The organism is Pseudomonas sp. MIL9 (assembly GCF_016887925.1).
Taxonomy (GTDB): domain Bacteria; phylum Pseudomonadota; class Gammaproteobacteria; order Pseudomonadales; family Pseudomonadaceae; genus Aquipseudomonas; species Aquipseudomonas mohnii.
On record NZ_JAFEHE010000002.1, the window covers coordinates 173,015 to 267,502 of the forward strand.

87 protein-coding genes and 2 pseudogenes (1 of these 89 running past the window's edge) are annotated in these 94,488 nt (G+C 58.8%); 47 read left to right on the plus strand and 42 right to left on the minus strand.

The genetic code is table 11. The annotated features are described in order from the left end of the window. The 4 genes from dmpG to JQF37_RS02810 all read right to left on the minus strand — a co-directional run. Nucleotides 1–576: the 5' portion of a 4-hydroxy-2-oxovalerate aldolase gene (dmpG, locus tag JQF37_RS02795; RefSeq protein WP_130204343.1), read on the minus strand. 453 nt of this gene lie to the left of the window's left edge; only the first 576 of its 1,029 coding nucleotides appear in the window; the start codon lies at nt 574–576; its stop codon lies off the left edge, out of view. Nucleotides 577–586: 10 nt separating this feature from the next. Then, nucleotides 587–1,513 carry an acetaldehyde dehydrogenase (acetylating) gene (locus JQF37_RS02800; protein ID WP_130204344.1) on the minus strand — a complete coding sequence of 309 codons (927 nt, stop codon included), beginning with the start codon at nt 1,511–1,513 and terminating at the stop codon, nt 587–589. Between the two features lie 31 nt (nt 1,514–1,544). Next, a complete protein-coding gene (locus JQF37_RS02805; protein ID WP_130204345.1) occupies nt 1,545–2,336 on the minus strand; it encodes a fumarylacetoacetate hydrolase family protein in 792 nt (263 codons plus the stop codon). Between the two features lie 74 nt (nt 2,337–2,410). Next, a complete protein-coding gene (locus JQF37_RS02810) occupies nt 2,411–3,184 on the minus strand; it encodes a glucose 1-dehydrogenase (protein WP_130204346.1) in 774 nt (257 codons plus the stop codon). Between the two features lie 237 nt (nt 3,185–3,421). Here JQF37_RS02810 and JQF37_RS02815 point away from each other — a divergent pair, with 237 nt between their 5' ends. The 5 genes from JQF37_RS02815 to JQF37_RS02835 all read left to right on the plus strand — a co-directional run bounded on the left by JQF37_RS02815 (nt 3,422) and on the right by JQF37_RS02835 (nt 10,403). Further along, nucleotides 3,422–4,609, plus strand: a complete 1,188-nt coding sequence (locus JQF37_RS02815) for an acyl-CoA dehydrogenase family protein (protein WP_130204347.1) — start codon at nt 3,422–3,424, stop codon at nt 4,607–4,609. 80 nt (nt 4,610–4,689) lie between these two features. After that, the gene (locus tag JQF37_RS02820; RefSeq protein WP_103403161.1) at nt 4,690–5,712 is read left to right on the plus strand and encodes a ferredoxin--NADP reductase; all 1,023 of its coding nucleotides are present in this window, start codon (nt 4,690–4,692) and stop codon (nt 5,710–5,712) included. A 32-nt stretch (nt 5,713–5,744) separates the two neighbouring features. Beyond that, nucleotides 5,745–7,355, plus strand: a complete 1,611-nt coding sequence (locus tag JQF37_RS02825; protein WP_130204348.1) for a FadD3 family acyl-CoA ligase — start codon at nt 5,745–5,747, stop codon at nt 7,353–7,355. 95 nt (nt 7,356–7,450) lie between these two features. After that, on the plus strand, nt 7,451–9,097 hold the full coding sequence (locus JQF37_RS02830) for a DUF1302 family protein (protein WP_130204349.1): 1,647 nt from the start codon (nt 7,451–7,453) through the stop codon (nt 9,095–9,097). Nucleotides 9,098–9,170: 73 nt separating this feature from the next. Then, the gene (locus JQF37_RS02835; protein ID WP_103403158.1) at nt 9,171–10,403 is read left to right on the plus strand and encodes an NADH:flavin oxidoreductase; all 1,233 of its coding nucleotides are present in this window, start codon (nt 9,171–9,173) and stop codon (nt 10,401–10,403) included. Between the two features lie 152 nt (nt 10,404–10,555). Here the strand turns inward: JQF37_RS02835 and JQF37_RS02840 are convergent, their stop codons facing one another. After that, nucleotides 10,556–11,389 (minus strand): alpha/beta hydrolase, encoded by an 834-nt coding sequence (locus tag JQF37_RS02840; protein ID WP_130204350.1) that lies wholly within the window; start codon nt 11,387–11,389, stop codon nt 10,556–10,558. A gap of 259 nt (nt 11,390–11,648) precedes the next feature. Here JQF37_RS02840 and JQF37_RS02845 point away from each other — a divergent pair, with 259 nt between their 5' ends. Genes JQF37_RS02845 through JQF37_RS02855 form a run of 3 tightly spaced genes read left to right on the plus strand, consistent with a single transcriptional unit; the run spans nt 11,649 to nt 13,806 of the window. Then, nucleotides 11,649–12,383 carry a 3-oxoacyl-ACP reductase family protein gene (locus JQF37_RS02845; protein WP_130204351.1) on the plus strand — a complete coding sequence of 245 codons (735 nt, stop codon included), beginning with the start codon at nt 11,649–11,651 and terminating at the stop codon, nt 12,381–12,383. A gap of 14 nt (nt 12,384–12,397) precedes the next feature. Beyond that, the gene (locus tag JQF37_RS02850; RefSeq protein ID WP_130204352.1) at nt 12,398–13,171 is read left to right on the plus strand and encodes an SDR family NAD(P)-dependent oxidoreductase; all 774 of its coding nucleotides are present in this window, start codon (nt 12,398–12,400) and stop codon (nt 13,169–13,171) included. A gap of 5 nt (nt 13,172–13,176) precedes the next feature. Then, nucleotides 13,177–13,806, plus strand: coding sequence for a nuclear transport factor 2 family protein (locus JQF37_RS02855; protein ID WP_204149535.1), 630 nt, complete (start codon nt 13,177–13,179; stop codon nt 13,804–13,806). Between the two features lie 14 nt (nt 13,807–13,820). Here JQF37_RS02855 and JQF37_RS31260 read toward each other — a convergent pair. From JQF37_RS31260 to JQF37_RS02865, 3 genes and pseudogenes are all read right to left on the minus strand, one after another. Next, nucleotides 13,821–13,895 (minus strand): annotated as a pseudogene (locus JQF37_RS31260) (outer membrane lipoprotein carrier protein LolA); the annotation flags it as partial. 101 nt (nt 13,896–13,996) lie between these two features. Continuing rightward, nucleotides 13,997–15,187, minus strand: a complete 1,191-nt coding sequence (locus JQF37_RS02860; RefSeq protein WP_130204354.1) for an acyl-CoA dehydrogenase family protein — start codon at nt 15,185–15,187, stop codon at nt 13,997–13,999. Next, nucleotides 15,184–16,356, minus strand: coding sequence for an acyl-CoA dehydrogenase family protein (locus JQF37_RS02865; RefSeq protein WP_130204355.1), 1,173 nt, complete (start codon nt 16,354–16,356; stop codon nt 15,184–15,186). The genes JQF37_RS02860 and JQF37_RS02865 overlap by 4 nt, the downstream gene beginning before the upstream one ends. 230 nt (nt 16,357–16,586) lie before the next feature. Between JQF37_RS02865 and JQF37_RS02870 the strand changes: the two genes are divergently transcribed. From JQF37_RS02870 to JQF37_RS02950, 17 genes are all read left to right on the plus strand, one after another. Further along, on the plus strand, nt 16,587–17,477 hold the full coding sequence (locus JQF37_RS02870) for a VOC family protein (RefSeq protein WP_130204356.1): 891 nt from the start codon (nt 16,587–16,589) through the stop codon (nt 17,475–17,477). A 12-nt stretch (nt 17,478–17,489) separates the two neighbouring features. Continuing rightward, nucleotides 17,490–18,365, plus strand: a complete 876-nt coding sequence (locus JQF37_RS02875) for a CoA transferase subunit A (protein ID WP_204149536.1) — start codon at nt 17,490–17,492, stop codon at nt 18,363–18,365. 12 nt (nt 18,366–18,377) lie between these two features. Beyond that, a complete protein-coding gene (locus JQF37_RS02880) occupies nt 18,378–19,175 on the plus strand; it encodes a ketoacid CoA transferase (protein WP_047529103.1) in 798 nt (265 codons plus the stop codon). Nucleotides 19,176–19,191: 16 nt separating this feature from the next. Further along, nucleotides 19,192–20,100 carry an enoyl-CoA hydratase gene (locus JQF37_RS02885; RefSeq protein ID WP_130204357.1) on the plus strand — a complete coding sequence of 303 codons (909 nt, stop codon included), beginning with the start codon at nt 19,192–19,194 and terminating at the stop codon, nt 20,098–20,100. Then, entirely contained in the window at nt 20,097–21,209 is a 1,113-nt protein-coding gene (locus JQF37_RS02890) for a nitronate monooxygenase (RefSeq protein WP_130204358.1), read from the plus strand. The genes JQF37_RS02885 and JQF37_RS02890 overlap by 4 nt, the downstream gene beginning before the upstream one ends. Next, nucleotides 21,206–21,958: an enoyl-CoA hydratase family protein gene (locus tag JQF37_RS02895; RefSeq protein ID WP_130204359.1), complete on the plus strand. Its 753-nt coding sequence runs from the start codon at nt 21,206–21,208 to the stop codon at nt 21,956–21,958. Before JQF37_RS02890 ends, JQF37_RS02895 begins: the two co-directional genes overlap by 4 nt. Nucleotides 21,959–21,967: 9 nt before the next feature. Next, entirely contained in the window at nt 21,968–23,125 is a 1,158-nt protein-coding gene (locus JQF37_RS02900; RefSeq protein ID WP_103403149.1) for an acyl-CoA dehydrogenase family protein, read from the plus strand. 10 nt (nt 23,126–23,135) lie between these two features. Continuing rightward, on the plus strand, nt 23,136–24,194 hold the full coding sequence (locus JQF37_RS02905) for an acyl-CoA dehydrogenase family protein (protein WP_130204360.1): 1,059 nt from the start codon (nt 23,136–23,138) through the stop codon (nt 24,192–24,194). A 3-nt stretch (nt 24,195–24,197) separates the two neighbouring features. Continuing rightward, nucleotides 24,198–25,349, plus strand: a complete 1,152-nt coding sequence (locus JQF37_RS02910) for an acetyl-CoA C-acetyltransferase (protein WP_130204361.1) — start codon at nt 24,198–24,200, stop codon at nt 25,347–25,349. Nucleotides 25,350–25,416: 67 nt separating this feature from the next. Then, complete coding sequence (locus JQF37_RS02915) at nt 25,417–26,295, plus strand: SDR family oxidoreductase (RefSeq protein WP_130204362.1); 879 nt, start codon at nt 25,417–25,419, stop codon at nt 26,293–26,295. A 177-nt stretch (nt 26,296–26,472) separates the two neighbouring features. After that, on the plus strand, nt 26,473–27,258 hold the full coding sequence (locus JQF37_RS02920; protein WP_130204363.1) for an SDR family oxidoreductase: 786 nt from the start codon (nt 26,473–26,475) through the stop codon (nt 27,256–27,258). 10 nt (nt 27,259–27,268) lie between these two features. Continuing rightward, entirely contained in the window at nt 27,269–27,739 is a 471-nt protein-coding gene (locus JQF37_RS02925; protein ID WP_130204364.1) for a MaoC family dehydratase, read from the plus strand. A gap of 7 nt (nt 27,740–27,746) precedes the next feature. Then, entirely contained in the window at nt 27,747–28,955 is a 1,209-nt protein-coding gene (locus JQF37_RS02930; protein ID WP_130204365.1) for an acetyl-CoA C-acyltransferase, read from the plus strand. Between the two features lie 91 nt (nt 28,956–29,046). Beyond that, nucleotides 29,047–30,255 (plus strand): helix-turn-helix transcriptional regulator, encoded by a 1,209-nt coding sequence (locus JQF37_RS02935; RefSeq protein WP_130204366.1) that lies wholly within the window; start codon nt 29,047–29,049, stop codon nt 30,253–30,255. A gap of 111 nt (nt 30,256–30,366) precedes the next feature. Next, a complete protein-coding gene (locus JQF37_RS02940) occupies nt 30,367–31,779 on the plus strand; it encodes a DUF1329 domain-containing protein (protein WP_130204367.1) in 1,413 nt (470 codons plus the stop codon). A gap of 178 nt (nt 31,780–31,957) precedes the next feature. After that, nucleotides 31,958–32,998: a Rieske 2Fe-2S domain-containing protein gene (locus JQF37_RS02945; RefSeq protein ID WP_130204368.1), complete on the plus strand. Its 1,041-nt coding sequence runs from the start codon at nt 31,958–31,960 to the stop codon at nt 32,996–32,998. A gap of 12 nt (nt 32,999–33,010) precedes the next feature. Continuing rightward, complete coding sequence (locus JQF37_RS02950) at nt 33,011–33,292, plus strand: hypothetical protein (protein WP_130204369.1); 282 nt, start codon at nt 33,011–33,013, stop codon at nt 33,290–33,292. Nucleotides 33,293–33,408: 116 nt separating this feature from the next. Here the strand turns inward: JQF37_RS02950 and JQF37_RS02955 are convergent, their stop codons facing one another. The 8 genes from JQF37_RS02955 to cysD all read right to left on the minus strand — a co-directional run bounded on the left by JQF37_RS02955 (nt 33,409) and on the right by cysD (nt 42,079). After that, nucleotides 33,409–34,200, minus strand: coding sequence for an SDR family oxidoreductase (locus JQF37_RS02955; protein WP_130204370.1), 792 nt, complete (start codon nt 34,198–34,200; stop codon nt 33,409–33,411). 40 nt (nt 34,201–34,240) lie between these two features. Beyond that, on the minus strand, nt 34,241–34,708 hold the full coding sequence (locus tag JQF37_RS02960; RefSeq protein ID WP_204149528.1) for an SRPBCC domain-containing protein: 468 nt from the start codon (nt 34,706–34,708) through the stop codon (nt 34,241–34,243). Nucleotides 34,709–34,728: 20 nt separating this feature from the next. Beyond that, nucleotides 34,729–35,184 carry a nuclear transport factor 2 family protein gene (locus JQF37_RS02965; protein ID WP_130204372.1) on the minus strand — a complete coding sequence of 152 codons (456 nt, stop codon included), beginning with the start codon at nt 35,182–35,184 and terminating at the stop codon, nt 34,729–34,731. Between the two features lie 22 nt (nt 35,185–35,206). Continuing rightward, a complete protein-coding gene (locus tag JQF37_RS02970) occupies nt 35,207–35,923 on the minus strand; it encodes an EthD domain-containing protein (RefSeq protein ID WP_130204373.1) in 717 nt (238 codons plus the stop codon). Between the two features lie 18 nt (nt 35,924–35,941). After that, complete coding sequence (locus tag JQF37_RS02975; protein ID WP_204149529.1) at nt 35,942–37,129, minus strand: sulfotransferase; 1,188 nt, start codon at nt 37,127–37,129, stop codon at nt 35,942–35,944. Continuing rightward, the gene (locus JQF37_RS02980; RefSeq protein WP_130204375.1) at nt 37,126–38,238 is read right to left on the minus strand and encodes a DUF1214 domain-containing protein; all 1,113 of its coding nucleotides are present in this window, start codon (nt 38,236–38,238) and stop codon (nt 37,126–37,128) included. The genes JQF37_RS02975 and JQF37_RS02980 overlap by 4 nt, the downstream gene beginning before the upstream one ends. Before the next feature lie 74 nt (nt 38,239–38,312). Beyond that, complete coding sequence (gene cysN, locus JQF37_RS02985) at nt 38,313–40,226, minus strand: sulfate adenylyltransferase subunit CysN (protein WP_130204376.1); 1,914 nt, start codon at nt 40,224–40,226, stop codon at nt 38,313–38,315. Next, nucleotides 40,226–42,079, minus strand: coding sequence for a sulfate adenylyltransferase subunit CysD (gene cysD, locus JQF37_RS31775; protein ID WP_321197469.1), 1,854 nt, complete (start codon nt 42,077–42,079; stop codon nt 40,226–40,228). The genes cysN and cysD overlap by 1 nt, the downstream gene beginning before the upstream one ends. Nucleotides 42,080–42,267: 188 nt before the next feature. Between cysD and cysQ the strand changes: the two genes are divergently transcribed. Then, complete coding sequence (gene cysQ, locus JQF37_RS02995; RefSeq protein WP_130204378.1) at nt 42,268–43,032, plus strand: 3'(2'),5'-bisphosphate nucleotidase CysQ; 765 nt, start codon at nt 42,268–42,270, stop codon at nt 43,030–43,032. A 128-nt stretch (nt 43,033–43,160) separates the two neighbouring features. Here the strand turns inward: cysQ and JQF37_RS03000 are convergent, their stop codons facing one another. From JQF37_RS03000 to JQF37_RS03015, 4 genes are all read right to left on the minus strand, one after another. Further along, nucleotides 43,161–43,604: a hypothetical protein gene (locus JQF37_RS03000; RefSeq protein WP_130204379.1), complete on the minus strand. Its 444-nt coding sequence runs from the start codon at nt 43,602–43,604 to the stop codon at nt 43,161–43,163. A 183-nt stretch (nt 43,605–43,787) separates the two neighbouring features. After that, nucleotides 43,788–44,429 (minus strand): 3-oxoacid CoA-transferase subunit B, encoded by a 642-nt coding sequence (locus JQF37_RS03005; protein ID WP_047529126.1) that lies wholly within the window; start codon nt 44,427–44,429, stop codon nt 43,788–43,790. 8 nt (nt 44,430–44,437) lie between these two features. After that, nucleotides 44,438–45,130 carry a 3-oxoacid CoA-transferase subunit A gene (locus JQF37_RS03010; protein ID WP_130204380.1) on the minus strand — a complete coding sequence of 231 codons (693 nt, stop codon included), beginning with the start codon at nt 45,128–45,130 and terminating at the stop codon, nt 44,438–44,440. A gap of 209 nt (nt 45,131–45,339) precedes the next feature. Further along, nucleotides 45,340–46,239 carry a LysR substrate-binding domain-containing protein gene (locus tag JQF37_RS03015; RefSeq protein ID WP_130204381.1) on the minus strand — a complete coding sequence of 300 codons (900 nt, stop codon included), beginning with the start codon at nt 46,237–46,239 and terminating at the stop codon, nt 45,340–45,342. A gap of 142 nt (nt 46,240–46,381) precedes the next feature. Between JQF37_RS03015 and JQF37_RS03020 the strand changes: the two genes are divergently transcribed. Genes JQF37_RS03020 through JQF37_RS03030 form a run of 3 tightly spaced genes read left to right on the plus strand, consistent with a single transcriptional unit; the run spans nt 46,382 to nt 49,481 of the window. Continuing rightward, nucleotides 46,382–47,146, plus strand: a complete 765-nt coding sequence (locus JQF37_RS03020) for an SDR family oxidoreductase (RefSeq protein WP_130204382.1) — start codon at nt 46,382–46,384, stop codon at nt 47,144–47,146. 20 nt (nt 47,147–47,166) lie between these two features. Further along, nucleotides 47,167–47,982 carry a shikimate dehydrogenase gene (aroE, locus tag JQF37_RS03025; protein ID WP_130204383.1) on the plus strand — a complete coding sequence of 272 codons (816 nt, stop codon included), beginning with the start codon at nt 47,167–47,169 and terminating at the stop codon, nt 47,980–47,982. A 56-nt stretch (nt 47,983–48,038) separates the two neighbouring features. Continuing rightward, entirely contained in the window at nt 48,039–49,481 is a 1,443-nt protein-coding gene (locus JQF37_RS03030; protein ID WP_130204384.1) for an MFS transporter, read from the plus strand. Nucleotides 49,482–49,622: 141 nt separating this feature from the next. Here the strand turns inward: JQF37_RS03030 and JQF37_RS03035 are convergent, their stop codons facing one another. Continuing rightward, nucleotides 49,623–50,960: an MFS transporter gene (locus tag JQF37_RS03035; protein WP_130204385.1), complete on the minus strand. Its 1,338-nt coding sequence runs from the start codon at nt 50,958–50,960 to the stop codon at nt 49,623–49,625. Nucleotides 50,961–51,597: 637 nt separating this feature from the next. Between JQF37_RS03035 and JQF37_RS31270 the strand changes: the two genes are divergently transcribed. The 4 genes from JQF37_RS31270 (at nt 51,598) to JQF37_RS03050 (ending at nt 55,831) form a co-directional block, all read left to right on the plus strand. Then, on the plus strand, nt 51,598–51,837 hold the full coding sequence (locus tag JQF37_RS31270) for a LysR family transcriptional regulator (RefSeq protein ID WP_239142503.1): 240 nt from the start codon (nt 51,598–51,600) through the stop codon (nt 51,835–51,837). Continuing rightward, nucleotides 51,833–52,414, plus strand: coding sequence for a LysR substrate-binding domain-containing protein (locus JQF37_RS03040; protein ID WP_239142504.1), 582 nt, complete (start codon nt 51,833–51,835; stop codon nt 52,412–52,414). The genes JQF37_RS31270 and JQF37_RS03040 overlap by 5 nt, the downstream gene beginning before the upstream one ends. 841 nt (nt 52,415–53,255) lie before the next feature. Then, nucleotides 53,256–55,205, plus strand: coding sequence for a methyl-accepting chemotaxis protein (locus JQF37_RS03045; RefSeq protein WP_130204386.1), 1,950 nt, complete (start codon nt 53,256–53,258; stop codon nt 55,203–55,205). A 260-nt stretch (nt 55,206–55,465) separates the two neighbouring features. Further along, on the plus strand, nt 55,466–55,831 hold the full coding sequence (locus JQF37_RS03050) for a histone-like nucleoid-structuring protein, MvaT/MvaU family (protein WP_130204387.1): 366 nt from the start codon (nt 55,466–55,468) through the stop codon (nt 55,829–55,831). A gap of 193 nt (nt 55,832–56,024) precedes the next feature. Here the strand turns inward: JQF37_RS03050 and JQF37_RS03055 are convergent, their stop codons facing one another. The 13 genes and pseudogenes from JQF37_RS03055 to JQF37_RS03115 form a co-directional block, all read right to left on the minus strand. Then, on the minus strand, nt 56,025–56,807 hold the full coding sequence (locus JQF37_RS03055) for a cyclase family protein (protein ID WP_130204388.1): 783 nt from the start codon (nt 56,805–56,807) through the stop codon (nt 56,025–56,027). After that, nucleotides 56,794–57,792, minus strand: a complete 999-nt coding sequence (locus JQF37_RS03060; protein ID WP_130204389.1) for an NAD-dependent epimerase/dehydratase family protein — start codon at nt 57,790–57,792, stop codon at nt 56,794–56,796. The genes JQF37_RS03055 and JQF37_RS03060 overlap by 14 nt, the downstream gene beginning before the upstream one ends. After that, complete coding sequence (locus JQF37_RS03065) at nt 57,783–58,775, minus strand: fumarylacetoacetate hydrolase family protein (protein ID WP_130204390.1); 993 nt, start codon at nt 58,773–58,775, stop codon at nt 57,783–57,785. The genes JQF37_RS03060 and JQF37_RS03065 overlap by 10 nt, the downstream gene beginning before the upstream one ends. Next, the gene (locus JQF37_RS03070) at nt 58,772–59,344 is read right to left on the minus strand and encodes a cupin domain-containing protein (protein WP_130204391.1); all 573 of its coding nucleotides are present in this window, start codon (nt 59,342–59,344) and stop codon (nt 58,772–58,774) included. Before JQF37_RS03070 ends, JQF37_RS03065 begins: the two co-directional genes overlap by 4 nt. Before the next feature lie 9 nt (nt 59,345–59,353). Then, nucleotides 59,354–60,130 carry a glucose 1-dehydrogenase gene (locus tag JQF37_RS03075; protein WP_130204392.1) on the minus strand — a complete coding sequence of 259 codons (777 nt, stop codon included), beginning with the start codon at nt 60,128–60,130 and terminating at the stop codon, nt 59,354–59,356. Then, nucleotides 60,127–61,302 (minus strand): MFS transporter, encoded by a 1,176-nt coding sequence (locus JQF37_RS03080; RefSeq protein WP_130204393.1) that lies wholly within the window; start codon nt 61,300–61,302, stop codon nt 60,127–60,129. Before JQF37_RS03080 ends, JQF37_RS03075 begins: the two co-directional genes overlap by 4 nt. Continuing rightward, a pseudogene (locus JQF37_RS03085) lies at nt 61,292–63,758 on the minus strand (MMPL family transporter). Before JQF37_RS03085 ends, JQF37_RS03080 begins: the two are co-directional and overlap by 11 nt. 3 nt (nt 63,759–63,761) lie before the next feature. Beyond that, a complete protein-coding gene (locus JQF37_RS03090; RefSeq protein WP_130204395.1) occupies nt 63,762–64,820 on the minus strand; it encodes a YCF48-related protein in 1,059 nt (352 codons plus the stop codon). A gap of 57 nt (nt 64,821–64,877) precedes the next feature. Continuing rightward, nucleotides 64,878–66,245, minus strand: coding sequence for a DUF1329 domain-containing protein (locus JQF37_RS03095; RefSeq protein ID WP_130204396.1), 1,368 nt, complete (start codon nt 66,243–66,245; stop codon nt 64,878–64,880). Nucleotides 66,246–66,259: 14 nt separating this feature from the next. Further along, nucleotides 66,260–67,942: a DUF1302 domain-containing protein gene (locus tag JQF37_RS03100; protein WP_130204397.1), complete on the minus strand. Its 1,683-nt coding sequence runs from the start codon at nt 67,940–67,942 to the stop codon at nt 66,260–66,262. An 82-nt stretch (nt 67,943–68,024) separates the two neighbouring features. Beyond that, nucleotides 68,025–69,146: an FAD-dependent oxidoreductase gene (locus JQF37_RS03105; RefSeq protein WP_130204398.1), complete on the minus strand. Its 1,122-nt coding sequence runs from the start codon at nt 69,144–69,146 to the stop codon at nt 68,025–68,027. Nucleotides 69,147–69,243: 97 nt separating this feature from the next. Then, the gene (locus tag JQF37_RS03110; RefSeq protein ID WP_130204399.1) at nt 69,244–69,642 is read right to left on the minus strand and encodes a Rieske 2Fe-2S domain-containing protein; all 399 of its coding nucleotides are present in this window, start codon (nt 69,640–69,642) and stop codon (nt 69,244–69,246) included. Nucleotides 69,643–69,645: 3 nt separating this feature from the next. Then, nucleotides 69,646–70,587: a VOC family protein gene (locus JQF37_RS03115; protein ID WP_130204400.1), complete on the minus strand. Its 942-nt coding sequence runs from the start codon at nt 70,585–70,587 to the stop codon at nt 69,646–69,648. Nucleotides 70,588–70,859: 272 nt separating this feature from the next. Between JQF37_RS03115 and JQF37_RS03120 the strand changes: the two genes are divergently transcribed. Then, the gene (locus JQF37_RS03120) at nt 70,860–71,780 is read left to right on the plus strand and encodes a LysR family transcriptional regulator (protein WP_130204401.1); all 921 of its coding nucleotides are present in this window, start codon (nt 70,860–70,862) and stop codon (nt 71,778–71,780) included. Nucleotides 71,781–72,685: 905 nt separating this feature from the next. Beyond that, entirely contained in the window at nt 72,686–73,072 is a 387-nt protein-coding gene (locus tag JQF37_RS03125) for an antitoxin Xre/MbcA/ParS toxin-binding domain-containing protein (protein ID WP_049688555.1), read from the plus strand. Nucleotides 73,073–73,110: 38 nt separating this feature from the next. Here JQF37_RS03125 and JQF37_RS03130 read toward each other — a convergent pair whose 3' ends face one another. Next, the gene (locus JQF37_RS03130; protein ID WP_049688556.1) at nt 73,111–74,112 is read right to left on the minus strand and encodes a DNA-binding protein; all 1,002 of its coding nucleotides are present in this window, start codon (nt 74,110–74,112) and stop codon (nt 73,111–73,113) included. Between the two features lie 181 nt (nt 74,113–74,293). On the opposite strand from JQF37_RS03130, the gene JQF37_RS03135 reads away from it, so the two are divergent. The 3 genes from JQF37_RS03135 to JQF37_RS03145 are packed head-to-tail and all read left to right on the plus strand — an operon-like array spanning nt 74,294 to nt 77,372. Beyond that, on the plus strand, nt 74,294–75,265 hold the full coding sequence (locus tag JQF37_RS03135; RefSeq protein ID WP_096006315.1) for a site-specific integrase: 972 nt from the start codon (nt 74,294–74,296) through the stop codon (nt 75,263–75,265). 29 nt (nt 75,266–75,294) lie between these two features. After that, the gene (locus tag JQF37_RS03140) at nt 75,295–76,038 is read left to right on the plus strand and encodes a phage Gp37/Gp68 family protein (RefSeq protein ID WP_096006316.1); all 744 of its coding nucleotides are present in this window, start codon (nt 75,295–75,297) and stop codon (nt 76,036–76,038) included. A 20-nt stretch (nt 76,039–76,058) separates the two neighbouring features. After that, on the plus strand, nt 76,059–77,372 hold the full coding sequence (locus JQF37_RS03145) for a three-Cys-motif partner protein TcmP (RefSeq protein ID WP_096006317.1): 1,314 nt from the start codon (nt 76,059–76,061) through the stop codon (nt 77,370–77,372). 962 nt (nt 77,373–78,334) lie between these two features. On the opposite strand, the gene JQF37_RS03150 is transcribed toward JQF37_RS03145, so the two are convergent. Then, entirely contained in the window at nt 78,335–78,607 is a 273-nt protein-coding gene (locus tag JQF37_RS03150) for a hypothetical protein (protein WP_096006318.1), read from the minus strand. Nucleotides 78,608–78,874: 267 nt separating this feature from the next. Between JQF37_RS03150 and JQF37_RS03155 the strand changes: the two genes are divergently transcribed. Genes JQF37_RS03155 through arsJ form a run of 8 tightly spaced genes read left to right on the plus strand, consistent with a single transcriptional unit; the run spans nt 78,875 to nt 84,751 of the window. Next, a complete protein-coding gene (locus JQF37_RS03155) occupies nt 78,875–79,288 on the plus strand; it encodes an arsenate reductase ArsC (protein WP_204149530.1) in 414 nt (137 codons plus the stop codon). A 7-nt stretch (nt 79,289–79,295) separates the two neighbouring features. Then, nucleotides 79,296–79,652 carry a metalloregulator ArsR/SmtB family transcription factor gene (locus tag JQF37_RS03160; protein ID WP_165671521.1) on the plus strand — a complete coding sequence of 119 codons (357 nt, stop codon included), beginning with the start codon at nt 79,296–79,298 and terminating at the stop codon, nt 79,650–79,652. A gap of 29 nt (nt 79,653–79,681) precedes the next feature. After that, nucleotides 79,682–80,149: an arsenate reductase ArsC gene (locus JQF37_RS03165; protein WP_065336089.1), complete on the plus strand. Its 468-nt coding sequence runs from the start codon at nt 79,682–79,684 to the stop codon at nt 80,147–80,149. Nucleotides 80,150–80,165: 16 nt separating this feature from the next. Continuing rightward, the gene (gene arsB / locus JQF37_RS03170) at nt 80,166–81,227 is read left to right on the plus strand and encodes an ACR3 family arsenite efflux transporter (protein ID WP_096006320.1); all 1,062 of its coding nucleotides are present in this window, start codon (nt 80,166–80,168) and stop codon (nt 81,225–81,227) included. A gap of 4 nt (nt 81,228–81,231) precedes the next feature. Next, nucleotides 81,232–81,948, plus strand: coding sequence for an arsenical resistance protein ArsH (gene arsH, locus JQF37_RS03175; RefSeq protein WP_034073044.1), 717 nt, complete (start codon nt 81,232–81,234; stop codon nt 81,946–81,948). Nucleotides 81,949–81,962: 14 nt separating this feature from the next. Next, the gene (locus JQF37_RS03180) at nt 81,963–82,469 is read left to right on the plus strand and encodes a cyclin-dependent kinase inhibitor 3 family protein (RefSeq protein ID WP_204149531.1); all 507 of its coding nucleotides are present in this window, start codon (nt 81,963–81,965) and stop codon (nt 82,467–82,469) included. A gap of 35 nt (nt 82,470–82,504) precedes the next feature. After that, nucleotides 82,505–83,509: an ArsJ-associated glyceraldehyde-3-phosphate dehydrogenase gene (locus JQF37_RS03185; protein ID WP_204149532.1), complete on the plus strand. Its 1,005-nt coding sequence runs from the start codon at nt 82,505–82,507 to the stop codon at nt 83,507–83,509. Nucleotides 83,510–83,521: 12 nt separating this feature from the next. After that, on the plus strand, nt 83,522–84,751 hold the full coding sequence (gene arsJ, locus JQF37_RS03190) for an organoarsenical effux MFS transporter ArsJ (protein WP_096006323.1): 1,230 nt from the start codon (nt 83,522–83,524) through the stop codon (nt 84,749–84,751). A gap of 24 nt (nt 84,752–84,775) precedes the next feature. Here arsJ and JQF37_RS03195 read toward each other — a convergent pair whose 3' ends face one another. The 3 genes from JQF37_RS03195 to JQF37_RS03205 form a co-directional block, all read right to left on the minus strand. Further along, nucleotides 84,776–85,852, minus strand: a complete 1,077-nt coding sequence (locus JQF37_RS03195) for an ArsO family NAD(P)H-dependent flavin-containing monooxygenase (protein ID WP_204149533.1) — start codon at nt 85,850–85,852, stop codon at nt 84,776–84,778. A gap of 82 nt (nt 85,853–85,934) precedes the next feature. Continuing rightward, nucleotides 85,935–86,324, minus strand: coding sequence for a Tn3 family transposase post-transcriptional regulator TnpC (gene tnpC, locus JQF37_RS03200; RefSeq protein ID WP_096006324.1), 390 nt, complete (start codon nt 86,322–86,324; stop codon nt 85,935–85,937). After that, nucleotides 86,321–89,335, minus strand: a complete 3,015-nt coding sequence (locus JQF37_RS03205; protein WP_116804322.1) for a Tn3 family transposase — start codon at nt 89,333–89,335, stop codon at nt 86,321–86,323. Before JQF37_RS03205 ends, tnpC begins: the two co-directional genes overlap by 4 nt. A 207-nt stretch (nt 89,336–89,542) precedes the next feature. On the opposite strand from JQF37_RS03205, the gene JQF37_RS03210 reads away from it, so the two are divergent. Then, complete coding sequence (locus JQF37_RS03210) at nt 89,543–90,700, plus strand: prolyl oligopeptidase family serine peptidase (RefSeq protein WP_130204402.1); 1,158 nt, start codon at nt 89,543–89,545, stop codon at nt 90,698–90,700. Nucleotides 90,701–91,777: 1,077 nt separating this feature from the next. Here the strand turns inward: JQF37_RS03210 and JQF37_RS03215 are convergent. From JQF37_RS03215 to JQF37_RS03225, 3 genes are all read right to left on the minus strand, one after another. Further along, complete coding sequence (locus JQF37_RS03215) at nt 91,778–92,182, minus strand: DUF2251 domain-containing protein (protein WP_130204403.1); 405 nt, start codon at nt 92,180–92,182, stop codon at nt 91,778–91,780. A gap of 764 nt (nt 92,183–92,946) precedes the next feature. After that, on the minus strand, nt 92,947–93,837 hold the full coding sequence (locus JQF37_RS03220; protein WP_130204404.1) for an AraC family transcriptional regulator: 891 nt from the start codon (nt 93,835–93,837) through the stop codon (nt 92,947–92,949). Between the two features lie 342 nt (nt 93,838–94,179). Further along, nucleotides 94,180–94,488, minus strand: a 309-nt coding sequence (locus JQF37_RS03225) for an NAD(P)(+) transhydrogenase (Re/Si-specific) subunit beta (protein WP_204149534.1), incomplete at its 5' end; no start/stop codon positions are given.

Sequence of the window (94,488 nt, forward strand, 5' to 3'; positions counted from 1 at the left end):
AGGCTTCAAGGCAGCGCGCATTGCCGCCACGCGGGCGCTGACGTCGTGGGGCAGCAGGTAACCGGCCGAGTCGGTCAGGTAGATGCAGTTGGCTCCGTAGCTTTCCATCAGCAAGCCTTGCTTGACCAGGCCTTCGGGGCTGTTCATGTGGGCCATCATCAGGAAGCCGACGGTATCCATGCCCAGCCCTCGGGCGTGGGAAATATGCTGCTCGCTGACATCGGCTTCGGTGCAATGGGTGGCCACGCGAATGGTGTTGACCCCCAGCTCATGTGCCATGGTCAGGTGATCGACGGTGCCGATACCTGGCAGCAGCAGCGCCGAGACCTTGGCGTTTTTCATCAGCGGAATCACTGCCGACAAATATTCTTCATCGGTGTGGGCCGGGAACCCGTAGTTCACCGAGCTGCCGCCCAGGCCGTCGCCATGGGTCACTTCGATCAGCGGCACGCCCGCCGCATCGAGGCCGCAGGCAATGTCCTTCATCTGTTGCAGACTGATCTGATGACGCTTGGGGTGCATGCCGTCGCGCAGGCACATGTCGTGAACGGTAATGCTTTTGCCGCGAAGATCCATGGTCGACTCCTTATGCGTGGGCGGGTTGGGCGGTGGCTTGCAGTACCAGCTCGCCCTTGAGGATTTCCTCGGCGAACATCTCGGCGGTGCGCGCCGCCGCAGCGGTCATGATGTCCAGGTTGCCGGCGTACTTGGGCAGGTAGTCGCCCAGGCCTTCGACTTCCATGAAGATCGACACGCGATTGCCGTCGAACACCGGGCCGTTGACCAGCTTGTAGCCGGGGACGTAGCGTTGCACCTGTTTGATCATCGCCTCGATGGCGGCGGTGATGGCCGGCTGGTCGGGTTCGCTGGCGGTCAGGCAATGCACGGTGTCGCGCATGATCAGTGGTGGCTCGGCAGGGTTGATGATGATGATCGCCTTGCCTTTCTTTGCGCCGCCGACCTTTTCCACCGCGCTGGCGGTGGTGCGGGTGAACTCATCGATGTTTTTCCGGGTGCCGGGGCCGACCGATTTGGAAGCGGCGGTGGCGATGATTTCCGCGTAGTCGACCGGCTGCACGCTGGACACTGCCGCCACCAGCGGAATGGTGGCCTGGCCACCACAGGTGACCATGTTGACGTTCATCACACCCAGCCCCAATTGGGCCTTGAGGTTGACGGGTGGCACGCAATAGGGGCCGATGGCCGCCGGGGTCAGGTCGATCATCAACACGCCCAGGGCATTGAGCTTGCGCGAGTTGTGCGCGTGCACATAGGCCGAGGTGGCGTCGAAGGCGATCTGGATCTGGTCTTCAATGACGTGTGGCAACAGGCCGTCAACGCCATCGGCGGTGGTTTTCAGGCCCAGCTCGCGAGCCCGCGCCAAACCTTCGGAAGTGGCGTCGATGCCGACCATCCATACCGGTTCCAGTACTTCGCTGCGCATCAGCTTGTACAGCAGGTCGGTGCCGATATTGCCCGGCCCGATCAGCGCGCATTTGATCTTTTTGCTCATGGTTTCTGGCTCCAGTGGAGGGAAGGGTGGTTCAAGGGACAAAGCGCAGGCTGGCTTCGCCCAACCCGCTCATGGTCAGGCTGATATGGTCTCCGGCGACCACAGGCACCAGCGGTGCGAGGGCGCCCGAGAGAATGATTTCGCCGCGACGAAAGGGAATGCCCAGTTCGCCCAGGGTATTGGCCAGCCAGGCCACCGCCGCGCAAGGGTGGCCTTGCACCGCCGAACCCAGGCCCGAGCCCGCCGGCTGACCGTTCTTGAGCAGCTGCATGTGTACGGCGGCCAGGTCCAGCTCTCGCGGGTCGATGCGCTGTGTCCCGAGGGCGAATACGCCGCACGAGGCGTTATCGGCCACGGTGTCCTGGATGCGGATCTGCCAGTCGTCGATTCGCGAATCGACGATCTCGAAGCAGGGTGCCACCGATTGGGTCGCGGCCAGCACGTCCTCGGCGCTGATCCCCGGGCCCTGTAAGTCTTCACCCAGGATAAAGGCGATTTCGCCTTCGGCACGGGGCTGGATCAGGTTGTAGCGAGCCAGGCTGACATCGCTGGCGACCTCGACTTGCATGGCATTGGTCAGGAAACCGAAGTCCGGTTGGTGGACATCGAGCATCTCCTGCACGGCACGGCTGGTGACCCCGATTTTCTTGCCGATCACCCGTTCGCCGAGGGCTTCGCGGCGTTTCAGGAACTGCAGGGAAATCCGATAGGCCTGCTCCAGGGTGATCTCTGGGTAGCGACGGGTCAGGGGCGCGAGTGTCTGGCGATTGCGCAAGGCGTTGAACAGCTCATCACCGAGCGCGGTGATCAAATGGGCATCCATGGTGAGGGCTCCAGATGGCAGGAAGAAAAAAGCCTGCCCCGACAGCAAACCGGTGCAGGCGCAAAGGTGTCGGTTCAGCCGGGCCAGACCGACGAGTCGGCACCGCCATCGACATCGATGATCTTGCCGGTCACCCAGGCTGAAGCAGGGCTGGCCAGATAGAGTGCGGCGGCGGCAATGTCTTGCGGGGTTCCGAGGCATTTGAGCGGGGTGTTGGTTTCCATGACCTGGCGCATGGTCGTCGGCATTACGCCGTTGAGTGCTTCGGTCAGGGTGGGTCCCGGGGCGACAGCGTTGACCCGGATCTGCGGAGCAAAGTCCTGGGCCAGCAGACGGGTCAGGTGGCTGAGGGCCGCCTTGGCCGTGCCGTAGGCGCTGAAATGGCGCTGGGCGTAACGCGCCGCCACCGAGCTGATATTGATGATGTTGCCGCCACCGGCCTCGCGCATCAGCGGGACACACAACTGGCAGAAGGCGTAGGTGGTGGCGACGTTGAAATTCAGCACCTGGGCAAAGTCTTCGGGCGTCATTTCCAGCGGATCATTCGGCCCGCCGCCGCCCACGTTGTTGACCAGATGGGTGATTCGGCCCATGTGCTCGACGCTCTGGCGAACCAGTATCCGGCGCTGCTCGGCATCGTTGACGTCGCAGGCGACGGCCAGGGCGCGCCGACCAAAGCTGCGCACCTCATCGGCCACCGCCTGCACCTCGTCCAGCGAGCGTGCCGAGCACACCACATCGGCGCCCGCTTCGGCATACGCCAGGGCAATCGCTCGACCAATGCCACGGCCGCTGCCGGTGACGATGGCGACGCTGCCGTCCAGGTGGAAACGCTGCAAAATACTCATGGGCCCTTGCTCCGTGGGGTCGACTATGGATGGGGTCACTATCGCTGTGGTGGCCTGGCAAGGCATCGTCTCAACGGACTAGCGCCGCGGCGGCCGCATCATCGCTCTTCGCCCATATAAGCAGGGTGCCACCGGCTCGCACGCCCTAGTCCGCTTTGACGATGAATGATTGCTCGCTCAACCCGATGATCCATCACAGTTCGCGCAGTGGCGCAGTGAGATCGGGAGAATTGAGTGATGCACAGCATGCGAGAAAAGACCCAGGACGAACGTGATCTGCTTGAACGTGCACGCAGCCTTGTGCCGGCACTCAAGGCACGTACGGCGCAGGCCGAAAAGGACTTGAAGGTGCCTGAAGAAAGCGTTGCGCAATTGCAGGCCGCCGGTCTGCTGCGGGCCTTGCAGCCACGGGCATTCGGTGGTTATGAAGTGGACCCGCGCACCTTCTTCGAAATCCAGACCATCCTGGCCGAGGGGTGCATGTCCACGGCCTGGATCTACGGCGTGATGGGGGTGCACCCCTGGCAGCTGGCACGTTATCCGATCGAGGCACAACGCGAAGTCTGGGCCGACGACCACAACACGTTGATCTGCTCGACCTATATGCCGGCGGCGAAGGTCACGGTGGTGGAGGGCGGTTACCGCATCAGCGGGCGCTGGAGTTTCTCCAGCGGCAGCGAACACTGCCAATGGATACTCCTCGGCGGTATCCTGCCGCCCGATGGCGACTATGCCGCCGAGCACGGCACCTTCCTGTTGCCCCGTAGCGATTACCAGATCGAGCGCAACTGGGACGTGCTGGGCTTGCGCGGCACCGGTAGCCACGACATCGTGGTCGAGGATGCGTTCGTCCCGGCCCATCGTGTGCAACGCACCAATAACTGGACCCTCGAAGCGACCCCCGGACGCCTGGTCAATACCAATCCGATCTATGCGATTCCCTTCGCCCAGGTGTTCTCCCGTGCGGTTTCGACTTCGGCCATCGGCGCCCTGCAAGGGGCGATCAATGAGTTCCGCGAAAACGCCGCCAAACACATCGGCAAGCACGGTGCCCGCACCGCTGACGATCCGGTGGCGCAAACTGCGGTGGCCGAAGCCATGATCACCGTCGACAGTCTGCGCCTGGTGCTGGAGCGCAACTACGAGCACCTGATGACGCTGGCCCGGGCCGGCGAGTACCCGGACACCGAGACCCGCCTGCTGTACCGCTACCAGTCGGCCTACGTGACCAACATCTGCGCCGATCGGGTCAACGACCTGCTGCGCAGCATGGCTGCCTCGGGGTTGTACAACACCAACCCTGTAGCGCGGCTGTTCCGCGACCTGCACCAGGCGCGCGGGCACATTGCGAACAACTACATGGCTTACGGGCGCAGCTATGGCGCCGTGATGTTGGGCTTGCCCAACCCGGACCCTTACGTCTGAGGCCTCGCCGCCCGTTTCGATACCCCTGGGTTTTGCACCTGTCCGCGGCATGCGGGCAGGTGGTCATGAGTACCTGACCTATGAACAATTACTTTGCCCTGCGCGTGGCACGCGTGATCGAGGAAACCGCCGATGCGCGCTCCCTGGTCTTCGACGTGCCTGAGCATCTGGCTGAACGCTTTCGTTATCAACCCGGCCAGTTCCTGACACTGCGCGTTCCTTTCGAGGACGGCTGGCTGCCTCGGTGTTACTCATTGTCCAGCACGCCGTTGCTCGATGAGCCGCTGCGGGTGACGGTCAAGCGTGTGCATCAGGGACGCGCTTCCAACTGGCTGTGCGAAGAGCTCCAGGCGGGCGAGGCGCTGGAGGTGCTGCCACCGGCCGGAGTGTTCGTGCCACGCAACCTGGACAGCGACTTATTGCTGTTCGGCGGCGGCAGCGGTGTGACGCCGGTGCTGTCGATCCTGCGTTCGGCGTTGCTCGCGGGAACCGGTCGCATCCTGTTGATCTACGCCAACCGTGATGAAGACTCGGTGATTTTCAAGGATGAGCTCAAGGCCCTGGCCAGCGCCCATCCGCAACGCTTGCAAATCGTCCATTGGCTCGACTCGGTCCAGGGCGTGCCGAGTGTCGGACAACTGTGCGAACTGGCGCGGCCGTTTGTCGATGCCCACGCGTTCATTTGCGGACCGGCGCCCTTCATGGACGCAGTCGTCAGCGCCCTCGGTGACTTGGGCATGCCGGATGGTCGGGTGCATGTCGAGCGCTTCGTGTCGCTGCCCGGCGAAGGCGAACAGCCGCCAATCAGCAGCAGCGAAGCCGCCGTGGCCGCACGGTTGGAGGTGCGCCTGGATGGCCAGGACTATCAACTGGGCTGCGACAGTGGCGAAACGGTCCTGGCCGCCATGGAGCGTGCCGGCCTCAACCCGCCCGCCGCCTGCCGTGTCGGTGGCTGCGCCTCATGCATGTGCAAGCTGGAAAGCGGCGATGTCGAGTTGCTGCACAACGATGCGCTGGACGCGGGCGATCTGGCCGAAGGCTGGATCCTGGCCTGCCAGGCTGTGCCGACCACCGCGCAACTGCATATCCGTTTTCCCGAATGACGTCCCCGAATGATGCCAAGCCAGAGCCTACGATGAATCAGAGCCTGAACCTTGCGCCTTTGAGCGCAGCCCCTGTCACCCTGGCCCAGTTGCTCTTCAGCAGTGCCGAACGCTTTGCCGGTCGCACAGCCATCGAGGAAAACGGTCAATGTATCGACTACGCCCGCTTGCCCGAGCGTGTCCTGGAATTCACCAGGGGCTTGATGGCACTGGGCATCCAGGCGGGTGACCGGGTTGGTGTCTGGGCGCCGAACAGCGCTGACTGGATCCTCGCAGCGCTTGGCATCCAGTGCGCCAGCGCCGTGCTGGTGCCGATCAACACGCGCATGAAGGGCCCGGAGGCCGCCGATGTGCTGGAGCGCAGCGGTTGCCGGGTGTTGTTCGTCCAGCAACGTTTTCTCGATGTCGACTACCCGGCGCTGCTGGCACCGCATCGGCCGGCCAGCCTGGAACACCTGATCATTGTCGAGGGTGAAACGCCTGCCCGGTCTTCGGACCTCACCCTTGAGCAGTTCTTGCTGGGTGCGGCGACCATCGATGCCGACAGTGCCAGGCACCGTGCGCTGGCAGTCGGCCCCGAGGCCATGTGCGATCTGTTGTTCACCTCCGGCACCACCGGCAAGCCCAAAGGTGTGATGAGCGGCCACGGCCAGAACCTGCGGGCCTTCACCGAATACGTCAAGGTCATTGGCCTGGTGCCGGGCGATCGTTACCTGATCGTCAATCCGTTCTTCCATGCCTTTGGCTACAAGGCCGGATGGCTGACCTGCCTGATCGGCGGCGCGACCATCTTGCCCCATGCGGTGTTTGACGCAGAAGCGGTGTTCGAGCGCATCGCCCGCGAGCGCATCAGCGTACTGCCCGGCGCGCCGACCCTGTACCTGTCGCTGCTGGCCCATCCCCGACTCAAGCAAACCGATCTGTCGAGCCTGCGCATCGCCGTGACCGGCTCGGCCAGCATTCCGCCAAGCCTGATCGAGCGCATGCGCAACGAGTTGGGATTTGCCGTGGTCACCACCGCCTACGGACTCACCGAGTGCGGAGGGCTGGCGACCATCTGCGATCCCCGGGACTCGGCGCAGGTGATCGCCGGCACCAGCGGACGGCCGATTGCCGGCACCGAAGTGAGCATCCGCGATCCGCATAACCTGGCGCTCGACCCAGGGCAGACCGGCGAGATTTGCCTGCGCGGCTTCCACGTCATGCAGGGCTACTTCCAGAACCCCGAGGCGACCCGCGAAGCCATCGACGCCGAAGGCTGGCTGCACACCGGCGATGTCGGGCGCCTGGACGAGGCGGGCAACCTGATCATCACCGACCGCCTCAAGGACATGTTCATCGTCGGTGGTTTCAACTGCTACCCGGCGGAAATCGAAGCGGCGCTGATCAAACACCCGGCGATTGCCCAGGTGGCGGTGATCGGTATCGCCGACGAACGCATGGGTGAGGTCGGCTGTGCCTGCGTGGTGCTGCGCGAAGGTCAAGTGCTCGATGAGGCTCAATTGATTGCCTGGAGCCGTGAGCAAATGGCCAATTACAAGGTGCCGCGCCAAGTGCGCTTCTTCGACGCCTTGCCATTGAACCCCTCGAGCAAGGTGGCGAAAAACGAACTGCGCGCGCTGGTGGGCAGCACTCAGGCGTGAAGCGGTCCCATCTCACCAAATGGACGATGTGCGCGGCGGCGGTTCTTTTCATGCTGCGGTGACACAAGCAAAAAACAACAAAAAAGGAGAGGAGCATGCTTACGCGAAATACGGTTGTGCGCCATTCGGCAAATCTGTGGGGAGGACGCAGCCTGTTGGCTGCGACCATCACCGTTGCCGGTGCCTCGGCCCACGCTGCGCCGACGATCGAACTGGGAGAAAACACCACACTGGAATCGGCGTTGACGGTCAACTACACCGCTTCCATGCGCACCGCCAAACAGGCCAGTCAATATCTCAACGACCCGAACAACGACGACGGCACGCGCAACTTCAAGCGCGGCTCCTTGATCAACAACCGTCTGAGCCTGTTCGGCGAGTTGTTGCTCAAGCACGACAACCTCGGCGCGGTGCTGCGCGGGAGTGATTTCTATGACGACGTCTATCACCAGCGCAATGCCAACGACTCACCGGATACAGTGAACAAGTTGGGGCACAACGATGGCTTCAGTGATGAAACCAGAAGGCTGAGCGGCAGCAACGCGCGCCTGCTGGATGCCTATGTGTATGGCAACTTTGAAATGGGCGAGACACAGTACTTGTCGCTCAAGGCCGGGCGGCATCTGGTGGCCTGGGGCGAGAGCCTGTTCTGGCCCAACATCAGCCAGGGGCAGGCCCCGGTGGATGCCACCAAGTTCAACGTGCCCGGCACCGAGGCCAAGGACTCGTACCTGCCGGTGGGACAGGTGTCGGGTTCCTGGTCGCTGAATGAAGACCTGGCGCTGGTGGGCTACTACCAGTACGAGTGGGAAAAGACTGAACTGAACCCGGTGGGGGACTATTTCGGCAGCGATACCTTTGGTCCCGGTGCTGAATTCTATCGTCTGGGCCGTGGGCAGGTAGACCGCTTGCCGAGCGGTGTGGCGGTCGGTTATGGCGGTGAGAAAGACCCCAGCGACAGCGGCCAATGGGGCGTTGGCGTGCGTTACCGGGTCACCGAGAACACCGAGGTGGGGCTTTTCCATTACCGCTATAACGAGCGCATCGGCTCGTTGTTCTTCGACTTCACCGGCAACACCCAATATTCATCGCTCAAGAGCATTGGTCATGACGGCACCGCGCCGATCTATCGCCTGGGCTACTTTGAAGACGTCAAGCTCACCGGCATCAGCTTCAGCTCCAAGGTCGGCGATTCGGTGCAGTACGCCGGTGACCTGAGCTACCGCGACGGCGCCTCGGTCTACCTGAACAACGGTGCGCCGACTACCGGGCAAATCTGGCAAGGCAACCTCAACGCTTCGTACATCCTCGGCCCAAGCTTGCTGGCCCACCAGACGACCTTGATGGGCGAAGTGGTGCATCAGCGCATCGCCGGGGTGGACAGCCTGACAATCACCGGCGGCGGCCCAGGGGTGGACGGCACCTTCGATGAATTCGAATCGAAGACTCAGACCCGCGGTTCGACCCTGCTCGGCGTTGGCGCCTACATGGACTACCCGTCCATTGCCAACGGCCTGGACCTCAGCACCAAAGTGGTATGGACCCAGAACGTCGACGGCAGCGCCTATCAGGGGCTGGGTCGCGACGAGAAGCGTCTGACCGTGGGCGGTGACTTCAAGTATCTGGGCAACTTCCAGATCGGCATGACCTATGTCGCCTACCTGAGTTCGCCTGACGTGGCCCAAGGCCGCCTGCTGGCTGACCGCGATTACCTGTCGCTCAACGCCAAGTACACCTTCTGATGAACAGGGCTGCGTCGCGATGAGGCGACGCAGCCTGCGTTCGTAGCCTGATAACAACAAAGAGAGGCACCTCATGAACCCTCGTCCGACCCCGTCACCGTTCAGCCCGATTGCGATTGGCCCACTGACCCTGAAAAACCGCTTTATCAAGTCCGCCACCAATGAGGGCATGAGTGCCCAGGGCGTGCCTTCCAGGCAATTGGTCAAGTTGCACTCGGCCCTGGCCGCAGGCGGTATCGCCCTGACGACCGTGGCCTACTGCGCGGTGAGCAACGATGGCCGTACCTTGCCCAACCAATTGACCCTGACCCAGGCCAGCCTGCCGCATTTCAAGGCCCTGACCGATGGCGTGCATGAAGCCGGGGGCCTGGCCAGCGCGCAAATCACCCACGGCGGCTGCTTTACCTTTATCCGCGAACGTTCGACCAAGCGTCCACTGTCGGCCAGCGGCGGCTTCAACAAGATCGGCTTGATGAGTGGCATGTTCCTCAAGCAGGCGATGAACGAGGCTGACATGCAACAGGTGGTACGCGACTTCGCGCAAGGCGCGCGTCTGGCGCGCCAGGCCGGTTTCGATGCGGTGGAAATCCACATGGGTCACGGCTACTTGCTCAGCCAGTTCATTTCACCGATGTACAACAAGCGTCGAGACCAGTACGGCGGCAGTCTGGAAAACCGCCTGCGTTTTCCGCGCCGGGTGTTGCGCGCGGTGCTGGATGCAGTCGGTCATGAGATGGCGGTGATCTGCAAGTACAGCGTCACCGAAGGGGTTCGCGCCGGTAACAGTGCCGAAGACGGGGCAAAGATCGCCCGCATGCTGGAACAGGAAGGCGCCCACTTGCTGGTGCTCAGTGCGGGGATGAACGCCGAGTCGATCACCACCATGTTCGGTTCCTCGTTCCCCAAGGAAAACCGCGTTCAGCAGAAGAACAAGATCATTGCCCTGGCGATGGCCATCCAGCGCCGCAAGGAACCGACCGTGGAATTCCGCGAGCTGTATCTGCTGGAGCATGCGCGCAAGGTACGGGCGGCGGTGAAGATGCCGCTGGCGTATCTGGGCGGCGCCAAGAGCCTGGCGAGCATCGAGACGATCATGGCCGAGGGTTTCGATCTGGTCGCCATGGGCCGGGTATTGCTGGCCGAGAATGACTACGTCAACAAGCTCGCCAGTGGCACCAGCCGCGATTCCATCTGCACCGCCTGCAACCGCTGCGTGGCGATGATGTACACGCCCGGTGGCACCTCATGCGTACTGGGTAAGCCCGGCGATGCCGAATTGAACCGCCTGCCGGCGGCGGGGGCCTGAAAGAGAGCCCTTGTTGCAGGAGCGGGACGTGCCCGCCTGGAACGATAACGCGGTTACACAGGTGCACCGCATCGTCCTGTTCGCGGGCAAGCCTCGCTCCTACAACGCACCAGATGCCGTGGCGCCTTTATCAAGCCGCGTCGCCACTGGTTTCAACCGTTTTGCAGGAAGTCGATGCAGCTGCGGTTGAACAGTTCGCGGTGTTCCACCTGGACCCAATGCCCGCAGCGGTTGAGCACGATGAACCGGGCGTTCGCTGCGCCATTGATGATGCGCTGGGCGCCGCTGACCGGGTTGAAATGATCGTTGTTGCCCCAGAAACCGAAGATCGGGCACTGAATCTCGCCCAGGCGCGATTCCATGTTCTGCACCATCATCGTGCTGAACAGGTTCTTCGGTTGAGTCACGGCCACCGCCACGCGTTCTTGCAGCAGGCTTTCCGGCAGGATCGAATCGTCGAACAACTGCAGACGCATCATGCTGCGCATTTCTTCCATGCCAATGGGCCCGGCGCTGAACAGGCTGACCATGCGCACGATGCCTTCCATCTTGAAGTAGGTTTCCCGCTCCTCGACACCGCCAGGTGCCAGCAGGATCAGGCTCTGGGGCAATTGCGGCAGGCGCAGGGCCAGGCCCAGGGCAATCGCACCACCCAATGAGTTCCCCAGTAGCGTGCAGCGCTTCACGCCGACGGATTCCAGGAAGGCCGCCACGCAGTCGACGAAAAAATCCAGGTTGTACTGTATGTCTTCGGGTTTGTCCGAGCGGCCGAAACCCGGAAGGTCGAGCACGAGGTTGCGGTAGCCGGCAGCGACGAACTGCGGATAGTTACCCTTGAAATTACTGTAACCACTGGCGCCCGGGCCGCTGCCATGCAGCCACAACACCACGGGGCCCGTACCCTCATCCAGGTAGTGCAGGCGCAACCCGCTGGGCAGCGTTGCGTAATGGCCCACGGGCAGGGGCAGGTCTACGGGTTGATTCATGGGGTTCTCCATTGTCTGCGGATTCATGAAGCACAGCCGCGCCAGGCGCCGTAGCAGATTGAAGGGGATGCAGCGCCTGGCGAGGTGCGCACCCTGCCAATGCTGGGCGTTGACGGGAGGGATCACATCGTCCGTTCAGACCACGCGGCGATAGTCTCATCGGACGATGTGTGCCCAGGCACTTGCCGCTAATCATGCAGGGGACGGCTCCACTGCAAGGGCAGCGAGCCGCAGCGTATTCGTCCATTCGGAGATTGCTATGAAGTTACTCGATAAAGTGGCGTTCGTGACCGGTGCCGCGCAGGGCATGGGCCAGGCCATCGTGCGTGGATTTGTTGCCGAAGGCGCCAAGGTGGTGGCGGTCGACCTCAACCAGGCTGCGCTGGCCGAGAGTCTTGCGGACCTGGGCGATAAAGTCCTGGCCCTGGCCTGCAACGTTGGTGAAAGCGCTTCCGTGGCCGATGCCATGGGCCAGGCCGAGCAACACTTCGGCGGCCTCGACATCCTGGTCAACAACGCGGGCGTCGGCGCACTGGACAGCTTCCTTGAAACCCCTGACGAGAGCTGGGCGCGGGTGATCGGCGTGAACCTGGGCGGCACCTTCCTGTGCTGTCGCGAAGGCGCCAGGCTGATGATCAAGGGTGGACGCAAAGGAGCGATCATCAACCTTTCCAGCACCGCCGCGCTGACCGGCGACGGTCCCAGCCACTACTGCGCCTCGAAAGCCGGGGTGATGGGCCTGACCCGCTCGATCGCCCGGGAACTGGCCGCCAGCGGTATTCGCGTCAACACCCTGGTGCCGGGACCGACCAATACACCAATGATGGCCGGCATCCCTGATGAATACATGCAAGCGCTGCTGAAAAACGTGCCGTTGGGCCGCATGTGCGAGACGGACGAAATCGCCCGTGTTGCGGTGTTCCTCGCGAGCGAAGACGCCAGTTTCATGACCGGCCAGAACGTTGCCGTCAACGGCGGCATGGCCTTTATCTGATCGGAGAGTGACTGATGAGCAAGCGTTTACAGGGAAAAATCGCCTTCGTTACCGGCGCTGGTTCCGGCATCGGCGAAGCCACCGCACTGCGGTTTGCCGAAGAGGGCGCTACTGTGGTGCTGTGCGGGCGCCGCGTTGAGCCACTGCAGGGTGTACAGGAAAAAATTCTCGGCTTCGGCGGCCAGGCTGAAATCGCCGTCGCCGATGTCAGCGACGAGCAAGCCTACGTCAGTGCACTGCAAGCCACCGCACAACGTCACGGACGTCTGGACATCCTGGTCAATAATGCGATGGCCTACACCTGGGGCGACATCGACAAGATGACCACCGCCGACTGGCACGCCAACTTCGCCACCACCGTCGATGGCACCTTCTTCGGCACGCGCACGGCGATGCGCCTGATGAAAGAGCAGGGCGGCGGTTCGATTGTCAACATCGCCTCGATCTGCGGGCTGTTCGGTACCGCGCAGATGGCCGGTTACTCGGCGGCCAAGGCGGCAGTGATCAACTTCAGCCGTGCCGCGGCCAGCGAAGGCGCGCCGCACAACATCCGTTGCAACGTGATCATCCCGGGCGTGGTCGATACCCCGGCGACCGCCGGCATGCTCGGCGACAAGAAGGCCCGTGCCAACACCGAAAAAGTCATCCCGATGAAACGGGTCGGCCTGCCGGTGGAACTGGCGAACGCCATTCTGTTCCTGGCCAGCGACGAGGCCTCCTATGTCACCGGTGCCAGTCTGGCGGTGGACGGTGGTCGTGGTTCCGACCTGTACACGGTGTTCGACTGATGGGCCTGGAATCCGCCGCGCTGCTTGAGCGCATCGACCGCCTGGAGTCGCTGGACGCGATCCGTCAACTGGCCGGCAAATACGCCCTGGCCCTGGATATGCGTGACATGGACGCCATGGCCAACTGTTTCGCCCCGGATGTGCGTGTGGGACGCGACAAGAGCGGTCGGGCGCACCTCAAGGCCTGGCTGGACGAAACCATGCGCAAGCAGTTTCACGGCACGTCCCATCACCTGGGCCAGCACATTATCGAGTTCAGTGACCCGGATCACGCCACGGGCGTGGTCTATTCCAAGAACGAGCATGAGACCGGCCCCGAGTGGGTGATCATGCAGATGCTGTACTGGGACGACTACGAGCGGATTGATGGGCGCTGGTGTTTCCGTCGTCGCCTGCCGTGCTACTGGTATGCAACCGACCTGAACAAGCCACCGATCGGCGGCCTGAAAATGCGCTGGCCGGGGCGAGAGCCCTATGCCGGTACCTTCCACGAACTGTTCCCGTCCTGGGATGCGTTCTGGGCGCAACGGCCGGACAAGGAAGCATTGCCGGAAATTGCCGAGCCGGCGCCGTTGGAGGGGTTTCTTGCCACGCTGCGACGTGGGGCGGGTGATCCGAAGATTCGGGTTCGCTGACTTCGCCCCTCCGCAGGAGCGAGCCTGCTCGCGAAAAACGCCAGGACAACGCGGGCATTCAGACGGCCCGCGTCATCGTTGACGAGCATCGCGAGCAGGCTCGCTCCCACAGTGGGAAGTGACCCGCAGTAAACTCGCCCTTGCGTAGGAGCGAGCCTGCTCGCGAAAAACGCCAGGACAACGCGGGCATTCAGACGGCCCGCGCCTCCCGCGGCATCCCCAGCGCCCGTTCGGCAATGATATTGCGCTGTATCTCGTTACTGCCGCCATAAATCGTATCGGAGCGGGTGAACAGGAACAGCGACTGCAAACGGCTCAGCTGGTAAGGCGCGCCCTCGAGGATTTCAGCCTCGTCGCCCAACACATCCATCGCCAGTTTCCCAAGATCCGAGTGCCAGTTGGACCAGGCCAGTTTGTAGATCATGGCTTCGCGCTTGAGACTGCCATCCTGCGGACCGGAGAGCATGCGCAGCGAGTTGTAGCGCAACACCTTCAGTCCCGACCACGCCTGTGCGATGCGCTGGCGCAGCAACGGGTCGCGCGAGGCGCCATTGGACCGGGCGAGGCGGATGATTTCGTCGAGCTCGTTTTGAAATTGCATCTGTTGGCCCAGCGTCGAGACACCGCGTTCGAAGCCGAGCAGGGCCATGGCGATTTTCCAGCCGTCGCCCGGTTGGCCGATCAGGTTATCGGCGCGGGTTACTGCCTGATCGAAAAACACCTCGTTGAACTCGCTGGTGCCTGTCAATTGCTGGATCGGCTGCACGCGAATCTGCGCCTGCGCCATCGGCACCAGCAGGAATGACAGGCCATGATGCCCTTGGCTCCCGGGCTCTGTGCGCGCCAGCACGAAACACCAATCGGCTTCGTGCGCCAGCGAGGTCCAGACTTTCTGGCCGCTGATAAGCCAGTGTTCGCCCGTGTCATCGAGCCTGGCCCGGGTTTGCACGTTCGCCAGATCGGAACCGGCGCCGGGCTCGGAATAGCCCTGGCACCAGAACTCGCTGCCAGTGAGGATGCCGGGCAACAAGCGTTGTTGCTGGGCAGGGGTGCCGAAGGCGGCCAGGGTCGGGCCGACCAGTCCTTCGCCGATGTGGCCCATGCGTCCGGGGCCGCCGGCCCGGGCGTATTCCTCATGGAAAATCACCTGCTGGCAGATGCTCAGTCCTCGCCCACCATGCTCTGCGGCCCATCCGAGACCAATCCAGCCACCTGCGGCGAGTTCTCGCTCCCAGGCTTTACGTTCCTCGGGAAAACTGTGCTCGTCGCCGGGGCCGCCGCGATAGCGCAGCGACGCAAACTCACCACTCAGGTGCTCGGCCATCCATTGGGCGACCTCTTGACGGAAAGCCTCGTCGGCCTTGCTGAAACCGATTTTCATGCGTCTTCTCCAAACAGATGTGTCGCCATGCGTTCACGATGCAGCGCCGGGCTGCCCAGCAATTGCTCGCTGGCGCGGGCGCGCTTGAAGTACAAGTGCGGGTCGTATTCCCAGGTGAAACCTACGCCGCCATGCAACTGGATCGACTCGGCGGCGCAGTGGAAAAATGCTTCGCTGGCATGGATCTTCGCCGTCGCGGCAGCCATGGCCAGTTCGCTGGCCACCGCGATATCACCTCCGGGGTCGAGGTGTTCCTGCACGACACAGGCGGCGTAGTAGATCGCGGAACGGGCGCACTCGACCTGCAGCATCATGTCGGCGCAGCGGTGCTTTATGGCCTGGAAACTGGCAATGGTGCGTTTGAATTGCCGGCGTTCGGCAATGTACGCCAGGGTCAGGTCAAGCACTTGCTGCGCGCCGCCGACCTGTTCGGCGGCCAGGCCGGCGGCGCCAATCGAAAGGGTCTCGCGCAACACCGGCCAGCCCTGGTCGGGGGCGCAGAGCATTTGCGCCTCGTTAACGAACACATCGTGCAGTTCGATACGTGCCAGGCGCCGAGTCTGATCCAGGGTGGGCAGGGGCGTGCACAGGATCCCGGGCGTCTCGGCAGCGAGGGCGAACAGGTTGATGCCCGATTCCCCCTCGCTGCCGGGGTTGCGCGCAGCGACGATCAGCAAGTCCGCTTGTGCCCCGTCGATGACCTGGGTGTAGACGCCGTTCAGGTAGCAGCCGCCGGCAGCGGGCCGGGCGATCGCTTGCACACTGCGTGCATCCCAGCCTTTGCCACTGGCGAACGCCAGCGTCGCGGTGGTTTCACCGGCGGCAATCGCACTGAGCCAGTGTTCCTGGAGGGCCGGGTTGTGTCCCGCCAGGAGCGCAGGGGTGGCCAGGCAGGTTGTGGCGAACAGGGGCGAGCCCAACAGGAAGCGACCGCTCTGTTCCAGCAGAATCGCCAGCTCGACAAACCCCAGGCCCATGCCACCGAAACGCTCGGGGATCATCAGCGCCGGCCAACACAGCTCAAGGCCGATGCGCCGCCAGACATCGGGGTCGTAACCGTCCGTGCGAATCATGGTGGCACGCACGGCATGGGAATCGCTGGCGGCGGCGAGAAAACGCTCGGCGCTGTCGCGAATCATCAGGTGTTCTTCAGTAAAAGCGAACTCCATGGGGTTGTCTCTGCAAGGCGGATGGATGCAGCAGTCTGGGTTGTTCGGGGCGACTGTCGAATCACTAAAACGGACTAGTGCGCAGGCAGTTGGTTGCGCCGTGTCATCGTTCTTCGTCCGCAGGAGCGCGCAGGCCGTGGTGGTGCTTAGTCTCAACGGACGATGAAGCGGCGGGCGGCGCTTTGCACAATGCTCGCCACGCACCCCCTTCAGCCAATGAGAACTTAGGCATGATCGATATTCGTGGTTTGAGCTATTTCGTCTCCCAGATCGAGAACCTCAGTCAGTGGCAGCGTTATGCCGAGGACGTGCTGGGCATGCAGGTGCATGCGGCGCCGGGTGGGGGCCTGTACGTAAAAATGGACGAGCGCCCGTTTCGCATGCTGATCGTCGAAGGCAGCGAGGCACGTTATCTGGCATCCGGCTGGGAACTGGCCGGCGAGCCGGCGTTCCAGGCGGCCCTCGGGCACCTGACTGCGGCGGGTGTTGAATGGCAGCCAGGCACCCCCGCCGAAATCGATCAGCGTGGTGTCCAGGCGCTGGTCAAACTCACCGATCCGTCGGGCAACACCCATGAACTGAGTTGGGGTCATCGCTCCGACTGCCTGCCATTTGTGTCGCCCCAGGGTGTGCCGCGTTTCATCACCGGCGACATGGGCCTGGGCCATACCGTGCTGCCGGCACCGAACTTCGACGCCACGCTGGCGTTCGCCAAGGACGTGCTGGGTTTCGAGCTGTCGGACATTTTCAACTTCCGCCCGGATCCGTCTACGCCACCCGTGCGCATTCACTTCCTGCATTGCCATAACGCCCGCCACCACAGCCTGGCGCTGGCCGAATACCCGGTGCCGTCAGGTTGCGTGCACGTGATGGTCGAGGTGGATTCGATGACCGAAGTCGGTCGTGCCCATGACCGGTTGCTGGCCCACGACGTGAACCTGTCGGCAACGCTTGGCCAGCACCTGAACGATCGCATGACCAGTTTCTACATGAAGACACCGTCGGGATTCGATCTGGAATACGGCTTTGGTGGATTGCAAGTCGATTGGGCCGAGCATTCGGCATTCGAGTTCACCCGCGTGAGCATTTGGGGGCACGACTTTTCGGTCGGCCGACAGTAAGGAATTGTCATGATGAATAAACAAATGACAGCGGCCGATGCGGTCGCTCAATTACGCGATGGCATGACCATCGGTTTCGGTGGTTGGGGACCACGGCGCAAGCCGATGGCGATTGTGCGCGAGATCCTGCGATCAGACGTCAAGGATCTGACCGTGGTGGCCTACGGCGGCCCGGAAGTGGGCATGCTGTGCGCCGCCGGCAAGGTCAGGAAACTGGTGTTCGGTTTCGCCACCCTCGACGCCATTCCGCTGGAACCCTATTACCGCAAGGCCCGCGAGGCCGGTGAACTGGAGTTGCTGGAGCTCGACGAAGGCATGTTCCAGTGGGGGTTGCGGGCCGCCGGCATGCGCCTGCCATTTCTGCCGACCCGTTGCGGTCTGGCGACTGACGTCATGCGCCTGAATCCGCAACTCAAGACCGTCGCGTCGCCTTATGCCGATGGCGAGGTGCTGCTGGCGATGCCGGCGTTGAATCTCGATGTGGCCTTTGTCCATGTCAATGTCGCCGATCGCCTGGGCAATACCCTGGTCACCGGCCCGGACCCTTATTTCGATCACCTGTTCGCCCGTGCCGCGCAACAGTGTTTCGTCTCCTGCGAACGCCTGGAAGAGCGTCTGGCATTGAGCGCCGAGCAGGCTCGGTTCAATACCTTCGAGCGCTATCTGGTGAGTGGGGTGGTGCATGCACCGCTCGGCGCACACCCAACCGCTTGCGCCCCTGATTACGGCTGGGACATGAAACATCTTAAGGGCTATGTCGCCAGCAGCCAGGTGGAAAACGGCTGGCAGGACTATGTGCAGACCTACGTCGCCGGCGGCGAGCAGGCCTATCAGGCACAGAACGGCGGTGCCGACTCCATGGGCGCCTTGCCCCTTCCCGTGTTCTGAGGATTAGCGACTATGTCTGCAACCTGTGACTTCACCCTGGCTGAACTGATGATCGTCGCCGCCTCCGAGGCCTGGCGCGGCAATGGCGAAGTGATTGCCTCGGGTCTTGGCGTGATTCCGCGCCTTGGCGCGAGCCTGGCCAAACTGACCCACAGCCCCGAGCTGCTGATGACCGACAGCGAAGCCTTCCTGGTCGAAGAGCCGATTCCCCTCGGTCCGCGCGGCGACTACGTGCCGCGTTACTCGGGCTACCTGTCGTTCGAGCGGGTCTTCGAATGTGTCTGGGGTGGTCGCCGTCACGCGATGATCGGCCCGACCCAGATCGACCGCTGGGGCCAGACCAACCTGTCCTGCGTGGGCGATTATCAAAAGCCCAAGACCGCGATCCTCGGCGTGCGCGGTTTGCCGGGCAACAGCATCAACCACCTGAACTCGTTTTTCGTGCCCAGCCACAACACCCGGGTGTTCGTCAGCGGCGAAGTGGACATGGTTTCCGGCGTCGGCTTCAAGGCCGACCGCTGGCCCGAAGGTGCGCGCCGCGACCTGATGGACATCCGCTGGGTGGTCAGCGATCTGTGCGTTCTCGATTTCGACGGCCCCGACCGTGCGGTGCAGGTGCGGTCGTTGCACCCCGGCGTGACATTCGAGCAGGTCCAGCAAAACACCGGTTTCCCGTTGCTCAAATCGGCGCAACTGCATGAAACGGTGCACCCGACCGAAGAGCAGTTGGCCCTGATCCGCCGACTCGACCCCCACGATTACCGCGCTACGGCGATCAAGGGCAATCCGCCCGGCATCCGTCAGGCCTGAGGCGAGGACAGTGAACATGCACAGCAGCGAGAGTGAATTCGTCGTCCGTGAGGACAAAGCCGTCTACGAAACAGACACACCGGTGCTGTACAGCGTGGCCGAGGGTATTGCCACGCTGACGCTGAACCGGCCGACCTTCAACAATGCGCAAAACTCGCAAATGACCTATGCCCTGGACGCCGCCCTTCGCGAGGCGGTCAACGATGATGAGGTCAAGGTCATCGTCTTGCGGGGCAACGGCAAGCATTTTTCGGCAGGCCACGACATCGGCACGCCGGGGCGTGATATCGACAAACCGTTCGAGCGCGCGCACCTGTGGTGGGACCACACCAACAAACCCGGTGGCGAGCAACTTTACGCCCGGGAGCAGGAAGTCTATCTGGGCATGTGCCGCCGCTGGCGCGAATTGCCCAAGCCGACCATTGCCATGGTCCATGGTGCCTGTGTCGCGGGTGGGCTGATGCTGGCCTGGGTGTGTGATTTGATCATTGCCAGCGATGACGCATTCTTCCAGGACCCGGTGGTGCGCATGGGCATTCCGGGGGTGGAGTATTTTGCCCATCCCTATGAAATGAACCCGCGCATCGCCAAGGAATTCCTGTTTACCGGTGACCGCATGAGCGCCGACCGGGCCTGGCAAGTGGGCATGGTCAACCGCGTGGTGCCCCGTGAAGACCTTGAACAAGCGTGCTATGCACTGGCCGCCGGCATCGCCCGCCAGCCGCGCATGGGCCTGGCACTGACCAAGCAGGCGATCAACCACGTCGAAGACCTGCAGGGCAAGCGCACGGCCATGGATGCAGTGTTCGCCTGGCACCATTTCGCCCACGCCCATAACGAGCTGTTGTCCGGCGACAAACTGGGTGGCTTCGATGCCAAAGACATGGCCCGGGCCAACAAGCAGGCCGAGGACAAGCGCCCATGAACCGATGGCTCGATACGCCCTTGACCGAGGCGCTCGGTTGTCGCTACCCGATTGTGCAAACCGCGATGGGCTGGGTCGCCGACGCCAATCTGGTGATCGCCACGACCCAGGCTGGCGGTTTTGGTTTCCTGGCCGGTGCAACCATTCCCGCTGACGAACTGGAAAGCGAAATCCGCAAGGTGAACGACGCCACCGGAGGCAGCAACTTCGGGCTCAATTTCCATATGTTCCAGGACAACGCCGCGCAGTGCGTCGACCTGGCGATCCAGTACCGCCTGCGTGCCGTGAGCTACGGGCGCGGCCCGGACAAACAGACCATCGCGCGGTTCAAGGCGGCCAAAGTGCTCTGTATCCCGACAGTGGGGGCACTCAAACATGCGCTGAAGGCCGTGGAACTCGGCGCCGATCTGATCACCATTCAGGGCGGCGAGGGCGGCGGTCATACCGGCGGTGTGCCCAGTTCCATCCTGTTGCCCCAGGTACTGGCAGCGGTCAAGGTGCCGGTGATCGCCGCCGGAGGGTTTTCCACGGGCCGTGGCCTGGCCTCGGTGCTGGCTGCCGGCGGTGCAGGGATCGCGATGGGCACGCGGTTCCTCATGACTCGCGAATCGCCGACGCCTCCGGCGACGTTGCAGCGCTACCTGAAGGTCAGCGACCCGCAACAGGTGCGGGTCACCACGGCGGTGGACGGCATGCGCCACCGCATGATCGAAAACCGCTTCATCAATCATCTGGAAAAGGCCGGCCCGTTCGGGCGCTTGCGCATGGCACTGGGCAGCGCCTGGCAATGGAAGCAGCACACAGGCATGAGCCTGGGGCACATGGCCACGGTATTTCTGCGTGCGTTGCGTGAGGACCCGTCCGCGCTATCGCAAGTGGTTATGGCTGCCAACCAGCCAGTACTGCTGCAACGCTCAATGGTCGATGGCGAGCCGGACGAAGGCATCCTGCCCAGCGGCCAGGTCGCTGCGGCGATCGGCGAGTTGCTCAGTTGCCGTGAGGTCATCGAAGGCATCGCCAGTGAAGCCGAGCAATGCCTGGACGCGCTCCTGGCCCGCCGCCAGACCCATTCATCGAACCATCCCGCCAGTATTGGAGAACCCCTGTGAACCAGGCATTTACCACACAACTCAATCAGGGGATCGCGGAACTGGTGATCGCCAAACCACCGGTCAACGCCCTTGACAGTCAGCAATGGCACGCCCTGGCCCGACAGATCGAGGCGCTTGGGGCCGACCCCGAAGTACGCGTGATTGTCATCCGCGCTGAAGGCCGGGGCTTTTGCGCCGGTGTCGACATCAAGGAGCTGGATAAGTACCCCGAGCGAATTGTCGACGTTAACGCCGGCAACTACGCCACGTTCAAGGCCGTACATCGCAATCCGGTGCCGGTCATTGTCGCGGTGCACGGCTTCGTCCTGGGTGGCGGCATCGGCATCACCGGGGCGGCGGATATCGTCATCGCGTCTGACTGCGCGATTTTCGCCTTGCCGGAAGTCGACCGTGGCGCGATGGGGGGCGGTGCGCATTTGCAACGTCTGTTCCCGGTGCAAAAAGTCCGCTACCTGTTTTTTACCGGCGACAGCATCGGTGCGCCCGAAGCCCTGCAATACGGGTTTATCGAGCGGATTGTCAGCAAGGACCAACTGCGCGAAACCGCCTTGGGCATCGCGGCGAAAATCGCCGAAAAGAGCCCAAGCATGATCCGTATCGCCAAGGAAGCCTTGAACGGCATCGAAGACGGCAACCTGGAAGACAAATATCGCTGGGAGCAGGGCTTCACGATGCAGGCCTACAGCAGCCCGGACTCCGCGGAGACCCGCCGGGCCTTCGTCGAAAAACGCGACGCCAAGTTCTGAGGGAACGCCATGGAACTGACTTACACACCCCAACAAACCGCCTTCCGTGCCGAAGTGCGCGCCTGGCTGGCGGCCAACCTGCCGCGCGAGCCGCTGGCCAGCTACGACACCCGCGAAGGCTTCGAACAACACCGCGCCTGGGAGGCGAAGCTGTTCGAGAGCCGCTGGTCGATGGTGATGTGGCCCGCTGAACTGGGCGGTCGCGGTTGTGACCTGATCGAGTGGCTGATTTTCGAAGAAGAGTACTACGGCGCCGGGGCGCCGATGCGGGTCAACCAGAATGGCCAGTTGTTGTTGGGGCCGACGCTGATGGAATTCGGCACGCCTGAACAGAAGCAGCGGTTTCTGCCGCGCATGGCCGCCAGCCTCGACATGTGGGCCCAGGGCTGGTCGGAACCGAACGCCGGTTCGGACATGGCGGCGATCACCAGCAAGGCGACACTCGACGGCGAGCATTACGTGATCAACGGCCAGAAAACCTGGTCGACCCGGGCGATATTCGCCGACTGGCTGTTTGGCCTGTTTCGCAGCGAACCGGGCTCGAGCCGCCACCATGGCCTGTCGTTCGTGATGGTGCCGCTCAATGCTCCGGGAGTGAGCATTCGCCCGATCAAGGCCCTCAATGGCAAGGATGCCTTTGCCGAAGTTTTTTTCGACGACGTCCGGGTGCCGGTGGCCAACCGTATCGGTGCCGAAGGGCAGGGCTGGCATGTGGCAATGGCCACCGCCGGTTTTGAACGCGGGCTCTTGCTGCGTTCGCCGGCGCGTTTCCAATACACCGCGCGCAAGCTGGTGGAACTGTACAAGGCCAACCGCGAGAGCGCCGACCGCGACCCGAGCCTGCGCGACGCGGTACTGGAAACCTGGATGGGTGCCGAGGCGTATGCCCTGTCGGCCTACTACACGGTCGGCCGGTTGAGTCGGGGCGAGCAGATCGGTGCCGAGTCGAGCATCAACAAGATCATCTGGTCGGAGCTCGACCTGAAAATGCACGAAACCGCGATGCGCATTCTCGGTAGCCGCGCCGAGCTGCTGCCGCCCGTGGAGGGCGATGCGGCGGGCTGGCTGGAGGGGTTCCTGTTCGCTCAGTCCGGGCCGATCTACGCCGGAACCAACGAAATCCAGCGCAACATCATTGCCGAGCGGATGCTCGGCTTGCCGAAATAAGGAACGGGCCATGGACTTCACTTTTACCGATGACCAGCTGACGTTTCGCGAAGCCATCAGTCGTTTCCTGATGACCGAAGCCGCCCCGGAAATGCTCCGGGAAATCTGGGAGACCGATGTCGGTCGTTCACCGGACCTGCGCGGCAAGATTGCCGAACAGGGCCTGACCGCCTTGTCGGTGCCCGAGGCCGAGGGCGGCCTGGGCATGGACGACTTGGCCTGGGCGTTGATGACCCAGGAACTGGGGTATTACGCGATTCCCGACTCCCTGGCCGACACTGCGTATGTCGCCACCGGGCTGCTCACCAGCCTGCCAAGCGAGCACCCGGCCCGCAGCAGTCTTTTACCGCGCATTGCCGAAGGCACCTTGCGCATTGCCATCAGTCATCCCGTCAACCCGCTGGTCAGTGATGCTCAATTGGCTGAGGTCTTGATCCTGACCGATGGCGACGACATTCATATCGTGCCGCGCGCCCAGGTGGATGTTCAGCAACAGCCGAGCATCGACGCGTCCCGGCGTCTGGGGCGGGTCACCTGGAACCCGACCCCGGCCACCTGCGTGGCCAGCGGCGCATTGGGTCGTACCCTGCAGGCACGACTGCTTGAGCGTGGCGCCTTGTCGGTGGCCGGGCAACTGCTCGGGCTGGCGCAACGCATGCTCGATTTGTCCGTGGACTACGTCGCGCAGCGCAAACAGTTCGGCAAGCCGATCGGCAGCTTCCAGGCCGTCAAGCATCACCTGGCCGATGTCGCCCGGCATATCGAACAGGCCAAACCGGTGCTGTACCGCGCCGCGCATGGCCTGGCCAGGGGCGATGCCCATGCCGGCGTGTGGGTTTCCCAGGCCCGCCTGGCCTGCTGCGAAGCCAGCTGGATCGCGGCGCGCAAGGGTATTCAGGTACATGGCGCGATGGGCTACACCTGGGAAGTCGACCTGCAGATGTTCATGAAACGTGCCTGGGCGCTCGATGCGTCCTGGGGGGATCGCGGCTTCCATAAAACCCGTGTCGGCGAGTATGTGTTCGCCGATGGTGCCCGCCTGGGCCCGGGCCATACCTTCGAGGAGTGAGTCATGCCAGAGGCCTATATTGTTGATGCACTGCGCAGCCCGACCGGCAAGCGCAAGGGTGCCTTGAGCGACGTTCACGCCATTGACCTGGGCGCGCGGGTGCTCAAGGCGTTGGTGGAGCGCAACGCCATTCCCGGCGAAGACTATGACGACGTGATCTTCGGTTGCGTCGACACCATTGGTTCCCAGGCCGGGGACATCGCCCGCACCAGTTGGCTGGCCGCCGGTTTGCCACTGAACGTGCCCGGCACCACGATTGACCGTCAGTGCGGCTCGTCACAACAGGCGCTGCATTTTGCCGCGCAGGCGGTGATGAGCGGCACTCAGGACGTGATAGCCGTCGGCGGGGTGCAAACCATGACCCGGATTCCGATTTCCTCGGCCATGCTGGCCGGGCAGGCGCTGGGTTATCCCGATCCGTTTTCCGGCAGTGAAGGCTGGCGCGCACGGTTTGGCGATCAACCGGTCAACCAGTTCTACGCCGCACAGCGCATCGCCGATCATTGGGGCATCAGCCGCGAGCAGATGGAGGCCTTCGCCCTGCAAAGTCATGCCCGCGCCCTGGCCGCCATCGAGAGCGGGCGATTCGCCCGGGAAATCGTTGCCTGCAACGGTTTGCGAGTGGATGAAACGCCGCGCCTGACCAGTCTTGCGAAAATGGCCGAATTGCAGCCGGTGGACCCGCAATTCCCTTCGATCACCGCCGCTGTTTCAAGCCAGACCTGCGACGCCTCGGCGGCATTGCTGGTGGTGTCGGAGGCAGCGCTCAAGCGTTATGACCTGACCCCTCGCGCGCGCATCCATCACCTGACGGTGCTGGGCGATGACCCGATCTGGCACCTGACCGCGCCGATCGCCGCGACCCGTCGAGCCCTGCAGAAAACCGGTTTGCGCATGAGCGATATCGACCGGGTAGAGATCAACGAAGCCTTTGCCTCCGTGGTCATGGCCTGGGCCAAGGAGCTCGACTACGACCCGGCGCGCACCAACGTCAACGGTGGTGCCATCGCCCTGGGTCACCCGCTGGGCGCCACGGGAGCCCGGCTGATGACCACGCTGTTGAACGAGCTCGAATGCAGCGGTGGCCGTTACGGCCTGCAAACCATGTGCGAAGGCGGTGGCCAGGCCAACGTCACGATCATCGAACGCCTCTAGGGTTTTCCCTTATCCATCCGTACCGCCGCCCGTGGGGCGTGCGGTCGCGCAGTCAAAGGAGTCAAGCATGGCTATATGTTCAGGCCGCACCGTGATCATCACCGGGGCCGGCGGCGGGCTCGGTCGCGCCTATGCGCTGGCGTTCGCCGCAGCGGGCGCCAACGTGGTGATCAATGATATCCGCGCCGACGCGGCGCAAGACGTCGCGGGTGAAATCCGCGCCAGTGGTGGCCAGGCCATCGCCAACAGTGACGACATCACTACCCTGGCCACCGCGCAGCACATCATCGACGCAGCGTTGGGGGCGTTCGGTGAAGTGCATGTGCTGGTCAACAATGCCGGGGTCCTGCGCGACCGCATGTTTATCAGCCTCAGCGAAGAAGACTGGGACATGGTCATGCGCGTGCACCTCAAGGGGCATTACTGCCTGGCCAACCTGCTGGGGCGGCGTTGGCGTGATCTGGCCAAGGCCGGCACACCGGTTGACGGTCGCATCATCAACACCAGCTCCGGTGCGGGGCTCCAGGGCTCCGTGGGGCAGTCCAATTACTCAGCGGCCAAGGGCGCGATTGCCTCGTTGACGCTGGTACAGGCGGCCGAACTGGCGCGTTACGGCATCACCGCCAACGCACTGGCTCCGGCTGCGCGTACCTCGATGACCGAAAGCGCGATGCCTGATGTAGTCAAGAAGCCCGAGGACGATAGCTTCGATGCCTGGGCCCCGGAAAACGTTGCACCGCTGGTGGTGTGGCTTGGCAGCACGGAATCGGCCCACGTCAATGGCCAGGTATTCGAGAGCCAGGGCGGGCGAATTTCCCTCGGGGACGGCTGGCGCACCGGCGTGACCCGCGACAAGGGGGCGAGGTGGCAGGTGGGGGAAATTGGTGGCGCCGTAGCCGAAATCCTCGCCGAAGCCCCGAAGGCTCAGAAGGTGTGGGGCACGTAGTCGCGAAGCTTGCCCGCGAACCGGGCGCAGCGGCGTGTCTGTCACTGCGCCTTTTCGTTCTTCGCGGGCAAGCCTGGCTCCTGGGGCGCACCGGGGTTTTCTACCCTGTTTTGACGATGCGCCCGCCTGGCGCCCTCCGTACAAATGCAGGGCATTCATTCCCTGGAGGTAGACGCTGTGAAACAAGCCCCCCCTTATGTTCCCGGTCATCAATTGCTGGCAGGCAAGTCGGTGCTGATTACCGCCGCCGCAGGTGCGGGTATCGGGTACTCAGCCGCACGGCGCAGCGCCGAGGAGGGCTGCCGGGCATTGATGATTTCCGACGTGCACCCGCGTCGCCTTGAAGAGGCGGTGGAGCGCCTCAAGGCCGAAACCGGCCTGCAAGCCATTTATGGCCAATTGTGCAATGTCACCCTCGAAAATGAGGTCCAGGCCCTGGTGGCGAGCGCCGAGGAACAGCTCGGCGGCGTCGATGTGCTGATCAACAATGCGGGGCTCGGTGGCCAGAAGCGCGTGGTCGAGATGAGCGACGAAGAGTGGCTGCTGGTATTGGATGTGACCCTGACGGGCACGTTTCGCATGACCCGCGCGATGCTGGGGCCAATGCAACGCCGTGGCGCGGGTGCCATTGTCAACAATGCCTCGGTTCTCGGTTGGCGCGCCCAGAAGGAACAGGCGCATTACGCCGCGGCCAAGGCCGGGGTCATGGCGCTGACCCGTTGCAGCGCGCTGGAAGCCGCGGAGTATGGCGTGCGTATCAACGCGGTGTCGCCATCGATTGCCCTGCATGACTTTCTCAAGAAGGCCTCCAGTGAAGAGCTGCTCGCCAGCCTGGCCGGGCGCGAGGCGTTCGGGCGTGCCGCCGAAGTCTGGGAAGTCGCCAACGTGATGATGTTCCTGGCCAGCGACTACGCCTCCTACATGGTCGGCGAAGTGTTGTCCGTCAGTTCCCAACAAGCCTGAGGAGTGGGCCATGAGTCATGTTTTCAGCAGTGCCCGGGCGTTGCTCGAGGCCGAAGGCCTGGACCTCGGCTGCACCGAATGGCTGACCATCAACCAGGCGCGCATCGATCTGTTCGCTGAAGCCACCGGCGATCACCAGTGGATTCATGTCGATCCGGTACGCGCCGCCACCGGCCCGTTCGGTGCTTGCATCGCCCACGGTTACCTGACCCAGTCGCTGGTCAACCTGTTCCTGCCGCAATTGCTCACGATCGACAACATGGCGATGGGCGTCAATTACGGCAGTGACCGCGTGCGCTTCCCGGCGCCGGTCAAGGTCGGGTCGCGGGTGCGTGGCAACGCCAGCATCGTGCGTGCCGAACAACTGGCGAACGCCGTGCAACTGGTGGTGCGCGTCACCGTGGAAGTCGAGGGCCAGTCGCGCCCCGGCTGTGTGATCGACACGATCAGCCGCTACACCTTCAACCCTATTACCGAGTGAGCCTGTCATGGATCTGAATGAAGTTGTCATCGTTGCTACTGCGCGGACCGCGCTCGCCAAGTCGTTTCGCGGCTCGTTCAACGATACCGAAGCCCCGGTGCTGGGCGGGCACGTGGTGCGTGCCGTGGTCGAGCGCGCCGGTATCGAACCGGGTGATGTGGATGATGTGATCATGGGCGCTGCGGTGCAGCAGGGTACCCAGGCCTACAACATCGGCCGCCTGTGCGCCTATACCGGCGGCTTGCCGGACACCGTGCCGGGCATGGCCCTGGATCGCATGTGCGCCTCGGGCTTGATGAGCATCGGCGTCGCGGCCAAGGGCATCATGACCGGCGAGCTGAACATCGCCATCGGCGGCGGCGTGGAGTCGTTGTCACTGACCCAGACCAAGCACAAGAACAGCTATCGCGCCCAGTCCGAAGCCGTATTGCAGATCATGCCCAGCGCGTACATTCCGATGCTGGAAACCGCTGAAATCGTGTCGCGTCGCTACGGCATCAGCCGCGCCGCCCAGGACGAGTATGCCTTGCAGAGCCAACTGCGCACCGCCGCCGCCCAGCGTGACGGATTGTTCGACGAGGAAATCGTCGGCTTGAGCGTCGACAAGCTGTGTTTCGACGCCGCCGGCCAACCCGACGGTCATCAGCGTGTGTTGGTCGAGCGCGACGAATGCAATCGCCCGAACACGCGCCTGGAAGACCTGGCGTCGCTCAAGCCGGTGTGGAAGGACGGTAAATGGATTGAGCAGGGGGAGTTCATTACTGCCGGCAACGCTTCGCAGTTTTCCGACGGTGCATCGGCCAGCCTGCTGATGAGTCGTGCGCAAGCCCAGCGTCGCGGGCTAACTCCGCTGGGCATCTATCGGGGCATTGCCGTGGGCGGCTGCGCCCCCGAGGAGATGGGCATCGGCCCGGTGGTGGCGGTGCCCAAGTTGCTCAAGCGCTTTGGCCTGAGCGTGGCGGACATCGGCCTGTGGGAAATCAACGAAGCCTTCGCCTGCCAGGTGCTGCATTGCCGCGATGCGTTGCAGATCCCGGCCGAACGCCTGAACGTCAACGGCGGTGCAATCTCCATTGGCCATCCGTTCGGCATGTCCGGTGCGCGCATGGTCGGTCACGCACTGCTGGAAGGCCGTCGTCGCGGCGCCCGTTATGTGGTGATTGCCATGTGCATCGGTGGCGGCATGGGCGCGGCCGGGTTGTTCGAACTGCCGTAAGATGGATCACGGTGCAATGCGCATCGATATCACCCATGACCATTGATTCAAGCGGGCCCCTTAGTCCGGGCCCGCTGCCGGGGGAGTGGCAATGCAAAGTCGCTTGACGAACACACAGGTCCTGACTGAGATGGGGCTGGAGCTTTCAGACTACGAACGGCTCATCGGCAACATGTACGATTCGGCCATGGATATCCGCCGTTTGGGTGATTCGTTGCGCCAGCTGCGTTCACTGTTCAAGGCCAATTTCGTGACCTTGATTCTGCGCGTTCAGGATGAGCCGCTGCTGTCGCCGATGATGGTCGCCGGCGATGTCGAGCTGGGGGAGGGAGGCATCAACCATTACGCCTACTATTCCAAATCCACGCTGTTCGACAATCTGCCCACCGACACGGTTTTCACCGTGGATGAATTGATGAGCGAGGCCGAGTGGCTTGGTTCTTCTTTTTATCTGCTCTACTGCCAACCCTATAACTGTCATCAGATGCTGGGCGCCGATATCCGCATGCCCGATGGCAGCGCCGTGCGTTTCCGGATCAACCGGCCACGGGATCAGGCACGGTTTTCCCCGGTGGATCGAGCCATGTGCGAGATGCTCCTGCCGCATTTGCGACGCGCCTTGCACATGCATTCGCAGCTTGATCGCAGTGAATCCATGGGCAGCCTGTATTCGCAAACCATCAGTCGCATGGCGGTGGCGACCTTCGTCCTCGATGAGAATGGCAGCGTAGTGCAGCTCAATTCGGTGGCCCGGGAGATTCTCGACAGTCAGGACGGCCTTAAAGTCGTTGGCGGTCGGCTCGAAGCCATTTACCCGAGTGACAATCGCGAACTGCTGCGCCTGGTGCGCAATGCCTTTCAGCGGGCAAGCCCGGGCGGTGCCGGCGTGCAGGGTGCCGAGGCGATGTCGATTTCCCGGCCCTCGGGGAAAGTCAGCCTGGGGGTGGTAGTGGAATTGATACCGACGCAGGAGCTGGTCGAGGGCAGGGGGAAACCGACGGTCGTGGTGTATGTGCGCGACGCGGTCAGCAAGTCACTGGTGAGTAACGTGGCGACATCGCAGTTGTACAACCTGACGCCGGCGGAAACCGCGCTGGCCCTGGAACTGGCCAACGGTCTGTCGCTGGAGGAGGCGTCGGAGACATTGAGTATTCGCCGCAACACCGCCCGTGCGCACTTGCGTTCGATTTTTTCCAAGACCGGTGTCCGTCGCCAGACCGAACTGGTGAGGATCATGCTCAACAGTGTCGTGGCGTTGGCGGAACCGCATGCCCCGGGCCTGGCGGAGAAAGCGCTTTAACTGTCCTGCGTCCGCGCTGCGCCAAAATGCGTTAGTCCGTGCGGACGATGCTTCTCGATCCTTGGGCTGCCGATACTGGGTGACCGCTATCGGTAACCAAGGAGAATAAAAATGACCGGCAGTAACCTGGCCTCCAGTTGTCTTGTCTCGCGGGCTGCCAACGCCACTCCCAGCTGGGTGTTGGGGTTGATATTGGGATGCAGTGCAATCGCCACGGCGAATGCGGCACCCGAAGATGTGGAGCGCCTGGGCAAGGATTTGACCTGCGTCGGCGCCGACAAGAGCGCCAATGCCGATGGCAGCATCCCGGCGTTCACTGGCAAGTGGCTGGGGGTGCCACCCCACGTGGACTTCAAGGGCACCGGCAACCATCCCATCGACCCGTACCCGGACGAAAAACCGCTGTTCGTGATTACCACGGCCAACCTGGCGCAATACAGCCAGTACCTGTCCGACGGGCAGAAAGCGTTGTTCAAGCTGTACCCGGCTACGTACAAGATGCCGGTCTACCCCTCGCACCGGGACTTCCGTTTCGATGATGCGGTGTGCAATGCCACCCGCGAAAACGCCAGCATCGCGCGACTGGTCGATGACGGTGAAGGGGTGGTGGGCAAAACCGGTGGCACGCCCTTTCCCGTACCGCGCAGCGGCCTGGAACTGCTGAAGAACGCCTCGTCCTTCACCTTGCGCGCCTGGACCGAGGAGTACACCTCCGACAATGCCTATGTGCTCAAGGACGGCAACATCAACTGGGGTCGCGTGCACTCGCGCAACCTGGCGCCGTCGCTGGAACCGGGCAAGAAAGGCGAGACGGTGGGCAACTCGGCGTTCTACCTCAACGAAACCCTTCTGCCACAACGGGACAAGGGCGAGATCAATACCGGCACCGAGTTCTGGAACGACAAGACCGAACCCCGCCAGGCCTGGCGTTACGACCCAGGTACCCGTCGTGTGCGTCAGTCGCCGGGGTATGGCTTCGACATGTCGTTCCCTGGCAGCGGCGGTTCGATCACCGTGGACGAAGTGCGGCTGTTCAACGGCTCGGGCCAGCGTTATGACTGGAAGATCGTCGGCAAGCGCGAGATGTTCATCCCCTACAACACGTATCGCCTGCACGCGGCGAATCTCAAGTACGCCGACTTGCTGACCCCGGGCCACTTCAATCAGGACGCCATGCGCTACGAGCGTCATCGGGTCTGGGAACTGGAAGGCACCCTGAAGCCGGGTTATCGCCATCTGTACGGCAAACGCAAGCTGTACATCGATGAAGACACCTGGTTCCCGATGCTTGCCGACAACTACGACAACCGTGGCGAGCTGTGGCGCACCTCGATGCTCAACTTCTTCTACGCCTACGAAAGCCAGCGGCCGCAAGCGGGTGTGGGGTTGTACTACGACCTCAATGCCGGCAGCTATCTGGCGTTCAACCTGATCAATGAACAGCGCAGTGGCTACCAGTTGAACAAGCCGGGTTTCAGCCCGCGGGACTTCGGTCCGGAAGCCGCCCGTCGATTCGGCCAATAGCCGTGGAGCAGGGTGTTCAACGAGCAGTGAGCACCCTTTGAGAATGGATCGCGTTTGATCTAGTCCAACTGAAGGATGATCTCCTTGTGCGGCTGTTCAATGATGCCTGCCATGGGATCACCCTGTATTTCTTGGGGGCATTACCCGCCCCGAAGTCTGCAATCGAGGAACAATAACAATGACGAAACTCGTTGAAATCAATGTCGAGAACGCCCAGCGCACCCACCGTTACGCGCGTGGCTGGCATTGCCTGGGCAATGCCAGCGAATACCGTGATGGCAAGCCCCATACCCTGGAAGTCTTTGGTACCCGGCTGGTGGCCTTCGCCGACAGCCAAGGCAACATCAGCGTTCTGGATGCCTATTGCCCGCACATGGGCGCCGACCTGTCCCAGGGCACCATCGAGAACGACAGACTGGTCTGCCCCTTCCACCACTGGAAGTACGACACGGGCGGCAAATGCGTGGAGATTCCTTACTGCAAGCGCATTCCACCCAAGGCCAAGACCCGTAGCTGGCTGACCTGCGAAGAAAATAACCTGCTGTTCATCTGGAACAATCCCGAGGGCCGTCCGCCGAAAGAAGGCGTGGTCATCCCGCACCTGCCGGAGATGGACGACCCGGACTGGATCCATGACTGGAACATCGACACCATGCACATCGAAACCAATCCACGGGAACTGGTCGATAACCTGGTGGACGCCCAGCATTTCGGACCGGTACACGGCACGCCCACCAAATACTTCGCCAACGTCTTTGAAGGTCACATCGGGCACCAGATTTTCCATGGTGACTCCGAGCGCCTGGGCGGCGACCTGATCGCGCCATCGGCCTACTACGGACCTGCTACCCACTTCACGCAGATCAGCTCGATGTTCGGCGATGTGCGCATCCACGCCATTTTGCTCAACAGCCACGTGCCAGTGTCGCCGAACAGCTTCGATTTACGTTTTGGGTGCATGGTCAAACGGGTGCCGGGCTGGACTGAAGAACAGAACCAGGAGGTGGCCAAGGCCTATGTCCAGGGCAATCGGGATTCGTTCTACCAGGACGTCGTGATCTGGAAGCACAAGATACGGATCGATAAGCCGATATTGGCTGAAACCGACGGCCCGGTGTACCAGCTGCGCGAGTGGTACGAACAGTTCTTCACCGATGAGGATGACGTGCCCGCGTTCATGGCCGAACGCCGTGAATTCATCACGGTCGACGAGCGCTGAAGGTGAGGCCCCATGAGCGACACGCCATGCTGTGTCGCTCATGGGGCGTCGGAAAGAGGTAACCCGTTCCGGGTTCTTGAACGACATAGGTCCGACCTGACGGTCACGAGAGCACTGACAATGAAAATAAAAAGTCTTCTTGCCTATCATGTTTGCCTGCTGATTCTGTTCCTGCTGGTGTTCACCGTGCAGGTCTCGCAACCAGCGGAATCTCCCAGCGTGAAAGCCTGCAAGCAGTATGCGGGTTGCGTCGCGATCAGCCAGAGCGTTCCGAACTGGCTTAACCTTCGCTAGCGGTGGCATTACGCATAAAAAAAGGCGACATCCCTGTCGCCTTTTTCTGTTTCATGACTCTTCAGTTGATCGGTTGAGAGGTCATCCTCCACTGCGCATCCAACGGCCCGATCGTCTTAGCAAGGCAGAAAGTGGCCGCCGTTCACATCCAGTTGCGCGCCAGTAATGACCTTGGCGTAATCGCTGGCCAGGTACAGGGCGGCCGTGGCGCAGTCGTTGTCTTCGGGAATTTTGCGCAACGCAATCTGCTGGGCGACCTGGTCGACCAGCGACTCCATCGGGACGCCCAGGCGCTTGGCTTCGCTCTCGAAGTAGCCGATCACTGGCGCGCCCCACATCCAGCCCATGAGAGCGGAGTTGACGCGAATTCCGAACGGACCGAGATCCTGGGCCAGGTACTGCACGGCGGTTTTCAATGCGCCCTTGGAGACGGCATAACCGGACTCCAGCTGGTTAGGGGTGCGGGTGGCCATGGTGTTGATCATGACGATGCTGCCCGACTGCTGTTTCTTCATCTGCGGCAGAACGGCCTGGGTCATGTGCATGGTGCCAAACAGGTTGACGTCCATCGCCGTGCGCCAGTCGTCCATTGACGACTCGGAGGAGCTGCCCCAGGCGCCGTGGGCGTAGGCAGAGTTGATCAATACGTCGATCTGGCCGAAGTGCTCGATCGTCAGGTCGGCGAGCGTCCGGCACTGGTCGGCCTGGGCTATGTCGGTCGGGACTTTGAGGACCGGAGTGCTGTAGCCGGCGTCACGGATGGCCTTTTCGGCCTGGTCCAGCTTGGCGGGGGTGCGGGTGGCCAACACCACTGCCTTCGCTTGAAACTCCGCGGCACGTACGGCCAACTTGATGCCCAGGCCAGGGCCGATACCGGAAATGATGACGACTTTATCTTTCAACAACATGGCATTTACCTTCTTATTGTTTTGATGGGGAATGGGGCGTTCAGGTGCGGCTGGCGTGCAGTTCCTCGGCACGTCGTTTCAGATCCAGGGCCATCTGGTCGAAGCCGGTTTTTACCCAGGCACCGTGTTCACGCATGATCGTGTCCTGGTTCAGGCCCAGGAAAATATCGGTGGTGAAATAGCTGCAGCGATTGGCATCGATGGCTTTGATGTACTGATCGCGGCGGGCGGCGTCCATGTTTTCCGGGACGGGGCGTTGCTCCCAGGACAGCAGTTGTTCGGGGTCGCAAGCCACGAGGTATTCGAAGACCGGAACCGTCTCGCCGGTATCCGGGGTCAATACCTGCATGTGCACCGGGTCGCCGATCTGCAGCCCGCACTGAATGCTCGGACAGAAGCTGTTCCACTGGTGGTAATTGTCCAGGTCAATGAGTACTTCCCAGACCACCCGCGCGGGGGCGTTAATTTCCACCGTGTGGGAGGTCACTATGTTTTCGGCTCTGGCCATGACGGTCTCCTGTTGTGCATTCAGTTGATGGGTCTGGAGGTGATCTGCAGCTGTTCGCTCAAGGGCTGGATCGTCTCGAGCAGGGTTTCGTAGCCCGTCTCGGCGATCATCCAGCGCCCGTCGCGCTTGATGTAGCGATCCTGGTAGATCGCGCTGCCATGCATGTGGGTGTTGTCCTCGAGGTTGATGAACACGTAGCTCAGGTACCACAGGGCCGTGGCCTGGTGCCCATCGACTTCGATTTCCGGGGTGTGGCCGTTGTGGGTGGCCAGGCGGGTCTTGGTGAACGAGGTACGGTAGAAGTCCAGCGCATCGCCCAGGCCATTGACCTGAAACTCGTAGGCAGGGCTCTTGAACGACAGGGTGACATCGTCGGTGAGCATGCCCTGCAGCATCTCGATGTTGCAGGTGTCGATGGCGCGGAAATAACGCGCCTTGAGCTGTTTGATCAGCTCGATTGCTTCTAGATCCAGCATATGAAGTCTCCTTATGAGCTACTCAGGCACTGAGCTGGTACTCGCTTGTGAGGATGCAGTCGATTTTCTCGAAGTCGATGAATTTGCTGGTCGACTCGTACATGGCCTGCTGGCGCTGCGCGCATTTGTCCGGGTCGCCCAGGGCGGCGAAGAATCCCTGCGGATTGCCAATGGCCTCTGGCGGGAAGTTTTCTTCGACGATCGCGTGCAAAACCGGCGCCCCAAAGGTGAGCGCACGTACCACGGTGTTCTGTCGGTAGCCGAAGATCGACTGCAGAGGGTAGGCAATCGGCCCGTGCCCGTTGCGCCAGGTGTCGTACCAATGCTCGTAGCTCATCCGGTCTGGCTTGTGCAGCAGCGCTACCTGATTCATGCCGGGTGTGCGCTCGCCAACCGGTACCCGGTAGTGGGCTGCACGCGACTTGCGCTCCTCGGGATAGGGCTCGGACTCCAGCACAAGATAAGCCTCCAGTCGGCTGGTCAACGGTGCAACAAGCGCTTTGATGGACGGCCATCGCGAAGCACTGTCCAGCCACAGCGAGAGCAACCCGTCCAAGGGAACGCCGCTATTGGTAATACGCTGTGTAGACGCGGCGGCCACGTCCTCATCAACCAGCATGACGCGCAGGGTGCGCGCGCCGTCGCTGACCAGGTTGTCGCCCAGGTCGAGCAAGGCCTTACGCCATTGCTCGACGCTTTGCTGTGGCGGTTTCCATAGGGTCAACATGAGTTTTTCCATGGTTTCTCCAGCCTTGGTTCAGTGGTTGACGCTCAAGTGACGGGCGCGATATTCGCTGTAGTCCTGGGTCATCTGCGCCTCGTTCAGGCCGAAGCGTTCCAGGCTGTAATCGTGGCTGGCACGTTTTTCCCGGCTGTTTTGCGCCAGCCAGGCCTGCGCGTCGGCGCGGGCTTTATCGGTAAACGGCAGATTGGCGAAGGCGTAGACCTTTTCCAGCACTTGCAGCGGCTGCTTCACGGTGTCGGCGAAGTGGATGTCCAGAAAACGCTCGGGCGCATGCTGCTCGCGCACCTGCATGGTGTGCCGGATGCCACGCGCCATGCGTTGGTTCCATTGCTTGCCAGCGGCTTTCGGGTCCGGGTTGTCGCTGTACATCTGCCACAGGGTGTGAGCCATGCTGGCCATTGAAGGGATGGTCTGGGCCGGTTCGCGGTGGGTCAAAATCACCTGCGCCTTCGGGAAAACATCCAGCAGTAGATGCAACGTGTGAAGGTGTTGGGGGGCTTTGAGCAGCCAGCGTTGGCCTGCAGGTTCACCCCGTTGGCCTTTCTGCCATTGCAGGAACTGCAGCATTTTTTTCAGCTGGGTATACACCGGCCGCTGATCTTGCTGATCCAGCCAGCGGGTGTAGCTGGGCACGTTGACGTAGGCGTCCATGGCGCACATGAACGAATGTTCCATGAGCATGAACTCTTCGTCGCAGAGCATGGCATCGAGCGGGTGAATCGCGAGGATCTGCGGAATGACTTCGGCCATCAGATCGACCTCGGCCCTGGCCTGGGCGATACGCCTGGACGGCACGGCCAGGGTTTCGTCTGGCAGTGGTGCCGGAAAACGGGTTTCCCACCACGCAGCGGAGTAGAAACGCGGGTCAACCGCCAGTGTGCGCTGAAGCATGGTGGTGCCGGTGCGCGGCAGCCCCACGATGACCAACGGATCCTCTATCGGTATCTCGGCTATTTCCGGATAACTGCGCAGGTAGTCCTCCATCACCAGGCGGTTGACCAGTTGCGCCACCAGTCTTTCTTCCAGCATATGCAGTCCGGAGGGCGACAGCTGGGCTTCGGTCGCCAGGGCGGCCAACAGCGCCTGCAACGACTCGTAGTAGTTATCGTCGCCAAAATCGCTCAGGCCGTTGGTGCGCGCGACTGCGCTGGCCAACATCTTTTCAACGGTCAGGTCTTCAATTCCAGTGTGAGTGTTCATACGGCCTCCGCGACGTTCGACACGCTGACAACGCGAGTGGTTGGGTGGCATTGCTCCTGGGCTCCTATCCAGCGCAGGCACAGGGTGCCCTGGCGTACGCCGGCGGTTTGCAGCCAGTTACTCACCCCGGGATCCAGCTCGCTGAGAACCAGGGTCACGCCACCGTTGTCGTGGTATTGGGCCTGGTGCTTGTTGATGCAGATCTGGTGGTAGCGATAGTCCAGAGACTCCATCCAGTAGTTGTTGATCTGCAAGTTCCAGAAGTCGCAGTCCGGCACTTTGTCGATGTGGATCACCAGCGCCTCGTTCTCGGCCAGCGCCCAATGCGAGTGGTAGTAGAAAATGTTGGGGTCGCCGCCCACTGACTGGCAGAGCGCCTGGTTGGCCGGGGGCAGTTGATTGCTGTACGGCAGGTAGCTTTGGCTCCAGTCGGCGAACAACCTGGCGGTGTTTTCGACAAAGCTCGATACCCGTGCAAGGCCTTGCTGGAACGTCGCCGGATCCAGTGCCTGCGGCTTGCTGTCGGTGCCAATACGCTCAATGCTCAGCTTGGCCGGCACTTCGCTGCGACGATCTAGAAATGTCTGCCGTACGATCAAGGCATTCGTGGCGCTTTCCATTTTCAGCCAGTTGCCGGGTTGCGGCTCGCTGCTGAGGATGATTTCGAAATTGCCCTGGGCATCGACCTGCAATTGACTGGCGTCGATGAAACCGGTCTGTATCAGCGTGCCATCGGTTTCGTAGCCGCCTTTCTGGGTACCAAAACTGAGGTAGGCAACGCTGCCGCGCTGGCCTTTGATGCGGTATTCCAGCCTGCCGTCCAGGCGCGCGTACTCATAGAGGTTGTCCGGGTTATCGGCACCAATCTTCGCGGTCTCGTGGGAGGTCTTGAAAAAGCTGGGGAACGCCGGATCGGCAAATTCGATGTGCATTTCCAGACCGATGCGCAGCAGGCGTGTGAGGTAGCGGAATCCTTCGGCACGGGTGGCCGCATCGGCCGGCGCTTCGGGACGCAGGATCTGCTCGCCGCAACGCTTGAGGTGATCGCAAAAGGTGGCCCAGGTCTGGCCACTTAATAACTGTTGTTCGTCAATAGAGCTGATTGTCATTGTTAGACTCTCTTGATTAGGCGAGCACCACCGCAGAGGCGCTCGTTTGAAACCCGGCGTACCGGGCGCTGGGGTCAGAGTTCCTTGGCGATGATGCCTCGCTCGGTCAGCACGGCGAGGATGCGATCCACGGCGCCTTCCGGCGTCAGCTTGCTGGTCTCGATATGGATGTCCGGCTTGCTTGGCACCTCATAAGGCGAGTCGATGCCGGTGAAGTTTTTCAGCTCGCCGCGACGAACTTTCTTGTACAGGCCCTTGGGATCTCGCTCTTCAGCGATGGCCAGCGGCGTATCGACAAAAATCTCGATGAACTCGCCTTCCTGCAGCAGGCCACGCGCCATTTCGCGTTCGGAACGGAACGGCGAAATGAAGGCGGTCAGCACAATCATCCCGGCATCTACAAACAACTTGGACACCTCGGCCACCCGGCGGATGTTTTCCACGCGGTCGGCATCGGTAAAGCCCAGGTCGCGGTTCAGGCCGTGGCGCACGTTGTCGCCATCGAGCAAGTAAGTGTGCCGGCCCCGGGCGTACAGTCGGGTTTCGAGCAGGTTGGCGATGGCCGATTTACCCGCGCCCGACAAACCGGTGAACCACAGCAACACCGGTTGCTGGCCCATCTGTTCGGCGCGGGCCTTCTTGTTCACATCCACATGCTGCATGTGGATGTTCTGCGACCGGCGCAGGGAGAACTCGATCAGGCCTGCGCCAACGGTGGCGTTGGTCAGGCGGTCGATGAGGATGAAGCTGCCGGTTTCGCGGTTGGACTTGTAGGCATCGAAAGCGATCGGCTGGCTGGTGAACAGGTTGCATACGCCAATTTCGTTCAACGCCAGTTCCTTTGCCGCCAAGTGCTCCATGGTGTTGACGTTGATCTTGTACTTGGGCACCGCCAAGGTGACCGGCAGCGTCTTGCCGCCGATCTTCATCAAGTAGGGGCGACCGGCGAGCATGGCCTGTTCGTGCATCCAGATCAGGTTGACCTGGAATTGATCGGCCACGCTGGCCGGGTCTTCTGCGGTGGACAACACATCGCCGCGGCTGCAATCGACTTCGTCGGTCAGGGTCAGGGTGATGGACTGCCCGGCGACGGCTTGTTGCAGGTCACCGTCGAGGGTGACAATGCGAGAGATCCGACTCTCTTGTCCTGCCGGTAACACACGTACCCGGTCACCGGGATGAATGACGCCGCTGGCGATGGTGCCTGTGAAACCGCGGAAATCCAGGTTGGGACGGTTCACCCACTGCACCGGCATGCGAAACGACAGTTTCTGCTGGTGCGCTTCGTCGATCTCGACGGTTTCCAGATAGCCCATCAGCGTGGTGCCGCGGTACCACGGCATGTGCTCGCTCTGCGCGGTGATGTTTTCACCTCGCAGCGCCGACATGGGGATGGCGGTGACATCTTCAAGATTGATCTGCCTGGCGAAGGCGCGGTAGTCATCGACGATGGCGTTGAAGACTTTCTCCGAGTAGTCCATCAAGTCCATCTTGTTGACGGCAAGGACCACCTTGCGTATGCCGATCAGCGATGCCAGATAGCTGTGACGCCGGGATTGAGTCAGTACGCCGCGTCGGGCGTCGATCATCACTACGGCCACGTCGGCCGTGGAGGCACCGGTCACCATGTTGCGGGTGTACTGCTCGTGGCCAGGGGTGTCGGCAACGATGAACTTGCGCAGGTCTGTCGAGAAAAAGCGGTAGGCCACATCGATGGTGATGCCTTGTTCGCGCTCAGCGGCCAGGCCGTCCACCAACAGCGCGAAGTCCAGTTCGCCGCCTTGGGTGCCGTCTTTTTTCGAGTCGGCCTCCAGTGCTTCCATCTGGTCTTCGAAGAGCATTTTCGAATCGTAAAGCAGGCGCCCGATCAGGGTACTTTTGCCATCGTCCACGCTGCCGCAGGTAATGAAGCGCAGCAGGCTCTTGTGCTCGTGGGCCTTGAGGTATTGCCCGATATCCTCGGCAATCAGTTCAGATACGTGTGCCATTAGAAATACCCCTCTTGTTTTTTCTTCTCCATCGATGCGGACGAGTCATGGTCGATCATTCGGCCCTGGCGCTCGGACGTGCGGGTCAGCAGCATTTCTTGAATGATCTTGGGCAGCGTGTCGGCGTCAGATTCGACGGCACCGGTGAGCGGGTAGCAGCCCAGGGTGCGAAAGCGCACGTTGCGAATCATCGGTACTTCACCCGGGTTGAGCGGCATACGTGCGTCATCGACCATGATCAGCATCCCGTCACGCTCGACTACCGGGCGCGGCGCAGCGAAATACAGCGGTACGATCGGGATGTTTTCCAGGTAGATGTATTGCCAGATGTCCAGCTCGGTCCAGTTGGACAGAGGGAATACGCGGATCGACTCGCCTTTGTGTTTTCGCGTGTTGTACAGGTGCCAGAGCTCCGGACGCTGGTTCTTCGGGTCCCAGCGGTGCTGGTCCGAGCGGAAGGAGAAAATCCGTTCTTTGGCGCGGGATTTTTCCTCGTCGCGACGTGCACCGCCGAAGGCCGCGTCGAAACCGTAGTGGTCCAGCGCCTGTTTCAGGCCCTCGGTCTTCATGATGTCGGTGTGGATCTGCGATCCGTGCTTGAAAGGGCTGATGCCCATTTCAATGCCTTCGGGGTTGATGTGGGTCAGCAGGTCCACGTTCAGCTTGGTCACCATCTGATCGCGGAAGCGATACATCTCCTGAAACTTCCAGGTGGTGTCGACATGCAGCAAAGGGAAGGGCGGCTTGGCCGGGTAGAAGGCTTTCATGGCCAAGTGCAGCATGACCGCGCTGTCCTTGCCGATGGAATAGAGCATGACCGGGTTGTCGGATTCGGCGACAACCTCGCGCATTGCCTGGATGCTTTCCGCTTCCAGTCGCTGCAGGTGGGTAAGCGTCATAGATTTTCCTCTCGCTTTTTGTTGTTGTCGTTTTTCAACGTACAACTGCTGCGATTCGGACTTATGCGCGACTTGATGTTTTAACATCAGGCGCAACATCTGCAGCATCGGGTCGCCGGGCAGGGGGGGGGCGAGCGCGGCTGGCTTGTTGCCTGGCACGACGTGATCGCTGACGCGTGCGGCTTGCTGACTGATCTGGGTCGCCAGTTCGCGGGCGCCGCAGAGCATTGCGCTGGCTTCCGGCAGGTGGAACAGGTGCAGCCTTTCAGCGCGTTCGCCCGCCCAGGTAATGAAGGTCGCGGCGCGTTGCCAATGCATGCCCGAGAGCAGGGCAAACACTTTGCGTTCCGACGAGCGATACAGGCGGTCGAAGAACTCTTCCAGGTGGGGCGCGCGCAGCCCGTCTTCGTAAGGGAACCAGAGCACCTTCCCGCGATTGCTGACGGCGCGCAGAACTCCGTAACTGAGCTTGCCCAAGTCGTTGCGCGCACCGTAGTCATCGATCCAGTGGATTTCGCCGTTCTGCGCACGGGATTGCTCGAGAATGTCCCGGTAGGTGCTGCGGTACCAGCGCTGCACGGCCAGCGAAGCATTTGCCACGCGCTTGGCCGGGCGCTCGGCATTCAGCTGCCAGCGTTGCAAATAGTGGGCGGCAGTGCGTTCTGGCAAGTCGATATCGTGCAAACGCTTGACCAGTGCCTGCATCGCTTCCAATTGCCAAAGCAGGAACGGTAACTGGTGCCGTTCCGGCGGGGTGCTGACCAACAACAGGTAGATGTTCCGTTCCTGTTCGGCCGAGAGACTGCGGCCTTCACCTTGCTTGCGCCCGCGCTCGCGCACGGGCACGGCTTTCCAGCCACCGGTTTGCCACGCCTTGTAGGCAGAGATGATGGTCGGCGACGAGAGTCCTGTGTCCTGGTTGATGGCTTTGAGCGTGCTCCCGGCGATGCGCATCTGCACGGCCCGCAGGCGGAGCTTGTTGATCTGTACAACCGATAACTGATTGCCGTGGGGCACAGGAACTCCTGTTAAACATCCATTTGCTGAGTGGTGATGAGGTGGATGCCTGTACTGTTCCCGGATCAAGAAAACGGCGCATAGGCCGTTTGGACCATACGAAGAATAAAAACAGGAGAAATCTCATGAACCAGTCAATGACTGTTCTGCTTGAAGACGTCATCGGCATCGCGCGCGCAGCGGGCGAACTGGTGTCGGAGGTGTACCGCACCGATTTCGAGGTACGCGGGAAGCTCGATACCTCGCCTGTGACCGAGGCTGACGAGCGAGCCGAGACGTTGATACTTCAAGCTTTGGCGGCACGCACGCCGCAGATTCCGGTGATTTCCGAAGAAGCTGCCGCTGCCGGCCTGGTGCCCGAAGTGGGTGAGTGCTTCTGGCTGGTGGACCCGCTGGACGGGACCAAGGAGTTCATCAATCGTAATGGCGAGTTCACCGTCAATATCGCCCTGATCGATAACGGCGAACCGGTACTGGGGGTGGTTTTTGCGCCTGCGCTGCAGCGGCTGTTCGCGGGTGCCCGCGGTTGCGGCGCCTTTATCGAACAGGCAGGAAAACGCGAGGTCATTCAATGCCGGACGGTATCGGAGGAGGGACTGGACGTGGTCGCCAGCCGCTCCCATGGCGATGCCGAGGCGTTGGACAAATTTCTCGACGGGCGCAAGGTGCGCTCACTGAAAAGCGCGGGCTCATCGCTGAAGATCTGCCTGGTGGCTACGGGCGAAGCGGACCTCTATCCGCGTCTGGGCCGAACCATGGAGTGGGATATCGCGGCGGGTCACGCGGTGCTGGTCGCCGCCGGCGGGCAGATTTTCACACTGGCCGGTGATGCACTGGGTTATGGCAAACCCGGTCTGGACAACCCGCATTTCTATGCGCGCGGTCTTTAGTCCTTAACCCGTACGTGGACCTTGCGACTGGTGTCACCTCAGTATTGGCGGCAGTACTGAGGAACCCCTCACCGTGGCCTGGTGGATGTGCGCAAGCCACGGTACCGAACGACTTGCCTGATGCGCCCCTAGCTCGCGCTGATGTTGCCGCAGAAAAGAGGGCGGCTACCGTCCGCCGGGCTGGTGCGAACGAGCAAGACATAGTCACCCTTGGTCAGTTCGCTCAGCGCCACCGGCGCCTGGGCCCACTGCTGGGTACGGGGGGCCATCGATGGATAATCGACGCTGTTGGCCTGATGGGTCTTGTACACCGGTTGTGCGCTCAACTGCTGACACGAGCCAGAGTAGATGGCAGTAACGAGTCGGCCAGGGACAGCCAGGTCGTGAGGGACACCACCGACGGTGAGCCAGATGCTGGTTTGGTTGCCCACCGGGCTGAGGGTGGCTCGAGCGATATGCTCGGCGTTTTGCGGGGTAGCATTGAGGGGGACATCGACAATCCCGGTTCTGCTTGCGCAACCTGAAATCGTCCCGACCATCACTACCAACGCCAGCCAAGATTTTCTGTTCATTACAGAACTCCTGATTTGAAGTGCGTTGATTTCATGTCCCCCTTTGAAGTCTAGTGGCCTGCGCTGGGCGCGGGATCTAGCTGATGGGCGGTCGTCCTCGATTATGAAAAGCGCTGCAGTTATGAATTTATTGAAACAGTTGCATGGCTGGCCCGCCTGTAACGAGCCAACCGTCTCGATCCGTTATCGAATCAATGGCACGCCACTGAGCGTTTGCAAGTCCTCAAAGCTGATATCAGCGACGATCTCCAGGACCTTCAAGCCTTCCGCGGTGACGTCCAGAATAGCCAGGTCGGTATAAATCCGAGTCACGCAGCCAATGCCGGTCAGCGGGTAGGTGCATTGCGGCACCAATTTGCTTTCGCCCGTCTTGGTCAGGTGATCCATCATGACGAACACCTGGCGCGCGCCTGTCGCGAGGTCCATCGCGCCGCCCACCGCCGGAATGGAACCTTCGGCGCCAGTGTGCCAGTTGGCAAGGTCGCCGTTGACCGAGACCTGGAAGGCGCCAAGCACGGCAATATCGATGTGCCCGCCGCGCATCATCGAGAACGAATCGGCGTGGTGAAAATAGGCGCCACCGGGCAGTAGCGTCACGTGCTGTTTGCCCGCGTTGATCAGGTCATCGTCTTCTTCACCCGGCGCAGGACTCGGGCCCATGCCCAGTACACCGTTTTCACTGTGCAGGAACACTTCCTTGTCACCCAGGTAGTTGGCCACTAGCGTGGGTACGCCAATGCCCAGGTTCACGTAAGAGCCTTCGAGAATATCGTCGGCCACGCGTTGGGCCATTTCGCTACGCGATAGTTTTTTCATAACAGTCATGGCGGGCCTCAGTTGACGTTGGCTTTCGTGAGAGGGGCACGTGTCACTTTGACCACGCGCTGAACGAAGATCCCCGGGGTAATAATGTGTTCGGGGTCCAGGTCTCCCAACTCGACGATCTGATTGACCTGGGCGATTGTCGTTGTCGCCGCCATCGCCATGATGGGTCCAAAATTACGCGCGGCTTTGCGATAGGTGAGGTTGCCCCAGCGATCGCCCTTTTCGGCCTTGATCAGTGCGACATCGGCGCGCAACGGCATTTCCAGCACATAGTTGCGACCGTCGATCACCCGGGTTTCCTTGCCTTCGGCCAGCAACGTGCCATATCCGGTGGGCGAATAAAACGCACCGATCCCAGAGCCTGCGGCGCGGATACGCTCGGCCAGATTGCCTTGTGGCACGACTTCAAGCTGGACCTTTCCGGCCAGGTAGAGTTCGTCGAATACATAGGAATCGGATTGGCGTGGAAACGAACAGATGACCTTGGCAACGCGCCCGGCCTTGAGCAATGCGGCCAGACCGATCTCACCGTTGCCGGCATTGTTGCTGATGATGGTCAGCTCGCGAGCGCCGGAAGCAATGACACCATCTACCAACTCTGACGGCATCCCGGCAGTGCCGAAGCCACCCACCATGATGACCGAACCATCGGCAATGCCGTCTAGTGCAGCAGCGACGGACTCAAATGTTTTGTTGATCAAGACGTACTCCCGTTTTTATGTTGGCTGAACAGAATGATCCGATGGAAAAAACGACTGGATCATCGTGACGGCTAAGATGTGCATAGCGTGCCAAACAATGGGGCAGGGAGGGTGTCCCGACATGTGATGTCGTGCGATTAGCGAACGAAACCGTAAGTCATTGAGCGGGTACAGGCGCTGGATGAACCGGTCCGGGCTTGTCTATAGCCCTAAGTCAGCTCGGAACCCGGCGTGGGATAAAGTTCGTCAAGCACCTTCATCAGCGCCTGTTTGCGAGGGTTTTCCAGGCCAAGCCAAGCCACGCCGATTCCAGCGCCGCTCATGGGCAGCGCCAGTGGTCGTGTCACAACGCCGACGGGCAGCGCCGATGCGGCGCCACTTGGCAAAATACCCACGCCCAGGCCCGCGGCCACCAACGCCAACTGGGTGGTGAACTCGCCCATTTCCCGGGCAATCGTCAGGGTCACTTTGCGTCGGTGAAAACCTGCCAGCATCTGGTCGTACAAACCGGGGGCGAACTTGCGGGCCAGCACTAACATCGGACACCCGGCCAGGTCCTGAGGCTTTATACGACGCTGGGTACACAGTGGGTGATCTTGCGGCAGCGCTACCCCCAGTGATTCTTCGAAGAGCAGGCGCGTGTGCACGCCAGGCATATTCAAGGGCAGGCGTACCAAGCCAAAATCCAGAGCGTTGTCCAGCAAGGCCCGGGCCTGTGGTAGCGAAGGCATGTCCTTGAGTTCCAGTTCGATACGTGGATAACGCTCCTCCAGCGTACGCACGAGCACCGGTAACAAGTGCGACAGCGTTGAAGACACAAAGGCCAGGCGCAACACCCCGACCTCTCCGGCCGCTGCCTGCTGTAACACCTCACGGGCGCGACCGGCCTGGCGCAGGGTTGCGAGCGCCTCGGGGAGAAACAGCGCGCCTTCCTCGGTCAATTCGACCCGGTGCCGGTCACGCTCGAACAACGTTGCTCCGACATCTTCCTCCAGGGCCCGTATCTGTGCACTCAAGGCCGGCTGAACAATGTGCAGCCGGGCTGCCGCACGACCAAAGTGCAGCTCTTCGGCCAAGGTTGTAAACGCCCTGAGATGTTTGAGCTCCACTGAATTCTCCCTATTCGCTACGGCGTATTGGTGATCACGAACAGTGATCACGGCATCACCATAAACGATTGGCACGACAGGGCGGTAGCGCTTGAAAGTGGCGTCATTGCCCTATTCATAAAGCCAACCCCGGGAGACAAACATGATCGACAACTTTCGCCTGGACCGGCGTCGAGCGCTGATCACAGGCTCAGTACGCGGCATTGGTCTGGCCCTGGCTCGCGGGCTCGCACAAGCCGGCGCTCAGGTCGTGCTCAATGGCCGCGACACCGGACGCGCCCAAAGTGCCTGCGCGCTATTACGCGATGAGGGCCTGGATGCGGATTACTCGGTGTTCGATGTGAGCGACCACCAGGCCGTCGTCACCGCCATTGATGTTCTGGAAAGCCGTCTGGGTCCAATAGACATCCTGATCAACAACGCCGGGTTGCAGCATCGCCAGGCGCTTCAGGATGTCAGTGCGCAAGACTGGCGCCGGCTGATGAGCACCAACCTCGATGGGGTATTCAATGTGTCCAAGGCTGTGGCCCGACACATGATTGCTCGCCGACGCGGCAAGATCATCAACATCGGTTCAGTGCAAAGCGAGCTGGCCCGCCGCTCTATCGCACCCTACGCCGCCAGCAAGGGCGCTGTGCGCATGCTCACCCGTGGCATGTGTGCCGACTGGGCCGGTCATGGCCTGCAGATCAACGCCCTGGCCCCCGGCTATTTTCGTACTGAGCTTAACCAGGCGCTGGTCGACGACCCGGCTTTCTCCGACTGGCTGGTGCAGCGTACTCCCGCCGGTCGCTGGGGCAGGGTGGAGGAGCTGTGCGGCGCGGCAGTTTTCCTCGCGTCGTCGGCCTCCGACTTCGTTAATGGCCAGACTCTTTTCGTCGATGGTGGCTTGACCAGCGTCGTCTAACTCTCGTGAAGGACACCCACATGCCTCAATCCCTGCCCATCCTCTGCGGCTCAATCATGGGTTCGCCGTTCTCGCTCTCCGCAAAGATCCATAACGCCGCCTACGCGGCCTTGGGCCTGGACTACACCTTTGTCTGTTTTGGCGTCGAAGATCCGGTTGCCGCCGTGGCGGCGATTCGCACACTCGGCGTGCGCGGCATGAACGTCTCCATGCCTTACAAAACCGAGGTGATGCCTTATCTGGACAGGGTCGACGAATCGGCCCGGGTCATTGGCGCTGTCAATACCATCAACAACGTCGACGGAGTATTGACCGGCTACAACACCGATTACCTCGGCGCGATACGTGCCCTGCGAGAAGTCACCGAATTGAGTCACAAGCGTATCGCCGTGATCGGTGCCGGCGGCGCTGCGCGTGCGGTGGTCTACGGCTGCCTGCAAGAAGCGGCCGAAGTCACGGTGTTCAACCGCAGTATCGAGCGCGGTGCCGCCCTGGCCGAGGATCTGGGTGCCCGGTGGGGGGGCAGCGTCGTGGCGTTCACGGCCGAGGCCTTCGATATCGTCATCAATGCGACCTCCGCAGGTTTCAAACAGCCAGACTGCAACCCATTGGACGGCCGCCTGGCCAGCCACCTGATTGTTATGGATGTGGCGTTCATGCCGGTGCAGACCGCCCTGCTGTTGCAGGCCAAAGCGCTGGGTTGCACCACCGTGAACGGCACTCGCATGTTGGTGCACCAGGCTTGTCGGCAGATTGAGTTGTACACCGCAAGGGATGCGCCCATCGACATCATGGAGCAGGCCATGCTCCAGGAAATACAGCGGCTCAAATTGTAAACAACCCAATTACCCGTCAATAAAAAGATGCCAGAAAGGCACCTGGAGGTTCCGCGATGACTCTCGATCATTCTCCATCCGACGTTTCTTCGATCCCTGATGCGCGCGAGCGCAAGAAAGATCTGCACCGCGCAGCCTGGTCCTGCTCCCTGGGCAGTGCCCTGGAATACTACGATTTCGCGCTGTACACCTTGGCCTCTGCGCTGATCTTCGGGCCGCTGTTCTTTCCAGAACAAACCCGCGCCATGAGCCTGATCGCCAGTTTCGGCACCTACTTCCTGGGCTTTGCGATACGGCCGTTGGGCGGGGTACTGTTCGGCATGATCGGTGACCGCGTCGGGCGCAAGTTCGTGCTGGCGTCGACGGTGCTGTTGATGGGCATTTCCAGCACGCTAATGGGTGCATTGCCGACGTTCCATCAGGTTGGCTATCTCGCACCGGTATTACTGGTGGTCCTGCGTCTGCTCCAGGGGTTGGGCGCTGGTGCCGAACAGGCCGGTGCTGCGGTGATGATGACCGAGTACGCTCCGGAGGGGCAGCGCGGTTTCTACGCCGCTTTACCGTTCCTCGGCATCCAGTTGGGCACCATCCTCGCGGCGCTGGTGTATTTCCTGGTGGTCAACGGCAATGCCAACGTCATCGAGAGCGGGATGTGGCGTTTGCCGTTTTTCAGCAGTGTTGTGATCGTTGCGCTGGGCTTGTATATGCGTCTGTCACTCAAGGAGTCGCCGACCTTTATGCGTCTCAAGGCGCTCAAGCGCGTATGCGTTAACCCGCTCAAAAGTGCCATGGAACACTCCAAACCCACCTTGCTGATCGGCATCGGCCTGCGACTGGCGGAAAACGGTGGCTCCTCGATCTACCAGGCCCTGGCTGTCAGTTACATCGTGGGTGTAGTCGGTCTGCAAGGGCCGGTGGGGGTGCTGACCCTGATCTGCGCGGCAAGCCTCGGCGCGATGACGGTGCCGATTGCGGGCAAGCTCAGTGATCGCTTTGGCCGCGTGGTGGTTTATCGCGCCTTCGCGCTGCTGCAGCTGGCACTGGCCTTCCCGGTATGGTGGATACTGAGTCTTGGTAACGTGGTGACGAGCATCATTGCCATCTCCATCGCACTGGGCATCGGTACCTGGGGCATGTTCGGTACCCAGGCGGCGCTAATGCCTGAGCTGTTCGGGGCGCGTCACCGCTACATGGGCGTGTCGATTGCCCGGGAAGCGTCGGCCGTGATCGCAGGTGGCATTGCACCGATGATCGGTGCCGGCATCATCGCGTTGGTGGTGGCGAGCCACGACGGCGACGCCAGCTCCGGTGTCAAAGCCTGGCTGCCGATTGCCTGCTACCTGACGCTGCTCACGCTGATCACCCTGTACACCACGCTCAAGACCCCGGAAACACTTAACCGCGACCTGGACGAAGCCCGTGATGCCTGGGAAATAGCCAGTGCCGGGACAGCGATACCTGTCCAGTCCGGAACCCGCCATCGCACACGAACAGCGTGACGGGTGCCTTGGAGCATTCAACTGTGCATGTGCGAGGTTAGCGAACCCATCCTTGGCATCGGGTTGGGTTGTACCGGGGTTAGAGGAGGATGAACCGTAGTGAACGTCCTCCTCGGGACCTTCCCGTGTAACCGCTGAGAATCAATGAGTGGCGAGCGGATGACCTTCCACCGCATCGATTTGAGGGCGAATAATGATCAGCCCGGCTGAGGCAATGACCAGTGGAATGATCAGCGCCGAGTAGTAGCCAGCGGGCCCACCGTGTTCAAGAAACCAGCCACCGCTTGCCGATCCGATAATGGCCCCGACCCGCCCCAGTGCAATAGCCCAGCCTGTTGCCGTTGCACGCAGGGCAGTGGGGTAGGCTTGGGCAACCATGTAGTTCAATACTATTTGCTGACCTCCGATGCCTACACCTGCGCAGCCGGCCAGGATGAACACCAGCGTCCAATTGGTGCCACTGTTAGCCAGTCCCCAGCAAAGCGCGATCCCGAACAGGAACAGGATAAGCAGCAAAAGACGCGTGTTGATCTTCGGCAAGATGATAGACAGTGGTATGGCACACGCAACAAACACTGCATTGACCGCGACAGTACCCATTGGCGCCTGTTCTGCGGGTAATCCGGTCGCTTTAAGAACAGTGGGCAGCCAGGATAGAAACATAAACCAGGCAACCCAGTTAAACAGGTAGACCGTCCATATCCCCAGGGTATTACGAGCCAGGCCGCCATTGAACAACGAAGCCACCCTGGTTTTGACTTCCGTCTCAGGAACGCTGTAAGTGGCGTCGGGAGTTGTTTGGATTTTGGTGATGCTGACGATAATTCGCGCAATCTTTTGACGGCTGATATTTGATTGATTCCTCGCTAAAAAATACAGCGACTCAGGCAACGCGAACACCAATATCCCCACCAGCGCCAGCGGCACAATACCGCCAACAGCAAAAATACCTTGCCAGCCGATCGAGGGCAGCATTTTTGCCGCCAACAATCCCCCCAGAATGGCGCCCGCAGGCAATCCAAGCAAAACAGTGGTCATGATTGTGCCGCGATGTTTGGCGCTGCCGTACTCGGCCGCAAGCGACAGAACCACGGGAGTTGCGCCGCCCATTCCAAGTCCCGCGATAAACCGCAAAATCAGAATCTGCTCGGTAGTCTGCGCAAATGCGGTGGCTAAGGAGGCCACACCAAATAAGGTGACCGACCCGATAATTGTCGGTCGCCGACCACATTTGTCGCCCAACAGTCCCAATGTCATTGCTCCGAGCACCATGCCGACAATACCGGCGGTGAGAATCGGTGCCAATGCACCTGCGCCCAGTCCGAAAAACTGAATGATTGAGGGACCTGTGAATGCAATGGCTTGAGTATCAAAGCCGTCGAGTATGGCGACGAAAAAGCAGAGGCCAAATACTTTCCATTGAAATGCGCTGATTCGAGTGCCGTCGAGAAGCTTGGGAATCGAACAATGAGTACTCATAATTGCTCCATTAAAAGGCATTTTTATTTTTTATGCGTACGCATAGCCTTACGGATCACAGGCTAAGTTCGAAACTTAACGGGGTCTAATATCATTTGAGTGGTGTTTGATACCTAGAAGGTATGAACGGCTGCTGCATTATAAATTTCATGTCGCCCTCAAACGCCAGTGGCCCTGATAACCCCACTGCTTTGCAAGGCAGGACAACTTCTCGTAACCGAATGGCAACGAACGGACGTGCCGAGGGGCAGGGGGGTAAGGCAGTGGTCGATGTCGAAATTGAAAAGCTTTTACGTCAGCAGTTGCTTGACCTGTTTTTATGCGACTTCTGAGGGGACGAGACCGGCCATGCTCTGATACGAGATGCAGGACAACACGCAAGCAGCATCACGACGCTGTTGATGAGCAATTGGGTAGTGAGGGAGAGAATCAGCACTAATCACGCCGGTCATTTATCGAGCAATACAGTTTCTTGTGACTTGGATTCATAAGTGCAAAGAACGGTGCTCACTAATCGCTGCGTATGGAAGGCTGTCGTTTGTGATATTTTTCAGCATATCAATGAGAGGAAGACAGACGTGGATAACCGAGCGGGTGAGATGCCGGTAGCTTTTCGCAAGCGGCGCGTCAAATGATGATGACACCGTCAACGGTTAGCAAGCTGATTGTTCGATTGGAACTTCGGCTCGGGATTCGTTTGCTTGAGCGCTCAACCCGAAAGTTGTCATTGACTGACGAAGGCCGCATTTACTACGAGCGCAGTAACGCGTTGTTGGCTGAACTTGATGACGTCGAGCGTGCATTGACACAAGGAGCACAGAAAGCGCGGAGTTGTACGGATCAACGCGTCGGTAGCGTTCGGTACGCTGGGTATTGAACCCAATTTGCCAGCCTTCTGGGAGGCGCACCCAAACATTCAGATCCATCTGTCCTTGTCCGATGACCTCGTCGATCTATACCTTGATCGAACGGATATTGCTTTCAGGGTTGGTGCATTGAGTGATTCGACTTTGCGCGCGAGACGAATTGGTGTTGCCCGGCGCAAGATGGTTGCGTCTCCGTTGTACCTGTCAAAATACGGAATGCCTGAAACTATTGAGTCACTCACCGAGCACAATTGCCTGAGTTTTAATTTCCAGCGATTGAACCCGGTCTGGCCTATGCATCAAAGTGGCAGAATTATCGACCGAATCGTCCAAGGCAGTTTACAGGCCAACAACGGTGAAACCGTTCGACGTATGGCGTTAGCAGGAGTGGGAATTGCCCGATTGGCTGATTTTCATATCGATGAAGATATCGCTGCGGGCCACCTAGTCGAAGTGCTCGCACACGCAGGGTATGACAGCGAGGAAGTCCATGCACTGTATCAGGGTGGGCAAAATGTGCCTCAGCGTATCCGGACGTTCCTCGATTTTATGGTGCCGCGCCTGCAATCCTTTATGGATCGGACGTGACGTCACTTTGCGGTCTGTCCAAGCACTCGACAATGCTATTTGGCGAAGATTACTAACCATATTTCTTTGCGCATCAAGCTCGCCACCGCCCAGCCGGCCGAGCAGTCACCCCCTCACCTGTTTAAGTTAGCCCAAAACAACGACCAGGTCTCATCAGCGGGAAGGATTGGGATGACCTAAATTCACCGCTCTCAGCGAAAGACGAATAAATCAAGGTAACGAATCTAGGCTCGCCAATGCGGGCGCTCTCTGATCCTTAACCTTCCGATACGAACCCCGGTTTACTACATCGTAAGGATTTTTTGCGCCACTCGATGTCGAACAGGCAGCAGGGGAATAGGACTTGCCATTGTTTCATTGATGCCCTTCGATGAGGATGCTCGGTTAATCGAGATCTACAGTTTGAGTGCTTCGACCTTCATCTCACTGCTGGGACGTTAGACACTCCAGTATCTGCCATCCCTACCGCGACCGGTAAATCGCTCGCACACGTTTCAGATATCGCGATTGCCAATAGCTCGCATCCCAACAAGTGATTGGTCAGCGCCGCAGTGCCACGGCAACCTGTGCCCGTCGCTTGGTCTATCCCACCAAGTAACCGGCAACGATGCGAGCCGCCATTCCTGGCCGTAGGTTGCAGATGACATCCCTAACAAAAACAATAAAAGAAGGTTCGTTCGATGGCTATTCACTCCATCTCTGCATCGCGTCGTATGCCTTTCAATCTGACACTCGCCACTGCGTTGGTCTCAGTCCTTTCTAACACCACCTACGCCTTTGAGATGCAGGCCGGTTATCCCGATTTGAGTCTGGGTTTGGACACATTTCTCAGGGCTAACAAATGACGAACCGTTTCTTGGGTGATTTGCTGAGCCGCCTCAGTGTCGGCGGCAAGTTGTCGCTTGGCTTCGGTCTAGTGCTGATCTGCACTATGGGTATGGCATTCACCGCTTGGTATTCAGTGCAGATAACACAATCGAGCGCCAGTCAGTTACGTGAGCTGGATAACCAGAAAGCTAACCTCGACCACGCGCGGGTTGCCGAGAGGGATTTCGGTTTGCTGCCGTCACCGGAGGCGGCCAGGCAGGTCGAGGACTCTTTACAGCAGCTTCAAGTCAGTTTGCGGCTTGCACATTTGGGCGAAGACTCCGGGCGTAAGCTAGCGGACTCATCCGAGCGTTACCTGAAAGCATTTCAAGCATATGCCGAGGCGCGCCAGCAGGCATTACAGGCGAGGATTCGTATGCAAGTGCTGGCGGGAACAGCGGGGCAGCGTTTCAGCGAAGTGTTCCTCGACCAAGTGGACGATATCAATCTGGATATTGAGCGGCACAACCTGCCCGACGTGCAATCAATGCAGCATTTGGAGGCGGCGGTTTCGTTACGCGAACGCTTGGCCAATCTGCGCGACAGCGAGCTGTATTTTTCCCTTGATCCGCAGCAGCGCTATCGGGATGACTGGATCAATCGAGTAAGTGAGCTAGGTACCGCGTTAAGCAGCCTGAGTTCGCAACTCGAAGGGGATCGTCGTCGTGCACTGGATGAGGCCAATGCTGCGTTGACTGAATATCGTCAGGCGTTTTTGGCTTATGCAGTCAGCGGCGAACAGGCTATGGCGCAACAGGTGAGTATGTCGATTTCGGCTGAGAAAGTGACGACGTTGTTGGAAGACGAGCTCGATAGGGCTGCGCAATCTTATGAATTACGGCGGCGACGTCTGGAACAACAGCTGGCTGCCATGGTGCTGCTTTCGGTAGTGCTCAGTATCGGAGCGTGTTTTTTGATCCGTCGCTCGATTGTCTCCCCCCTAAAGTTGATGCTGGGTCTCGCGCAACGTGTGGCCGAAGGAGATCTAAAGGATCGTCCCACGCTGCTCGGTCGGCAAGACGAATTGGGTCAGCTCAGCCGCGCTATCGACCTGATGTTGCAGGCGCTACGCAGTCTTGTGGGGCGGATCGGCAACGATGTGCAACAGCTTGATTCTGCCGCCGCCGCGTTAGGCGCAATGGTACAGCGCACAGGGCAGGGTGTACGTGCACAGCGTGAGCAAACCGCTGAGGTGGTTGAGGCGATGAGGCATATGACCCAAGCAGCTGGGCAGGTCAACCAGCAAGTCGGAGGCAGCCAGGCGACCTTGGGCGAAGCCAGCGAGCTGATTCATCAGGGGGACGATCTGGTACGTCAGGCCAGTCAAAGCCTACAGCGGCTGTCACAGGAAATGACCAGCAGTGCGAGCTCTATGGAACTGCTACAAACAGAGAGTCGAACTATTACCAGTGTGCTGGACGTGATCAGCGCCATTGCTGAGCAGACAAATCTATTGGCCTTGAACGCCGCCATTGAAGCTGCACGCGCCGGCGAACATGGTCGTGGATTTGCTGTAGTAGCGGACGAAGTAAGGGCGCTCGCCAGTCGAACGCGAGCGTCGACAGGAGAGATTGATAGCATGATTCGGCGTCTAGAGCTGGTGACTGGCGAGACCGCCGCTAGTCTTTGCGACAGTCAGCGTTTGACCGCCGAAGGTGTTGATCTGACAGTGCGCGCGAGCCTAGTTCTGGACTCCATTACCGAGGCCATCACGAGAGTTGAACATACCGGACAGAGCATTGCCCAAGCTGCAGCGATGCAACACGACATGGTTTGTCGAGTTGATGCAGCTCTCTGCAAGGTTGACTCGGTGGTAGAGCAAAATGCTGAGGAGTGCGTCCGGCTGGAGCTGGCTAATGGCAACTTGCAGCGCCTTAGTGTCAGCCTTGGTGAAGCTGTAGGGGAATTTCACAGCGACACCTGAAATCGGATTCCCTATCTAGGCTGTTGCGACTGAATTAAGATACTTTCTGGGACACAAAACGGGTTGTGTGTGAAACACCAATAAAGTTGAATGCTTCAGGGTGAGCAGACGCCAACCATCATCGAACCAGTAGGTTTGTGCCAAGGGAGGCACCATCTGCACTCCAACTTATTTGTCTGAAGGTAAGTTAGTGCGCGAACCTGGAATCAAATTGCAGTTTTTGTTGTATTGTTAGGCGACTAACTATCTAGAGAACGACCATGTCCAAGCTCGCGGAATTCCGCCAACTCGAAAAACACCTCGCTGAACAGCTTCAAGCTCTCGAAGCCCTCAAAGGCGATTCTGGACTAAAAAAAGAGATCGAATTTGAGACAAAGCTGCGCGCTCTGCTTGCCGAGTACGGCTACAGCCTGCCGAACGTGATCAACCTGCTTGATCCGAAGTCTGGTCGTCGCGCACCAGCAGCCGAGTCCAAGACCAGCACTCGTAAACCACGCCAAGTGAAGATCTACAAAAATCCTCACACCGGCGAAGTCGTCGAAACCAAAGGCGGCAATCACAAGACTCTGAAGGAATGGAAAGCTGAACACGGCTCCGCAACCGTCGAGTCCTGGTTGACCAAGTGATTTTGGTTTGAGTACAAAATGGCTCTTCGAGGGCCCGTTTTTTTGATGGCGTTTTAAGGGATATTTTTTCCTTGGGTAAGTAGGGGGGGGCGTATTACGCACTTAACATAGTCTTACTTTTTCCTACTCGTCATTTCCTTCATTATCGAGCTCGGCATCCATGCCAAGCCGGTTTATATTTGTGCTAGCAAAGTCATTCAAATAAAGCTACGGCGCGGACAAAACCTGCAGAGGCGTGTCGGATTTTGTAGGGAAAGCACGAAATCCAAAACCCTGACGCGGGAAGTAATTCCAGGTTGGCCAGCTTTTCCATTTGACCGTAGCCGATGTCACGCCCGGCCTTATGACCTTCCCAAATGATCGAAGCGTCACCTGACTTGGCGAATTTCTCTCTGGTGTACTTGAAGGGGGCATCCCAACTCCAGGCGTCTGTGCCCACCACACGCACCCCTCGCTCTAATAGATACAAGGTCGCTTCACGCCCCATTCCGACGCCTGCATCGAGGTAGCCCGGCTGCCCAAACAGACTTCCGGCTCGTGTGTTTATTACGACGATTTCCAAGGGCTTCAGTTCGTGATTGATTCGCCGTAACTCAGCTTCCAACTCCGATACAGTAACCACGTGTCCATCGGGCAAGTGCCGAAAGTCGAGCTTTACGCCAGGCTGTAGACACCATTCCAACGGCAACTCATCGATACCGAATGCCGGTTTCCCACCGTCCGTCGTGGATGCATAGTGCCAAGGTGCATCCATATGAGTACCACTATGCGTAGTAATACTGAGCCGCTCAGCCGCCCATGACTCATTGCCAGGCAGATCTTCTTTGCGCAGACCCGGGAACATGGCTGCCATTTCGGGCCAGCCTTCCTGGTGATCCATGTAGTCGATCTTGGGGAGCAGAGGCGGCGGATCTGTATAGGGGTTGTTGTCCAGGCAGACCGATAAATCGAGCATTCGACATTTATTGAGGTTCATGGACTGCGGCTCCTGCTTTGGATGTTGTCGATAGGTTGATATTTGGAGCGTTTCTCAGCGCATTACGCAGTAGAGCAGCAACGGAACCATCATGACGAAAACCCATTGCGCGAGCTCGCGGGGTTCGAAGTGGTGGCTGGTGCCCGAATAAGGCCTCCAGCTGAGGCTCGGGTTTGAATTTGATTTTTTCGCCATTAGCTTTGCCGAAGCGAGCTGCGAGGGCATCGAGAACTTGGGCTATGGATAGTTGCAATACCGGCAACTGCCAGAGTCGATCCTCCGCCAGGTTTGTGAGCTCTGCGGCATGTAGTAGGTTCTCCACGCAACAACGGGCCGACATCCACCATGCAGTTGCATGCGGTGAAACTGGGCAGTCATACGAATCACCTGCAGCGTACGCATGCAAAAGGTCGCTCATGAAAGCGGACTTCAAACCGTTTGGTTCGGTTGGGCGAGCGACAATCCCGGGAAGTCGTAACACACGTCCGTCGACTTCCCCTCGACGAGCCAAGTCCTCAATGGCAATCTCGATCATGCGCTTGTGTGCTGCGTAGGAAAGCTGAGGGTGCTCAGCCTGCGTTTCATCCATTCTCGCAGGGAGGTCACCTCCGTATACCGCAACACTGCTTGCATAGACCAACACTGGGGGGCAGTCGTGGTTGCGCAATTGATGCAGGAGCTCCAGGCTGGCTTGCAAATTGACTTGGTAGCCCAGCTCGTAATTCATCTCTGCTGCGCCGCCAGGGATGCTAACGAGGTGAAAAACCACATCGATGCCGTCTGCCAACACCCGACGCAACAGTGCCGGATCGGTAATGCTGCCGGAATGGCGGCGCAGGCGACTGTCTTCTGGGAGGTCATCCAGGTTCTGGTCAAGCAGCAGAAGCGCTTCGATCTTTCGCCCGCGAATCTCACCCAGCTTCAGCAGGTGGGTGACCAGTTCACGACCAACGAATCCATTGGCACCACTGACCATCACACGCATGTCCAGCCTCCCTGCACCACACGCTGATCGATTGCGCCAAATAGCACATCATCATTGGGCCCTCTGACCTCCATTCGTATCCTGTCACCGAAGTGCATGAATCCGGTGCGAGGTGCACCTTCAGCGATGGTCTCGATGGCTCGGCGCTCCGAAATGCAGGCAGACCCAACAGACCGGTCGGCATTTGAAACTGTGCCTGAGCCGATCAACGTACCGGCACTCAGTTTGCGCGTCAGCGCAGCGTGGGCAATTAACTGGTGGAAGCCAAAGTGCATGGCTCCTCCGTGCGGATGACCAAACCACTCGCCATTCCATTCGACCTTTAATGGGAGATTTACACGGCCGTTAATCCACGCTTCGCCCAGTTCGTCTGGGGTCACAGCTACAGGGGCGAAACTGGTAGTAGGCTTAGCCTGAAGGAAACCAAAGCCAGTCTTCATCTCTCGCGGTGCCAAGGCGCGAAGGCTAACGTCGTTTAACTGCAGTACCAGGCGAATATGTTTTAGTGTCTGCTCAGCAGGACAACCCATAGGGACGTCGTCTAGCAGTACAGCAAACTCGCCTTCGAAATCGATGCCATGAGCCTCGCTGGGCAAGGGTATGTCTGCGCGCGGGCCAAGAAAATCGTCGCCGGCACCCTGGTAGATCAGGGGGATACGTTCGATGTTCTCGATGGGCTCCAGGTTGAAAGCTTTCTGCATCAATTCGCCATGGCTGAGGAAGCAGGATCCGTCCAACCACTGCCATGCGCGCGGCAGTGGGGCCATCAACTGTTCAATGACAAGCTCAAAGCTTTCGGCAACCTCACCGCGGTTCAAACTACGATAAAGATTTTCCAGATCCGATTGCACGTTTTCCCAGCTATCCAACGCAGCCTGCATTGTGGCGACAATCCCGCTGGCGTCTACAGCATGCTGTAGATCGCGCGAGACCACGAGCAGGCGTCCGTCCCGGGTACCGTCATTGAGTGTGGCAAGTTTCATGGCAGGAGCTCCTGCAGATCTGGAGCATAACGACCGTCCAGGAGGATGAAGACCATCCTCGCCATTTGCTCTGTGCGGTTACTCCAAGCGTGGTTGGTGCCTCGCTGTACCACGATGTCACCTTTTTTGAGGTGAACCTCTTCCCCGTCAAGCACCAACCAAATCTCACCTTCCGTGACGACTCCATAATCCAATGTCTCGGTGCGGTGCATAAGTTTGTGTTTAGAGTCGGCCTTTCCAGTACCTGCATGGCTTTGGCCAATCTCTGCGAACGCAGCAGCTGCATCCTCTGCGCTGACCTGGTTTTGGATGCTGTCCGGCGGGATATCCACCACTCGAATCACGCTACCCAGCGGCCCAGGGCTAAGTTGCAGCGGCTGGGCAGTAGGGTCTTCAGCGTTGTCCAGTGGGGCGGGGGTGGTTGCGCTGTTCCATACTTCGTAGAAGACGGTACCTGGAATCGCTTTGAGCGGGAAGTTGTTCGGTGTAGCGCCGCAGCTAGCGACGACGGCATGCCCCTTGGCATCGTGACCCGTAACAATGCGTTTAAAATCTGGAAGTTTTTGCATAACGTCTCCTTAGTTTCCATCACCGATGGTGGTACCACCATCGACTACAATATTTTGTCCGCTGATGAACGCGCCGCCAGGCGCGGCCAGTAAAAGTGCCAAGGCAGCCACTTCCTCCGGGCGCCCAACACGACGCAATGGGGTGAGCGCTATGCGGCGCTGCATCACTTCAGAGTTATCCGTTAGTGGGCGCGCGAATTCGGTTTGAATCACGCCGGGGCTGATAGCATTGATGCGGATGTTCTTGGGGCCCCATTCCACAGCGAGATTACGGGCGAGTTGTGCCAGGCCTGCCTTCGATATCCCGTAAAGCCCCAGTGCCTTGTTGCCGCGCCCCCCGGCGATGCTGGCCATCAGCACCACGCTGCCGCCACCTCGCGCTGCCATGGCCGGTAGCACGGCACTGGTCAGCCACAATGCGCTGCGCAGGTTCACAGTCAGGGTCGCGTCCCAGTCGAGATCGCTGGCGGTTGCCAGTGGCCCCATGTGCGGGGCGATGCCAGCGTTGCACACCAGCGCGTCGAGGTTGCCAAAGCGCGCCAGCACGGCCTCGGCCAGGACAGCGACATCCGCCTGCTGGCTGAGGTCGGCGGCGATGGGCCAGGCGTCAATGCCCTCTTCGGCCAAGGTGGCGGCCACCCGAGTACAGTCTTCAAGATTCTCGCTACTGATGGCCAGGCGCGCCCCGGCACGGCCATAAGCACGGGCGATGGCCAGGCCGATGCCGCGGGTAGCGCCGGTGATCAACGCCGCCTTGCCGGCCAAGCCGAATAGGTCTGCATTCATGCGTGTTCTCCCAAGGGGGCGATGGTGGGGATGCGCAGGCAGCTCAGGGCTACCAGCCACTGCAGCCCGCCGATCACGGCCAGCGCGGTCGGCAAGGCTGAAGGAACGCCTGCGGTCATGGCTAGCACCACGAGGGGGCTGACGAACTCACCGGCGAAGATCGCTGCGGTAAACAGGCCGCTGGCCCGCCCGCGTTGGCTGAAATCGACCTGGGCCATGATCCGGGTGATCAAGGTGGGCAGCATCAGGCCGATGCCCAGCCCGTTGATAAATACCGCCAACGAAACCAAGCCGTGGTTGCCCGCCCCCGCCATCAACAATCCACCGCTGCCGGCCAACACAAACGCCAGCAGCAGTAGCCACGAAGACCGAGCGCGACCAATCAGTCTAAAGCTCAGGGCGCCTAGCACTACGCCCACCTGGTTACCGCCCATGGTCATGCCGATCTGTTGCGGCGCGTCCACGCCCAGCAGGTTGAGCAGGTAGCCAGCCTGCACCGGTACGATGAACAGGCTTATGCCCGCCAGCAACGCCAGCACCAGCAACGGCACCAACCCTCGCCATGGCAAGCGGTTCTGAGCGACGTCAGCCGCAACCAACTCGCGTGGCTCCCACAGCCACAGCGCCATCAACGGCAGAAACACCAGCCCCACTGCATACAAGGCGAACGGCGCGCGCCAGTTGTCCTGGCCCAATTGCCCGCCGATCGCCATGAACAGCGCCGCTGACAAGGAGGTCGCGACCATCTGTAAGGCAAACAGCCGCTCGCGGCGCCCGCCGCTGTAGTAGTCGCCCATCAGGGCGGTGCAGCAGGTCATAATCGCCGCCTCGGCCAGGCCGATGCCGGCGCGGCTTAGGACAATGGCCTGCAGCGAATCGAGCCACAGAGGCAAGGTTCCGCACAGCGTGTAAATCAGCATCGCCACCAGCAACAGGGGCTTACGCCCGGTACGGTCGGCGATCATCCCGGCGAACGGCGCCAGTAAGGCGATCACCAAGGCCGGTAGCGTCAGGGCCACCGGTACCAGCACGGCAGCACCCGGTGTGTCGGCGAAATACACCTGCATGCGTGGCAGCACCGGGGCCAGCAATACCGCGCCCAATACCGGCAGGCAACTGCCGAGTAACAACAACAAGGATTGCGGCGTACCGGCTTTGCATTCAACCTTCATGACGAACCTCCAGGGCGGCTGGGCGTTGAAAAGCCTTGTCCTGCGCTACCGGCTTGAGTGTGGCGACCGGGCCCTGCACTGTGGGCGTGTCCGCCACCGGACGCTTCTGGGGCAAGAGGAAATACGCCAGCGCCGGCAACAAGATCAGCGCCCCCACCATGTTCCAGACAAACATGAACGCTAGCAGCACGCCCATGTCTGCCTGGAACTTGATCGGAGAGAAAATCCAGGTGCCCACGCCTATAGCGAGTGTCACACCGGTCAGCATCACTACCTTGCCAGTGAAAAGAAGCGCTTGGTAATAGGCCCTGGACAGGCTTTCGCCTTGACGCAGTTGGGCCAGCACGATGCTCATGACATACAGCGCATAGTCGACACCGATGCCTACACCTAGAGCGATAACTGGCAGGGTGGCAACCTTGACGCCCATACCCAGCGCGACCATCAATGCTTCACAAAGAATTGATGTGAGCATTAGAGGCAATACTGCACAGAGCACTGCTCTCCACGATCGGAAAGTCACCAGACAAAGCAGAATGACTGCGCCGTAGACCCACCACAGCATGTCGTGATTCGCCTGTTTCACGACGATATTGGTGGCCGCTTCAATGCCTGCGCTGCCGGCGGCCAGAAGAAACGTGGCATCGCCGGAGTTATTGTTCTTGGCAAAACCTTCAACATTTTCGACAACGTTGTTGAGCGTGTCGGCCTTGTGGTCTTTGAGGTAGGCATAGAGTGTCAACAGGCTGCAGTCATCGTTGTACAGACCGCGAGGAGCACCCGCGGTGACCATGTTCAAGGTCGCCTGGTTGTTCACTAACTCGTACCATTTGGGGCTACCCTCGGAGAGACCAACCAGCACGCGGCGATTCAACAAGGCCAAGGAGTTTGTCGAGTCGACACCCTCGAGTCCGCGAAGCTGCCAATCCAGGTCGTCAACTCGCTTCAACGTGTTGTACGCCGAGCACTCACCAGCGCGAGTCTTCACCATCACAGCAAACACGTCGCTGCTTGCACCGTAGTGCTGTGTTATGAACCCATTGTCACGGTTGTAGCGAGAGTCAGGGCGAAGCTCTGGAGCGCCAGCATCAAGATCACCAACCTTCAGCTTCAGGCTTACTGCGTAGCCTCCGCAGGCCATGAGTGCCGCTACGATTACGCATAGCGTTGCCCAACGCTTGCGAGTGAAGAGATCCAACATGCTTCTCCTCGCCAGACGCTTCAGCTTCCTCACCGCGAAGGCTGCGTCGAGCCGCTTTTTGGCTAACGCCAATGTAGGAGAGCAGTACTGGGAGTAGAATTAGGTTTGTGAAGATGAGGACAGCTACGCCGAGACTGGCGATTACTGCCAAATCCTGGATCACCTGAATCTTGATGATCATCAGAACTGCGAACCCCACCGCATCGCATAGCAACGCAGTCAGGCCGGCCAGGAACAGTCGGCGGAATGTAAAACGCGCAGCCACCAGGCGATGCATCCCGCGTCCCATGTCCTGCATGATGCCATTCATTTTCTGCGCGCCATGGCTCATGCCAATTGCAAACACCAGGAACGGCACTAGAACCGAGTACGGGTCGAGCTCGTACCCAAGCAACGGCAGTAAACCCAACTGCCAAATCACTGCGATCAAAGAGCAGGTCACCACCAGAAAGGTGCTTCGTACGCAACGGGTGTACCAATAAAGTACTGCCGCGGTGATCAAGATTGCTGCGGCGAAGAACATCAGAATTTGTTTGAGACCATCGATTAGATCACCTACAACTTTCGCAAAACCGGTGATGTGGATCTCAACACCTTTAGCTTGGTACTTAGTACGCAGCTTCTCTATCTCATGAGCGAAGACGGTGTAGTCCAGAGGCTGACCATCAGGAGTTCGTTCCAGCAGCGGCACGTACACAATGCTAGAGGCTTGGTCGAAAGCCACCAGCTGCCCGATCTCGTTGGAGCGCTCAACGTTACGCTTAAGGGATTCCAGGCTTGCACTGCCGCCGTCGTAGCCATCGGGAATTACTGGGCCGCCTTCCAGCCCTTCCTCGGTGACACCAGTCCAGCGAGTAGATGGCGTCCACAGCGACTTCATTGCTGCGCGGTCAACCCCAGGAAGCAGATACACCTCATCGCTGAGTTGCTGGAGAGTGTGCAAATATTTTTTGTCGTAGATACTCCCCTCTGGGTTCAGTACGGCAATTCGCACAGCATTCCCGAGACCAGCCAGTTCCTGGCGATGCTCTAGGTAGTTGACGATGTATGGATGCTCACGCGGGATCATCTTCTCGAAGCTTGCGTTGAGTGTCACGCGTGTCGCCTGCCATGCCAGCAGGATTGTCGCGACCAGACAAAGCAATACAACCAAGGCACGATGGTTAAACAGTGCTCGCTCAAGTACGGAGCCAGAGGTGCTGTCGAAATCGTCGAGACTGCCGGCAGACGGAGTAGGGGAGGTCTTTACGTACATGGCTCAGTCCGCGATTTTGGAGGAGAAAGAAGGCGCTAGGCGCTGCGCGCCGGCCATACCAACGGCGACCAGGGCGCCATCAGATGTCTCACTGACAGAGGTCAAAGGAAGTCCTTCGGATACGGCGATTGGCTGAAAGCGCAGATCTGTAAGTCCGCTTCGCAGGAGCATGCCGGCCTGGTTGACGAGCAACAGGTTTTGACCTGCTATACGAATTGCATTGAGGGACGCAGGAATGGGGTTATCGACAGACTGGAAGCTGATGCCACCGTCATCAGAGGAGAACAGCTTGCCTCGCAGGCCACCGACCAGAATCCGCTTATTGGGAAGAATTGCTGCGGCAAAATAACTGCCTTCGTACGGGCCCTTAAGAGCTTCGAAAGTGAGGCCGCTATCGATGGAGCGCAACAACAAACCTTGCTCACCGGCGATGATGATTTCATCACCGTTGCGAGCCATCGCATAGAGATGCAGGCCTCGCGGATTTGGAAGATCACTCATCCAGGACTGCCAGGTATTACCTCCGTCCTTCGTCTTCAGGGCAAGACCGTAAGCCCCAAGGGCAACGCCATGCTTTGCATCAACGAAGTTCACCACCAACAGAGGCTTGTCGGCACCGTCGGCCGACAATCTTTGCGCTGTAGCGATTCGCTTTGAATCCCCAGAGTATTCGGCTGCTAGCAACTCAATGGCAGCCGCTTGCTTTCCATCCAACTGCAGTTGCCAGCTTTCCCCGCCATCGCTGCTATGCAGCACGACACCGGAGTGACCCACAGCCCAGCCATTCTTGGAGTCAACGAATTGCACGCTGGTCAACGTTGTGCTGACGGGGCTGGCAGATTGTCGCCAGTGTTGGCCGCCATCATCTGATAGCAGTACAACACCGCGTTCGCCGACTGCAACCAGCCGCGAACCGGCTTGGTTGACGTCCAGGAGCACTGCATGCAGTGCTTGAGATCCGAGTACTGCTTTCTGGGAAAGGACATCTACCGTATCTGCTGCCCAGACCGGCAGCAACGAGCAGCTCGCTGCCATTAGCAAGCCGGAGAGTATCTTTTTCATCGCACACAACCTTTTTTGTTCTTATTTGAAGCAGGCGGGGCTTACGCCCCGCCAGGATCACCGAACGCCTTCACCCGCCATCGCGTCAGCGGTAAATACCGAGTCTTTGTAGGGCGGCACGATGCGGTATTGCTCGCTCTTCCCAGCAAAAACGTCGCCGACAAACCATGCGCCGGAGAGCAAGTCGTAAAACCCCGTAGTGACCGACACAATGCCTGGGAGATCGGGCATCGCAACTGGAGAAGTCCACAGCACTTTTGCGAGCTGCCCCCTGGCGTCGTAGCGATCACCAAGGACGGCTGTCCAGGTGTCCTCGTCGAGGTAATAGGTGCTCTTCGGCATAACGTGTCGAGCCCCGTTTTTCAGGGTGGCTTCAACTACCCAAACACGGTGTAGTTCCCAACGCACGGCGTCGGATTTCATATGGTGCTCGTCGAAGAGTGCTTCGGGACTGGAAGCCGTGAACACCCGGTTCGAGTTGTACGGGATGTACAGTTCTTTCTTGCCAACCAACTTCCAGTCGAAGCGGTCAATTCGGCCTGTAAACACATTGAGCTCGTCGAAGCTCATCACCCCTGCTGTCGCAGGAGTAGGGGTGTCGCAGCAGGCGTTAGGAAGACGACGCACTCGGCGCTGACCAGGGAGGTACGTCCAAGCAGTGGTGTTATCGGCGTTGATGTTCTCTAGACCTGTGATTGCCTCTCCAGCGCGCAATGGTGGGCCGTCGTTCGTCATCCGGATTGACCAGAATACGCCCTTGTCACTGCTGAAACCGGGTAGGTACCAAGGCATTTGAAGATCTGCCCGGGAGTCGTTCGTCAGTACATGCTTTCCGTCCGCAGTGGTGAGGTACTGAGAGAAATTGGCGTGCCACGAAGCTCCGCGCCAACGCAGCAGGTGGTTCCAGATTGCTTCTTCACCATTCTGGGGGATCGGGAACGGAATACCGCCGGCAGCGCCTAAAGGCATAGACCCGGCCGGGCCGTTCACCAGTTTACCGCCGGTGGCATTCGCGAAAGTAGCGTCGTAAATGGACTGCGGGGCAGCGGCACTGCGACGAGTTGGGTACACCACGACTTTGTAGCTGTCGGGGTACTTTTTCAGCATGGCTTGGGTGCCAGCCGACAACTTATCGGCGTACTGAGCCATGTTCTGAGCAGTAATGGTCAACTGCGCTTGGTCGGCCGCGAATGGGTCGCTGCGCTTACCGCCTTCCTTATAAGATGGATCGGCTTGGGTGAGGCCACCTTTCCACTCGGGAATGCTACCGTCGGCATTTCCTGCGCGTTGTGCACCAAACGGTGTCAGCGTCGACTTTAATTTGGCCGCTTCATCGGCGGAGACAGCAGCCATTACTCCGTGAGCAAAAAACAACGAGGCACTCAAGGCAGTAAGCAGGGATACAAATTTCTTATTGTGTTTCATCGAAGAATCCTCGGTCAGAAGGTGCGGCCGACAGTGAAGGCGATGAAGTCGCGGTCTTTGAGCGACTGCTCAAACGTGAAGTTGTTGTTGGCATCCAGGAGTGTGTTTTCCGGGCCGTAGTAGTGCGTGTAAGTTAATCCCAGGTTCCAAGTGTTTAAGTAGTTGCCCTTGAGCCCGATATTGAGGTCTCCGCCATGATCAGCACCGAAGCCAGTACCTAGCGCCTCCGAGGCGCCGTTTGTGTAGCTGGCGCCGATTGGCACGGACAAATCCAGACCTGGTAGGAACTGGCGATACATAGGCTCGTAAACAAGTCGCAGACTGGTCGCATCGCGGTCTGCATTCGGGTCAACGGCGTCTTTGTTTTTGCTGACGCTCATGACTCTGTTCCACGCGATCTCACCGAGGAAGTTGGCTTCCGGGACGATAAAATTCGGCTCGAGGCTAGACAGCCAGGAGATGTTCGCGTGCAGAGTCTTCCCCGTTGCATACAAGGGATCATCGTCGTTGTTGATCGACTCGCCGGGCGCAAGGGCATGCTGGTTGGTGGATGCCAGAGGCTGGTTCCAGCGCGTGGAGAGCTCGCCAGCAATGTTGTAGTTGCCGAGTGTGGTGGAGAAACTCGCACCCAGAGACTCGATACCTTCTGGATAGACCCAGTAGTACTCGCCGGCTTTGCCCGATTGAGGGTTCAGATTAGCGAAGTCCGGGCGTACGTTTAGCTGAGGGTTCTTGTCATGAAAGCGGATGGCGTAGAGGCCCCAGTCCACCGACTCCGTACGCCAGCGAAGTTGAACGCCACCTTGCCCCGAGTCCTTCGCCTCTTTGTCATTGCCGTGATAGAAAGCCAGCGGTTGAGCACCCGGAAACAGCGGAGCGCCAATGAACATGCGCTCGTTTCCGTCACCGAAGGTGTCGCTGGTGGAAAAGTAGCTGCCTTCGGCTGGAAGACGGTTAGCCTCCCATTCGAACTGGTAATAGGCGCCGATGGATACATCCGGAGTCAATTGGAGTTGACCAGAGATCTGCTGGACTGGACGAATCAGCTCCTTGAACTGGGTATTGGGTACCGACAAGGCTTTGACTGCATCGATTGGCGCCATGCCACCGGCGATACCATTCATGCCGTAGAAAAGACTTTCGCCCCACTGCATTGCGTACTGACCCACTCGACCCGAGGCTTGCATGTCGCCGATATCGGTCTTGCCAAAAAGGAAGGCATCCAGAAGCTCACCCTTACGGCCATGCAGGGTGCGGGTGTCACTGGTAAACTCGTCATAATCTACTGAGTAGCTGTTGGCGCGAGTCGGATCGTTATTGTCTGTGTCACGGTTGTAGACGTCGTCGTACCATGCGGCTCCGCTCAGACGAGCTCCCACGTTTTTGTACGTGATGTCCATTTCAGAGAGCAGATCCAGACGATTGGAGATAAGGCCCTTGTCGAAGTTACGGTCGCCGTCATCCTGATTGAGCGCTGTTTGGCCATCGATCAATTTGTCGCTCTGACCTTTTGTGCGCCATGCCGAACTGTATTTCAGGGTGTTATCCCACCGTGCTCGAAGATCGGGATTCCCCGTATCGAATTCGAATGCGTGGGCATCAGGTAGTCCTGCGGTGATCGCTAACATAGAAATAGCGAATGCAAGAGGTTTGAGTGGTGGCAACGGCCGGGTGGATGCGTGCTTGCAAGACAGCATTTAAGTCACCTCATTCTTGTTTTTTTAGGTCAGTGTTGGATTGCGATCGGGTGCGCCACAGGCTTGGCGCACCACTGCGATATCAGACAGGGTGTGAAGTGACCTCCAGCATTTGCTTAACCAGGGATATGCGATCGAAGTCGCGATCTTGTTGCATCTCTTTTTCGCCAGCGAATAGAGATTTCTCACTGATGAACTTGCAGCGTTCGAATCGACGATCCATGAAACGTTGCAGTTGTTCAGCCAAGGTGCCGCCAGAGACGAGTTCCTCGCTCAGGACAACGGCGTCCTCAATCGCCATGCCAGCACCTTGGCCAAGGTGTGGAGTAGTGGCGTGAGCGGCATCTCCGATGAGCAGGACGCGTCCGTGGTACCAACACTCATCGACGAACACTGCCTCAAGCGGCTTGTAGACAACCTGCGAGTTATCAGTGATTTGCTCACGCAATTTTCCGATCAGGCCACCAAAGCCGGAGAGGCGCTTGCGAAGCTCCTCCGCCAGGGTTCCTTCATCCATCCTGGGATTGCCCGGCTCGTGAGAAGTGGTGAAGAGATACATCAAGTCATCAGCCAGAGGGACGAGACCCGCATTACCCGAAGGGCCTTGGTAGTTGGCGAGATGATCGATTTCAGGTGCGCGTGGAAAGTTGTAACGCCATACGGATTGGCCGGTGAAGTGAGGTTGGTACTTGTCGCCGAACATCAGGTTACGAACCTTGGAGAACAGGCCGTCAGCGCCTACAACCAGAGAGTAGCGAGCTCGGCTTCCATCGCTGAACAGCACATCGATACCATCTTCGTTCTGCTCAAAACTCTCGATTGAAGTACCTAGGCGAACGTCGGTGCCGAGTTCGATAGCTGTTTCGCTAAGTACCTTATGCAGGGCTCTACGGGAGATGCCAACGTTCGCTGGATACTCTGGGCCAGCAAGACGCTGGCCAGGAATCCGAACCAGAGGTACGCCGTCGGTGTTGTAGATACCAACGTCTTCGAATGCGTAAGCTGCATCAAGATAGGCATCGAGCAGGCCCAGCTTCGCCATTTCGCGGACTACGTTGCTTTGCTGGATGATGCCGACGCCGTAGACAGTCCATTCGGTCTTAATCTCGACCAGGTCGACCTCAATCCCTTTACGGCGCAATGCGATCGCGGCACACAAACCACCAATACCACCACCGACGATCAGTACTTTTGCAATATTCATGAAGTTACTCACGTGTTGTTCTTGTTCTCCGCATACTTGATAGATGCGGCCGTTGTTCGTGCGTGGGGTTGAGTTTCCCGAGCGCAGTAGGATTTGACTAATCGAGTCCTCGGATGTGACCTATCGCGCCGGGCGATACCTCAATGGGTTGGCCGACGTGGTCTATGCAGAGGAGAAGCAAACCTTCCTCACACCGGAACTCAAAAGCTGTTAACGATTGCCCTAGACATGGGCCAAATACGCACTCACCGCTGTCCGGCATGAAGTGCGCGCCATGCGCATAGCAAACGACGCGCTGCCCGTCGGCAGACAGGAATCGATCCTTTCGGTATTCCAGGCGCACATCAAGGTGAGGACAGCTATTGCGATAGACCCGAACCTCTCCTCTATGTAGTAGGGCGAACACGGTGTCGCCGCCTGACCTGAAGGGATCAAAGCCGAGCGCGTGGCCTTCTTTGAGTTGATCGAGAGGGCAGAGCGCTACGCTACGATCCACCTCTTAGCCCTGCTTCGGCGGCGGGCCACCTGGAGCCCACTTCTCGCGAGAGGTAAATAGGAACAACTGCGAGTTGTCTGCAGACATAGGCGCTTCGCGTGCAGCCCAGGCGTCATCGTGCTTGTCCATGTCTGCGTCGTATTCGATGTGGCAACCCAGAGGGCTGTTGAAATACCAGAACCAATTGGAGCCGTAGAGGTGGCGGCCGGGGCCCCAGAAACTCGTCCAACCCTTCTGCTGAAAACGGGTACCAGCGAGGAGAACTTCTGTGCCACTGCCCATATGAAAGGTGAAGTGCTCGCAGCCCTGCATGTGCGGAGGGGTCTGAATCATGAACAGGCAGTGATGGTCATCCGTGCCTTTCGGTCGCATGAAGGGGCCGACACCAATGAATCTGTCGGTGGTGACGAATCCCAGTCGATCGCGATAGAAGGCTTCACCTTTTGCTGCGTCGGGGACGAAATACACGACGTGCGAAAGCGTGCGCGGTAGAGCAACCATCTCGGGAGTGATGCCCAGTTGGTTGACCGGGCGTTGTGGCGCGCTGCCCGGGGCGTTGGTTAGGTCTGCTGGGGCATCGAAGCGACGACGCCAAGAAACCTGGAAGGCAATAGCAAAACCAAGGTCATCTACTGTATGCAGGGTGCCATTCGCATCGCGACGTACCTCGCGATCACGGCTCAACTCATCCTCGATTGCGGCGAGATCGGTGGAGCTTGCAACCCCATAGATAGTCTCGCGCAGTGAAGGTGCGGGGCCCATTGCCGGAGGTAGCTCCGGATCTTCTGGGCGACGGATGATAATGGCCGATCCGTCTAGGGACTCAAAGTGTCCACTTTCGGCATCAATGTGTACTGCGGTCAGTCCGTAATCACGAAGGCAATCAGCGCAGGCTTGCAGGTCATCGACGCCGAATACCAAGGCATCAAGGCCAAGAATGTTCATGGTTACCACTCCATTAAAATTATGATCCGGCAGCGGAGCCGGTGGTGGTGTCACTGCGGTAGGCATGCCGCGCGACTGGAGTGGAGGGTGCTGTCTGAGGCAGTTGCTGACTAATCGCAACTTGAGATGCCAGCTATCCGAAAACTCGATACATGGTTGGAGAGCCAACTAGGAGAGGGCTGTTCGACGACGGGGAGGAGGCTAGCTTGACGCATCGAGAATATCGGGCGAAGGTATCTCAAAAATAACTACAACAGCGGAGATGCATCGCCATGCGATTTCATCACTTGGATCTGAATCTTCTCGTGGCGCTAGACGTGCTTCTGGAAGAGCAGAACATTACCCGTGCTGCCGAACGCCTCCATATGACCCAGTCCGCTACAAGCGGCGTGCTCGGCAGACTCCGAAAGTACTTCGAGGACGAATTGCTTGTGCAGGTAGGTCGGTCAATGCAACCCACGCCCTATGCGCTTGAATTGGCAAAACCAGTACGCGAGGTGCTACTGACGATCCGTTCCTCCATCACAGCAAAGCCGCTTTTTGATCCGGCATCCAGCAAGCGGCATTTTCGCTTAATCACGTCGGACTACCTGATCAGCGTTGTCTTTGCGCAGGTCATTCAGCGCATATACAAGGCCGCACCGGGGATCACGTTTGAGATGCATCCTCCTGGGGATCAGGGCGTGGAGATGATCCTTCGTGGGGAAATCGACCTGATGATTGTTCCGGAGCGCTATCTGATTGAAGGGCACCCATCTCAATTGCTGTTTGAGGAGGAGCATGTATGCGTTATTTGGAGTGGCAACAACTCCGTGGGCGAGGTGTTGACGCTGGAGCAGTACGTAGAAATGGGGCATATCTCTGTCGGGTTTGGTCGGTCTCGACAACTCAGTATTGAAGACTGGTTTATGAATCAATACGGCTTCAAGCGTCGACTTGAAGTCATTACCAACGACTTCAACACGCTTCCACAATTGATCGTGGGCACTCATCGAGTCGCCACCATGCACCGCAGGCTGGCTGAGCTTTATTCACGATACCTGCCGCTTCGCATCCTTCCACCGCCGGTGAAGATCCCTGTTATGAGAGAGATCATGCAATGGCACCGCAGCATGGATGGTGATCCCATGCACCGCTGGCTCAGAGAGACTGTCCACGATTTTATCCAAACGCCGGAGGAGGGCGGCAGGTAATTCGATTACCCGCATTGCTCAAGGGAGTGAGCAACTGCTGCACTTTATTTTGCGCCCATGATATGCAGAGTTGTGCGGTGTTCTGCTTCCAGAACCCGAGTTAATGGGTGGCTCTTGTACGTTGTATCGTGTTTCGTGATACCTCGCATCCTGACTCGCGATTGGCCAAATTTGTTCGCGCTGAATAACGTCCTGCTGGGGCCATGCCGAGATAAGGAGAAAATTCATTCATTTAGGCTGTAGGCTTCTGTTCTGTAAGGCTTTTCTGCAGAAGTGGCCACATCAGAGCCGTGGGCTGGTGAAGGTACTCGATGCTGTGGAGCGTGATGCGATTAAGCCAGCAGAGAAACGGTTTGGCTAAGGCTTAACGGGGGCATGCCGAGATAAGGCAAAAATTAGGACATTTGTTCTGTAACCTGCTGTGTCTAAAGGATTAATTTTGAGAGGCGCTGCTCAATTGCGGTGGCTAAATATTGATCAATTATCTCTGCCGAGATAATTGCAGATAATTCCCGCCGTCCGTACTCAGCGCGAGTTCATAAGATTGGAGAAATGCCGAGTTAGAGGGCCTGCGAACAGCTTTGGTCGAGGCTTTGCGCTTCGACGCATATGGCTGCTTAGCACTGGGGGCTCTCCCAGAAGCGACAAAGGCGGCCTCAACGAGACCGCCTCAAACCAAGTTTCATCACCGGTACACGTACCCGGGAGAGGAAGCTCTTGGGCAGGTTTCAATAATAACACCGATCAAAGCGTCACTGCCAAAGCCCTCTCGCACTGCCGAGTAGCCTTCAAGTAATGTTCATTTGGTCTCTCTCGAAACTACGGTGCGGATGGTTCGAAGCCATCATGCGCAAACTCGGGGCCAAGATGACATTATCAAATGGCCAATTATCCTGGAGGCAGTTATGGGAAGACTCCGCGAAAAACTGGGTTTGCCGAAAGGCCACTACTACCTGCACGTCGCCGTGCTGGCGGGCCTGCCGATTTCGTTGATCTCCGATTTGGCGAGCGAGCTGGAACGGTCGGCGGAGCAGATTGCGGAGTGGGTCACTGCGTCCCCCGACAGTACCGTGATGTCTATGCAGGCAGGTGAGGTGTTCTGTCGTCTTATCGAGATCCTCGATGCGCTATTGGAGCTGCACGAAGGTGATCTAGGAGGTTCGCTCCGCTGGCTAACGGCACCGAATGTCGTGCTGTCCAATGAGAAGCCGGTCGAGCTACTGGTAACCGGATTTGGTACGCGCGCTGTGCGGCAGGCTATTCGTTCGATTGAATATGGACTGCCAGTTTGATCCCTGCCGAGGGCGGCCTTTGAGCTGGAAACACAGGGTCATGTACCTGTTTCATTACCGCTGGTAGTGAGCGGCGTATGCCCGAGCAGTTTCAGGTGCGTGATGGCTTCGGCCAAGCGCTCCTGCAGGATCTGCGCTTGCTGCGCCTGGGTCGCGGAGGTCTCGCTTAACCGAGACACCTCCTCCTGCAATGTGCTGCAGCGCTGTTCCAGGGCCTCATTCGCGCGTTCAGCTCCGATCAACGTGCGCTGAGCGGCTTCCAAGGCCTGGACCTTCTGCGCCAATAGCTGTTGCTGTGCATGCTGCTCTTTTTGCAGCTGCCGCGCCTCTGTGAGCAGGCGCGCATTGTCGCGGTTCAGTTGGGTCAACTCGTCCTGTTTGACGATCAGGGTCTGCTGCAATTGCCGTAGTTCCAGTTGCAGTTGCTGCATCTGCGACTCGTGGCGACGCTGCTCCTGCTCACGCTGTTCCTTGCTGGCCTGGCGATAGTGCTCCAGGGCATCACGAGCATGTTGATGCTTATCTTCCAACGAGAGGATTTGCTCATCGCGATCCCGCAGGCGCGTTTCTTGGTCTTGGTTGGCTTGCTGTAGGCGGGCATTCCCGACCTCAGCCTGCTGACGCATCTGTCGTTCCTGCAGTAGCGCTTGCTGGGCAGTCTGGAGCTGCTCCGTGAGCTCAATGCACTGACCTTCCAGCTGCTGGATACGGCTTTCTGCCTGCTGAACCTGGTTCTGGTAATCAAGTCGTTCCCGAGCCAGTTGCTCGCGCTCGTGCGCCACCTCGGCCTTCGCTTCCTCCCTGAGCTGATCCGCCAACTGGCCCACCAGGTTGGCCAACTGCTCGCTGAGCGGCAGTACGACAGCGCTCCGATCGGAGTCAGCGTCTTCGAGTTCTTTCAGGTAGCGGTGAATGGTGGTTTTTGAACCAGTGTTTCCCAGTTCGACCCGTATCGCATCGATGCTGGGGTTCTCTCCTCGCGCCAGGATGGCCTGGCGGGCCTTCTGAACCAGCGCCTTATTGATGCCGCCGCGGGCCATGGTCTGCTCCTACGATTTCGTATTGGATTACATACCACGTATTTACATACTAATTTGTTCTGAAGTAAAGCAGGATTTGAAGGATGAAATAAGATAAAATAACCGAGACTTATTTAATGGGATGGGCGAAAATGGCTATTTTTCAGTCGTTTTCCAGTACACATAGGGCAAACCCCAGGCGATGAAGGACGTCGAGCGCTATCTGCATGCCGGCACGCGGGAAAACACCCGCCGCAGCTACCAGTCGGCCGTCGAACACTTCGAGGTGACTTGGGGCGGCTTCCTACCGGCGACCGGTGACAGCATCGTGCGCTACCTGGTGGACTACGCCGACACTCTGAGCCTCAGTACGATGAAGCAGCGGCTGGCAGCCCTCGCCCAGTGGCACATCAACCAAGGCTTCCCCGATCCAACCAAAACACCCACAGTGCGCCAGGTACTCAAGGGCATCCGCACCCTGCATCCGGCGCAGGCTAAGCAAGCAGCCCCACTGCAGGTGCAGCATCTAGAACAGGCAGTTCAGTGGCTGAATCAGGAGGTCGAACGCGCTCAGCAGTCGGGCGACTTGGCAAGTCTGCTACGAAGCCGACGCGACATGGCGTTATTGCTGGTCGGCTTCTGGCGGGGGTTCCGCAGCGACGAGCTCTGCCGCTTGCAGGTTGAGCATGTCCAGGTTGAGGCCGGCGCCGGCATGACCTTGTTCTTGCCGCAGAGCAAGGGGGATCGGGAGAACCTTGGCACGACCCATTACGCTCCAGCCCTGAAACGCCTCTGTCCGGTACAGGCTTATCTCGACTGGATCAGTGTCGCCGGCATAGTACGAGGGGCCGTGTTCCGCCGCCTGGATCGCTGGGGGCACCTGAATGACAGAGCGCTGCATCCCGGCAGCCTGATCAGCCTGCTACGCCAGATATTGCAGCGTGCGGGTATCCCGGCTGAGCTGTATACCAGTCATTCGCTGCGCCGCGGCTTCGCCACCTGGGCCACGGCCAATGGCTGGGATCTCAAGGCACTGATGACCTACGTGGGCTGGAAGGACATGAAGTCAGCCATGCGCTATATCGACCCCGCTATTTCTTTTGGTGGCCTAGCAGCTCGACCCGCCCTTGAACTTAATGCTGGCACTTTGACTCACTCGCCAGCTTCTCACTAATATCGACGCAGGACAGGAGTGACTGTGCAATGAGTACACAGACAAGCATCGAATGGACGGAAATGACTTGGAACCCCGTGGTGGGATGTACCAAAGTTTCGCCAGGCTGCAAGCATTGCTACGCCGAAAACATGGCGCACCGGCTGCAGGCGATGGGGACGCCAGGATATGAAAACGGTTTTCGCTTGAGTCTGCGACCGGAGAAGCTTCAGGAGCCGTTGCAGCGCAAGAAACCGACGATTTACTTCGTGAACTCAATGTCTGATCTGTTCCATGAACATGTGCCAGACGATTACATCGATCAAGTCTTCGAGGTGATTCAGAAGGCCTCTCAGCACACATTCCAAATACTCACTAAGCGTGCCGAGCGCCTAGCTACATACTTCGGCAGCCGGACACCGCCTGCCAATGCCTGGCTGGGGGTGTCTGTTGAGGATCGCGAGTATGGAGTGCCAAGGATCGACTGTTTACGCCGTGTAAACGCCACTATTCGCTTTCTCTCTGTTGAGCCACTGTTGGAGGATTTGGGAGAGCTGGATCTGACTGAGATTCACTGGGTGATCGTTGGTGGTGAGTCAGGGCCGAAAGCCCGGCCGATGAAACAAGAATGGGTGGATAACATACACCAGCAATGCGATTCATTCGGCTCAGCCTTCTTCTTCAAGCAATGGGGCGGCTGGGGCTCTGATGGAGTGAAACGCTCGAAAAAGGCCAACGGGCGGCTGCTGAACGGCCAGACCTGGGATGAAATTCCGCTACTCAATCTCGCCTGATACCAAAATAAGGAATGCAGATGGCCAAGGATGAAGAGAAGTATCGTTGGGATTGGGGAACGCAGACCTTCCCGACCATTGATCCGCACAGCAGGATCAAACATCAGATTATTGATGATTACATACAGGCCTACATTGATGTTCTGATGCGGAATCAGCAGATGCCGGAGCTGGGGCTATCCATAGTTGATGGTTTCAGCGGCGGCGGCATCTACCATGACGGCGCTGGCGGCACCCACTTCGGCTCTCCAGTAATTGCACTGGAGGCCATTCAAGAATCAGAGGTGCGTAACAACCAGGGTCGCATCAAGCCGCGCACCATTCGCTCGCAGCATTATTTCGTAGATGTGAAACCTGAAAACATTGCTTGCCTGCACGCTGTACTGGCCGCTCGCGGCCATGCCTCTCGAGTGGGTAGCGATGTCCACCTGCATAGTGCCGAATTTACCCAGGCCCTGCCAATCATTGCGCAAAAGCTCAAGTTCTTCGGGAAAGGCGAACGCGTGCTTTTTCTCTTGGATCAGTATGGATACGGCGACGTACCATTTCCCAAGATCAAATGGATTTTCCAGAATCTGAGCAGTGCAGAGGTTCTGCTTACATTCAATGTCGACTTCCTGGTTACGTACCTTGCTGACCGACAGGCAAACCGCAAAGCTATTTCCAATATCGGCTTAGATCACCATGTGCCATGGAGCACGCTGAAGGAGTTGAAGGCACATCAGCCTCGAAATTGGCAATACATCATTCAGCGCTTCCTTTCGGAGGGAATCAAACAAGAAAGCGGCGCGGAGTACATGACCGTATTTTTCATCCGTCCAGCTGGCAACAACCCGATGGCCTATTGGTTTATCCACCTGGCGAACAACTACCGTGCCAACGATGTAATGAAGAAAATTCACTGGAAGTACGGCAATAATTTTTCCCATATGCTGTCACCGTCCAGTTTTTTCGGATATGACGCCAATCGCGATATCGCCGTAACTGGGCAGCCTGATCTTCTTTTGGATGAACACCATTTTGATGACGCAACGGCCGATCGCATCCGTGATGAGCTCTCAGAACTCCTCCCCAGGCAGGTTTATGATCGTGAGCGGCAGCCGTTCAGCGGACTAATGACCGGACTGACGAATTACACCATGGCCGACGAGCTACGTGTAAAGCAGGCTCTGGATATGGCGATCGCTACAGGCGATGTGCTTGCGGTCGGAAAGGACGGAAAAACGAAACGCCGCAAAGGCACAAGCATCAAATCCACTGACACGCTGATTGCCCCTCCACAGAGGCCAATGTTTTTTCTGCCGCCGGTGAAGAAGACCAAGCCCGAAAGCTGATTGCAATCGACGTGCGCACGCGCGAAGGCGGATCACGGCTCATGGTTTGCTTCAAGATTAACCAACGGAGCTTGAACCTCGGCCCGAACACAAGCATTCGTGGCGCGCGGCGGGTCAACCTTTAGTAGCGCAGTGTGGCTGCCGCTATCTGCAGGCTGCCGGAGCACTCTGGAATGAGCTTTATAGGCGATTATAAAGTGATTATAGAGCGATTATAGAGCGATTATAGAGCGATTATAGAATCTGATTTTTTGGCCCAATTTGAAGGCTATTAGTCCAGATAAGTCGGCTTCCAGCGCTTTCTGCGCAGGGATGTGCTTGATGCCCTGGCCGTCATTCCTGGCCACTGAGACTCCGATCCGCTTCGAGCAGGTAAGCGGTCTGGCCTGTTTACTCAGGGGTTTTGGTGTATTGCGCTCCAGCCTCAATGAGGCCTATCAGGGCCCGCGTCGGTTATGCAGGCTGTTGGATGCCAAGATCTTCGGGCTCTCGCACGGCAAGTCATGGTTACCATCATCGAGGATACGATTAGGCAGGAGCAGCCATTTCCTCAGGACTGGCTCGGGCAGCGCGTCTGCTATGTCTACGATGAACCCATTATCGAGGGCGTGACTCTGTGACCAGCACTATCAGTCTGCGAATCCTCTTGCGTGAGCGCTGGCGGGAGTGATCGCAGATGGCGATCCCGCCATGGTGGGGTTGTAGGTTTAATGGGCCCAACAGTACGCATCATAGGCACTTATGGTCTTGGCTTCGGGGCTAGTTGACTACCATAAGCGATCCCGTGCTTGAGCAGATTACCCAAGCGACTGAAAAGACCTACGAGGCATCGAGACCGGTTGCTTCAAATAACCAGTTGCTGGCCTGAGGGGGCATAGCTGCGAACAACACGAACCGGACGCATAAAAGAAAGCCGCCCGAAGGCGGCGCTGAGCGACAGGCGCTCGGACTCTTGGTTCCGCTTACTTCTTCAGCGATTGCAGGTAGTCCTTCAGGGTCTGATCGTCCGCAGATTTAACCGTCATGCCATTCGGGCCGCTACCGATGTCGGTGAACTGCTTGGCCGGCTCGCCGGTTTTCTTGAATTCTTCCAGTTCCTTAGAGCCTTCGCGGAACACCCACAGGCGGCCATCTTCGACTTCGGTGACAAAGCCAGGCTTGTCGTACTGACTGGCGAAGGCGGCGGTGGCGAACAGGCTGGTCAACAGCATTGCAGTCAAAGTCATTTTTTTCATCGCAAGGTTCCTGCTTGGGTTAGAGATGCGATGAAGCCTAAGGCTCTTCTGATGACGAAAAGATTACAACATTCATATATGCGATTAGGCAGATGTTACTGAGTATTTCTAGCTCACGATATCGGTCTGACGGCAGCAGGAAGCCAGCAAAACCAAGCTATTGACATCACTTTCCGGGGAGCTCGCGCACCGGATGATGATTTTCGCTTTACTGTATATTCGATAAAACATATATTTGCTAAACCATATTCGATTCGAGATTTGGCAATGTCTAACAAGACCCGCGTGCTGTTCGTTTGTGTGGCTAACGCTGCTCGCTCGCAGCTGGCTGAAGCGCTGCTGCGACACACTGATTCCGAACGTTTCGAGGCATTCAGCGCCGGCACTGAGCCTGGTGAGGTTGATCCGCGCACCCTGGATGCGCTTGAGCACCTTGGCGTAAGCACCGAGGGGCTGCGCAGCAAGTCCATTGATGAGTTTGCCGGCGAGCGTTTCGAATACGTCATCACACTGTGCGATAAGTCGTCTTTGGAGTGCCAGGCCCTTCCAGGTGCTGGTGAGGTACTGGCGTGGAACTTTGAAGACCCGGTGACCAGCACCCAGCCCGACGCATTCCGCCACACCCTTCACGAGATACACGAGCGCATCAAGATGTTCGTGCTGGTGAAAACTAAACGTTGAGACCTCTATGGCTGACCACCTGACACCGACCACCGTATTCAAATGCCTGGCTGACGAGACCCGCGTTCGCCTGATGCTGCTCATCACCCGCGAGGATGAGTTGTGCGTTTGTGAGCTGACCTGCGCGCTGGATGAAAGCCAGCCGAAGGTTTCCCGCCACCTAGCACAACTGCGCAACTGCGGTCTGCTGGAAGATCGCCGACAAGGCCAGTGGGTCTATTACCGCCTGCACCCCAGCCTACCGGACTGGGTGATCGCTGTTCTGAAAACCACTCTGGATGCCAATCAGCATTGGCTCAGCCCGGATGCCAAACGCCTCGATGTGATGGGCGACCGCCCGCAGCGGCTCGCTGCCTGCTGCTGAGCCGCACTCTACTTTTACGAGATAGCTCGATGAAGATTTTGTTTCTCTGCACCGCCAACAGCTGCCGCAGCATTCTTTGCGAGGCTGTGTTCAACCACTTGGCACCGGCTGGCATGAAAGCCTACAGCGCCGGCAGTCAGCCGAAAGGTGTAGTGCATCCGCTAAGCCTGAAAACGCTGGAGAGCGCAGGTATCTCGACTACAGGGCTCTTCAGCAAATCCAGCGATATTCACGAGAGTCTAGCCCCTGACTTCGTGATCACGGTCTGCGACAAGGCTGCCGGCGAAGCCTGCCCGGTATTTTTTGGGCCGGCGACCAAGGCTCACTGGGGGCTGGCTGATCCATCGGAATACCAGGGCAGTGAGGACGAGATCGAAGCCGCTTTTGCCGCCACCCTGGAGCAGATTAAAACCCGCGTTGAAGCCTTCCTGGCTTTACCGCTGCAGATGGATACCGAGCAACTCAAGGCTGAGCTGGCCTTGATCGGTACGCTCTAACTCTGGAGGCATGAGGATGAGCAAAAGCCGCCTTTCATTTCTTGATCGCTACCTGACGATCTGGATCTTTCTCGCCATGGCCATTGGGGTCAGCCTGGGCAGCCTGTTCGAGGGCCTACCGGCCAGGCTCAACAGCTTGTCGGTAGGCTCGACCAATATCCCGATCGCCATTGGCCTGATCGTGATGATGTACCCGCCGTTGGCCAAGGTCAGGTATGAAGAGCTACCCGAGGTGTTCAAGGACAAGCGCATTCTCGCGCTGTCGCTGATCCAGAACTGGGTGATTGGCCCGGTACTGATGTTCGCCCTGGCGGTGATCTTCCTGCGCGATTACCCCGATTACATGACAGGCCTGATCCTTATCGGCCTGGCGCGCTGCATTGCCATGGTACTGGTGTGGAACCAGATCGCAGGGGGTAATAACCAGTACGTTGCTGGCCTGGTCGCGTTCAATAGCATCTTCCAAATCGTGTTTTTCAGCCTGTATGCCTGGATCTTCCTCGGCCTGCTGCCACCTTTGTTCGGACTACAGGGCAGCGTGATCGACGTGAGCTTTGTCAGCATCGCCGAGTCCGTACTGATCTATCTCGGCATTCCGTTTCTGGCTGGTTTCATGACGCGCAAGCTCCTGATCAGCCGCAAAGGCGAAGAGTGGTTCAACCAGCGTTTCATCCCCCGCATCAGCCCGCTGACGCTGGTCGCTTTGCTGCTGACTATCGTGGCGATGTTCAGCCTCAAGGGCGACATGGTGCTGCAACTGCCGCTGGATGTGCTGCGCATCGCCATCCCGCTGACCATTTACTTCGTGGTGATGTTCTTCATCAGTTTCTGGATGGGCAAGCTGTTGGAGGCTGACTACCCACGTACTACCGCGCTGGCCTTTACCGCTGCCAGCAACAACTTCGAACTGGCTATTGCTGTGGCTATTGCCACGTTCGGTCTGGCTTCGCCGGTGGCCTTTGCCACGGTGATCGGCCCTCTGGTGGAAGTGCCGGTGCTGATCGCCCTTGTCGGGGTGGCGCTGTGGCTCAAGCGCCGCTGGTTCGACCAGCCTCGCGCAGCACTCGCTCAGGAGTAGACGTATGTCTGAAGAACACATCCCCAATCTCGATGCTCAACTAGTCGATCTGCCCACCCTCGACAAACTCGGCGGCCCTCTTACCGTCAAGCACAAGCCGCGCATCTTGCTGCTCTACGGATCGACCCGCGAACGTTCGTTCAGTCGCTTGCTGACTGAGGAAGCCGCTCGCCTGCTGGAGCACTTCGGTGCCGAAACTCGGATATTCAATCCATCTGGCCTGCCGCTGCCGGACGATGCTCCAGATAGCCATACCAAGGTGCAGGAGCTGCGCGAGTTGATGCAGTGGTCGGAAGGACAAGTCTGGTGCTCGCCGGAGCGTCACGGCTCGATGACTGCCGTATTCAAGGCGCAGATCGACTGGGTTCCGTTGGCCATGGGTGCAGTCCGCCCAACTCAAGGTAAAACCCTAGCGGTGATGCAAGTCTGTGGAGGCTCGCAATCCTTCAACGTGGTCAACCAGCTGCGTGTACTTGGCCGCTGGATGCGCATGTTCACCATCCCGAACCAATCGTCTGTCCCGAAGGCTTTCCTGGAGTTCGATGAGGCTGGCCGGATGAAACCCTCGGCTTTCTATGACCGCGTAGTGGACGTGATGGAGGAGCTGGTGAAGTTCACCCTGCTGCTGCGTGAGCGTTCCGACTACCTGGTTGACCGCTATTCCGAGCGAAAGGAATCGGCAGAAGAACTCTCGAAACGCGTTAATCAACGTTCCATCTGAAGGATTTTTTGATCGTGCAACAGCATCCGTACTCCGTGCTGACCTCCGAGCAGGTCAAAGGCCAACTGATCTTCACGCCGTGCCCTGGTACCAAAGACACATCGGTCGCTGAGGCGCTGGACACTCTCAAAGGGGCCGGTGCTTCAGCCTTGCTGACCCTGATGCCCACCGAAGAACTGACCCAGAACGAAGTCGAAAATCTGCCTGGGCAGTGTCAGCAGCGCGACATCGAGTGGTTCCACCTGCCGGTGGAGGACGATCAGGCGCCCGGTGAGCGATTCCAGGCGGCGTGGGACGTTAATCGCGAGCGGATCAAGCAGTTGCTCACGGAAGGTAAGAACATTGCCATTCACTGCAAAGGCGGGTCGGGTCGTACCGGCCTGATTGCCGCACAGCTGCTGATCGAGTGCGGCGTACCACTGCGCGAGGCGATCAGTGATGTGCAGGCGCTACGCCCCCGTGCGATTCAGCACCCAGCACATACCCACTACATCAGCCAGTTCGACACAGCCCAGTCGTAATTCCCCGCAGCTAGCCGCCCCGAGAGAATACAAACATGAGCATCAAAGTAGGTATCAACGGTTTTGGTCGTATTGGACGTCTCGCCTTGCGTGCAGCCTGGAGCTGGCCAGAGTTCGAGCTCGTACAGATCAACGACCCGGCAGGTGACGCAGCGACTCACGCCCACCTGATCAACTTCGATTCGGTGCATGGCCGCTGGAACAACGAAGCCAGCGCCGAGGGTGATCATGTCGTGATCGGTGGCAGCCGCATCAAGGTCACCGCCAATAAGGCGATTGCTGACACCGATTGGTCGGGCTGCGATCTGGTCATCGAAGCCAGCGGCAAGATGAAAACCGTTGCAGTGCTGCAGGCCTACTTGGATCAGGGGGTGAAGCGTGTGGTGGTGTGCGCGCCGGTCAAGGAGAAAGGTGCACTGAACGTGGTTATGGGGGTCAATCAACACCTGTTCGATCCCACTCAGCATCGCATCGTTACCGCTGCGTCCTGCACCACCAACTGCCTAGCTCCTGTGGTCAAGGTCATTCACGAGAACCTGGGTATTCGCCACGGCTCGATCACTACTATTCACGACCTGACCAATACCCAGAGCATCCTCGACCAGCCGCATAAGGATCTGCGTCGTGCTCGTGCCTCGGGCATGAGTCTGATCCCGACTACCACGGGTTCGGCCACGGCCATCGCAGAGATCTTCCCCGAGCTGCGCGGCAAGCTGAATGGCCATGCCGTGCGCGTACCGCTGGCAAACGCTTCTCTCACCGACTGTGTGTTCGAAGTCGAGCGCGCCACTTCTGCAGATGAGGTCAATGCGCTGCTCAAAGCCGCCGCCGATGGCCCGCTAAAGAATATCCTCGGCTACGAGGAGCGTCCCCTGGTCTCAATTGACTACCGCACCGATCCACGTTCTTCGATCATTGATGCACTGTCGACCATGGTGGTCAATGACACCCAAGTGAAGATCTACGCCTGGTATGACAACGAGTGGGGATACGCCAACCGCGCTGTAGAGCTGGCCAAACTGGTCGGTTTGGCCAATTAACAGGGAGCGATCATGAAGGCGTTGTCAGCCCTTTCCCCGGAAGTGCGCCAGTATCTGCTGGTCACCGGCAACTACTGGGCCTTTACCCTCACCGACGGTGCCTTGCGCATGTTGGTGGTGCTCCACTTCCACACCTTGGGCTACACGCCGCTGCAGATCGCGGCGCTGTTTCTGTTCTACGAGATCTTCGGCGTTATCACCAACCTGGTGGGCGGCTATCTCGGGGCTCGGCTGGGCTTGAATCGCACCATGAACATTGGCTTGGGCCTACAGGTTGTGGCGTTGTTGATGCTCACTGTGCCCGTCGCCTGGCTAACCATCCCTTGGGTGATGGGCGCGCAGGCCATGTCGGGTATCGCCAAAGACCTCAACAAGATGAGCGCCAAGAGTTCGATCAAGCTGTTGGTGCCTGACAACCAGCAAGGCACGCTCTACAAGTGGGTGGCGATCCTCACTGGCTCGAAGAATGCGCTGAAAGGAGTTGGCTTTTTCCTCGGCGGTGCGTTGCTGGCATTGATGGGGTTCACGGGCGCAGTGCTGGCGATGGCCGCCGTACTGGCCCTGATCTGGATAGCTAGCCTGTTCCTGCTGAAGAAAGACCTGGGCAAGGCCAAAGCCAAGCCCAAGTTCCGCGACATCCTCTCCAAGAGCCGGGCGATCAACATTCTCTCTGCGGCCCGGCTGTTCCTCTTCGGTGCCCGTGATGTGTGGTTCGTGGTGGCCTTGCCGGTCTACCTGAGCACCGTGTTTGGATGGGACTTCTGGCTGGTGGGCGGCTTCCTGGCGGCTTGGGTCATCGGCTACGGCATCGTGCAGTCGTTCGCCCCGAACATCACCGGGAAAAAACGTGGTCATGTCCCCGATGGGCGAGCTGCTTTTGTTTGGGCGTCACTGCTGGCTGGCTTACCTGCGGCTATTGCCCTTGGTCTTTCGGCGGGGTTGTCGCCTCAGGTTGTGCTGCTGGGTGGGCTGATGCTGTTCGGCGTTCTGTTCGCTGTGAACTCGTCGCTGCACAGCTACTTGATCGTCAGCTACGCCAAGGAGGATGGCGTGTCGCTGGATGTGGGCTTCTACTACATGTCCAACGCGCTGGGGCGACTGATCGGTACGTTACTCTCGGGCTGGGTATTCCAGGCTTATGGTCTGGAGGCCTGCCTGTGGGTTTCCAGTGCGTTTGTGCTGGCCGCTGCGCTGATTTCCATCGCCTTGCCCAGGCACCTCGATGCGGCTCCGCAGGCCTGATCAAGCGGCTCAGAGCGGAGGCCCTCAGGCCTCCGCCGTTGCCAAAAACTGTTCGATCTCGGTTGCGGTGCTACGTGCCGTACGGGTCACCCCGATCAGGGTTGCTGAAGCCGATCCCGTCCATTCGCCATAGCCCACCAGCCAGAGCCTGGGTTCGTGGACGGCGCGAGTCCCCTCAACCTCGACTCGCCCCTCATCGTTGATCAGCCCCAGGTTGGTCAGGTGACCCAACGCGGGTTTGAAGCCGGTGCACCAGATCACTGCATCGACCATGGTCTCCGTGCCATCGGGCCAAACCACACCATTACGGGTGAAGCGTGTGAAGGGGCGAACTGCGTGCAAGACGCCACGTTCACGCGCTTCGACCACGGGCGGTACCATCACCACATCGCCCAGCCCGCCCACTGGTTGTTCGATGACGCGACCTTCCTGCTGGGCTTTCCAGCGGTCGGTCGCTCGCTCGAACAACACACGACCATCGACATCATCGGGCAGAAACAGCGGCTTGGTGGGCGTCACCCAGGTGGCTTCGGCCACTTTGGAGACCTCTGCCAGGATCTGTGCCCCGGAGTTTCCACCGCCTACCACCAGCACCCGTTTGCCTGCGAACGGCTGGGCCTCGACATAGTGGGCCGAATGCAACTGCTGGCCGCGGAACAACTCGGTACCCGTATAGTTGGGGATATGGGGATTGCTCCAGGTACCAGTAGCACTGACCACTGCCTTGGCATCCCAATGCCCTTGCTCGGCATGGACGCGCAGCGCGCCATTGATGCGTTCGACCGAGGTGACTCGCACTGGTCGCTCGACCGGGAACTGGTAACGCGCCTCATAGCGTGTCAGGTAGTCGATGACGTGATCACGCGTCGGGTAACCCTCTTGAACTGGCGGCATCATCCAGCCGGCAATCGAACTCCAAGTCGCCGGCGAGAACAGTCGCAAGGAGTCCCAGCCATGACGCCAAGCCCCGCCAGGGCCATCCTCGGCATCGAGCATCACAAACGACAACCCCGTACGCCGCAGAAAGTACGCGGTGGTCAACGCGGCTTGGCCGCCGCCGATGATGACTACATCCCACTTATTTTCAGGGCGAGCTTCCACTGAGGGACTCCAAACAGACCGATTGCGCAGTGTAATCGCCCGAGTCAGCCTGAACGCTGATCTATCTCAGGCAATTACCTGCTCAGTTGCCTTCGCGATCTGACAACTCATTTACTCTATGTTCTGGAACCAGATCGACCAACGGAGCGATCATCATCTGAGCAGTTCGAACCCAGGAACTCAACGTCTCGAGATCTAATAGCACTGATTCGGCTACCTCCCAGACGGAGGACTCCTCGGTCGTAACTGGCGGTAGAGTGCCTTCGACCAACGCCTGGGCCATCGTATGCAGCTTCAGCAACTCGTCGCGTATAGCAATCATCCCACCCAGCTCAGCCAGGCTAGTGTCAAGTCGATCGACCAAACCGAGTAGCTGTGACGTATCGAAGCTGTTGCGTAGCTTCTCCAATGCGGCGGCGTCCACCTCGCCGCACGGCGTAACGTGAAAGGATGCGGGAGGAATTTTGATCATGGGGCCAACTCGGTATCGGCCTGGCGGGGCGTGCTGACACGCAGCGAGCCGGCGGCTTGTTGAAACACCGAATCCTTGATCCAAGGCTCCGGTGGCCGATTGAGCTTGAGGTTGAACTCGCCGAAGCGTTTGACGTTGCTGGTCAGGTAGGGACTTAGGAACGACACGTCCTCATCAGTAAACTGCCAGCCCTCGCGTGCCAGTTTCTGCAGGATACGCATCATGTCCACAGTGTTCTGCAGGATCACCGACGAGGCCACCATGTCGTTGTAGCGCAGTCGCTTCTGTTGCTCGTCCGGATCGTTCTCAGCAATCACATCGCCGCCGAAGGACAACCACTTGGAGAATCCGTTGTAGGACTCGATCTTGTTGGTGTTTGCCGTGACTTCCTGGCGCAGCTCGCGGCTACCGATCCAGTTGAGCAGGAATATCGTGCGGATCACGCTGCCGAGCGCCTGTGCCGCGTGGTAGAGCTTGTTGCGCCTGCTGTAGGAACCGAGTTTTCGCAGCAGCATAGGCGAAGAAATTTTGCCGGCCTGGATTGATAGCGCGACCTGCATCAGATCCTGCCAGTGGGTTTCGATCAGGTGCCAGTCGGCAGTGTCGGTGAACAGGCGGTTGATGTGCTTGTATGATACGCCGCGATCCGGCCGGCACATCACTAGGTCGCGCCAGTTGCGGATACGCGGCATCAGGTTGATGCCCAGCAGATGGGTGAAGGCAAACACCGTGGCCGACTGCCCTTGGGTGTCCGAGTACACCGTATCGGGTTCGACGCTGAGGTCTATTTTGAGTAGCCCCTCGATCACATAGATCGCCTCCCAGATACCCGGCGGGATGAAGTGCTGGAACACGGCGATGTAGTTGTTGGCCACATGCCGGTAGGCCACAGCCCCCATTTTGCGGTAGCGGAAGTGGTAGCCGGCCAGCAGATTGTCGTCATAGAAGTCGAACTGCGTACCGTCCGCGGCCACTGCCTTGCCATCGCCCCAGAGTTTGGGCAGGTCAAGCTGTAGGTAGAGTTCCACCAACTCGCGGTTGGCCTTGTCCAGCTTCTCCAGCGAGAGGTGACGGCGATTCGTGTAGGACAGCATGTGTGGCGTTACATTACCGGTCAGATGCCGCGCGGCCTGGTTAGGGCCTAGGTTGCAGCCCATGGCGAAGATCGTCATCAGGTAGCGCTCGGCAGGTTCTTTGAGCTTCGGCTCGTTACCGGACATAGGCCCGAAATGCCGAGTGAACTGAATCCAATGCTCGATGTTGGCCATTATGTCGAGCACATGTCTGGTCGGCATGCGCTGCATGAGCGCAGTCTGTAGCGAGATAGCCGAGGGCGGGATATCTCGAGCGGTCACTCGGCGGAGAACCGGCTCGCCGGTTTCGTTGATCGATACGTCCCCTCGGCATGATGGGAATTTCTCGTCTAGTTGCTGCGCTGTTTCCTCAAGCTGGGCCTTGAGAGAGGCAACAAACTCCTTCGCTGTACCAGGCAGCCCCATTTTTTCGCAGTAGGCCGGTAGTCGCTGGAGACATTCTTCCCAGGGCAGCAACTGCTTGCGATAGTCGGCGAAGGATTCCGACCCTTGCACGCACATGTCGCCGGATCGCAGCTCGCTGGCCAGGTAAGAGAAAACGCAAACCTCCAGATAGCGTCGGTTGGTCGGTGGTCCCTCACTGGAAGGACGGCGAACGACCTTGACCCAGCGATCCGACGCAAACGACAAGTCAACGTGCTCGTCGATCCACTCTCGGTGTAGGTTCTCGCTGTCCTGGATCAATTGAAGTGCCTGAATCAGCGACCGATCCTGAGTCGTGGGCTCCAGTTGAAGAAGGTGGCTGAGGCGGAACAACAGCGATCGATGGGATCTGAAGTGCTTCCAGATCAGCGGCAGGTAGTTGTTACCACCGGTAGCCTGAACTTCGGCGCAAGTCTCGCGCAACCGATCCAGATTACCATCGGGGGAGAGGTATTCGCGAATCAGGCTGCCGGCCTCCTGATCATCCGGTTCTTGAACCAGAATCTGCACCACGCCGTCCAGGGTCGCCGCCAACTGCTCCAGCTTCTGGCGTTGCCTAGCCTGGATTTGCTCCAACTCCTCCTTGGCGCGTTTATGAATCGTCGAAATCCGTCGGATGAACATCTCGGCCAGGTGATCTCGTGTCCGCACGCGCATGCGATAGATCAAAGCCAGCATCAGCGTGTAGCGTTTCGGTAGCGAGCAGTCTTTCAGCTCGGAGACGTCCGATGCTGCTGCCTGGGCAGCGAAGTGGCGGATCTTAGTATCGACGATGCCCTCAAATATAGCGTCGAGATTCCCGAAGCTTTCCAGCCAGGCCAAGTGATCGATCAGTACTTCCAAGTGCTTGCGGGACGGCTTCTTGGGCGCCTGCTTCAGGGCATTGAAGTCGCTTTGGCGTCGGCCGAAGTCAGTGTCGAGCAGTTCTTTCAGCTTGTAGATCACCTCGATTGGGGTTCTGGTTACCACCAGGTTGAATATTTTGTCCTGGGCGTCTGCCCGCGCGTGCTCCGCCAGGTCGTTCAGGGTCGAGTAGGCGGGCAGCTCATAGTTTTGACGCAGTAGTTCGTCGATCACCGCATTGATAATGTCCGCACGCTGTTCGAGGAGAGGAGCCATCAACTGCGCATGCGCGACTGCAATGCCCTGACCATCAGAGCCATAGAACGGCTGCACCCCGAGCCGCTCTCGCACTGCGTTCATATGACGGTAAAGCTGCATCCATTTGTAGGGCGATAGGGCGACCTTACTGCGCAGGCCTATTTGAGTACGGATGAAATCAACGACTGGATCAGGTACCTCAGCGATTTCTGGAAAGTATCGGAGTACCTGGAAGGTCTTGAACAAAACAGCGAGGTTCAGTCGGAATGCAGCATTGGCGCGACTTTTGATCCAGGTAACTTCTTCCTCGGAAAATGTGAATTCGCGCTGCAGCTCGGCCCTTGAATACGAGCGCGACAGAACTGGATAGGCAGTACGTTCGAGGGATGCCATGGATCACTCCTTTCCTGAGTCAACTGGAAAAGATAGACCACGCATCTGAAACAGCCTTTTCTGTAGAAAATATCCTTTAAAAACATAACTCTACAGACCAAATGAATGAATTTTCTCCTTATCTCGGCATGACCCCCTGCTCTGATCGTGCCCGGCGTGCCTGAAGTTCCCGGGTTCGCCTTCCGACTGCAAAAAGGACAATAAAAAATGTTTCGCTACTTCCCCACTAATTACGTTTGGAACCTGTCGGTGGATCTCGCCATCGAAATGGGTGCTCGCATAGGCGAGATCGAAGAGATGTGCGCGCCTTTACAAGAGGCTGCGAACCAACCCGACGCGGCCGGCACCGCAGCATTCCGTGAGACGTGGTCAAAGATGGCAGACAAGCTCTGTGGTCTCGCTGAGGAGGACGAGGTTGCTGGCCGGCGACTATCTGCGGGCGAAAAGTACAACCGTGCCGCCACCTACTACCTCACGTGTGAACGTCTGCAAGCTCATGGTGCACCGGGTCGTAAAGAACTGTACCAGCGTTTTTTAGAAACTTTCGCCCGTGGCATTGCCCTGTCCAAAGAGAACTGTGAACGCGTAGAAATCCCCTATGAGGGCAAGGTCATCTCGGGCCTCTATGTGCGCGCGGAAGGTGTCGAGGGCCCGGCTCCGTTGCTGGTACAGGTCAACGGACTGGACTCGACCAAAGAAATGAAATACCGCGTTGGCTTGCCGGCATGGTTGGCCAAGCGCGGCGTATCTTCGCTGGTCATCGACCAGCCAGGTACTGGCGAGGCGCTACGTTTGCATGATCTTACAGCTCGCTATGACAGCGAGCACTGGGCCAGTCAAATCGTTGATTGGTTGGAAAACCGATCTGAAGTTGACCCAAAGCGTATCGGTCTGGAAGGCGTTTCCCTGGGCGGTTACTACTGTCCTCGCGCAGTTGCCTTTGAACCACGTTTCGCCTGTGGCGTTGTGTGGGGGGCCAACCACGATTGGCGCGATGTGCAGAAACGCCGACTCGAGAAGGAAGGGAGCTTGCCGGTACCTCATTACTGGGCACATGTCTGCTGGGTTTGGGGGGCGAAGGACATCGATGAATTCATGCAAATTTCGGAGAGCGTGCATTTGGACGGCATTCTCGATCGCATCAAGGTACCTTTCCTTGTAACCCATGGAGAAAAGGACTCTCAGATCCCGCTCAAGTGGGCTCACCGCACGTTTGAGCAATTGGTAAATAGCCCCAAACGCGAGTTGAAGGTCTTTACCGGCCGAGAGGGTGGCGTGCAGCACTCAAGCTTCGACAACAGCATCAACGCTGGACAGTACATTGCAGACTGGGTCGCTGAAACCCTGGGTGGACGTACCGCGTGAAAACAGGCTCTGCCTGCGTCAAGCGCAGGCAGAGCCTCCGGCTAACCAGATCTTATTAGTGTCATCGGCGTGTATTCGCGATTCGATGTTGCCGCCATGCAGATGGCTAATCATGCTTGTTAGACCCGGAAATCCCGACGCGGCAAATTCAGAGTCACTCCTCGCAACCGAAGTACGTTCTTGGGGCTTACGAAGCCTGCACTCATCGTACCGTCGCTCAAAACTACAGAGGGATAACACTGCCCGCTGGAGCGCCTCCATGTCTTTCTTTCCCAGTTGAATACTGATCGAACGGTTCATCGTTTGGCCCTCAAAGTCGAATTTGCTTGAGGGTTTTCGTGGGCGAAGGAACCCATCCTAGGGAGGAGGAAACACATTAAATTTATTGAACACCTTCTTGTTTTTGTTAGTCGCATAGGTCGCTACGAGGAAATGCGATGGCATCCGCGCTGGCTAGACCGTCGACGTAACATTCTTCGCGGCCCAAGCCTTTAAACGCCGTCAAGCAGCGTCCAAGCGTTGCGGTTTTTGTCCTGAATTCGTCAAACGAGCGCTTCGGGACAGGCCGCAGATCAAAACAACCTAGATTTTCGTGGGAATGCCGCCACGGCAACTCAACGTTGAAGAAAACTCTGAAGGCCCCGAAAACAGCGGCGTGTACGCTAAATAGGCCGGCGACTCGGCTTTTGTCCTCATATCTCAAAAAGTCGGCTGAAGGCCCTGGTTTCATTGTGTTTCGGTGGGCTGAACGCCTTTATTCACAAGGCCTCCAGAGCGACGATCGCTCATTTTGTCCTCGTTTCGCAACGGTCACAGAGTTTGGACGGCAGAAGCGTATTTTTCGAATCAGTGTCTTATGAGCCTCATGAACATTTCTAACATGGCATCTGGTTTAACATAATATACATTATGCGAACCTAAGCATACGAAGCCTGGGTGTCTTTCCTGCCGCTTTTCACCTGGTGACCAGGCTGGCCAAGTCGAATTTTGCGCATGCGAGAAAACGCCGTGACGAACATTACGATTCAAGTCGCCATGCTTCCTGACGCATGGCGTTTAACGCAATTTGATGCTGTTTCACGCAAACAACTCAAGCGCCGCATCATCCCATTCGTGGCCACGCTCGGACCAGCCATTGTCACTTTGCGGTGGGAATCCGGTACGGCAATATCCTTGTTTCGCCGTGAAATCAAATATGGCATGCGGGTAATCGTTGATCAGCAGCGCAGCCTTGCTGTGATCAACCGACCAGCCGATCTTCACGCTGGAAGGTTTGTGTTTGTCTGAAACGTCCGCCACGTTGTAGATATGCAGCGCATCCTGAATCGGGTTGCCTTCAGCCGCTGTGTCCAGCGCGTAGAAATAGCCGGTATCTTCGTCGTCTTCGAATACGACAACGTAAGTTCCTACCTCCGCAGGTGCTTCTGTGACTGAGCCTTGGCCTACATGCAGTTCAGATTCGGCTGACAGGTATATTGGCATCGGGTATTCCTTTACGGGTTGAATGTCTGGAGCATTCGATAATGCCAAGAGCCATTGGCGGATCGCAACGGCAAGATGACGGCGGTTAACCTGCCCTACGCCACCGACAAATAACTGATAATTATAACTAAACTAAATATCCATTTAGTTTAGTTATAATGGATGGGCAATTATTGGACGATAGAATACGACGGCACCGCCCCTGTCCGCATCCACTGAGATCCGGATCCCTGATCCAGCAAAATTTCGTCGTAAAGGCTTTCAAGACGATATGGTAGCGCTCCCCTACTCTGCTCCATCAAATGATGCGCTAGAAGGCCCCGTTTGCTCTTATCCAGGCCGTTGAACAGTTTCAACCACAACGCTTACGTGTTTACATTGGTGGCTGTCGCTTTCGCCGAACCCACTGTCGCTTTATGTTTTATCGGTTGGATCAGAGATCGCCTCGGCGATGGTTGCAGATTCGCAAGGTAAATATTGTTTCGGGATAGAGGGTTCGACTGGGCGTCGTGTGAGGGCTAACTGGGATTTACTGCGAATCTTCTCTTCCCACTTGGCACGTTCCTGTGTGATGTTTTCGATTCGGACCTTCCTGTCTGTGGTTCTGAGTGTGATCAGTGCCGCAACCAATACCGATATGACAGCGGTTGATAGAATGTCTAAGAGGTCCATGTTTTTTCCGATAACAGTTGACGGAAAATGCTTTGCTTCGCTTGCCCTTGTTCAGCGAAGCAGAAAAAATCATTTCGATATTTGCAGGAGCGCTATTCTTGGTTTTTAATTCGTCTTAGTTGTGTAGGTGTCACGCCAAGTTTGGTGCGCAGTATGCGTGTTAAATGCGCCTGATCCGAAAAGCCGCAATGATATGCAATTTCTTTAATCGAAAGTTCTCCATTGTACAGCAGGCGCTTCGCTCGCTCGACGCGCTGCTCGGTGACAAATGTATGTGGTGAACAATGAAATGATTCGCTGAACTTCTTCGAGAATGTCCAGACTCCCAAGCCTACTGCGTCGGCCATTTCATCCAGGCGTATGGATTGTTCCAAATGGCTATCGATAAAGTCGAGCAAATGTTTTTTCTGCTGTTGAGATAGGCGGCCAGGCGTACAGGATTCTTTAAAGGTGACGCTGGCGAAATTTCGGAGAAGATGAATGGCTAACTGCATGCTCAAGGCCTCAACATACAATGATCCACCAATTCCACGACTTCTCACTTCGCTTGTAATTGCGCTGACAATAGATGCCAGAATCGAGTCTTGCGTGCGCAGCAGATCATGTAGGCGGACCTCTTCAATCGGCCGCTCCATCACATCCATGGCAACACGTGACATCAGCGCATTGGAAAGATAGAGGTGAGAAACATCAATGTCCTCGGTCCAGTTCCAATGGGAGTCCTGTGACATTGTAAGCAGGGAAATATCGCCCGGAGCGCAAGCGGTACGCGTCCACCCTTCGTCCACGCATCTATCCATCGGTGTATGGCCCAGGAAATAATAAACGATCATGAAATGATCCAGGGGTGGGATAAGGACGTCCTGACCTTTGTATCGATATGACCGCTGCTCTATATCTTTCCAACCGAGTTCTTCGCTTGAGCTGAGAACTACGCCTGGCACCCACTTGAGAAGTTCTTTTGGAGTAATGACTGTCGGCATACTTAAAGTCTCATTTGAGGGCCGTCACCCTTGCTCTTACTGCGCTCCTACGCAGAATTGAAAGCACCCAAGAGGTGGTCGGCTGGTATTGTTTTTATTAGTATATGCAGCATGTCGGGATACTAGCATGGGATTCTCAGTGTCGAAAGAGATATCAATCGCCATGCGTCTTAAAGTTATTATAAGAAAACATGGCGCCAATATTAAAAAGACATAAAAAATACCAACTAACTCCCATGAGCAGATGGTTTCGATTTTTTCCTGTCCAAGCAAAAAAACGGCCGCCTGTGGGTGGCCGTAAAGGGGCTGCGAGACGTAGTTCTCGCAGCGGAGCGACTTATATCAGGCCTTCACCATGTCCTCGATGACCTTCTTAGCGTCGCCGAACACCATCATGGTCTTGTCCAGGTAGAACAGTTCATTGTCCAGGCCGGCATAGCCGCTGGCCATCGAGCGCTTGTTGACGATGATGGTCTTGGCCTTGAACGCTTCGAGGATCGGCATGCCGGCGATCGGCGACTTCGGATCGTTCTTCGCGGCCGGGTTGACCACGTCGTTCGCGCCGAGCACCAGCACCACGTCGGCCTGACCGAACTCGGAGTTGATGTCTTCCATCTCGAACACCTGGTCGTAAGGCACTTCGGCCTCGGC

Excerpts from the sequence above, each read along its gene's own strand:
- JQF37_RS02800 (WP_130204344.1), bottom strand. The coding sequence starts at position 1,513 with ATGAGCAAAAAGATCAAATGCGCGCTGATCGGGCCGGGCAATATCGGC.
- JQF37_RS02805 (WP_130204345.1), bottom strand. The coding sequence starts at position 2,336 with ATGGATGCCCATTTGATCACCGCGCTCGGTGATGAGCTGTTCAACGCC.
- JQF37_RS02810 (WP_130204346.1), bottom strand. The coding sequence starts at position 3,184 with ATGAGTATTTTGCAGCGTTTCCACCTGGACGGCAGCGTCGCCATCGTC.
- JQF37_RS02815 (WP_130204347.1), top strand. The coding sequence starts at position 3,422 with ATGCACAGCATGCGAGAAAAGACCCAGGACGAACGTGATCTGCTTGAA.
- JQF37_RS02820 (WP_103403161.1), top strand. The coding sequence starts at position 4,690 with ATGAACAATTACTTTGCCCTGCGCGTGGCACGCGTGATCGAGGAAACC.
- JQF37_RS02825 (WP_130204348.1), top strand. The coding sequence starts at position 5,745 with ATGAATCAGAGCCTGAACCTTGCGCCTTTGAGCGCAGCCCCTGTCACC.
- JQF37_RS02830 (WP_130204349.1), top strand. The coding sequence starts at position 7,451 with ATGCTTACGCGAAATACGGTTGTGCGCCATTCGGCAAATCTGTGGGGA.
- JQF37_RS02835 (WP_103403158.1), top strand. The coding sequence starts at position 9,171 with ATGAACCCTCGTCCGACCCCGTCACCGTTCAGCCCGATTGCGATTGGC.
- JQF37_RS02840 (WP_130204350.1), bottom strand. The coding sequence starts at position 11,389 with ATGAATCAACCCGTAGACCTGCCCCTGCCCGTGGGCCATTACGCAACG.
- JQF37_RS02845 (WP_130204351.1), top strand. The coding sequence starts at position 11,649 with ATGAAGTTACTCGATAAAGTGGCGTTCGTGACCGGTGCCGCGCAGGGC.
- JQF37_RS02850 (WP_130204352.1), top strand. The coding sequence starts at position 12,398 with ATGAGCAAGCGTTTACAGGGAAAAATCGCCTTCGTTACCGGCGCTGGT.
- JQF37_RS02860 (WP_130204354.1), bottom strand. The coding sequence starts at position 15,187 with ATGAAAATCGGTTTCAGCAAGGCCGACGAGGCTTTCCGTCAAGAGGTC.
- JQF37_RS02865 (WP_130204355.1), bottom strand. The coding sequence starts at position 16,356 with ATGGAGTTCGCTTTTACTGAAGAACACCTGATGATTCGCGACAGCGCC.
- JQF37_RS02870 (WP_130204356.1), top strand. The coding sequence starts at position 16,587 with ATGATCGATATTCGTGGTTTGAGCTATTTCGTCTCCCAGATCGAGAAC.
- JQF37_RS02875 (WP_204149536.1), top strand. The coding sequence starts at position 17,490 with ATGAATAAACAAATGACAGCGGCCGATGCGGTCGCTCAATTACGCGAT.
- JQF37_RS02880 (WP_047529103.1), top strand. The coding sequence starts at position 18,378 with ATGTCTGCAACCTGTGACTTCACCCTGGCTGAACTGATGATCGTCGCC.
- JQF37_RS02885 (WP_130204357.1), top strand. The coding sequence starts at position 19,192 with ATGCACAGCAGCGAGAGTGAATTCGTCGTCCGTGAGGACAAAGCCGTC.
- JQF37_RS02890 (WP_130204358.1), top strand. The coding sequence starts at position 20,097 with ATGAACCGATGGCTCGATACGCCCTTGACCGAGGCGCTCGGTTGTCGC.
- JQF37_RS02900 (WP_103403149.1), top strand. The coding sequence starts at position 21,968 with ATGGAACTGACTTACACACCCCAACAAACCGCCTTCCGTGCCGAAGTG.
- JQF37_RS02905 (WP_130204360.1), top strand. The coding sequence starts at position 23,136 with ATGGACTTCACTTTTACCGATGACCAGCTGACGTTTCGCGAAGCCATC.
- JQF37_RS02910 (WP_130204361.1), top strand. The coding sequence starts at position 24,198 with ATGCCAGAGGCCTATATTGTTGATGCACTGCGCAGCCCGACCGGCAAG.
- JQF37_RS02915 (WP_130204362.1), top strand. The coding sequence starts at position 25,417 with ATGGCTATATGTTCAGGCCGCACCGTGATCATCACCGGGGCCGGCGGC.
- JQF37_RS02925 (WP_130204364.1), top strand. The coding sequence starts at position 27,269 with ATGAGTCATGTTTTCAGCAGTGCCCGGGCGTTGCTCGAGGCCGAAGGC.
- JQF37_RS02930 (WP_130204365.1), top strand. The coding sequence starts at position 27,747 with ATGGATCTGAATGAAGTTGTCATCGTTGCTACTGCGCGGACCGCGCTC.
- JQF37_RS02935 (WP_130204366.1), top strand. The coding sequence starts at position 29,047 with ATGCAAAGTCGCTTGACGAACACACAGGTCCTGACTGAGATGGGGCTG.
- JQF37_RS02940 (WP_130204367.1), top strand. The coding sequence starts at position 30,367 with ATGACCGGCAGTAACCTGGCCTCCAGTTGTCTTGTCTCGCGGGCTGCC.
- JQF37_RS02945 (WP_130204368.1), top strand. The coding sequence starts at position 31,958 with ATGACGAAACTCGTTGAAATCAATGTCGAGAACGCCCAGCGCACCCAC.
- JQF37_RS02950 (WP_130204369.1), top strand. The coding sequence starts at position 33,011 with ATGAGCGACACGCCATGCTGTGTCGCTCATGGGGCGTCGGAAAGAGGT.
- JQF37_RS02955 (WP_130204370.1), bottom strand. The coding sequence starts at position 34,200 with ATGTTGTTGAAAGATAAAGTCGTCATCATTTCCGGTATCGGCCCTGGC.
- JQF37_RS02960 (WP_204149528.1), bottom strand. The coding sequence starts at position 34,708 with ATGGCCAGAGCCGAAAACATAGTGACCTCCCACACGGTGGAAATTAAC.
- JQF37_RS02965 (WP_130204372.1), bottom strand. The coding sequence starts at position 35,184 with ATGCTGGATCTAGAAGCAATCGAGCTGATCAAACAGCTCAAGGCGCGT.
- JQF37_RS02970 (WP_130204373.1), bottom strand. The coding sequence starts at position 35,923 with ATGGAAAAACTCATGTTGACCCTATGGAAACCGCCACAGCAAAGCGTC.
- JQF37_RS02975 (WP_204149529.1), bottom strand. The coding sequence starts at position 37,129 with ATGAACACTCACACTGGAATTGAAGACCTGACCGTTGAAAAGATGTTG.
- JQF37_RS02980 (WP_130204375.1), bottom strand. The coding sequence starts at position 38,238 with ATGACAATCAGCTCTATTGACGAACAACAGTTATTAAGTGGCCAGACC.
- cysN (WP_130204376.1), bottom strand. The coding sequence starts at position 40,226 with ATGGCACACGTATCTGAACTGATTGCCGAGGATATCGGGCAATACCTC.
- cysD (WP_321197469.1), bottom strand. The coding sequence starts at position 42,079 with ATGCGCATCGCCGGGAGCACGCTCAAAGCCATCAACCAGGACACAGGA.
- cysQ (WP_130204378.1), top strand. The coding sequence starts at position 42,268 with ATGAACCAGTCAATGACTGTTCTGCTTGAAGACGTCATCGGCATCGCG.
- JQF37_RS03000 (WP_130204379.1), bottom strand. The coding sequence starts at position 43,604 with ATGAACAGAAAATCTTGGCTGGCGTTGGTAGTGATGGTCGGGACGATT.
- JQF37_RS03005 (WP_047529126.1), bottom strand. The coding sequence starts at position 44,429 with ATGACTGTTATGAAAAAACTATCGCGTAGCGAAATGGCCCAACGCGTG.
- JQF37_RS03020 (WP_130204382.1), top strand. The coding sequence starts at position 46,382 with ATGATCGACAACTTTCGCCTGGACCGGCGTCGAGCGCTGATCACAGGC.
- aroE (WP_130204383.1), top strand. The coding sequence starts at position 47,167 with ATGCCTCAATCCCTGCCCATCCTCTGCGGCTCAATCATGGGTTCGCCG.
- JQF37_RS03030 (WP_130204384.1), top strand. The coding sequence starts at position 48,039 with ATGACTCTCGATCATTCTCCATCCGACGTTTCTTCGATCCCTGATGCG.
- JQF37_RS03035 (WP_130204385.1), bottom strand. The coding sequence starts at position 50,960 with ATGAGTACTCATTGTTCGATTCCCAAGCTTCTCGACGGCACTCGAATC.
- JQF37_RS31270 (WP_239142503.1), top strand. The coding sequence starts at position 51,598 with ATGACACCGTCAACGGTTAGCAAGCTGATTGTTCGATTGGAACTTCGG.
- JQF37_RS03045 (WP_130204386.1), top strand. The coding sequence starts at position 53,256 with ATGACGAACCGTTTCTTGGGTGATTTGCTGAGCCGCCTCAGTGTCGGC.
- JQF37_RS03050 (WP_130204387.1), top strand. The coding sequence starts at position 55,466 with ATGTCCAAGCTCGCGGAATTCCGCCAACTCGAAAAACACCTCGCTGAA.
- JQF37_RS03055 (WP_130204388.1), bottom strand. The coding sequence starts at position 56,807 with ATGAACCTCAATAAATGTCGAATGCTCGATTTATCGGTCTGCCTGGAC.
- JQF37_RS03060 (WP_130204389.1), bottom strand. The coding sequence starts at position 57,792 with ATGCGTGTGATGGTCAGTGGTGCCAATGGATTCGTTGGTCGTGAACTG.
- JQF37_RS03065 (WP_130204390.1), bottom strand. The coding sequence starts at position 58,775 with ATGAAACTTGCCACACTCAATGACGGTACCCGGGACGGACGCCTGCTC.
- JQF37_RS03070 (WP_130204391.1), bottom strand. The coding sequence starts at position 59,344 with ATGCAAAAACTTCCAGATTTTAAACGCATTGTTACGGGTCACGATGCC.
- JQF37_RS03075 (WP_130204392.1), bottom strand. The coding sequence starts at position 60,130 with ATGAATGCAGACCTATTCGGCTTGGCCGGCAAGGCGGCGTTGATCACC.
- JQF37_RS03080 (WP_130204393.1), bottom strand. The coding sequence starts at position 61,302 with ATGAAGGTTGAATGCAAAGCCGGTACGCCGCAATCCTTGTTGTTGTTA.
- JQF37_RS03090 (WP_130204395.1), bottom strand. The coding sequence starts at position 64,820 with ATGAAAAAGATACTCTCCGGCTTGCTAATGGCAGCGAGCTGCTCGTTG.
- JQF37_RS03095 (WP_130204396.1), bottom strand. The coding sequence starts at position 66,245 with ATGAAACACAATAAGAAATTTGTATCCCTGCTTACTGCCTTGAGTGCC.
- JQF37_RS03100 (WP_130204397.1), bottom strand. The coding sequence starts at position 67,942 with ATGCTGTCTTGCAAGCACGCATCCACCCGGCCGTTGCCACCACTCAAA.
- JQF37_RS03105 (WP_130204398.1), bottom strand. The coding sequence starts at position 69,146 with ATGAATATTGCAAAAGTACTGATCGTCGGTGGTGGTATTGGTGGTTTG.
- JQF37_RS03115 (WP_130204400.1), bottom strand. The coding sequence starts at position 70,587 with ATGAACATTCTTGGCCTTGATGCCTTGGTATTCGGCGTCGATGACCTG.
- JQF37_RS03120 (WP_130204401.1), top strand. The coding sequence starts at position 70,860 with ATGCGATTTCATCACTTGGATCTGAATCTTCTCGTGGCGCTAGACGTG.
- JQF37_RS03125 (WP_049688555.1), top strand. The coding sequence starts at position 72,686 with ATGGGAAGACTCCGCGAAAAACTGGGTTTGCCGAAAGGCCACTACTAC.
- JQF37_RS03130 (WP_049688556.1), bottom strand. The coding sequence starts at position 74,112 with ATGGCCCGCGGCGGCATCAATAAGGCGCTGGTTCAGAAGGCCCGCCAG.
- JQF37_RS03135 (WP_096006315.1), top strand. The coding sequence starts at position 74,294 with ATGAAGGACGTCGAGCGCTATCTGCATGCCGGCACGCGGGAAAACACC.
- JQF37_RS03140 (WP_096006316.1), top strand. The coding sequence starts at position 75,295 with ATGAGTACACAGACAAGCATCGAATGGACGGAAATGACTTGGAACCCC.
- JQF37_RS03145 (WP_096006317.1), top strand. The coding sequence starts at position 76,059 with ATGGCCAAGGATGAAGAGAAGTATCGTTGGGATTGGGGAACGCAGACC.
- JQF37_RS03150 (WP_096006318.1), bottom strand. The coding sequence starts at position 78,607 with ATGAAAAAAATGACTTTGACTGCAATGCTGTTGACCAGCCTGTTCGCC.
- JQF37_RS03155 (WP_204149530.1), top strand. The coding sequence starts at position 78,875 with ATGTCTAACAAGACCCGCGTGCTGTTCGTTTGTGTGGCTAACGCTGCT.
- JQF37_RS03160 (WP_165671521.1), top strand. The coding sequence starts at position 79,296 with ATGGCTGACCACCTGACACCGACCACCGTATTCAAATGCCTGGCTGAC.
- JQF37_RS03165 (WP_065336089.1), top strand. The coding sequence starts at position 79,682 with ATGAAGATTTTGTTTCTCTGCACCGCCAACAGCTGCCGCAGCATTCTT.
- arsB (WP_096006320.1), top strand. The coding sequence starts at position 80,166 with ATGAGCAAAAGCCGCCTTTCATTTCTTGATCGCTACCTGACGATCTGG.
- arsH (WP_034073044.1), top strand. The coding sequence starts at position 81,232 with ATGTCTGAAGAACACATCCCCAATCTCGATGCTCAACTAGTCGATCTG.
- JQF37_RS03185 (WP_204149532.1), top strand. The coding sequence starts at position 82,505 with ATGAGCATCAAAGTAGGTATCAACGGTTTTGGTCGTATTGGACGTCTC.
- arsJ (WP_096006323.1), top strand. The coding sequence starts at position 83,522 with ATGAAGGCGTTGTCAGCCCTTTCCCCGGAAGTGCGCCAGTATCTGCTG.
- tnpC (WP_096006324.1), bottom strand. The coding sequence starts at position 86,324 with ATGATCAAAATTCCTCCCGCATCCTTTCACGTTACGCCGTGCGGCGAG.
- JQF37_RS03205 (WP_116804322.1), bottom strand. The coding sequence starts at position 89,335 with ATGGCATCCCTCGAACGTACTGCCTATCCAGTTCTGTCGCGCTCGTAT.
- JQF37_RS03210 (WP_130204402.1), top strand. The coding sequence starts at position 89,543 with ATGTTTCGCTACTTCCCCACTAATTACGTTTGGAACCTGTCGGTGGAT.
- JQF37_RS03215 (WP_130204403.1), bottom strand. The coding sequence starts at position 92,182 with ATGCCAATATACCTGTCAGCCGAATCTGAACTGCATGTAGGCCAAGGC.
- JQF37_RS03220 (WP_130204404.1), bottom strand. The coding sequence starts at position 93,837 with ATGCCGACAGTCATTACTCCAAAAGAACTTCTCAAGTGGGTGCCAGGC.